This is a genomic window from Gracilibacillus marinus, from assembly GCF_042651725.1.
GTDB classification, from domain to species: Bacteria; Bacillota; Bacilli; order Bacillales; family Amphibacillaceae; genus Gracilibacillus; species Gracilibacillus marinus.
Map to the genome: position 1 here is coordinate 1 of NZ_JBHSDV010000004.1, position 115,343 is coordinate 115,343.

Annotated in this window: 114 protein-coding genes, 5 tRNA genes, 1 pseudogene and 1 riboswitch (1 of these 121 running past the window's edge); of the genes and pseudogenes, 84 read left to right on the forward strand and 36 right to left on the reverse strand. The window is 33.5% G+C overall.

Going from position 1 to position 115,343, the window contains the following annotated elements; translation table 11 throughout:
• Nucleotides 1-20: 20 nt before the first annotated feature.
• From ACFOZ1_RS12420 to ACFOZ1_RS12515, 20 genes and pseudogenes are all read left to right on the forward strand, one after another.
• Nucleotides 21-97, forward strand: a tRNA-Pro gene (locus ACFOZ1_RS12420).
• A gap of 19 nt (nt 98-116) precedes the next feature.
• A tRNA-Ala gene (locus ACFOZ1_RS12425) sits at nt 117-189 on the forward strand.
• Between the two features lie 14 nt (nt 190-203).
• Nucleotides 204-296, forward strand: a tRNA-Ser gene (locus ACFOZ1_RS12430).
• Nucleotides 297-305: 9 nt separating this feature from the next.
• Nucleotides 306-379 (forward strand) — tRNA-Gly (locus ACFOZ1_RS12435).
• 14 nt (nt 380-393) lie between these two features.
• Nucleotides 394-467: transfer RNA gene (locus tag ACFOZ1_RS12440), tRNA-Ile, on the forward strand.
• 1,029 nt (nt 468-1,496) lie between these two features.
• Complete coding sequence (locus tag ACFOZ1_RS12445; RefSeq protein ID WP_390199756.1) at nt 1,497-1,820, forward strand: PadR family transcriptional regulator; 324 nt, start codon at nt 1,497-1,499, stop codon at nt 1,818-1,820.
• Complete coding sequence (locus ACFOZ1_RS12450) at nt 1,813-2,373, forward strand: HAAS signaling domain-containing protein (protein WP_390199758.1); 561 nt, start codon at nt 1,813-1,815, stop codon at nt 2,371-2,373. Before ACFOZ1_RS12445 ends, ACFOZ1_RS12450 begins: the two co-directional genes overlap by 8 nt.
• Nucleotides 2,366-3,217: a DUF4097 family beta strand repeat-containing protein gene (locus tag ACFOZ1_RS12455; protein ID WP_390199760.1), complete on the forward strand. Its 852-nt coding sequence runs from the start codon at nt 2,366-2,368 to the stop codon at nt 3,215-3,217. Before ACFOZ1_RS12450 ends, ACFOZ1_RS12455 begins: the two co-directional genes overlap by 8 nt.
• 108 nt (nt 3,218-3,325) lie before the next feature.
• A complete protein-coding gene (locus ACFOZ1_RS12460) occupies nt 3,326-3,520 on the forward strand; it encodes a DUF1653 domain-containing protein (protein ID WP_390199762.1) in 195 nt (64 codons plus the stop codon).
• 66 nt (nt 3,521-3,586) lie between these two features.
• Entirely contained in the window at nt 3,587-4,276 is a 690-nt protein-coding gene (locus ACFOZ1_RS12465) for a phosphatase PAP2 family protein (RefSeq protein WP_390199764.1), read from the forward strand.
• Between the two features lie 422 nt (nt 4,277-4,698).
• The gene (locus ACFOZ1_RS12470; protein ID WP_390199765.1) at nt 4,699-6,042 is read left to right on the forward strand and encodes an extracellular solute-binding protein; all 1,344 of its coding nucleotides are present in this window, start codon (nt 4,699-4,701) and stop codon (nt 6,040-6,042) included.
• 127 nt (nt 6,043-6,169) lie between these two features.
• On the forward strand, nt 6,170-9,073 hold the full coding sequence (locus tag ACFOZ1_RS12475; RefSeq protein WP_390199767.1) for an extracellular solute-binding protein: 2,904 nt from the start codon (nt 6,170-6,172) through the stop codon (nt 9,071-9,073).
• A gap of 13 nt (nt 9,074-9,086) precedes the next feature.
• A complete protein-coding gene (locus ACFOZ1_RS12480; protein WP_390199769.1) occupies nt 9,087-10,058 on the forward strand; it encodes a carbohydrate ABC transporter permease in 972 nt (323 codons plus the stop codon).
• Between the two features lie 7 nt (nt 10,059-10,065).
• Nucleotides 10,066-10,941: a carbohydrate ABC transporter permease gene (locus tag ACFOZ1_RS12485; protein WP_390200118.1), complete on the forward strand. Its 876-nt coding sequence runs from the start codon at nt 10,066-10,068 to the stop codon at nt 10,939-10,941.
• A gap of 10 nt (nt 10,942-10,951) precedes the next feature.
• Nucleotides 10,952-12,412 (forward strand): gluconolactonase, encoded by a 1,461-nt coding sequence (locus tag ACFOZ1_RS12490; protein WP_390199771.1) that lies wholly within the window; start codon nt 10,952-10,954, stop codon nt 12,410-12,412.
• The gene (locus ACFOZ1_RS12495; protein WP_390199773.1) at nt 12,393-13,013 is read left to right on the forward strand and encodes a Yip1 family protein; all 621 of its coding nucleotides are present in this window, start codon (nt 12,393-12,395) and stop codon (nt 13,011-13,013) included. Before ACFOZ1_RS12490 ends, ACFOZ1_RS12495 begins: the two co-directional genes overlap by 20 nt.
• Nucleotides 13,014-13,030: 17 nt before the next feature.
• Nucleotides 13,031-15,610 carry a DUF5696 domain-containing protein gene (locus ACFOZ1_RS12500; RefSeq protein ID WP_390199774.1) on the forward strand — a complete coding sequence of 860 codons (2,580 nt, stop codon included), beginning with the start codon at nt 13,031-13,033 and terminating at the stop codon, nt 15,608-15,610.
• 57 nt (nt 15,611-15,667) lie between these two features.
• Nucleotides 15,668-16,561 carry a carbohydrate ABC transporter permease gene (locus ACFOZ1_RS12505; protein WP_390199776.1) on the forward strand — a complete coding sequence of 298 codons (894 nt, stop codon included), beginning with the start codon at nt 15,668-15,670 and terminating at the stop codon, nt 16,559-16,561.
• Nucleotides 16,562-16,573: 12 nt separating this feature from the next.
• On the forward strand, nt 16,574-17,587 hold the full coding sequence (locus ACFOZ1_RS12510; RefSeq protein WP_390199778.1) for a carbohydrate ABC transporter permease: 1,014 nt from the start codon (nt 16,574-16,576) through the stop codon (nt 17,585-17,587).
• A gap of 117 nt (nt 17,588-17,704) precedes the next feature.
• Nucleotides 17,705-17,917: pseudogene (locus tag ACFOZ1_RS12515) on the forward strand (cellulase N-terminal Ig-like domain-containing protein); the annotation flags it as partial.
• Nucleotides 17,918-18,358: 441 nt separating this feature from the next.
• Here ACFOZ1_RS12515 and ACFOZ1_RS12525 read toward each other — a convergent pair.
• Together ACFOZ1_RS12525 and ACFOZ1_RS12530 are read right to left on the reverse strand one after the other, a co-directional pair.
• Entirely contained in the window at nt 18,359-18,955 is a 597-nt protein-coding gene (locus ACFOZ1_RS12525) for a DUF624 domain-containing protein (RefSeq protein ID WP_390199782.1), read from the reverse strand.
• Nucleotides 18,956-19,795: an AraC family transcriptional regulator gene (locus tag ACFOZ1_RS12530; protein ID WP_390199783.1), complete on the reverse strand. Its 840-nt coding sequence runs from the start codon at nt 19,793-19,795 to the stop codon at nt 18,956-18,958.
• A 205-nt stretch (nt 19,796-20,000) separates the two neighbouring features.
• On the opposite strand from ACFOZ1_RS12530, the gene ACFOZ1_RS12535 reads away from it, so the two are divergent.
• The gene (locus ACFOZ1_RS12535) at nt 20,001-21,029 is read left to right on the forward strand and encodes an NADH:flavin oxidoreductase/NADH oxidase (protein ID WP_390199785.1); all 1,029 of its coding nucleotides are present in this window, start codon (nt 20,001-20,003) and stop codon (nt 21,027-21,029) included.
• A gap of 22 nt (nt 21,030-21,051) precedes the next feature.
• Complete coding sequence (gene hisA, locus ACFOZ1_RS12540) at nt 21,052-21,804, forward strand: phosphoribosylformimino-5-aminoimidazole carboxamide ribotide isomerase (protein ID WP_390199787.1); 753 nt, start codon at nt 21,052-21,054, stop codon at nt 21,802-21,804.
• Between the two features lie 82 nt (nt 21,805-21,886).
• Here the strand turns inward: hisA and ACFOZ1_RS12545 are convergent, their stop codons facing one another.
• Nucleotides 21,887-23,452: a catalase gene (locus tag ACFOZ1_RS12545; protein ID WP_390199788.1), complete on the reverse strand. Its 1,566-nt coding sequence runs from the start codon at nt 23,450-23,452 to the stop codon at nt 21,887-21,889.
• Nucleotides 23,453-23,589: 137 nt separating this feature from the next.
• Here ACFOZ1_RS12545 and ACFOZ1_RS12550 point away from each other — a divergent pair, with 137 nt between their 5' ends.
• Nucleotides 23,590-24,375: a carbon-nitrogen family hydrolase gene (locus ACFOZ1_RS12550; RefSeq protein ID WP_390199790.1), complete on the forward strand. Its 786-nt coding sequence runs from the start codon at nt 23,590-23,592 to the stop codon at nt 24,373-24,375.
• 11 nt (nt 24,376-24,386) lie between these two features.
• Nucleotides 24,387-25,559 carry a pyridoxal phosphate-dependent aminotransferase gene (locus tag ACFOZ1_RS12555; protein WP_390199791.1) on the forward strand — a complete coding sequence of 391 codons (1,173 nt, stop codon included), beginning with the start codon at nt 24,387-24,389 and terminating at the stop codon, nt 25,557-25,559.
• A gap of 339 nt (nt 25,560-25,898) precedes the next feature.
• On the opposite strand, the gene ACFOZ1_RS12560 is transcribed toward ACFOZ1_RS12555, so the two are convergent.
• The 9 genes from ACFOZ1_RS12560 to ACFOZ1_RS12600 form a co-directional block, all read right to left on the reverse strand.
• Complete coding sequence (locus ACFOZ1_RS12560; RefSeq protein WP_390199793.1) at nt 25,899-27,359, reverse strand: Na+/H+ antiporter NhaC family protein; 1,461 nt, start codon at nt 27,357-27,359, stop codon at nt 25,899-25,901.
• Between the two features lie 232 nt (nt 27,360-27,591).
• A complete protein-coding gene (locus ACFOZ1_RS12565) occupies nt 27,592-28,500 on the reverse strand; it encodes a sensor domain-containing diguanylate cyclase (RefSeq protein ID WP_390199795.1) in 909 nt (302 codons plus the stop codon).
• Nucleotides 28,501-28,600: 100 nt separating this feature from the next.
• The gene (locus ACFOZ1_RS12570; protein ID WP_390199797.1) at nt 28,601-28,906 is read right to left on the reverse strand and encodes an ArsR/SmtB family transcription factor; all 306 of its coding nucleotides are present in this window, start codon (nt 28,904-28,906) and stop codon (nt 28,601-28,603) included.
• 14 nt (nt 28,907-28,920) lie between these two features.
• On the reverse strand, nt 28,921-29,829 hold the full coding sequence (locus tag ACFOZ1_RS12575) for a cation diffusion facilitator family transporter (protein WP_390199799.1): 909 nt from the start codon (nt 29,827-29,829) through the stop codon (nt 28,921-28,923).
• 269 nt (nt 29,830-30,098) lie between these two features.
• Nucleotides 30,099-31,286 (reverse strand): chromate efflux transporter, encoded by a 1,188-nt coding sequence (chrA, locus tag ACFOZ1_RS12580; RefSeq protein ID WP_390199801.1) that lies wholly within the window; start codon nt 31,284-31,286, stop codon nt 30,099-30,101.
• Between the two features lie 111 nt (nt 31,287-31,397).
• Nucleotides 31,398-32,399, reverse strand: a complete 1,002-nt coding sequence (locus ACFOZ1_RS12585; RefSeq protein WP_390199803.1) for a TIGR00341 family protein — start codon at nt 32,397-32,399, stop codon at nt 31,398-31,400.
• A gap of 21 nt (nt 32,400-32,420) precedes the next feature.
• Nucleotides 32,421-33,140 (reverse strand): SDR family NAD(P)-dependent oxidoreductase, encoded by a 720-nt coding sequence (locus tag ACFOZ1_RS12590; protein WP_390199805.1) that lies wholly within the window; start codon nt 33,138-33,140, stop codon nt 32,421-32,423.
• Nucleotides 33,140-34,540, reverse strand: coding sequence for an ATP-binding protein (locus tag ACFOZ1_RS12595; RefSeq protein WP_390199807.1), 1,401 nt, complete (start codon nt 34,538-34,540; stop codon nt 33,140-33,142). Before ACFOZ1_RS12595 ends, ACFOZ1_RS12590 begins: the two co-directional genes overlap by 1 nt.
• Nucleotides 34,527-35,234, reverse strand: coding sequence for a response regulator transcription factor (locus tag ACFOZ1_RS12600; RefSeq protein ID WP_390199809.1), 708 nt, complete (start codon nt 35,232-35,234; stop codon nt 34,527-34,529). The genes ACFOZ1_RS12595 and ACFOZ1_RS12600 overlap by 14 nt, the downstream gene beginning before the upstream one ends.
• Nucleotides 35,235-35,488: 254 nt before the next feature.
• Between ACFOZ1_RS12600 and qoxA the strand changes: the two genes are divergently transcribed.
• The 10 genes from qoxA (at nt 35,489) to map (ending at nt 45,010) form a co-directional block, all read left to right on the forward strand.
• Nucleotides 35,489-36,478: a cytochrome aa3 quinol oxidase subunit II gene (gene qoxA, locus ACFOZ1_RS12605; RefSeq protein ID WP_390199811.1), complete on the forward strand. Its 990-nt coding sequence runs from the start codon at nt 35,489-35,491 to the stop codon at nt 36,476-36,478.
• 20 nt (nt 36,479-36,498) lie between these two features.
• On the forward strand, nt 36,499-38,445 hold the full coding sequence (gene qoxB / locus ACFOZ1_RS12610; RefSeq protein ID WP_390199813.1) for a cytochrome aa3 quinol oxidase subunit I: 1,947 nt from the start codon (nt 36,499-36,501) through the stop codon (nt 38,443-38,445).
• Entirely contained in the window at nt 38,442-39,041 is a 600-nt protein-coding gene (gene qoxC / locus ACFOZ1_RS12615) for a cytochrome aa3 quinol oxidase subunit III (RefSeq protein WP_390199815.1), read from the forward strand. The genes qoxB and qoxC overlap by 4 nt, the downstream gene beginning before the upstream one ends.
• Nucleotide 39,042: 1 nt before the next feature.
• The gene (gene qoxD / locus ACFOZ1_RS12620; protein ID WP_390199817.1) at nt 39,043-39,345 is read left to right on the forward strand and encodes a cytochrome aa3 quinol oxidase subunit IV; all 303 of its coding nucleotides are present in this window, start codon (nt 39,043-39,045) and stop codon (nt 39,343-39,345) included.
• A 600-nt stretch (nt 39,346-39,945) separates the two neighbouring features.
• Nucleotides 39,946-40,950, forward strand: coding sequence for a hypothetical protein (locus ACFOZ1_RS12625; protein ID WP_390199818.1), 1,005 nt, complete (start codon nt 39,946-39,948; stop codon nt 40,948-40,950).
• A gap of 91 nt (nt 40,951-41,041) precedes the next feature.
• Nucleotides 41,042-41,884, forward strand: a complete 843-nt coding sequence (locus tag ACFOZ1_RS12630; RefSeq protein WP_390199820.1) for a DegV family protein — start codon at nt 41,042-41,044, stop codon at nt 41,882-41,884.
• Nucleotides 41,885-41,988: 104 nt separating this feature from the next.
• Nucleotides 41,989-43,125, forward strand: coding sequence for a trans-sulfuration enzyme family protein (locus ACFOZ1_RS12635; RefSeq protein WP_390199822.1), 1,137 nt, complete (start codon nt 41,989-41,991; stop codon nt 43,123-43,125).
• Nucleotides 43,126-43,137: 12 nt separating this feature from the next.
• Nucleotides 43,138-43,884 (forward strand): (S)-benzoin forming benzil reductase, encoded by a 747-nt coding sequence (locus ACFOZ1_RS12640; protein ID WP_390199824.1) that lies wholly within the window; start codon nt 43,138-43,140, stop codon nt 43,882-43,884.
• 90 nt (nt 43,885-43,974) lie between these two features.
• The gene (locus ACFOZ1_RS12645; RefSeq protein WP_390199825.1) at nt 43,975-44,076 is read left to right on the forward strand and encodes a YjcZ family sporulation protein; all 102 of its coding nucleotides are present in this window, start codon (nt 43,975-43,977) and stop codon (nt 44,074-44,076) included.
• Between the two features lie 172 nt (nt 44,077-44,248).
• Nucleotides 44,249-45,010: a type I methionyl aminopeptidase gene (gene map, locus ACFOZ1_RS12650; protein ID WP_390199826.1), complete on the forward strand. Its 762-nt coding sequence runs from the start codon at nt 44,249-44,251 to the stop codon at nt 45,008-45,010.
• Nucleotides 45,011-45,147: 137 nt separating this feature from the next.
• Here the strand turns inward: map and ACFOZ1_RS12655 are convergent, their stop codons facing one another.
• The gene (locus ACFOZ1_RS12655; protein WP_390199828.1) at nt 45,148-46,026 is read right to left on the reverse strand and encodes a cation diffusion facilitator family transporter; all 879 of its coding nucleotides are present in this window, start codon (nt 46,024-46,026) and stop codon (nt 45,148-45,150) included.
• Between the two features lie 204 nt (nt 46,027-46,230).
• Here ACFOZ1_RS12655 and ACFOZ1_RS12660 point away from each other — a divergent pair, with 204 nt between their 5' ends.
• From ACFOZ1_RS12660 to ACFOZ1_RS12685, 6 genes are all read left to right on the forward strand, one after another.
• The gene (locus ACFOZ1_RS12660; RefSeq protein ID WP_390199830.1) at nt 46,231-46,476 is read left to right on the forward strand and encodes an IDEAL domain-containing protein; all 246 of its coding nucleotides are present in this window, start codon (nt 46,231-46,233) and stop codon (nt 46,474-46,476) included.
• A gap of 122 nt (nt 46,477-46,598) precedes the next feature.
• Nucleotides 46,599-47,450 carry a M15 family metallopeptidase gene (locus tag ACFOZ1_RS12665; RefSeq protein WP_390199832.1) on the forward strand — a complete coding sequence of 284 codons (852 nt, stop codon included), beginning with the start codon at nt 46,599-46,601 and terminating at the stop codon, nt 47,448-47,450.
• Nucleotides 47,451-47,497: 47 nt separating this feature from the next.
• Nucleotides 47,498-48,379, forward strand: a complete 882-nt coding sequence (yabG, locus tag ACFOZ1_RS12670) for a sporulation peptidase YabG (protein ID WP_390199834.1) — start codon at nt 47,498-47,500, stop codon at nt 48,377-48,379.
• Between the two features lie 110 nt (nt 48,380-48,489).
• A complete protein-coding gene (gene fumC / locus ACFOZ1_RS12675) occupies nt 48,490-49,875 on the forward strand; it encodes a class II fumarate hydratase (protein WP_390199836.1) in 1,386 nt (461 codons plus the stop codon).
• A gap of 95 nt (nt 49,876-49,970) precedes the next feature.
• The gene (locus ACFOZ1_RS12680; RefSeq protein WP_390199838.1) at nt 49,971-50,174 is read left to right on the forward strand and encodes a small, acid-soluble spore protein, alpha/beta type; all 204 of its coding nucleotides are present in this window, start codon (nt 49,971-49,973) and stop codon (nt 50,172-50,174) included.
• A 180-nt stretch (nt 50,175-50,354) separates the two neighbouring features.
• Nucleotides 50,355-50,606 carry a hypothetical protein gene (locus ACFOZ1_RS12685; RefSeq protein WP_390199840.1) on the forward strand — a complete coding sequence of 84 codons (252 nt, stop codon included), beginning with the start codon at nt 50,355-50,357 and terminating at the stop codon, nt 50,604-50,606.
• 45 nt (nt 50,607-50,651) lie between these two features.
• Here ACFOZ1_RS12685 and ACFOZ1_RS12690 read toward each other — a convergent pair whose 3' ends face one another.
• From ACFOZ1_RS12690 to ACFOZ1_RS12705, 4 genes are all read right to left on the reverse strand, one after another.
• On the reverse strand, nt 50,652-51,752 hold the full coding sequence (locus ACFOZ1_RS12690; RefSeq protein WP_390199842.1) for an ABC transporter ATP-binding protein: 1,101 nt from the start codon (nt 51,750-51,752) through the stop codon (nt 50,652-50,654).
• A gap of 401 nt (nt 51,753-52,153) precedes the next feature.
• On the reverse strand, nt 52,154-53,059 hold the full coding sequence (locus ACFOZ1_RS12695; protein WP_390199844.1) for a PucR family transcriptional regulator: 906 nt from the start codon (nt 53,057-53,059) through the stop codon (nt 52,154-52,156).
• A gap of 346 nt (nt 53,060-53,405) precedes the next feature.
• Nucleotides 53,406-53,591, reverse strand: coding sequence for a hypothetical protein (locus tag ACFOZ1_RS12700; protein WP_390199846.1), 186 nt, complete (start codon nt 53,589-53,591; stop codon nt 53,406-53,408).
• A 78-nt stretch (nt 53,592-53,669) separates the two neighbouring features.
• The gene (locus ACFOZ1_RS12705; protein WP_390199848.1) at nt 53,670-54,968 is read right to left on the reverse strand and encodes a YheC/YheD family endospore coat-associated protein; all 1,299 of its coding nucleotides are present in this window, start codon (nt 54,966-54,968) and stop codon (nt 53,670-53,672) included.
• A gap of 112 nt (nt 54,969-55,080) precedes the next feature.
• Between ACFOZ1_RS12705 and ACFOZ1_RS12710 the strand changes: the two genes are divergently transcribed.
• The 6 genes from ACFOZ1_RS12710 (at nt 55,081) to ACFOZ1_RS12735 (ending at nt 63,173) form a co-directional block, all read left to right on the forward strand.
• Nucleotides 55,081-56,217, forward strand: coding sequence for a DUF445 domain-containing protein (locus ACFOZ1_RS12710; protein ID WP_390199850.1), 1,137 nt, complete (start codon nt 55,081-55,083; stop codon nt 56,215-56,217).
• 76 nt (nt 56,218-56,293) lie between these two features.
• Entirely contained in the window at nt 56,294-56,638 is a 345-nt protein-coding gene (locus tag ACFOZ1_RS12715) for a YlbF/YmcA family competence regulator (protein WP_390199852.1), read from the forward strand.
• 146 nt (nt 56,639-56,784) lie between these two features.
• A complete protein-coding gene (locus ACFOZ1_RS12720) occupies nt 56,785-57,684 on the forward strand; it encodes an ABC transporter ATP-binding protein (protein ID WP_390199854.1) in 900 nt (299 codons plus the stop codon).
• Nucleotides 57,677-58,942: an ABC transporter permease gene (locus ACFOZ1_RS12725; RefSeq protein WP_390199856.1), complete on the forward strand. Its 1,266-nt coding sequence runs from the start codon at nt 57,677-57,679 to the stop codon at nt 58,940-58,942. The genes ACFOZ1_RS12720 and ACFOZ1_RS12725 overlap by 8 nt, the downstream gene beginning before the upstream one ends.
• A gap of 143 nt (nt 58,943-59,085) precedes the next feature.
• Entirely contained in the window at nt 59,086-60,318 is a 1,233-nt protein-coding gene (locus tag ACFOZ1_RS12730) for a metallophosphoesterase family protein (protein ID WP_390199858.1), read from the forward strand.
• A complete protein-coding gene (locus ACFOZ1_RS12735; protein WP_390199860.1) occupies nt 60,315-63,173 on the forward strand; it encodes an AAA family ATPase in 2,859 nt (952 codons plus the stop codon). The genes ACFOZ1_RS12730 and ACFOZ1_RS12735 overlap by 4 nt, the downstream gene beginning before the upstream one ends.
• Before the next feature lie 63 nt (nt 63,174-63,236).
• Here the strand turns inward: ACFOZ1_RS12735 and ACFOZ1_RS12740 are convergent, their stop codons facing one another.
• The 5 genes from ACFOZ1_RS12740 to ACFOZ1_RS12760 all read right to left on the reverse strand — a co-directional run bounded on the left by ACFOZ1_RS12740 (nt 63,237) and on the right by ACFOZ1_RS12760 (nt 67,910).
• Nucleotides 63,237-64,337 carry a mechanosensitive ion channel family protein gene (locus tag ACFOZ1_RS12740; protein ID WP_390199862.1) on the reverse strand — a complete coding sequence of 367 codons (1,101 nt, stop codon included), beginning with the start codon at nt 64,335-64,337 and terminating at the stop codon, nt 63,237-63,239.
• Nucleotides 64,338-64,351: 14 nt separating this feature from the next.
• Nucleotides 64,352-65,593 (reverse strand): hydrolase, encoded by a 1,242-nt coding sequence (locus ACFOZ1_RS12745; RefSeq protein WP_465253841.1) that lies wholly within the window; start codon nt 65,591-65,593, stop codon nt 64,352-64,354.
• Between the two features lie 146 nt (nt 65,594-65,739).
• Nucleotides 65,740-66,666: a peptidylprolyl isomerase gene (locus ACFOZ1_RS12750; protein WP_390199866.1), complete on the reverse strand. Its 927-nt coding sequence runs from the start codon at nt 66,664-66,666 to the stop codon at nt 65,740-65,742.
• A gap of 162 nt (nt 66,667-66,828) precedes the next feature.
• Entirely contained in the window at nt 66,829-67,008 is a 180-nt protein-coding gene (locus ACFOZ1_RS12755) for a hypothetical protein (RefSeq protein WP_390199868.1), read from the reverse strand.
• 362 nt (nt 67,009-67,370) lie between these two features.
• Nucleotides 67,371-67,910, reverse strand: a complete 540-nt coding sequence (locus ACFOZ1_RS12760) for a DUF3267 domain-containing protein (RefSeq protein WP_390199870.1) — start codon at nt 67,908-67,910, stop codon at nt 67,371-67,373.
• A gap of 222 nt (nt 67,911-68,132) precedes the next feature.
• Between ACFOZ1_RS12760 and ACFOZ1_RS12765 the strand changes: the two genes are divergently transcribed.
• Entirely contained in the window at nt 68,133-68,480 is a 348-nt protein-coding gene (locus ACFOZ1_RS12765) for a DUF1878 family protein (protein WP_390199871.1), read from the forward strand.
• Nucleotides 68,481-68,525: 45 nt separating this feature from the next.
• Here ACFOZ1_RS12765 and ACFOZ1_RS12770 read toward each other — a convergent pair whose 3' ends face one another.
• Together ACFOZ1_RS12770 and ACFOZ1_RS12775 are read right to left on the reverse strand one after the other, a co-directional pair.
• Nucleotides 68,526-68,900 (reverse strand): YtxH domain-containing protein, encoded by a 375-nt coding sequence (locus ACFOZ1_RS12770; protein ID WP_390199873.1) that lies wholly within the window; start codon nt 68,898-68,900, stop codon nt 68,526-68,528.
• Nucleotides 68,901-69,055: 155 nt separating this feature from the next.
• The gene (locus ACFOZ1_RS12775; RefSeq protein ID WP_390199874.1) at nt 69,056-69,484 is read right to left on the reverse strand and encodes an HIT family protein; all 429 of its coding nucleotides are present in this window, start codon (nt 69,482-69,484) and stop codon (nt 69,056-69,058) included.
• A 200-nt stretch (nt 69,485-69,684) separates the two neighbouring features.
• Here ACFOZ1_RS12775 and ACFOZ1_RS12780 point away from each other — a divergent pair, with 200 nt between their 5' ends.
• Together ACFOZ1_RS12780 and ACFOZ1_RS12785 are read left to right on the forward strand one after the other, a co-directional pair.
• The gene (locus ACFOZ1_RS12780; RefSeq protein WP_390199876.1) at nt 69,685-70,431 is read left to right on the forward strand and encodes an ABC transporter ATP-binding protein; all 747 of its coding nucleotides are present in this window, start codon (nt 69,685-69,687) and stop codon (nt 70,429-70,431) included.
• Entirely contained in the window at nt 70,424-71,632 is a 1,209-nt protein-coding gene (locus ACFOZ1_RS12785; protein WP_390199878.1) for an ABC transporter permease, read from the forward strand. Before ACFOZ1_RS12780 ends, ACFOZ1_RS12785 begins: the two co-directional genes overlap by 8 nt.
• A 179-nt stretch (nt 71,633-71,811) precedes the next feature.
• Here the strand turns inward: ACFOZ1_RS12785 and ACFOZ1_RS12790 are convergent, their stop codons facing one another.
• A complete protein-coding gene (locus ACFOZ1_RS12790; RefSeq protein ID WP_390199880.1) occupies nt 71,812-72,978 on the reverse strand; it encodes a M20 metallopeptidase family protein in 1,167 nt (388 codons plus the stop codon).
• A gap of 237 nt (nt 72,979-73,215) precedes the next feature.
• On the opposite strand from ACFOZ1_RS12790, the gene ACFOZ1_RS12795 reads away from it, so the two are divergent.
• Nucleotides 73,216-74,031, forward strand: coding sequence for a ZIP family metal transporter (locus tag ACFOZ1_RS12795; RefSeq protein WP_390199882.1), 816 nt, complete (start codon nt 73,216-73,218; stop codon nt 74,029-74,031).
• A gap of 236 nt (nt 74,032-74,267) precedes the next feature.
• Here the strand turns inward: ACFOZ1_RS12795 and ACFOZ1_RS12800 are convergent, their stop codons facing one another.
• The gene (locus ACFOZ1_RS12800) at nt 74,268-74,714 is read right to left on the reverse strand and encodes a ferritin-like domain-containing protein (protein ID WP_390199883.1); all 447 of its coding nucleotides are present in this window, start codon (nt 74,712-74,714) and stop codon (nt 74,268-74,270) included.
• 207 nt (nt 74,715-74,921) lie between these two features.
• Nucleotides 74,922-75,020: riboswitch (TPP riboswitch) on the forward strand.
• A gap of 268 nt (nt 75,021-75,288) precedes the next feature.
• Between ACFOZ1_RS12800 and ACFOZ1_RS12805 the strand changes: the two genes are divergently transcribed.
• From ACFOZ1_RS12805 to ACFOZ1_RS12835, 7 genes are all read left to right on the forward strand, one after another.
• Complete coding sequence (locus ACFOZ1_RS12805) at nt 75,289-75,870, forward strand: thiamine phosphate synthase (RefSeq protein WP_390199885.1); 582 nt, start codon at nt 75,289-75,291, stop codon at nt 75,868-75,870.
• A 71-nt stretch (nt 75,871-75,941) separates the two neighbouring features.
• Entirely contained in the window at nt 75,942-77,060 is a 1,119-nt protein-coding gene (thiO, locus tag ACFOZ1_RS12810) for a glycine oxidase ThiO (protein WP_390199887.1), read from the forward strand.
• Nucleotides 77,061-77,073: 13 nt separating this feature from the next.
• Nucleotides 77,074-77,277, forward strand: a complete 204-nt coding sequence (gene thiS / locus ACFOZ1_RS12815) for a sulfur carrier protein ThiS (RefSeq protein ID WP_390199888.1) — start codon at nt 77,074-77,076, stop codon at nt 77,275-77,277.
• A gap of 2 nt (nt 77,278-77,279) precedes the next feature.
• On the forward strand, nt 77,280-78,050 hold the full coding sequence (locus ACFOZ1_RS12820) for a thiazole synthase (protein ID WP_390199890.1): 771 nt from the start codon (nt 77,280-77,282) through the stop codon (nt 78,048-78,050).
• Nucleotides 78,043-79,065, forward strand: a complete 1,023-nt coding sequence (locus ACFOZ1_RS12825; protein WP_390200119.1) for a MoeB/ThiF family adenylyltransferase — start codon at nt 78,043-78,045, stop codon at nt 79,063-79,065. Before ACFOZ1_RS12820 ends, ACFOZ1_RS12825 begins: the two co-directional genes overlap by 8 nt.
• A 150-nt stretch (nt 79,066-79,215) precedes the next feature.
• Nucleotides 79,216-79,638 (forward strand): disulfide oxidoreductase, encoded by a 423-nt coding sequence (locus ACFOZ1_RS12830; RefSeq protein WP_390199892.1) that lies wholly within the window; start codon nt 79,216-79,218, stop codon nt 79,636-79,638.
• A 1-nt stretch (nt 79,639) separates the two neighbouring features.
• Nucleotides 79,640-80,104, forward strand: a complete 465-nt coding sequence (locus tag ACFOZ1_RS12835) for a thioredoxin family protein (protein ID WP_390199894.1) — start codon at nt 79,640-79,642, stop codon at nt 80,102-80,104.
• Nucleotides 80,105-80,241: 137 nt separating this feature from the next.
• Here the strand turns inward: ACFOZ1_RS12835 and ACFOZ1_RS12840 are convergent, their stop codons facing one another.
• Together ACFOZ1_RS12840 and ACFOZ1_RS12845 are read right to left on the reverse strand one after the other, a co-directional pair.
• Entirely contained in the window at nt 80,242-80,373 is a 132-nt protein-coding gene (locus tag ACFOZ1_RS12840) for a hypothetical protein (RefSeq protein ID WP_390199895.1), read from the reverse strand.
• Between the two features lie 277 nt (nt 80,374-80,650).
• Nucleotides 80,651-81,118 carry a hypothetical protein gene (locus tag ACFOZ1_RS12845; protein ID WP_390199897.1) on the reverse strand — a complete coding sequence of 156 codons (468 nt, stop codon included), beginning with the start codon at nt 81,116-81,118 and terminating at the stop codon, nt 80,651-80,653.
• A 94-nt stretch (nt 81,119-81,212) separates the two neighbouring features.
• Here ACFOZ1_RS12845 and ACFOZ1_RS12850 point away from each other — a divergent pair, with 94 nt between their 5' ends.
• The 14 genes from ACFOZ1_RS12850 (at nt 81,213) to ACFOZ1_RS12915 (ending at nt 98,906) form a co-directional block, all read left to right on the forward strand.
• The gene (locus ACFOZ1_RS12850) at nt 81,213-83,390 is read left to right on the forward strand and encodes a transglycosylase domain-containing protein (protein WP_390199898.1); all 2,178 of its coding nucleotides are present in this window, start codon (nt 81,213-81,215) and stop codon (nt 83,388-83,390) included.
• 124 nt (nt 83,391-83,514) lie between these two features.
• Nucleotides 83,515-84,549, forward strand: a complete 1,035-nt coding sequence (gene hemE, locus ACFOZ1_RS12855) for a uroporphyrinogen decarboxylase (RefSeq protein WP_390199900.1) — start codon at nt 83,515-83,517, stop codon at nt 84,547-84,549.
• A 26-nt stretch (nt 84,550-84,575) separates the two neighbouring features.
• Nucleotides 84,576-85,517: a ferrochelatase gene (hemH, locus tag ACFOZ1_RS12860; RefSeq protein ID WP_390199901.1), complete on the forward strand. Its 942-nt coding sequence runs from the start codon at nt 84,576-84,578 to the stop codon at nt 85,515-85,517.
• Entirely contained in the window at nt 85,514-86,920 is a 1,407-nt protein-coding gene (gene hemY / locus ACFOZ1_RS12865) for a protoporphyrinogen oxidase (protein ID WP_390199902.1), read from the forward strand. Before hemH ends, hemY begins: the two co-directional genes overlap by 4 nt.
• A 261-nt stretch (nt 86,921-87,181) precedes the next feature.
• Nucleotides 87,182-88,180 (forward strand): substrate-binding domain-containing protein, encoded by a 999-nt coding sequence (locus ACFOZ1_RS12870; RefSeq protein ID WP_390199903.1) that lies wholly within the window; start codon nt 87,182-87,184, stop codon nt 88,178-88,180.
• 12 nt (nt 88,181-88,192) lie between these two features.
• A complete protein-coding gene (locus ACFOZ1_RS12875) occupies nt 88,193-89,998 on the forward strand; it encodes a cache domain-containing sensor histidine kinase (RefSeq protein WP_390199904.1) in 1,806 nt (601 codons plus the stop codon).
• The gene (locus ACFOZ1_RS12880; protein WP_390199906.1) at nt 89,995-90,918 is read left to right on the forward strand and encodes a response regulator; all 924 of its coding nucleotides are present in this window, start codon (nt 89,995-89,997) and stop codon (nt 90,916-90,918) included. The genes ACFOZ1_RS12875 and ACFOZ1_RS12880 overlap by 4 nt, the downstream gene beginning before the upstream one ends.
• Nucleotides 90,919-90,942: 24 nt before the next feature.
• Nucleotides 90,943-91,209, forward strand: coding sequence for a helix-turn-helix domain-containing protein (locus ACFOZ1_RS12885; RefSeq protein WP_390200121.1), 267 nt, complete (start codon nt 90,943-90,945; stop codon nt 91,207-91,209).
• A gap of 193 nt (nt 91,210-91,402) precedes the next feature.
• The gene (gene chvE, locus ACFOZ1_RS12890) at nt 91,403-92,503 is read left to right on the forward strand and encodes a multiple monosaccharide ABC transporter substrate-binding protein (protein WP_390199907.1); all 1,101 of its coding nucleotides are present in this window, start codon (nt 91,403-91,405) and stop codon (nt 92,501-92,503) included.
• 90 nt (nt 92,504-92,593) lie between these two features.
• Nucleotides 92,594-94,144: a multiple monosaccharide ABC transporter ATP-binding protein gene (gene mmsA, locus ACFOZ1_RS12895; RefSeq protein WP_390199908.1), complete on the forward strand. Its 1,551-nt coding sequence runs from the start codon at nt 92,594-92,596 to the stop codon at nt 94,142-94,144.
• A complete protein-coding gene (mmsB, locus tag ACFOZ1_RS12900; RefSeq protein ID WP_390199910.1) occupies nt 94,128-95,288 on the forward strand; it encodes a multiple monosaccharide ABC transporter permease in 1,161 nt (386 codons plus the stop codon). The genes mmsA and mmsB overlap by 17 nt, the downstream gene beginning before the upstream one ends.
• Before the next feature lie 427 nt (nt 95,289-95,715).
• On the forward strand, nt 95,716-96,711 hold the full coding sequence (locus ACFOZ1_RS12905; protein ID WP_390199912.1) for a lipoate--protein ligase: 996 nt from the start codon (nt 95,716-95,718) through the stop codon (nt 96,709-96,711).
• A 63-nt stretch (nt 96,712-96,774) separates the two neighbouring features.
• Complete coding sequence (locus ACFOZ1_RS12910; protein WP_390199913.1) at nt 96,775-97,923, forward strand: M48 family metalloprotease; 1,149 nt, start codon at nt 96,775-96,777, stop codon at nt 97,921-97,923.
• Between the two features lie 47 nt (nt 97,924-97,970).
• Nucleotides 97,971-98,906 carry a hypothetical protein gene (locus tag ACFOZ1_RS12915; protein WP_390199915.1) on the forward strand — a complete coding sequence of 312 codons (936 nt, stop codon included), beginning with the start codon at nt 97,971-97,973 and terminating at the stop codon, nt 98,904-98,906.
• A 366-nt stretch (nt 98,907-99,272) separates the two neighbouring features.
• Here ACFOZ1_RS12915 and ACFOZ1_RS12920 read toward each other — a convergent pair whose 3' ends face one another.
• On the reverse strand, nt 99,273-99,731 hold the full coding sequence (locus tag ACFOZ1_RS12920; protein ID WP_390199917.1) for a DUF3939 domain-containing protein: 459 nt from the start codon (nt 99,729-99,731) through the stop codon (nt 99,273-99,275).
• 176 nt (nt 99,732-99,907) lie between these two features.
• Between ACFOZ1_RS12920 and ACFOZ1_RS12925 the strand changes: the two genes are divergently transcribed.
• Nucleotides 99,908-100,483: a competence protein ComK gene (locus ACFOZ1_RS12925; protein WP_390199918.1), complete on the forward strand. Its 576-nt coding sequence runs from the start codon at nt 99,908-99,910 to the stop codon at nt 100,481-100,483.
• 113 nt (nt 100,484-100,596) lie between these two features.
• Here ACFOZ1_RS12925 and ACFOZ1_RS12930 read toward each other — a convergent pair whose 3' ends face one another.
• Nucleotides 100,597-101,634 carry an NAD(P)/FAD-dependent oxidoreductase gene (locus tag ACFOZ1_RS12930; RefSeq protein WP_390199920.1) on the reverse strand — a complete coding sequence of 346 codons (1,038 nt, stop codon included), beginning with the start codon at nt 101,632-101,634 and terminating at the stop codon, nt 100,597-100,599.
• 180 nt (nt 101,635-101,814) lie between these two features.
• Between ACFOZ1_RS12930 and queG the strand changes: the two genes are divergently transcribed.
• Entirely contained in the window at nt 101,815-102,951 is a 1,137-nt protein-coding gene (gene queG, locus ACFOZ1_RS12935; protein ID WP_390199922.1) for a tRNA epoxyqueuosine(34) reductase QueG, read from the forward strand.
• A 5-nt stretch (nt 102,952-102,956) separates the two neighbouring features.
• On the forward strand, nt 102,957-103,472 hold the full coding sequence (locus tag ACFOZ1_RS12940) for a methylated-DNA--[protein]-cysteine S-methyltransferase (RefSeq protein WP_390199923.1): 516 nt from the start codon (nt 102,957-102,959) through the stop codon (nt 103,470-103,472).
• Nucleotides 103,473-103,569: 97 nt separating this feature from the next.
• Here the strand turns inward: ACFOZ1_RS12940 and ACFOZ1_RS12945 are convergent, their stop codons facing one another.
• Complete coding sequence (locus ACFOZ1_RS12945; RefSeq protein WP_390199925.1) at nt 103,570-103,731, reverse strand: hypothetical protein; 162 nt, start codon at nt 103,729-103,731, stop codon at nt 103,570-103,572.
• A gap of 129 nt (nt 103,732-103,860) precedes the next feature.
• On the opposite strand from ACFOZ1_RS12945, the gene ACFOZ1_RS12950 reads away from it, so the two are divergent.
• Together ACFOZ1_RS12950 and trmL are read left to right on the forward strand one after the other, a co-directional pair.
• Nucleotides 103,861-104,706, forward strand: a complete 846-nt coding sequence (locus ACFOZ1_RS12950) for an amidase domain-containing protein (RefSeq protein ID WP_390199927.1) — start codon at nt 103,861-103,863, stop codon at nt 104,704-104,706.
• A 164-nt stretch (nt 104,707-104,870) separates the two neighbouring features.
• On the forward strand, nt 104,871-105,344 hold the full coding sequence (trmL, locus tag ACFOZ1_RS12955) for a tRNA (uridine(34)/cytosine(34)/5-carboxymethylaminomethyluridine(34)-2'-O)-methyltransferase TrmL (protein ID WP_390199929.1): 474 nt from the start codon (nt 104,871-104,873) through the stop codon (nt 105,342-105,344).
• A 118-nt stretch (nt 105,345-105,462) separates the two neighbouring features.
• Here trmL and ACFOZ1_RS12960 read toward each other — a convergent pair whose 3' ends face one another.
• The 4 genes from ACFOZ1_RS12960 to ACFOZ1_RS12975 all read right to left on the reverse strand — a co-directional run bounded on the left by ACFOZ1_RS12960 (nt 105,463) and on the right by ACFOZ1_RS12975 (nt 108,443).
• Nucleotides 105,463-106,173, reverse strand: a complete 711-nt coding sequence (locus ACFOZ1_RS12960; protein ID WP_390199930.1) for a hypothetical protein — start codon at nt 106,171-106,173, stop codon at nt 105,463-105,465.
• Nucleotides 106,157-107,026, reverse strand: coding sequence for an ABC transporter ATP-binding protein (locus tag ACFOZ1_RS12965; RefSeq protein ID WP_390199932.1), 870 nt, complete (start codon nt 107,024-107,026; stop codon nt 106,157-106,159). Before ACFOZ1_RS12965 ends, ACFOZ1_RS12960 begins: the two co-directional genes overlap by 17 nt.
• Complete coding sequence (locus tag ACFOZ1_RS12970; RefSeq protein WP_390199934.1) at nt 107,023-107,391, reverse strand: GntR family transcriptional regulator; 369 nt, start codon at nt 107,389-107,391, stop codon at nt 107,023-107,025. The genes ACFOZ1_RS12965 and ACFOZ1_RS12970 overlap by 4 nt, the downstream gene beginning before the upstream one ends.
• Before the next feature lie 341 nt (nt 107,392-107,732).
• Nucleotides 107,733-108,443, reverse strand: coding sequence for a metallophosphoesterase family protein (locus tag ACFOZ1_RS12975; protein ID WP_390199936.1), 711 nt, complete (start codon nt 108,441-108,443; stop codon nt 107,733-107,735).
• Nucleotides 108,444-108,612: 169 nt separating this feature from the next.
• Between ACFOZ1_RS12975 and ACFOZ1_RS12980 the strand changes: the two genes are divergently transcribed.
• From ACFOZ1_RS12980 to ACFOZ1_RS13000, 5 genes are all read left to right on the forward strand, one after another.
• A complete protein-coding gene (locus ACFOZ1_RS12980; protein WP_390199938.1) occupies nt 108,613-109,065 on the forward strand; it encodes a DUF5392 family protein in 453 nt (150 codons plus the stop codon).
• A 115-nt stretch (nt 109,066-109,180) separates the two neighbouring features.
• Nucleotides 109,181-110,296 carry a glycosyltransferase gene (locus tag ACFOZ1_RS12985; RefSeq protein ID WP_390199940.1) on the forward strand — a complete coding sequence of 372 codons (1,116 nt, stop codon included), beginning with the start codon at nt 109,181-109,183 and terminating at the stop codon, nt 110,294-110,296.
• A gap of 38 nt (nt 110,297-110,334) precedes the next feature.
• On the forward strand, nt 110,335-110,676 hold the full coding sequence (locus ACFOZ1_RS12990) for a helix-turn-helix domain-containing protein (RefSeq protein WP_390199942.1): 342 nt from the start codon (nt 110,335-110,337) through the stop codon (nt 110,674-110,676).
• A gap of 4 nt (nt 110,677-110,680) precedes the next feature.
• Nucleotides 110,681-111,283, forward strand: a complete 603-nt coding sequence (locus tag ACFOZ1_RS12995; protein ID WP_390199944.1) for a hypothetical protein — start codon at nt 110,681-110,683, stop codon at nt 111,281-111,283.
• Between the two features lie 217 nt (nt 111,284-111,500).
• Nucleotides 111,501-112,178 carry a response regulator transcription factor gene (locus ACFOZ1_RS13000; RefSeq protein WP_390199946.1) on the forward strand — a complete coding sequence of 226 codons (678 nt, stop codon included), beginning with the start codon at nt 111,501-111,503 and terminating at the stop codon, nt 112,176-112,178.
• Between the two features lie 5 nt (nt 112,179-112,183).
• Here ACFOZ1_RS13000 and ACFOZ1_RS13005 read toward each other — a convergent pair whose 3' ends face one another.
• Complete coding sequence (locus ACFOZ1_RS13005) at nt 112,184-112,948, reverse strand: AraC family transcriptional regulator (RefSeq protein ID WP_390199948.1); 765 nt, start codon at nt 112,946-112,948, stop codon at nt 112,184-112,186.
• Nucleotides 112,949-113,089: 141 nt separating this feature from the next.
• On the opposite strand from ACFOZ1_RS13005, the gene ACFOZ1_RS13010 reads away from it, so the two are divergent.
• The 3 genes in view from ACFOZ1_RS13010 to ACFOZ1_RS13020 are tightly spaced (at most 15 nt apart) and all read left to right on the forward strand, a layout consistent with a single transcriptional unit that may run on beyond the window.
• Nucleotides 113,090-113,821 carry a ThuA domain-containing protein gene (locus ACFOZ1_RS13010; RefSeq protein WP_390199950.1) on the forward strand — a complete coding sequence of 244 codons (732 nt, stop codon included), beginning with the start codon at nt 113,090-113,092 and terminating at the stop codon, nt 113,819-113,821.
• Nucleotides 113,814-114,848 carry a Gfo/Idh/MocA family protein gene (locus ACFOZ1_RS13015; protein WP_390199951.1) on the forward strand — a complete coding sequence of 345 codons (1,035 nt, stop codon included), beginning with the start codon at nt 113,814-113,816 and terminating at the stop codon, nt 114,846-114,848. The genes ACFOZ1_RS13010 and ACFOZ1_RS13015 overlap by 8 nt, the downstream gene beginning before the upstream one ends.
• Nucleotides 114,849-114,863: 15 nt before the next feature.
• On the forward strand, nt 114,864-115,343 hold the beginning of the coding sequence (locus ACFOZ1_RS13020) for a sugar phosphate isomerase/epimerase family protein (RefSeq protein ID WP_390199952.1). 489 nt of this gene lie beyond the right edge of the window; the window shows 480 of its 969 coding nt (coding positions 1-480); it begins with the start codon at nt 114,864-114,866; its stop codon lies beyond the right edge, outside the window.

Below are 115,343 nucleotides of genomic sequence, written 5' to 3' on the forward strand. Positions count from 1 at the left end.
TCCTCTCGGGCGCGCCATTACGGGAAGTAGCTCAGCTTGGTAGAGCACTTGGTTTGGGACCAAGGGGTCGCAGGTTCAAATCCTGTCTTCCCGACCAGTTCAATATTCAATATAATGGGGCCTTAGCTCAGCTGGGAGAGCGCCTGCTTTGCACGCAGGAGGTCAGCGGTTCGATCCCGCTAGGCTCCATAGTATAGTATTTCGGAGGAGTACCCAAGTCCGGCTGAAGGGATCGGTCTTGAAAACCGACAGGGGCTTCACGGCTCGCGGGGGTTCGAATCCCTCCTCCTCCGCCATTTTTATTTGCGGGTGTAGTTTAGTGGTAAAACCTCAGCCTTCCAAGCTGATGTCGAGAGTTCGATTCTCTTCACCCGCTCCATTTAATTACATAATGGGCCTGTAGCTCAGCTGGTTAGAGCGCACGCCTGATAAGCGTGAGGTCGGTGGTTCGAGTCCACTCAGGCCCATACGAGAAAAAGCCTTTAGCTATTTTGCTAAAGGCTTTTTAGGGTTGTATAGTATTTGGTGTTGGTGAAGGGAATTTTGAGGAGAGATTGGTGCTCTTCAAAAGACATTCACTAGCACCTTTTTTCTTTATAATAGAAAACAAGTGAGTTTCCCTGTACAATTAGTTTTTACCACAAAACAATTAGGAGGGAACTCACTTGTCTATTTCTTATTCTATTAAATATTGATGGATATTCAAGACCCAAATATTATATTTGAAGAAGATTGTGTATACGAAGGAACGAAAAAGGGGCATGCTTTCCGTTATGTGAGAGGCGTACTCACTTATTTATGTACCGACACATTGTGATGCATGTGGTGCAGTCAATGAAAACTATACCGTCATTAAATATGGAACAAAAACATGAACGATTACGTTACCGAGTAATGGCGTAAAAAAGTTGTATCTAAAATTGAAAAAGTAACGTTTTATTGTCTTGAATAGCTCATCAATTATATTCTTAAGGAATTCATCCTCTGTCTTAATGACTTCTGATTCTACCATCAATTATTCGGTAACGCACCCAAATAATTTGGCATGATTGGATTGGTCTTACTACTAATTTCACTAACTTTTACTTCATACTGAGGTAAATTTATAATTTAACTCAGTAATAATGCTACTAATGTAAATAACTAATTTCAATAATATGTTTTTAAAAACGTTCAACACAAAAAATAGACAACATACTTAAAAATGTGAAAACATGAAGTGTAATCGCACTTGTAATGTTGAGAATAAGTCATAATGGGATTCAATCATTAGCATGTTTACTCTTTTGTTCTTAATTTCAATAATTTGAGAAAAAAGTCGTATTTTCTATTTTACAAAATTTGTTTAGTTTACTACTATATTGAAAAAAGTAAAAAAACTACACAAACAGTACCTTGCAATAGACAATAGTGAATGGTATTATATAAATAATAGTATTATTTTTATTCAAGTACTGTATATTATATAGTAGTGAACGCAATTGGAGGTGATAACAATGAATATCCAATTTAAAAAGGGTGCCCTAGAACTATGTGTACTTGCTTTACTGGATAAAAAGGATAGATATGGCTATGAATTAGTCCAAAAAATTTCAGATCAAATAGCTATCTCTGAAGGTTCCGTGTACCCATTATTAAGGCGCTTAATGAAAGAGCAATATTTCACAACCTATTTACAGGAATCAACAGAAGGTCCCACACGTAAATATTATCAACTAACAAATAAAGGCCGAGAACATTTACATGAACTAATGGAAGAATGGCAACATTTCACAAATGGTGTAAATGAAATTATAAAGGAAGGTGTCAAGCATGAATAAAAATGAATTTTTGAATAAACTAGATAAGTCTTTAAACAATTTACCGTACGAGGAGCGGAAAGATATTATAGAAGATTTTCAAGAACATTTTGAAATTGGAAAAACAGAAAATAAATCAGATAAGGAGATTGTCTCAGCTTTAGGATCACCAAATCAAATTGCAAAAGAAATTCTAGCTAATTACTATTTAGAGAAAATAGAAAAAACTTCATCAACGAAGAATATTTTTAGTGCCATATGGGCTGTAATAGGTTTAGGATTTTTTAATCTGGTCATTGTTGCAAGTCCTTTAATTGCAATAGCAGCAATTATTTTGAGTGGATGGATTGTAGGTGGAGCATTTACCATATCGCCACTATTGTTTCTTATAAATCTAATCATTTTTCCCGGTCAATTTAACTATCTTGATTTGTTTTCTTCTATTGCTTTAACCGGTGTAGGTCTTCTGTTAATTATTGGCATGTATTATGTTACTTATTGGTCACAGAAAATTTTTATTCAGTATCTGAAGTTTAATGTTCGTATGGTAAAGGGAGGATTAAAGCATGACTAAATTAAAAAATGTATTTATAGGAGCATTAATTTGTATTATTGTTGGTGGACTAGGAACTATTTTCTCATACCGCATGTATGCACAATCATCTAGTGTGGAAACAAAAGAAATAAATGCTGAAAATATCGAAAATATCAAGATGAAGGTGGATAATCAAAGTGTGGAGGTTATTCCTACGTCTGGCACTACGATAAGGGCTGAACTTACAAGGGAAGGAATGACCAATAGTACATTTACGGTTGAAGAAAACGATGGCACTGCAGAAATTCAATTAGAAGATAAGGACCGGTCATTTTTTAGCTTTCATTTTTATAATTGGGAACAGAAGCTTAAATTATATATACCAGAGAAAGACTACCAGGCAATAACTTTAAAAATTAACAATGGAGAGCTCGCGATGGAAGAAGTCCGTACTACTGAATTAGAGGTGTATACAAATAATGGAGAGATTGATATGAAGCATTTACAAACTGTAACTTCTATGATTAGTACAAACAACGGAAAAATTCAACTTGAAGATATTATTTCTGATTCTATCCAGGTGAGTACTAAAAATGGGAAGATAGTGATGAGTGAGATTATAGGGGATCTGAATGGAAGAACAAATAATGGTTCGATTTCTCTTTTAACAAGCAATATAGATCGTTCAATCAATTTTGAAACGCATAACGGAAAAATTAATATTCAAACAGAAGAAGAACCTACAAATGTTAGATTTGATACAAGTGTACACAATGGGAATATTATCATTTTTGACGACAATGATTTTTCCAATATTATTGGGGAGGGAGATAATCTAGTAAAGTTAAAGACTCATAATGGAAGCATTAATGTAACAAAATAAAGGTTAAGAGCATAATTAATTAGTTAGCTTTCATTGACTTCTTTACAATACATCTGATAATGGTATGAAACTTATATTTATTAACAAAAGTAAATGGAGGTTTAATGTATGGAAAAGTATAAACATTATAAAGGTGGCATATATGAGTACATGTTTACAGCAACACATAGTGAAACAGAGGAAGAATTAGTTATATATCGTAACAGTGAGAATCGTATTTTTGCCAGACCATATAAGATGTTTTTTGAAAAAGTGAACATAGATGGTGTAGAAATACCTAGATTTAAAAAGATGGAAGAGTAAATGTTTGGAGAGAATAAGAAAGGGAACATTAGTTATAGAATGATTCAAATAAAAGGAGATATTTCATTGATTAACAAATGGTTAAGAGAACATAATATTACGATACTCCCTATTATTACTCTACTAGCAAGCTTTCTTATGCTTGTTCTTTCTATGCTTCTATTTATAGAATTAGCTGAAGAAATCATCGAACAGGAAGAAATACTTATTGATGATTTTGTATATTCTTTCGCATCAAAATTAAATGAGACTTTCCTCTATGATGCAATGGAATGGATAACAGAAATCGGATCTGTGTGGTTTATTACTGTTGCTTCTGTTGTAGTTATCCTTTATTTACTATTGACGAAAAAAAGTAAATGGTATAGTTTATTTTTTATTATTAATATAGTCGGTATAGGATTATTAACAAAGATATTTAAAATGTTATTCGAAAGAGAAAGACCTGATTTGTTAGAGCAGTATGACGGAGTTGGCTATAGTTTTCCTAGTGGACATACAACAGGTGCCGTAGCATTTTATGGGTTTGTTATTTATCTAATTAGTAAAAGTGAATGGAAGAAACGTTGGAAAATTACTTTAATTGTCTTACTTACTTTACTTATTTTAACCATTGCGATGAGTAGAATTGTACTGAGTGTCCATTTCTTTACTGATATTGTTGCAGGACTTTTATTAGGATTTAGTTGGTTACTTATTAATATATTGTTACTTCGATTTGTATTATTTAGGAGAAAAAACAAAAATAGTATATAAAAGAACGTAGATATGCTCTATGTTCTTTTTTTTGCAATTAATTAAGTTAACAATTGAAAGAAGTTTAGATACCCCGTTGTGGATAAACTACTACAACACTCTGTTACGTTTCGCTAGCAACCAGTCAAAGTTATACAACTTTAACTGAATGGATTCCTTACTATACCTCAGTTAGTTTCTTACTGTCGCTAAGTTGCCTTACAGACACTTTCTCTTTTTTATTATTTGTATGTACATTTTATTTATCATTTTCACTACTTTTAAAAAGTTTTATGCCATATAGAAATCGTATTTCACCATATGAATTCATGAGTTTATTCCGTATCATTAAATAATGAAAGCGCATTCTTAAAATAACCTAGACCTGCGTGTTGCAAATTGCTTTCTTCTTAATTAATAAGATGAAAATAAGGGGGAATACGATGAAAAAAATGTATTTAGTTGGCTTATTAGTTTTCATGTTGTCAATGTTCTTGATTGCTTGTAATAACCAAGAATCTGTGAATGAAAAAGATCCTGAAGATGTACAAACAGAAGAAAATGAGGAGACAACAGAAACGCCAGAAGAAGTGGAAGAAGAGGAAAATGAAGCAGTTGATTTAGGTGGTCGAACAATACGAATAGCAAATCACTGGGATATGACTCCTCAAGGTGGAACAGAGTTAGGAGATTTAAGTGTACAAAAACTTAAAGAAGTAGAAGAGAAATATAATGTAAAAATTGAATATGTAGTCGTACCTTGGGAAGAAAAAGTAAATCAATTAACATCAACCATATTAGCAGGGGAACCATTTGCTGATTTAGTCAGTTTAGAGTCATCTCAAGCAGCAGCACTTATACAGGAAGATTATTTATTAGCTTTAAATGAAGTAATTGATTTGAGTAATAGTAAAATCCCAGCAACGTTACAAGAAATGGGCACATTTGATGGCAATGTTTATCTCATGATGCATGAATTAAATCAAAGTGGTGGGATGTATTACAACAAAACAATGTTTGAACAAGCTGGTCTACCAGATCCATATGAACAACAACAAAATGGTGAGTGGACATGGGAGGCTATGTTAGAAGCAGCAAAAACATTAACAAATGGCGAACAGTATGGATTAAGTGGTGATCCGAATCTTTTTGCTGAATATTTTATTGCTTCAAATGGAGGGAAAATCTTAGATTTAGATACGATGCAAGTGAGTATAGATTCCGCTGAGTCTGTAGAAGGATATGAGTTTATGAGTGCATTATACAATGAACATAAAGTTGTGAAACCTAATGAAGGAAACAATTGGGAAGATCCCAGAAAATATTTCACAGAAGGTTTAGTAGGAATGACACAAGGATGGGTGTGGGAAGCAGAAGGAAGATTAGAAACTCCATTTGAATGGGGTTATGTATTTTGGCCTAAAGGTCCAAAAACATCTGATTATCAAACGCCTGTATCCAACGTAGAGGGACTAACGATACCTGTTGGAGTGGAACAACCAGAAATTGTATATCAAATTTGGGAAGATTTACAAATGTGGGAACATACCGAAGATAGTGTACAAGAATGGTTTACAAAGGTATTACCATCTATGGAAACGATTGATACTGCATCACAAATGTTAGGTAAAATTAATGCGAATTATTGGAAAGCGTACAATTTAGAAGATGCTTTCTATGAAATGAATGAAAATATTTCAACAGGTGCAGAATCTCCTTCACAAGCGATTGCAAGTATAAAAGGTGAAGCACAAGCAAGAGTCGATGATTTTTTAAGCATTGAATAATTTTAGAGTATTGATTTGAGAGGTAATGAATGATTAGAGAAGAAAATGCAATCAATTCGATTGTATTTTCTTTTCTATAATAGTAGACGATCGAACGAGATAATTCCTTTGTAAAGGAGGGTAAAAATTGAAGAAATTCATTCATATAAGCATAGTGGTACTCATGCTTATTTTTGTTTTTAGTCTAGTGTTATTACCGTTTACAGTACAGTCGTTAATTGCGAGTGAGAAGCGTACTTCTGATGATACCTCTACAATACGTGAAGATCTATTTAGCCATTACATAGTAAAATACGAAGACAAAAATCGACCTATGAAGGAATATATCATTGAAGCAGAACATTTTACACGTGTAGATGAAATGAATATAAAGCTTTTGGAAAATAAAAAGGGTAAGCAAAACGCAGCAATTTGGACTGATGAGATAGGTACAGTAGAATGGAATATCAATATTGAAGAAGAGGGCTTATATCATATAGCAATTCAATATTATCCAGTAGAAGGAAAAAGTTCTTCTATCGAAAGAGAGTTACGAATTAATGATGAATTGCCATTTCAAGGTGCACAAACATTAACTTTTCCTAGAGTATGGGGAAATGAAAAAGAAGTCATCGAAAAAGATAATCGAGGAAATGAATTACGACCAAGGCAGATAGAAAAACCGATGTGGAGAGAAATGTTATTAAGAGACGCAGAAGGTTATTATGTGGAACCATATTCCTTCTATTTAAAAGAAGGTTTAAACAAAATATCGTTAACTTCTTCTAGAGAACCAATGATTATGGATTATATTAAAATTTTCCAAGTAGAAGAAGCATTAACATATGAACAAGTATTTAATGAGTATAAAGATGAGCAATACGAAGAAGTAAAAAATATACAAATTAAAATTCAAGGTGAAGATGCAAAAATCAAATCAGCTCCTACCTTATATGCAATTAATGATAGAAGTAGTCCTGCGACAGAACCTTATCATGTTTCAAAAATTAGAATGAATACAATCGGTGGATATAATTGGCGCTGGCCAGGTCAATGGATTACGTGGGAAGTAGATGTTCCGGAATCGGGACTTTATCAGATAGCTATAAAGAACAAACAGAATATGCTTCGAGGGGTTTTCTCTACACGTAAATTGCTTATTAACGGAGAATTGCCTTTTAAAGAAGTCGAAAAGATTCCATTTACGTATGATAATGATTGGAATACCAAATTGCTAGGGGAAAAGACTCCTTATTTATTCTATTTAAACGAAGGGAAAAATGAAGTCACACTAGAGGTTACATTAGGTGATATCGCTCCTTTGTTACGAACAGTCGAAACTTCTATTTTAGAACTGAATGAATTATATCGCAAAATACTAATGATAACAGGAGCAGTCCCTGATCCTTATCGAGATTATCAATTAGAGAAACAAATACCTGATTTGTTAGAGAAGTTTGAACAGCAAGCGAATACACTAAGGGAAGTAGCAGAAGAGTTAGAAAGAGTAACTGGAGAAACAAGTGACCAAACAGCTATTTTAAATACAATTGAATATCAATTACGTGACTTTGTGATACGACCTGAAACGATTCAAAGACGTTTAGATTCCTTCAAAATTAATGTTGGAAGCTTAGGTACATGGATATTGACCGTTCGAGAGCAACCACTAGAGATTGATTATTTACTCGTCACATCAAGTGATAAGCAAATACCAAAAGCTGAAGCGAGTATTTTTCAAAAATTAAAACATAGTGCAGGTGCATTCGTTTATTCCTTTATAGAAGATTACAATAGCATTGGTAATGTAGCAGAGGCGGAATCTTCCGATGCAATAACGTTATGGATAGGAACAGGACGTGACCAAGCACAAGTTCTGAAATCGATGATTGATGATACGTTTACACCAGAAACAGGTATACAAGTAAATTTGAAATTAGTACAAATGAATGTGTTGTTACCAGCGACATTAGCAAGACAAGGTCCAGATGTAGCGATGCAAATAGGTAATGAAATTCCTGTTAATTATGCTATGAGAAATGCTGTCGTAGATTTAACTCAATTCGAAGACTACGAACAAGTGGAAAAGCGTTTCCGAGATAGTGCTATTGTTCCATATCAATTTAACGGAGGGGTTTATGCACTACCAGAACAACAAACGTTTAGCATGTTATTTTACAGAAAAGATATTTTAGCAGAATTAGGACTTCAAGTGCCACAGACATGGAATGATGTGATTGAAATGATTCCAGTATTACAAAAAAATCATATGAATATTGCATTTCCATTATTACAAGATCCTCAAGCACCAGGCCAAGTACAGAATCTAGTTCCTAATCAAACATTCACAATGATGTTATATCAAAAAGATGGTGTGCTATATGATAGCGATGCCAAAAGTAGTGCGTTAAATTCAGATATTTCCATGGAAGTATTTAAAGATTGGACTAGTTTATATACCAATTATAAGATTCCTTTAAAGTTTGATTTTCCAAATAGATTTAGAACAGGCGAGATGCCAATTGGAATTGATGAATACACATTATACAATCATTTATCTGTATCAGCACCTGAAATAAGAGGGTTATGGGAATTTGTTCCTATTCCTGGGACTGTAACAGAAGGTGGCACAATTCGACGAGAAGTTGGAAGTGCAGGTACAGCTGCAGTCATTATGGAACAATCGAAAAATAAAGAGGCATCATGGGAATTTCTGAAATGGTGGACGAGTAAAGATACTCAAGTACGATTTGGACGAGAAATGGAAGGGCTAATGGGGGCAGCAGCTAGATATCCTACGGCAAATATTGAAGCGCTACAAGAGCTACCTTGGCCACTTAGAGATTATAAACAGTTAGAAGAACAATGGCAATGGGTAAAAGGTATTCCTGAAGTACCCGGTGGTTATTTTACAGGAAGACATTTAGATAATGCTTTTCGAGAAGTGGTGAATAATGGAACGAATACAAGAGAAGCATTACATGATTACGTTATCTATATTAATGACGAAATAAAAGTGAAGCGTAGAGAATTTAATTTACCGGTAGAATAGAGGTGATTTAATAATGGGAGTACAGAATGAAAATACTATATTAGAAATAGACGAGAAGAAATTATATGATCGAAAGAAAAAACGATTTATTACGAAACAAATCGCTAGAAATGTAAGATTGCATAAGCATTCTTACATTTTGATGGCACCATATTTTATTTTATTTTTCTTATTTACAGTATTACCTGTTGTTATTTCTGTTGTCATAAGTTTTACCTATTTTAATATGCTTGAATTTCCTAGATGGGTAGGTTGGCATAATTATGCTCGTTTGTTTTTAGAGGACGATGTGTTTTTAATTGCACTAAAAAATACGTTTCTATTTGCTGCAATTACAGGACCTCTTAGTTATATTGCTTGCTTTGTCTTTGCATGGATTATTAATGAATTCTCATCAAAGATACGAGCATTTTTGACATTAATCTTTTTTGCACCTTCTATATCTGGAAATATATTTTTTATCTGGTTAATTGTTTTTTCGGGGGACAGTTATGGATATGCAAATGGATTTTTAATGAAACTAGGCATTATTTATGAACCAATCCAATGGTTACAAGACCCAACATATGTTTTAGCAATTGTCATGCTAGTACAACTATGGTTAAGTCTTGGTACTGCTTTTTTGGCATTTATAGCAGGACTGCAAAATATTGACACAACATTATTTGAAGCAGGTGCGATTGATGGTATCCGTAATAGATGGCAAGAGCTTTGGTATATCACATTACCATCAATGAGACCACAATTAATGTTTGGTGCTGTTATACAAATTACTATGTCATTTGCTGTTGCGGACGTTTCTATGGCAATCGCAGGTTTTCCAAGTGTACAGTATGCCGCTCATACAATTGTTACACATTTAATAGATTATGGTTCGATTCGATTTGAAATGGGATATGCATCGGCAATTGCAACAATCTTGTTTATGATCATGATGACAACAAACTTAATTACACAAAAATTATTAAGGAAAGTAGGTGAGTAAATTGGCAATGTCTTTGGTTACAAAACGTATTTCCACACGCAAAAAGAAAGTGAATCGCTCTTGGTACGGGACCGTATTTCTTTTTTTGATCATCGGATTATTTGGAGCATTTATGGCATTGCCGCTTATTTATACGATTAATAATGCATTCAAACCATTGGATGAAATCTTTTTGTTTCCACCAAGATTTTTCGTACGTCATCCAACTATTAATAATTTTATTGACTTAGCAAATTTAATGGCAAATTCGTGGGTACCGTTTACTCGATATATATTTAATACATTATTTATTACGGCAGTTGGTACAGCAGGACATATTATATTTTCGGCAGCGGCTGCCTATCCACTTGCTAAACATCATTTTCCTTTTAAAAACGTATTGTTTACGATTGTTGTACTTTCTTTAATGTTCTCACCACATGTAACAGCAATACCGAATTATATGACGATGTCGGTAATTGGATGGGTAGATTCCTATTGGGCTGTTATTGTACCGTCTTTTGCTTTTCCATTAGGTTTATATTTAATGAAGCAATTTATGGAACAAATTCCTGACAGTATCTTAGAAGCTGCAAGAATGGATGGAGCTAGTGAATATCGTATTTTCTGGACAATCGTTATGCCCATCGTAAAGCCTGCATGGTTAACATTAATGATTCTTCTATTCCAACAATTATGGGGAACAGATGGTGGAAATTTTATTTATAGTGAAGAATTAAAGACGATGCATTATGCATTAGGACAGATTATTCAAGGTGGTATTGCACGTGCTGGTGCCGCTGCAGCTGTGGCATTAATGCTAATGTCTGTACCAATTACTGTCTTTTTATTCTCACAAGCTAGTATTATTCAAACAATGTCCACTTCAGGGATGAAAGATTAGGAGGGATAAGATGAAGATCTTTGTTATTTTACTAACAAGTATCCTATTCATTAGTTTTGTTCACACAGATCAAGTATCAGCTGCTGTCTCTTATCCTTCTTATAATTACTCTTACTGGGAAGATACAGATCCTGCAGCTGTACCATATGTACCATCACATATTATTGATGGTAGGAATAATGAAATTGGATTATTTAATGGACCTGAAGATATCTATGTATCTAATGACAATAAAATATATGTCGCAGATACCGGAAATAATCGAATTGTAATATTAAATCAACAATTTAAATTATTAGATTCCATTGAGTCATTTCAAAATGGTGATCGTATGGATAGCTTTTCTCAACCAAGTGGTATTCATGTTACAGATGATCATCACATCTATGTTGCGGATACTGGGAATAAACGGATTGTTGTTTTAAAAGACAATCAACTAACTAAAGAAATTGGCTCGCCCAAATCTGATGTCATAAGAGAAGGGTTTGAATATCGCCCAATAAAAGTAGCTGTAGATAAAGCGAACAGAATATTTGTGATTGGTAGGGGGATTTTTGATGGGATTATAGAATTCGATTCTGATGGTGATTTCACAGGGTTTATAGGCGCTAATAGAGTACGATTTAATCCAATCGATTATGTATGGAGAATGATTGCAACAGATGAACAACGTGCCAAAATGGCCTTATTTATACCAATGGAATTTAACAATTTGAATATAGATGACGAAGGGTTTATCTATACTACAAATGCAGAAGAGAATACGCAAATTCCTATTCAACGTTTAAATCCAACAGGAGAAAATGTCTTACGTAATGAAGGATACCACCCGATTATTGGTGATTTACAATATGCACATACGGGTAGTTATACAGGTACTTCTACATTTGTGGATATTTCAGTGAATGAATACGGTGTCTACAGTGCTTTAGACATGAAGCGTGGAAGAATTTTCACATATGATGAAGATGGTAATTTACTATATGTCTTTGGTCAAATTGGTACACAAGTAGGTACTTTTAGAACACCAGTAGCAATTGATCGAATTGGAGAGAAAATCATTGTGCTAGATAAAGGTAATCATCGACTGACTGTTTTTGAACCAACAGCATTTGGAAGTTTAGTAAATGAAGCAGTAAAGTACTATTTTAATGGGGATGATGAGACATCTGCACACTATTGGGAAGATGTTCTGCGGTTAAATGTCAATTATGAAATCGCTTATATAGGAATAGGTAAGTCATTACTAATGAAAGGTAAGCACGAAGAAGCAATGAGCTATTTTAAGAATGGGCATAGTCGGAAGTATTATTCAAAAGCATTTAAACGATATCGCCAAGATTTGTTACGGGAACATTTCGGTACAATGATGACCATCTTTGTCTTTATTATCGTAGCATTACTGTGTATAAAACCGATAATCAATTATCGGAGAAAGCGGGTGAATATAATTGGAAAAGGAATTCATTAAGTTCCCGTTTTATATCATTATTCATCCATTCAAAGGATACTGGGATTTGAAATATGAGAATAAAGGGAAGGTTAGTGTTGCATTTTGTATTCTTGCAATTCTAACCATTGTAGCAATATTAAAGCGTCAATTTACTGGATTTATTGTGAATTTTAATAATCCTTATGAATTAAATAGTTTAGCAGAATTACAGTATATCGTCTTTCCTTTTTTCTTATTTTGTGTTGCTAATTGGTCTATTACAACATTGATGGATGGAGAAGGTAAGTTTAGAGAAATCTTAATGGCAACAGCTTATGCGCTTGTTCCGGTAGTAAGCTTATATGTGTGTAATACAATAATTAGCAATGTGATTACATGGGAAGAAGCAACATTCTTCTTTTTCTTAGAATCATTTGCAATGCTTTGGTTTCTGTATTTATTGTTTGTAGGTATTATGACAGTCCACCAGTATACAGTAACAAAGACTATCATCACATTATTGATAACAGTAATGGTAATGGGGATTATCATTTTTTTAAGCTTATTATTTTTTAGTCTGATTCAGCAAATGCTTACATTTTTGGACACCGTTTATAAAGAAATTATGTATCGAGTGTGAGAAAGGGGGGAGATTCCTTGAAAAGAATACAAGTGATACTTTTCGTTCTGTTACTAAGTAGCTTTCTTTTTTCGCAGTCTTTCATTATGGCAGAGGAAATGGAAGAAAACATATCAGAAGAAACAGAGGGAGATATATTAATAGATGAAGAGGTTGAACAAGGAATAAGTCAAGAAGAATTAGAAAGTATAAGACAAGATTATACACAAGAAATGGTAAATCAGCGATTAGCAGAAATGGTAGTTGTATTAGTGTCCGATGTTTTAGAGCTTTATTTAAATCAGCAAACAGCGGAAATCGCTGTAAAGAATAAACAAACAAAAGAGGTATGGTTCTCTAATCCGTTAGATTTGCAGACAGATACAATTGCAGTAGGTGAGAATAAAGAAATTCTACAATCTCAATTTTCATTAATGTACTTTAACCAACATGGTCAAACGAGTTGGATGCATAGTAATCTAGCTGTACGCAACAAACAAGTAGAATTTGAAAAAGATGAAAATAAATTGACCGTAATATATAAATTAGGTGATATTTCTAAAGGTCTTGAAGCAATTCCACAGCGTATTACAAAAGAACGATTTGAGACGATTATATTAGACAAAATTACAGATGAAAAAACGAGAGAAGACTTTAAAAAACGTTATCTATATTTGGAGGAAGAAGAAATCTACGAAAGAAGAGATGCATCATTTCCAAAAGTAATTATTGAACAGACATTACAATTATTCAAAGAGATTGGATATGATGAAGAAGAATTAGGTAAGGATTTAGCAGAAATGGATGGAGAATCAGGAGGGATAATTGAAAAGCCTGTTTTTACGATTCCAGTAGAATATAGTATAGAAGACGATGATTTTGTAGTATCTGTTCACACGTCCGACATAAAGCAGAATGATGCTTATCCTATTTCACAAATAAATATATTACCTTTTTTCGGTGCTGCAAATGAACATAGAAATGGATTTATGTTTGTACCTGACGGGTCAGGGGCATTAATTCATTTGAATAATGGAAAGACGAACTATCGCACATTAGACATCCCCTTATATGGTGAGGACTTAGCAGAGTTTTCAAAAAGAAAAATGGAGATTGTTCAAGCTGCTCGGTTACCTGTATTCGGAATGAATCAAGAAAATAGAGGATTCATTGGGATTATTGAAGATGGTAATGGTATTGCAAGTATTGTGTCAGATGTAGCAGGCCGTATTCATTTATACAATAATGTATATGCTAGTTTTACCATTAAGAAAAAAGGTGATGTGACGTTATCAGGTGGAGATAGAGAAAGTACAGTAGCTTTATTTCAACAAAATCCATATAAGGGAGACTTACAGATACGTTATTCTTTCTTAGACGAGGAAGCAAATTACAGTAATATGGCAAGAAAATATAGAGAATATTTATTGACACAACATAAGCTCAATCGTTTAACAGATGGAGATATCCCATTTTATTTAGATTTGATTGGAGCGATTACAAAAAGGAAAACATTTTTAGGTATACCATATCAGTCATTAGAGGCATTAACTACTTTCAATCAAGCGCAAGAAATTATTGAAGAATTACAAAGTAGAAATATAAAGGCATTAAAGGTCCTATATACTGGGTGGTTTAATAAAGGATACAGTCATACAGTTCCAACAAACATTTCAATAGATAATGAATTAGGTGGGAAAGATGATTTTCAGCAATTGGATGCGTATTTAAAAGATAACCATATTTCCTTTTATCCTTCTGTGTCGTTAATGGAAGTTCATAAAGATTCATTTGACTTTTCACCGTCTAAAGATGGAGCTAGATTTATAAATAAGAAAATCGCCGAGATTTACCCATATAATAAAGCGAGCTTTTTGCGGGATACCTCTAAAAAACCAAGTTATTTATTAGCACCCAATAAATTCGATCAAATTACACAACAATTTTTAAAAACATATGCAGAACTTCATATGGATAATGTTGCTATTAAAGATGTTGCAGACATACTTTATGGAGATTATCAAGAAAAGAATGGAATGGACCGTGAAGCGACAAGAAAATCTGTAATTGATCAATTGACAGAAGTGAAAGAAGTGGCGGAAGAGATTATAACATTTGGTGGGAATGACTATGCTCTGCCGTTTAGTAAGCATATTTTAGAGATTCCTGCTACAAGTAGTCAATTCAATATTATTGATCAAACCATTCCGTTCTATCAAATGGTCATACATGGATATATAGATTATGCGTATAACCCTCATAATTTATCTACAGAACAAAGTATGAAAAAACAACTTTTACTAGCATTAGAGACAGGTGCTAATCCATATTTTCGCTTGTTTTATGAGGAGCCTACAGTAATAAAAAATACAGAGTATAATCACTTATATTCTGCTAACTATCAACTGTGGAAAGAAGATGCAGTCGATCTATACGATCATTTAAATAAAGTACTAAAGACTGTTCGAACATTACCAATTAGTTCACATGAGGAAATAGAATCAAATGTGAAGAAGACTGTATATGGTGATGAAAAAACGGTATATGTTAATTACAATCATTATGATGTGACTGTAGATGGTGTGCAAATTGAAGCAGAAGGTTATGTATGGAAATAAATCATATAAGATTGCTTCAACTAAACTTGTCTATGTAAAAGGAGAATAGCCATGATAATGTTAGGAAAGAGAACATTAGAGGAGAGACGAGGACGATGGGGATGGGTATTTATTGGACCATGGCTAATTGGTTTTATCTTCTTATTTGCCATCCCATTATTTCAATCGATTAGGTACAGTTTTAGCGAATTGAAACTAACACCTGATGGTATGCAATTAAATTTTTTAGGATTAACTAATTATAAGACCGCATTTCAAGAACATGTGGATTACAATAGAACATTAGTCGAGGCATTAATTGATATGCTAGTCAATGTGCCACTTATCGTGATTTTTAGTTTGATTATTGCAACAATATTGAACCAAAAGTTTCGTGGAAGAATGTTAGCTCGTGCTATATTCTTCTTGCCAGTAATACTTGCTTCGGGTGTAATTGCTTCAATTGAGAGTGGCGATTATCTACAAAGTGCCATGATGATGTCGAGTGAAGATGAATCGGGGAATGGATTACAAAGCTATGAATTGGAAAAAATGTTAATCGAGACAGGTATTCCTCTAGTCATAGTAGAATACTTAACAGGTGCTGTAAATCGTATTTATGAGATTGTTAGTTCTTCAGGAGTACAAATTATTATTTTTTTAGCTGGATTGCAAGCAATACCTGCACAATTATATGAAGCATCTAAAATAGAAGGTGCAACAGGCTATGAATCTTTTTGGAAAATAACATTTCCAATGATTAGCCCTCTCATTTTAACAAATGTTATTTATTCTGTCATTGATTCATTTACAAATAATAACATGACCATCTTAATACAAGACACCGCTTTTTCTAAATTTGATTTCGGATTAAGTGCAGCAATGTCATGGATATATTTTCTTATGATTGGTGTGATTTTACTTGTTACAACATATTTAATCTCCAAGAAAGTATTTTACCAAACAGAATAAAGGGGGAGAAACATGAACGTACAATCAAAACCACTGCATTCATCGGCTAAAAATAAAAGAAAAAGTGGCTCGCTAACAGGAAATATTTTATTAGATAAATTGAAAAATTATAGTTGGATTATTTTTCGTACCATATTAATAATTGGATTATCATTTGTTATTCTATACCCTATTCTATTAAAAGTGTCTATTGCTTTTAAAAGTAAAGCAGATTTATATGATCCGACTGTTGTTTTTGTACCAAGGAATTTCACTTTGGAAAATTTTCAATACGTAATGCAAACAATGAATTACTTTAAAGTGTTGTTAGATTCATTTCTCCTTGCAGGTGGTACGATGATTTTGACGATGATTGCTTGTGCGTTAGCAGGATATGGGTTTGCAAGATTCCGTTTTCGTGGAAGAAATGTACTATTTGCACTTGTTATACTAACTATACTTGTACCACCACAAACAATTATGGTGCCGACATATTTACAATATCGAAATTTTGATTTATTTGGTTTCATTGGTTTATTTAATGGAGGTGATGGTATCAATTTAATTGGTTCTTATTGGCCATTTATTATATCATCTATTACAGGTATGGGTTTAAAAGCGGGATTATTTATTTTTATCTTTAGACAGTTTTTTAAAGGATTTCCTAAAGAAATAGAGGAAGCAGCGCACGTGGATGGTGCGGGTGTCTTTAAGACCTTTTTTCAAATCATGCTCCCAAATGCCGTCCCAGCTATTATTACAGTAATGTTATTTGCTTTTGTTTGGCAATGGAATGATATATTTTATACAACAATGTTCTTAGATAATGCAAAAGTTATCTCCATGCAATTGCAATCTGTAGGTGCAACGATTGCACATCAACTCTCTACATCATCTGGTGGGGGTGTGGGTGCGGTTGATCCGTTTTATGTCTCTATGCTAGTAAATACTGGTGTGCTATTAGCAATACTACCATTACTTATCTTATATTTATTTGTTCAGAGACATTTTGTTGAAAGTGTAGAGAGAACAGGTATTGTTGGTTAATGAAAGGAAGTAGGTAACATGTTGATTAAGGAAAGTAACACGTCGATAAGGTTTAATTAGTTAGGTTATGTACCAACAGGTGTGTAGGTTGCTAATTCTTTAGAAGATACTTCATATTTCCAAGTGATTACATATCCTGATGCAGATGTAATCGTGGAATTGAAGGTAGATGGACCATTCCATAATCAAGATAGTAAGCAAACTGTTTATCAATTGAATTTTTCCTCTATTAATAAAGATGGGTTCTATCAGTTAAAACATGGAAAGCATCTAACAACACCATTTAGAATAAACATCGTATCATGCATACTCATCATCTTCCATCTGTAGTTGATGATATCTTTGATGCTGTACCTAGATTAGTGTCAGAGGGACCAAATAGAAATGTGAATGACCCATGTGCACAATAATATTTGAAAAACGAGTCTTCAGCAACATGTTTTATAGATCACATAGACAGTTATGCAACAAATGAAGTTACTATTTATTGGAACTCTCCAACGGTATTTGCTGTAGCCCATTGGAATGTATATAGAGATATGATAGATAGTTGTGAATAATATAAAAGTGAAATTCAAACAAGAGGAGACATAGATAGATAAAGTAATCTCTACACAAAATATGAAGAATTATCCAATAGGGAGATTCATTCTAAAACACACAAAATCCAAACGATTCAAATGCTACTTGCTATCAAATCGTTTGGATTTTTATAATTTAAAATCATTTCTTTATAAAGTGAATTAATTTTTTGTATGTGCGTTAGGATGCTTATATTTGTTGAATTTGTCTCCTATTTCTTTCAACTAATTTATGAAATGCATAAAAGATAGGGCTTATTAAAAGAAATATAGCAATTGGATAGAATAAAACGATAAGTACAAATCCAATAAATAGGAGTATCATTAAAATAGTCGTAGGAAAAAAAATAAATGAGAACAAAAAGCTTTGTTTTATTGTTTCTTTAAAAGATAAATGATAAAAAACAATAGTAGGAATACTATATGTTGCAATAAATGCTAAAACAATCATTAGGAAAAACAATAATGACAATGTAACCAAATATGCCCAACCATGTAATAATTCATGAATAAGTAATAAGTCGTAATAAAGAATGAGAAATGAAATAATAAAAAAGAGTCCAGAAAAAAAACTTAATTTAAAATTTTTCTTTAATCCGAGAAAAAAGGGTTTGACAATAGAACTTTTTCCATTAACTCTCCACTCATTAATAACATGAAACATAGCGGAAGAAGCTGGAAAAATAGTAATAATAGGTAATGAACAGATTAACCAAAGTAAATTCAATAGAAAGAAATTTGTTATTTTCTCCAACAGTACATAAAGCTTGTTTGTATATATATTCATTTAATCAACCATTTCTATTTTTTGTCGATAATTTTTTGGGGATAATTGTTTGATTTTTTTAAACAATTTGGAAAATTGCAGCGGGTCTTCATATCCTACAGATTGAGCAATCGAACTAATTGCTAATGTAGTATGTTCAAGTAATTCACATGCTTTTTGTATTCGATAGTGAATGAGATATTCTTGTATACTTTTATTGTAGACATTTCGAAAAAGTGAACATAAGTAACTTCGATCTAAACCAATTTCATCTGCGATTTCTGAAATAGTAATTTTTTGATGAAAGTGTTCGTGAATGTATTGTAATACTTCTTGTGCATAGGATACTTTATGGTCTTGTCTCACATCAGCAAATACTTTTGCTTTATGTTCTTGTATTAAAATGGATAGTATTGAATAAAGATGCCCTAATCCCTTTACTTCACTGATGAGTGGTTCTTGTTGTTTTAATGCACATAATTCTTCAAAACAATGTACTAATTGATGGTCTTGGTCATAAAGGAAAATGGGATTTTTAACATGCAAATTAGCTTTAGATAATAACTTCTCTGCTTGAATACCATCAAAACCAACCCAATAATAATACCACGGATCCCTTTCATCTGCTTCATAACTATATTCCATATTAGGACAAGTTAGAAAGCCTTGACCTGCTTTAAGTGAATATGATTGTTCAGATGTATGAAAAACTCCCTCGCCACTCCTAATATAATGAATTAAAAATGTCCCACTATTTTTGGAGTGTTGATAGTGTTTAGGCATACATAATTCTTTGCCGAATTGATTAATATACAGATCAAAGTACTCTAATTTATTAGGTAAATATTCTAATATTTGCATATTATCAACCCTTTCAATAAGTTTAAGTTAACGTTTAGGTATTAAAACCAGAAACCGCTTTCTTGATAAAGTTTATTATATCATATAATTATTTTACAAAACCATCATTTATGTATAAATCTAATTATTGAGTTTTTATATGTGAATAAACTGTTGATTATTGGTATACTGTTGATGTAAAAATTGTTTAAAAGGAGCAAATACAATGGATCAATTATTCAGCCAATTTAATATAAAAAATGTTAACCTAAAAAATCGTGTCGTCATGCCACCAATGTGTCAATATGCCGTATCTAAAGAAGATGGAACCCCAAACGATTGGCATTATACGCATTATGTAAGTCGTGCAATAGGTGGAACAGGCCTAATCATTGTGGAAATGACAAATGTCGAACCAGATGGAAGAATCTCAAATAACTGTTTAGGCTTATGGTCAGATGAACAAATCCCAGCATATCGAAGAATTGTTGACGCAGTACATGAACAAGGAGCAAAAATTGGGATTCAAATTGCTCATGCAGGTAGAAAAGCAGAAGATGCTGAAACACCTGTTGCACCATCTGCAATACGATTTAGTGAACAATACAAAGAGCCACGAGCATTGTCGACAAAAGAAGTGAAAGCAATGGTGGAGAAATTCCGTGAGTCTGTCCGCCGTGCAGTGGAAGCAGGATTTGATATGATAGAATTACATGGTGCACATGGCTATTTAATCCATCAGTTTCATTCACATCTTACGAACAAAAGAACGGATGAATACAGTGAATTATCTCGCTTTGGTGTAGAAGTGATTCAAGCAGCAAAAAGTGTCATGCCTGAAAATATGCCCCTTGTCTTACGAATTTCTGCAACGGAATTCGCGATTGATGGCTATGATTTAGAAGGTGGGATTGAGTTAAGTCGGAAGTATGTGGAAGCAGGAGTAGACATGATTCATGTAAGTGCTGGGGGAGAAGGACCCATTCATCCTTCACGTAATCCTGGTGGTCATGCAGGATACATGGTTCCATTTGCAAGAGAAATCAAACAAGCACTTCAAATACCAGTTATAGCTGTAGGTCGATTAGAGAACCCTGTATTAGCGGATGCAATTATTGGAAATAAAGATGCAGATTTAGTTGCAGTTGGTAGAGGCATGCTTACAGATCCATATTGGACACTTCACGCAGCAGAACAACTTCATACAGATGTGGAAATACCTAAAGCATACATCCGCGGATTTGCTACGAGATAATAAATAGAGGAGAATTCAATCAATGAATTTTAGACCATGTATTGATTTACATCAAGGAAAAGTAAAGCAAATAGTTGGAGAAACATTGAATGAAGAAGGTAAACCAGTTGTAGAGAATTATGTATCTAAATTTGACAGCAAGTACTATGCTTCCATGTTCCAAGAAGATAAATTAGTTGGTGGACATGTCATTATGTTAGGTGACGGAAATCAAGAAGCAGCAATACAAGCACTAGAAGCATATCCAAAAGGTCTCCAAATTGGTGGAGGTATTACCGCAGATAATGCATCGTATTATTTAGAAAAAGGTGCATCTCACGTTATTGTTACCTCTTATATCTTTGAAGATGGTGAGTTAAAAAAAGACCGATTAAATCATTTAGTTGAGACAATTGGTAAAGATAAATTAGTTATTGATTTAAGTTGTAAAAGAAAAGATAACAGTTGGTATGTTGTGACAAATAAATGGACTAAATTTAGCAATATTGAAATTAATGAGGTAACAATAAAAGAGATGGAGAAGTATTGTGATGAGTTTCTAATCCATGCAGCAGATGTCGAAGGCAAGCGTAATGGAATGGATGAAGCGCTTATTACCAAGTTAGCTAAATGGGTTACAATACCTACTACATACGCTGGTGGTGTTCGTTCATTAGAAGATTTAGAAACATTCCGCCAATTATCTAATGGCAAACTAGACGTAACGATAGGTAGCGCATTAGATATTTTTGGAGGAGATTTATCTTATAGTGAGGTTGTATCTTATTGCAAATGAGAAAGCACAGTGATCTAACAAATGATCACTGTGCTTATTTTCTAGCCCTTATGGTTCTAAACAGACACTCGAGCTTTGGAATTTAATACGGGTCTGAGACATGTCCAATATTTTCTCTTTGGTTATTTGTTTTGTGTATTGCTTGTGAGTCTCCTTGCATTACTTGCTTTAATCCTTCTTCAACACGCATACCGTAATCTTTGTCGCATTGATAGAACATTTCAATCATTTTTGTTTGAATATCTTTATGACAACCAGATAATGCAGAGACAAGGTTACGTATTAACTCATCTTTCTCCCAGTCTGCTAAACGCCGATATGTCTCACCGGCTTGTCCAAAGTTATTCTCACGGGATATAGCTTGTCTTTGCAAATGCCCTTCCACGTATGGTTGGTGTTCTTTCCCTGGATTTTTCGCTTCCTTCAAACCACCTGTTAAAGATGGCTCATAATTGATGTGTGGATTTTTGTCAGTATGGTAATCCTGTCGAAAATCCATTTGTCCACCTTCTTGGTTTGTCGCAACATTTGTGTGAGGTCTATTTATTGGTAACTGTAAATAGTTAGGACCAACACGATATCTTTGTGTATCTGAATAAGAATACGTACGCCCTTGTAGCAATTTATCATCTGAAAAGTCTAATCCATCTACAAGTACACCTGTACCAAAAGCAGATTGTTCCACTTCTGCATGATAATTGTGCGGGTTTTTGTTTAATACCATTTTTCCAACTTTATGCCAAGGATAATCTTCTTTGTACCATAATTTTGTAGGGTCTAATGGATCGTAATCTAATTCTGGATGTTCACCATCTTCCATTATCTGAACATACAGTTCCCATTCTGGATAGTCACCATTTTCTATCGAATAGTACAAATCTTCAGTTGCATGGTTAAAAGTCTCACCTTGAATCTCATTTGCTTCTTCTTGTGTTAAGTTTTTAATACCTTGAACGGGTTCCCAATGGTATTTAACAAGTACTGCTTTTCCTTCTTCATTCACCCATTTATAAGTATGCACACCTGATCCTTGCATGTGACGATATGTGGCAGGAATTCCCCATGGAGAAAATACAAATGTGACCATATGTAATGCTTCTGGTGACATACTAATAAAATCGAACATTCTTTCTAAATTTTGCACATTTGTAACAGGATCTGGGCGAAAAGCATGTATCATGTCAGGGAATTTTAAAGGGTCACGAATGAAAAATATTTTTAGGTTATTTCCGACTAAATCCCAGTTTCCATCTTCTGTGTAGAATTTAACAGCAAATCCTCTTGGGTCTCTTAATGTTTCAGGTGAGTGATTTCCGTGAACAACTGTCGAGAATCTAACAAATACAGGTGTTTTTACACTTGTATTCGTAAAAACTTTTGCACGAGTATACTTTGAGATAGATTCGCCATTTACCGTACCGTACGATTGGAAATACCCGTGTGCTCCTGCGCCACGTGCGTGTACAATTCGCTCAGGTATTTTTTCTCTGTCAAAATGACTTATTTTTTCCAAGAAGTCATAATTTTCTAATGTCATTGCTCCTCTGTTTCCAATTGTTCGAACATTTTGATTATCCGTAACAGGATGCCCTTGTTGTGTTGTTAGAATCTCTTTTCTATCATTTTGCGTATTTTTCTTTTCAATCATAACAAAACCTCCTTCAATCTTCTTGTTCTATTCTTTCTTAAAACAGTCTTGTTATGCATCTTTTGTTGTTTTTATTTCTTTTGATATGTCAAAATGCTAAAATGACATGTAGAGTATAAGAAAGATGGTGAATTTATATGAAATTTGCTATATATCAGATGGATGTTATTCCAGCAAATCCAGAAGCAAATAAAGCAAAAATTATAGATTGGATGGAAACAGAATTAGTACAAGATGTAGATACGGTTGTGTTACCTGAAATGTGGAATGCAGGCTATGCACTTGATCAATTAGAAGAATATGCAGATAAAGATGGAAGAGATATCGTCCCTTTTTTGAAGAATCTAGCAAAGCAACATGACAAGCACATCATTGCAGGTTCGATTGCGAATAAGAGAGAAGATGGGATTTACAATACGAGCTATATCATTACGAAGCAAGGAGAACTTATTCATCAATATGACAAGATGCATTTAGTGCCAATGTTAGATGAACATGTTTTTTTACAAGCTGGAAAAGAAAAAGGAAAGATATTCGAATTAGATGGTATGAAGATAGGTGTCGTTATTTGTTATGATTTACGCTTCCCTGAATTAATGCGTTCTCTAGCATTGCTAGGAGCGGAAGTGATTATTGTTGTTGCACAATGGCCAACATCTAGACGTGTGCATTGGCATTATTTACAATATGCTAGAGCGATAGAGAACCAATGTTATATTATTTCCGCAAATAGTTCTGGTGAATGTAATGGGACACAATTTGCTGGTGAATCTTACGTAATTGAGCCTACAGGAAAACTCGTGACAGAAGGACCAAAAGAGAAAGAAGCTACGATTATAGCAGAAATTGATCGAGATATTGTTACTCAATTTAGAAAAGATATTCCGATTTTTAAAAGTCGTGTACCGCATTTATACGAATAGGGGAGTAGAACATGTATCAGTTTACATATTCGGATGCTTTACAACGATTGCCGCAACAGTTTTTTGCTAATCTTGTCCAAAAAACAAAAAAATTAATGAATGAAGGTCATGATGTAATTAATCTAGGCCAAGGGAATCCAGACTTACCAACGCCTTCTTTCATTGTTGATGCATTGAAAGAAGCGAGTACAAATCCTTCTTTTCATAAATATCCGCCATTTCAAGGCTATGATTTTCTAAAAGAAGCAATTGTGTCATTCTATCAAAAAGAATACGGTGTTACATTAGATCCAAAGACAGAAGTAGCTATTTTGTTTGGTGCTAAAACAGGTTTAGTAGAGATAAGTCAATGTCTATTGAATGAAGGAGATAAAGTACTCGTACCAGATCCAGGGTATCCAGATTATATGTCTGGAATTGCAATGACAAATGCCCATCCTGTGTATATGCCATTACTTGAAAAAAATCAATTTTTGCCTGATTACTCTTCTATTACTAAGAGTGATTTAGAAAATGCTAAGTTAATGTTTCTTAATTATCCTAATAATCCGACTGCAGCGACAGCCACAACACATTTTTTTGAAGAAACAGTAGATATAGCAACCAAACACAACATTTGTGTAGTACATGATTTTGCATATGGTGCAATAGGATTTGACGGGAACAATCCTCCAAGTTTCTTACAAACGAATGGAGCAAAGGATATTGGAATAGAGATGTATACACTATCTAAATCCTTTAATATGGCAGGTTGGCGTATTGCATTTGCAGTAGGGAATCAATCTGTCATTCAATCATTAGAGTTAATCCAAGATCATTATTATGTTAGTATTTTTGGAGCAATTCAATATGCAGCAAAACAAGCATTAGTTCATGGACATGATGCAATGGTTGAGAATAATTCTATATATGAGAAAAGAAGAAATACATTCTTGCAAAAAACTAAAAGTATCGGTTGGAAAGGTGGAAGCGCAAAAGGTTCATTTTTTGTGTGGATGCCAGTGCCAGATGGGTACACATCCGAACAATTTGCTGATCTATTATTAGAAAAAGCACATGTAGTTGTGGCACCTGGTAATGGATTTGGTCAAAGTGGTGAAGGATATGTAAGAATTGCCATGCTTGATACAGAGGAAAGATTAGTAGAAGCATGTAGTCGAATACATAAGTTGCAGTTGTTTTAAAGTATTAGATGAACAGAACATAAGTATTGTTTAGCAATAAAAGTATGATACGACACCACTCTATTTAGCAATTATGAAATGAATTGTGTCTGTATACTCCGCCTACTTCCCTTTCCATGGGCTTTTTTCTTTAACTAACTTTCCTAAGCGAAAAACCCACGGAAAGGGAAACGGACAAGCCGGAGCGGATGCAAAGCACATATCAAATCTCAAAATTACCAAATAGAGTTATATATCAAATTTCTATCTAATATGCACAAAAACCAAACAATTCGGTAAATAGCTTTCGAATCGTTTGGTTTTTTTAGGTTATATATTCTTTTGTCTCAATGGTTTTTCTTAATCTTTCGGTCTTTCTTTTAACTCTTCGCCATTTTTTCCTTGATAGCGAATGCCCCAACTTGTTAGTGCTGCGATAAGCATTACAATAACAAGGAACCATCCTTGAAATACAAACGGGAACACGGAAGTTGGTGAAACAACAGGTAACCATTCATATGTTTCTTTCATCATAGAAATAGTGGACCAACCGAGCAATACAGGTGCGCCCCATGGGAAAATATAACCCAAGGCAGATGTTACTGCGTCTAACATATTTGCTCGACGATAGCTGTGAATTTTATATTTCTCTCCAATTTCACGAACAAATGGAGCTGCGGCGATTTCAGCTGCTGTATTAATTGTAATTGCACTATTTAATAATGCAACAATACTCCAGATTGCAATTTCTGCACGCTTGACAGAGTCTTTGATCCATTTTACAAGTATTGTTGTAATAGCGTCCATTGTGCCACCGAGTCGAAGTAAATGCGCACATGCAACAATGAGTAGAATTAGAATGGCCATATTGATATATCCAGTAATTCCATTAATTAACGCACCTTCGATAATATTGCTAGAATCTGGGTTAAAACGAATAATGTCGTTTAATGATCCAACAGGAAAAATAACAATAGTAATCACAGCTACAATAATGCCCCATGTTAGTGATGTGATAATATGATGGCCAGATAACGCTAAGATGAGAACCATAATAAATGGAATGAGCATCACAAGTCCCATAGGGTTTGTTGTTGCTTGGATACTTTCTTGATTATCAAGTGTTCCACCACCACCAAATAGGATAAACAAAATTAAAGTAGGAATGGCAGCAGCAATTGCGTATTTGAAACGACTCCTTACAACACCTGGTACATCTGCTCCTTGAGTGGTAGCAGAAACGATTGTTGTATCTGATACTGGAGCAAGGTTATCACCAAATACAGCTCCAGCTAATATTGCTGCGAATAATATAGTAGGATCTGCCCCTGATGCGACACCAGCTGGATACATTAATGTAGCAAATGCTACAGTTGTACCATATCCTGTACCTACTGCTGTAGAGAAGACTGCAGCTAGGACAAATGTCATACCCACAAATAATCCACCAGTAAAGCCAGTAACAGAACCAATCCATACTAATCCTTCTACAAGTCCACCTACTTGAAGTACTTGTGCAAACATACCAGCATAAAACCATGCAACCATTGCAACAACACCAATAGGTTGTGCTAGGCCATCAAATAAACCTTGTGCGTAATCGGCCCATTTACTTTTACTAAAAAAAAGACCTAAAGTTATACCAAAGACTGCACCTAATACTAGTCCAATTTCAGAGGACAGTTGTAAGACACTTGTCGTAATTGCCCATATGATAAAGAATAATAGTGGAACAGCTGCACCAAATGCTCCAAAGCGAAAATCTAATTTGTCTATTTTACTTGTACCTATAGCTCGTGCCAAATCATTATCTTGTTGCACGAAAAATCACTCCAATATAATAGTTATGGTTGACTAATTCTATACGATCTGTAAATAAGTTGTCGTCTGTTAAATCAGCAAGTTTTATTGTACCACAATAATATAAAAGGAATAAAGTATGACTTTTTGTTAGAGTTTGTGTGCCAAAAAAAGAGGGGAAATAAATGGACTTGCCACAAATCGATGATTGTGACAAGTCTAAAAGCAAGAGATTGTATGATATGTTACAGAATTAAGAAGTAAAAGATACATATTGATTTTTTCCAGAGCGTTTTGCTTTATATAATGCATAATCAGCATCTTTCATCAATTGTTTTACGTTTGTACATGTTTTTTGGTAGTGGGCAATACCAATACTGGCAGATACTGTAATTGGATACTCAAAAGTCTTCCAATCTGCTAATACTTGATTTAATTGATCCGCAATTTGATAGGAATGTATCGTATGATTTTTAGCAGGAAGAATGATTGCAAATTCATCCCCGCCTAGTCGAATAATGGGACAATCCTTACCGACAATATCCATAATTCTTTTTCCGACTTCCATTAATACATTATCACCAACATCATGCCCGAATGTATCATTTATTGATTTAAAGTCATCTAAATCAATAAATAGTAAACTACCATTGTCATGATTGTTTTGGAAGAATTGTTCAATATATCTTCGATTGTATAGATTGGTTAAAGGATCATAGTAACTAAGTTTTTCCAATTCTATTACATACGTAAATAGATTAGCAAAACTTGTAAGAATTTCAATATCTTCCTCCGTAAATTTGCCTGCTTCTGAGCCAATCGCGCATAGTGTACCATACATGTTTCCATTTTTATAAAAAACAGGTACACCCATATAACTATGGATATTTGCTAATTCTGTTATTGGTAATTGACATGTAAAAGGATGTGTCTTTGTGTTGTTAATAATAAGCGGTTCTTGACTTCCAAAGAAAATCTGTTGACAAAAAGACCCTTTTATATCAATTTGCTGATTATCTTGAAATGGCATAATTCCACTATCTTCATTGAGTACTTTTACAATAGTGAAGGTATCTGTCGTCGTTTCACCAAGAAAAATAGTTTTTCCTTTAATGATTTTGTTAACTAATAATAGTAAATCTTGAACCGTTTTTGACTCCATATTTAACACCAACTTATTCCTTATGATACATTCATTATAAGTAAAGTGCTTTCAACTTACAACCAATGAAAAAAGATAGATAATTAGTAATCCACACAATTTAATGATGACAAGCATGATCAATGGTTTGTTGGAGTATTTTCATAACGTGTTCGTCATCTTGTGAATAATAAATAGTTTTCCCATCTCGTCTATATTTTACTAAGCGCAAATTCTTCAAAAAGCGAAGTTGATGCGATACATTGGATTGATTTAAATCTAATCGTTCAGCGATATTTGTGACACTTAGTTCTCTTTCAAATAAAAGGTGCAGAATTCGAATACGAGTGGGATCTGCTAATGCTTTAAATGTCTGAGATACAAGAAATAATGTTTCTTCATCTAATGGTAGATATGGTTTTTCCATTCTGTGTAACCCCCCTAATTACAATTGTCCTCACTATGAGCAATATTCGCGTGTAAACCTTCTATTTGAATGGTAGTATGATGAATCTCAAATTGATCATGTAACAATTTGGATGCATGTTGTAATAAATGATCTCGGTCTAGACCATCTTCTACAACAATATGACAACTAAGTGCAGGAAATCCAGATGTGATTGTCCATACATGTAAATCATGTACGCTTGTGACACCTTGTAATTGCATTAATTGATTCTCAATTTCCTTAAAAGATAAATGATCTGGCATGCCTTCCATTAATATATGGATGGAATCTTTTATTACACGTAAGCCACTTACAAGAATAAGGGCAGCAACGAAAATACTTGCAATTGGATCAGCAATATTCCAATTAAATAACAGAATTAAAATCCCAGCGACAATTGCACCTACAGATCCAAGCAAATCTCCTAATACATGTAATAGTGCACTTCTCATATTTAGATTTTCTTTTGTGTCACCTGAATACATCAAAATATACGCAACAACAATGTTTACAATGAGACCAATTACCGCTATCCATAGCATTGTACCACTTACTTCTGGAGGCTCTAAAAATCGGTTATATGCTTCCCAGAATATATAAATAGAGATAAGCGCTAATGTTAAACCATTGATAAATGCTGCGACAATTTCAAATCGTTTATAACCAAATGTCTTGGAATGATTCGTTGCTTTTTCACTTAATTTAAATGCAAACAAACTTAAACCAAGTGCGAAGGCATCACTAAACATATGACCAGCATCAGATAATAATGCGAGGCTATTAGTTAATAGACCTCCAATAATTTCAACAACCATAAATATGGCAATGAAAGAAAAACTAAGTAGCAATGCTTTTTTATTATTTGTGTGATGGTGATGACCATGATCATGAGAATGTCCCATACTATTCCTCCTCAATTATTTATATATGAACATATATTCATATTATAAAATGTGAGTGTTAAATGTGCAACTAAAATTAAAAAAGGCTGAAACATAAATATTGTTCTTCACACAAAACACTTAGGATACCATGGGAGCAGTTGCAAGCACATAACGAATTTCAAAATTATTAAATAGATTTTATTTTCCGGTGAAAACAAAAATCCAAACGACGAATCGCTTGGATTTTAAAATTAAAGAATTCCTTTTCACAATATCAAATCTTCATGTTATATATATGGTAATGCCATTCCACCGATAATGCCAATAATAACAATCACCCATGATGGTACTTTCCAAAAGGCAAGTAAACTAAATAATATAACAGCAAAGACAAAATCTTTTGCTTCTATAATTGTACTTATCCATATTGGTTGATAGAATGCTGCAATTAATATACCGACAACTGCTGCATTGACAGCAAGCAGTGCACCACGAATTTTTGCGAAGTGTCTTAAAGCATGCCAAAATGGTAATGTACCGATAATTAATAGGAAAGCAGGTAAGAAGATAGCGACAGTAGCAACAAGTCCACCAGCAACACCACCAATTACTGTGCCTATATATGCAGCAAAGGTAAATAAAGGACCAGGAACAGCTTGAGCTGCACCATAACCTGCTAGAAATTCTTGTTCTGTAATCCATCCTGTAGGGACAAATTCTTGTTCTAATAACGGTAATACAACATGCCCACCACCAAATACTAAAGCACCAGATCGATAAAAACTATCAAACATTTGAATCCATTTGGAATCAATTACTTGGCTTAAAATAGGCAAGATAATTAATAGAATAAAAAATAAACTTATACTAATGATTGCTACTTTCTTTGATAAGAACAATTTAGCTGTTGTCTCATCCGATGTTGCTTTATTTTGGAAAAATATTATTCCAATAATTGCTGCTCCGATAATAATAACTACTTGTGTGAGAGTAGATTGCCAAAATAACATTGCAGCAATGGCAATAAGTGCAATTGCCTTACGTTGTAAATCAGGTGTTAATTTACTTCCCATTCCCATAATGGCATGAGCGACAACAGCAACTGCGACAATTTTGAGACCATGAATGAAACTAGCATCACCAATTGAGAATTGATGTACAGCTAGTGCAAATAGAATCAGTACAATAACAGAAGGAAGTGTAAATCCAAGAAATGCAAGTATACCTCCAAATATACCACCACGAATGATTCCGACACCAATACCTACTTGACTACTTGCAGGTCCAGGTAAAAATTGACACAATGCAACTAAATCTGCATAACTCTTTTCATCTAACCATTTCTTTCGTCTTACATATTCTTCATGAAAATAACCTAAATGCGCAATTGGTCCACCAAAGGAAGTCAGACCTAACCTTGTGGCAATAATAAATATCACCCAATAATCGTGTAACGTACGTGTAGTTTGATTCATCGTTCCCTCCTAAAAATTCATGATAGATTGTAGTAATCTGTCACAGGAAAGTTAGTAAATAGTATAACAATTCAGATAAATTTCGACAATATTCGAAATATTAAGTTTTTGTTAAAAATTAATAAAGTAAATGAGAACAGCTAAAAAAATAATGACAACACTTACTGCTATAAGTGCATATGTTTTCGATGTATTTGCAACTTGAATTTCACTCCAGTTAATTGGTTTAATGCCACTTGACCAAAATACAATGATAGCAGATAGCAAGATAGCACTAATATTAACGAATAGGAGTAAAAGTGGTGTGAGGGCACCTTGAAAATGGGAAGAACCTAACATCATTCCACATACAACAGCAGGAGGGAGGAGCGCAACAGATACCATGACACCAACAAGTGCTTCAGATACTCGTTTGGCGAATGACATAGCTCCTGCTGTTCCTGCAGCAATTGCAACAACAATATCCATGAGTTCAATTGTCGTTCTTGCAAGAAATTCTTCGCTTTCCATTGGAATAGAAAAAATCATGCCAAAAACGATTGCAATCCCAATTGGTAACAATAGACCGTATAATGCAGTAAGTGCAGATGTTCTCATTAATTTATAATCACCTAATGTAGCAGAAAAAGCAAGGGCAGTAAATGGGCCAATCAATGGCGCAATCACCATCGCACCAATAACAATAGCTGCACTATCCTTAACAATCCCTGCTGTTGCAACAATTGCGGACAAAATAAGCATCCATAAGAAATTTGGCGTAACTTTACTAGAAGATTCCACGACATTGTATAATTCATGTCGACTTGCTCTAGTGATTTCACGTTGCTTTTCTTCTTCGCTTTTTACTTCTTCTGCATCGTCTTCGTCCACTTGTGGTAAATAGGTGGAAATATTATAAAGGAGTGCTCGAATTTCTTTTTTACCTTTATCATTTGCTTCAAGAAAATCTAATAATGCTTCGGTATCTTTTTTGTTCATCAGTATTTTTACTAACATTTCATTCTCGGAAATAGCTGTATGCCATTTTTCTACATACGTATATGACTCTACTTCTTCTTGAAAGTGTTTAAATCTTTCTATAGGTATATATACTTCTACTAATTGCAGCTCCATCTGTTGTATTCCCTTTCCTCATTATTGATTGTATATCATTTTTCTTGTCATACCACCATCAATCACGAGGTTTTCTCCATTAATGAAATCATTTTTGGCATCTGCTAAGAATAGACAAGCATTTGCAATATCTTCTGGTTTCCCAACACGTTTGGAAGGATGGAACTGATGATCCTCTTCTCGTAATGCAGAGTAATCTCCTGTTTCAATCCAACCAGGACTAATTGCATTTACGCGAATGTGGTAATTTTGTAATGTCATTGCAAGCGCATGTGTAAATGCAACAATGGCGCCTTTACTTGCTGAGTATAACTCTGTATTTGGTTCAGACATGATTGCTCTAGTTGATGCAATATTGATAATGGATTTAGAATGAGTTGTTTTTTTCATTCGTTGAGCAGCATGTTGAGCAAATAACATCATTGCACGTAAATTTGTGTGCATTACTTCATCCCAATCATCTAAAGTGAGTTCAAAGAATGGTTGGAATTTAGAGATTCCTGCATTATTGATCAGTATGTCTATGTGATCGAATTGCGCGTCTACTTCTTGAAAAAAATAAGCAATCGCTTGTGCAGAACTTACATCTGTTTTTATATAGGTGAGTCGCTCGTGTTGAATTGTCGGTTCTTTCTTATCTGCAAGAATTACAGATGCTCCATTGTCTATAAAGGCATTGGTAATTGCTGCTCCTATCCCGTTAGAACCACCTGTTACTATGACATTTTGTCTCAGTTTCATCATGAGCTCTCCTCCGTTTTTGGAAATGTTAATGTTACTTTTGTGCCTTTTCGCCATTCACTATGAAAATCGATTTCACCCTCGTGCAGTTCTACTAAATTCTTTACAATTGCTAATCCTAACCCTGTTCCACCATTTGCACGTGATCTGGATTTGTCTACACGATAAAAACGTTCAAATAAATATGGAATATCTTCTTCTTTAATCCCAATTCCTGTGTCTTCTACAATGAGCTTAATAATCGAAGAGTGCTCCATGACATGGACATTAATTTCACCTGTTTCTGTATATCTAACAGCATTTTCGACAAGATTTGTTAATACTTGTTCCATTTTATTTTTATCACCAAAAAAAGGGGTGGATGTTGCATGTGTAAATGCTTGAATACGTAAACCTTTGTCTGTAGCACGAAAATAAGATCTTCTGACACTTTCTTCTACTAATGTATTAAAATCAAACCATTCTTTATTTAAATCGATTTTTCCTTCTTCAATCTTAGATAAATCTGTAATGTCATCCATTAGACTACTAATATGATCTGCTTCATTTTCAATTATTTCTAAAAACTCATTTCGTTCTGCTTCATCTTTATACATTTCATGTCGTACTGCATTCGCATATCCTTTTACATAAGTAAGGGGTGTTTTTAATTCGTGAGTAATATTGGAAAAAAACTCATTACGATTTGTTTGGTATCGTTCTAACGTATCTGATAAATGATTGATTGCAGTGGCAAGAGAGCCTATCTCATCATTTGCATTGTAATGTACACGTAGAGAAAAGTCTTTTTTTTCGGCGATTTGCTTTGCTGCCTTTTCCATCGCGATTAGTGGTGCACCTAACTTCTTAGATATAAAGATAGTAAATCCAATTGCTAATACAACAGCACCAAGGCTTGCCAAGATGACTAGTACAATAATATTATGAATGGAATTACTTATTAACCCAAATGAGGAAAATAATACGACACTAGCTTTATTTCCTTCTTCATCTGTGATTGGTTGTGCGACTTTTAAATAACTTGCTCCATTAAAAGTATAATCTTTAATGACAGTCTCACTTGCATGGATTAACTCCATTTCTTTACCTGTAAGAATTTCATTTGTAATATTATCATGCCAATTTGTTTCAAAAATAATCTTTCCATTACTATCTAATATAACAGCACTTGTTTCTGTCATATCTGTTAAATGATCTAATAATTGGAGATTCTCAGGCTTATCAATCTGTTCTACTTGTGAGGCGAATTTCTCAGACATTTTTACTAATTGTGTTTCGGTCTGGTTAATCGAGTAATTTAATAATAATTGCAGGATAATGTAGCCTAAAGGAATCAATATGATTAATTGCAAAAATAGGATGGTTGCACCTAATTTAAATATGACACTATTTAACCTCATCTATCTGCTCCTTTGTGAATTTATATCCAACTCCCCAAACCGTTTCAATCGGTTGATGTTGGATTCCCGCTTTCTTTAATTTATCTCTGACATACCGTACATGAGAATCGACTGTACGAATATCTACAATCTCATCCATTCCCCATATTTGATCTAATAATTGGTCTCTAGTGAAGACGCGTTCAGGATGAGATGCGAGTAAGTATAATAAATCAAATTCTTTTGGACTATATTTTAAATGGTTACCATTAGCAATCACGGTATGTGCTTCTTTGTCTATATACCAATCTGTAAATGATATAATGGATTCTTGTTCTACTAAATGTGTGGAGAAGTGTCTTAATTGCACATGAATTCTAGCTATTAATTCATCTGGTTCAAATGGTTTCACGATATAATCATCTGCACCGATGGATAAGCCTTGTACTTTATCCTGTGTATTATTTAGTGCAGTTAATAATATAATCGGTACATTTGACTTCAATGCTTTCATTCGTTTACATGCTTCCATGCCATCAAGGTCTGGCATCATGATATCTAATAATACAAGTGCAATATTGTTTTCCTTCAGTATAGTAATTGCATCATTGCCATTGCTTGCTTCTATTACGTTAAATTCATTTCTTAAATAAAGATGAAGCATTGCTCTCATCTGACTTTCATCATCCACGACTAAAATTGTTTGTTTGTTCATGTATATCACTCTCGTTCGCGAAAATTTTGTCCTTCATTCAAATAGTATAGAAAAATAGACCAATAGTAAAGAATTGCACCAATTTAAACTAAAATGAAAACGCACATAATTTTGAACTTTTTTTGAACAATTAGATATCATCATAATTTCATCATATTTAGATGCGAGAATATGAAGTAATGAGTTCATAAAAGTTTATTTTATAAACCTAAAGGTATGTTATGTATAGAAACTGTTGGAGAGGGGTAAATGCTATGAAGGCAATAAAAAGAGTGATTGTATTCCTCACTTTATTAGCCATTCCACTATTTTTAGCTGGATGTGAGTCAAAATTACTTGTTTTTGATCCAAAGGGTCCAATTGCAAGAAGCTTAACAGATTTAATTATTTATTCAATCGTATTTATGTTGATTATCGTTGTAGTTATTTTCGTCTTGTTTAGTGTGATTGTATGGAAATACAGAGCAAGAAAAGATGATGGTGATTTTGAACCAAAATATGAAAAAGGAAATCATGTTCTTGAGATTATTTGGTTTACGATTCCTGTCATTATTGTTATTGCGTTAATGATACCAACAGTAATGACTATTTACGAAGTGGAGGAAGTCCCACAAGCTTATAAAGAAGAGGAACCATTAGTTGTTCATGTTACAAGTGCGGATTGGAAATGGATATTTAGTTATCCAGACCAAGATATTGAAACAGTTAATTACTTAAATATTCCTGCAGATCATCCTGTATTATTAAAAATGACTTCAGCAGGTACGATGCAATCATTCTGGGTACCTGAATTGAATGGTCAGAAATACACGATGGCAAATATGGAAACAAAAATGTATTTAGTTTCAGATAAACCTGGATCATTCTATGGAAGAAATACGAACTTCAATGGTCAAGGGTATGCACATATGGAATTTGAAGTACAAGCAATGTCAAAAAATGATTTTAATGAATGGGTAGATGAAGTGAAAAGAACAGCAAATGATCTAACAGAAGATGAGTATGCTGAATTGTTAAAACCAACAATTATTGGTCGTAAAACATATAACCAAACACATCTACAATGGATTGATCATGCACATGGTGGTTCTGAAAAATATTTGAATCCAGAATTATATCGACTTCATCACGGAGATGACGAAGAATCGACAGAAGAAGTGGTAGATGAAGAAGAAAATAAAGAAACAAATACAGTAGAAGAGCATGATACAGAAGAAAGCCATGAAGATCATGCACATCATTAATATAAAAGGCGGTGAAGAACATGTCATTAGATGAATTTTTTGTCACAGGTGATCCATTAATTCTAGCATCTCAAATTGCAATTGCACTAACAATGGTAGGGTTAATCGCACTCATCACCTATTTAAAACGATGGAAATGGTTATGGAGCGAATGGTTCACAACCGTTGATCATAAAAAAATTGGGATTATGTACATCCTTGCAGGGGTGTTAATGTTCTTTAGAGGTGGCGTTGATGGGCTATTAATGAAAGCACAAACGTCAAGACCCGAATTAGGATTACTAGATGCACAACACTATGATGAGATTTTTACAACACATGGTGTTATTATGATTTTGTTTATGGCAATGCCTTTATTGATTGGGATTATGAACGTAGTTGTTCCACTTCAAATTGGAGCAAGAGATGTAGCATTTCCTAAATTAAATGCACTAAGTTTCTGGTTATTCTTTGCAGCAGCAATGTTGTTTAATGTTTCATTTGTAATTGGTGGTTCTCCAGATGCTGGTTGGACATCATATTTTCCATTAGCAGGTAAGGAATTCACTCCTGGTGTTGGAAATAACTATTACGCAATCGCGATTCAGATTGCTGGTATTGGTACATTGATGTCAGGTATTAACTTTATTGTTACAGTAATCAAAATGCGTGCACCTGGTATGACATGGATGAAAATGCCTATCTTTGTATGGACATCATTTATTACATCCATTATTATCGTAGCAGCATTTCCAATCTTTACTGTGGCATTAGCATATATGACTTTAGACCGTCTATTTGGAACACACTTCTTCACAGTAGCAAGTGGTGGAGATCCGATGTTGTGGCTAAACTTATTCTGGTTATGGGGACACCCAGAAGTATATATTGTTGTATTACCAGCATTCGGTATGTTCTCGGAAGTTATTTCAACATTTGCACGAAAAAATTTATATGGATATAAATCAATGGTACTTGCCGTTGCAGGTATTGCATTCTTAAGTATGTTAGTATGGGTTCACCACTTCTTTACAATGGGTAATAGTGCAGCAGTGAACTCTATATTCTCACTAACTACAATGATGATTGCAATTCCGACAGGGGTAAAAATCTTTAACTGGCTCTTTACATTACGAAAAGGGCGAATTGAATTCTCGAACGCCATGCTATGGTCACTTGCATTTATACCATGTTTTACAATTGGTGGGGTAACTGGTGTAATGTTAGCTATGGCAGCAGCAGATTATCAATATCATAATACAATGTTCTTAGTGGCACACTTCCACTATGTATTAATTCCTGGAGTAGTATTTGCAGTGTTTGCTGGATTATACTACTGGTGGCCAAAAATGTTTGGCTTTAAGCTAAATGAAAAAATCGGAAAATGGCATTTCTGGTTATTTGTAATCGGCTTTAATATGACATTTATGCCAATGTTCTTTGTAGGATTAGACGGTATGTCACGTCGTATGTACACATATTCTGAAAGCACTGGTTGGGGTGCATGGTTAGGCTTCTCAGCAGTAGGTTCAGTAATTATGGCAGCTGGTTTCGCTGCATTAGTATACAATATTTACTGGAGTTTCCGTTATGCAAGACGTGATGTAGGAAATGACCCATGGAACGCGCGTACATTAGAATGGGCAACAGCATCACCTGCACCACATTACAATTTTGCAGTCGTACCAGAAGTAGATTCATTAGATGATTTCTGGTATAAGAAAAAAGCAGGAAAAGTTGGTATTAAGAAATCAGATTTAAAACCAGTTCACATGCCAAGCAATAGTTGGACACCAATTTTCTTAGGGGTGGCATTCGGTATTGTAGGTTTCTTCCTAGTATTCGAATGGTTTACACTTGCGATTATCGCATCTGTGTTAATTGTAATTGGTTTAGTTGCAAATACTTTTGATTATGACAATGGTTATCACATTCCTGTAGATGAATTAGAGGAAGAAGAACGAGAGTGGAGAGGTGAATTGAAATGACGTCTAATACACATACACCATTAGAATATCGCTCACATCAAAGTCAAATGAATATTTTAGGCTTCTGGGTGTTTTTAGGTGCTGAAATTGTGTTATTCTCCACATTGTTTGCTTCTTACTTTGTGTTAGAGCACAATACAGCAGGTGGACCAGGAGGATCAGACATCTTTGTACTCAAAGATGTCATGATCGAAACATTCCTATTGTTAACAAGTAGTTTTACAGCTGGATTAGCGATCCATTCTATGAGAAACAATAATCGAAATGGATTATTGATTTGGACAATTATCACATTGTTATTAGGTGCTGGGTTTTTATATATGGAAATTAATGAATTTCTTCATTTTATCCATGAAGGTGCAACCATTCAAACAAGTGGTTTTACAGCAGCGTTATTCACATTATTAGGGACACACGGTGCACACGTAACTTTCGGGATTTTTTGGATTAGTTTATTACTTGTACAAATAGTAAAACGTGGGATTACAGAAAAAACAGCAAGTAAATTCTTCATTGCAAGTCTTTACTGGCACTTCTTAGATGTTGTCTGGATTTTCATCTTTACTTTTGTATACTTGAAAGGGATGGCGATATAAAATGAGTACACACAAAAGTAGTTTTCCATGGAATCATTTAGTCGGATTCATCCTTTCGATTGCATTGACGTTGTTAGCAGTATTTATTAAATTCAAAACAGATTTTTCTGATACGGTCATTTTATGGACAATTGGTACACTAGCTATTTTTCAAGCGCTCATTCAACTGTTCATGTTCATGCACGTAACAGAAGGAAATGAAGGAAAAATTAACGTTATAAACATTATTTACAGCGTGTTCTTGGCATTAGTAATTGTATTCGGGTCAATCTGGGTGTTAACTACAGGACATGCAGCACACTAAAAAATAGATTTATTAAAGAAATCCGAATTATTTTATGAATAGTTCGGATTTTTTTGTGAGGCATAGTTATTGTTATTCAGATAAAAAATGAACAAAGCTATATGTTTTTACAATAAAAGGATGATACGTCACCAATCTAATGAGCAATAAAGCCAAAATATTTACGATTTCTTTAATTGTTGAGTATAAAAAAGTAAAGGCGTCCGTTTTCACTCTTGTGAGATGTTTTTCCCCTAAGATCCACTTTTATAGCGAACTTTACTAAAAAAGTTAGCTTAGGTGAAAAACTCACGGAAAGGAAAACGGGCAAGCCGGAGCGCGTGCAAAGCACATACAAAAGCTCCAGATAACCAAATAAAGTGATATCACATTTACCTTCTAATATGGAGAAAATTCAATCGATTGGCTAACCATTTGGAGTTTTGTAATTTTAAAATTTTTATAAAACAATCTCTTTTAAGAGTATCTACACCCAATAAAGCTTCTCTTTGTCTATGAAGTACTTTGAATATAATGTTATTTATATGAAAAAGTCTCCTATACATATAGTAAATATGGTATAGTAACTTGAGAATATTTATAAATAAAGGAGAAAATAATATGTTACAACACAAAAAAGCACTGCTTACATTTATTGTTGCATTAATGATTGCAACGCCTATAACAACAATCGCGCATGTAAAGTGGTTTGCAGAAGTAGATCCAATTAAAGTTCCAATTGAAGAGATATTGAGTCCGTTTTTCATTACTTTTGCACTAGTAGTGGCAATTATACTAGCAATTTTGCCACAAGTAATGGACTATTTGTTAAAAATACCATATGCAACAAAGTTAGATGAGTTTTTAAATGGATTCAGAAAGTACTCTAGATATATTTTAAAGTATGGTACAGCATTAGCATTCATCATTCAATTAGTATCAGGGACGATGTTCGCACCTGAATTTGTCATTACAGATACATGGCAAACCATTATCATGGGACTAATCATCTTATGTTTGCTCATACCAAGTCATTACAGTACAAAAGTCGCTGCTGTCGTTATGTTAGGCTTATTCATTACAGTGTGGATTGATTTTGGTTGGTTCTATATGTTAGATTATGGATTTTATATAGCTATTATATTTGTATTATTAATTGGTAAAACAAAGTTAGAAGGATGGGGCTTTCCATTCTTATATCTAGGAACAGGACTCAGCTTATGCTGGGTAGCTGTGGAAAAATGGGTGTACCCTGGAATGACATTGGATATTGTTGTAAACCACGGTGTACCAACATTTGGCTTTGAACCAGAAATTTTTATTGTGATGGCTGCGTTTGTAGAATTTGTAGTTGGGTATTTATTAGTTGTAGGAATACTAAATCGTATATTAGGTTTAGTTGTTACAGTCATCTTTATTTTGACAAGTATGTTGTTTGGTGTCACTGAAATCATTGGACATGCAATGATTCATATTGTGTTACTTATCTTTATCGTCGAAGGTGTGTCTTTTTACCAACCACCAATCAAAATTCACAAAACAAAAATGGACCAATTTGTATTTGTTTTTCTAAATTTCATTTTTGTTTTAGCGACATTTATATTAATTTATTATCGTTTCGCATGATTTGTCGAATTATTTTACTTCAATTGCGTAATCGATTAAAATATAACTATATAAAGACATACTTTTTGATGTATGAAATGGGGCGTTAACTATGAAAAAAATAGCTTGGATTACAGATAGTTCATCAGGGTTATCAAAAGAATTCGCGGAAGAAAATGATGTATTTGTATTACCGCTAAATGTTATTGTAAATGGTCAATCGTATAAAGAAGATGTAGACCTATCAAAAGACGAATTCTATGAACTATTAAAGGAACATGGAGAAGGGGCGAAAACAAGTCAGCCTGCATATGGTGATTTTGTCACATTATATGAGAAATTGAAACAAGAATATGAATTTGGAATAGCCATTCATGCTTCTAGCCAATTAACAGGAACTTATCAGAGCTCTGTTTCTGCATCAGAAATGGTGGATTTTCCAGTTGAAGTAATTGATTCTAAGATTGGTGATTATGCATTAGGAAAAATGATTATAAACGGGATTAATATGGTGAATGAAAGAATGGATATACAACATGTAATTAGTACTTTAAGGACATATCCAGATTTAGCACAAATGTATTTAATGCCACAAAGTTTTGAGCAAATGCGAAAAAGTGGACGAGTGAGCACAACACAATCGATTTTTGCTTCTTTATTAAGTATTCATCTTATTTTAGGATTCGATAATGGTAATGTCATTGTAAAAGATAAAGTTCGTATTAAAAAGAGAGCAAAACAAAAGATGTTTCAATTAATAGACGAAGCAATGAACAAGTATCAATTAAAAGAATTGTGCATTCTACATGCAGGTGTCATAGAACAGGCACAACAATGGAAAGAAGAAATAGAGAAAAAACATCAAGCAGTTAAAGTGAAAATTCAAACATTAGTCCCAGTTGCTGGTGTGCATACAGGACACGGTACATTATGTGTTTCATGGCTTAGAGATTAGCAAAAAGTCAGGAAATTGATTAATTCAATTTTCTGACTTTTTTCTTTTAAAACGACACGTATTGCGTTAAAGTAATAAGTAGAGAAACAGAAAGGGAGATCGAAATGGGACAAGGATTTGATACAAAGTCAGTACATGTAACAATGAAAAGAGATGGTGGTATTCCAACGAAAGTCACACCAATCCACCAAACATCTGCATTCACCTTTAAAAATTTAGATGATATCGAACAATTTTATCAAGGGGATCGTGACTATTTATATACGCGGGTAGGTAATCCAAATACAGATGAATTGGGGAAAGCAGTAGCTAATCTAGAAGAAGCACCACTTGGTATTGCAACATCATCTGGACTTTCAGCAATTATGGTCGGAATATTGTCTGTAGCTAAATCTGGAGACCATATTATAGCATCGAAGGATTTGTATGGCGGTACATATGAATTACTTGTTACAGAATTAGCTTCATTTGGTATTGAAGTTAGTTTTGTGTCATTTGAAGAGGATTTAGAGCAATACATACAGGCTAATACGTGCTTGTTATATACAGAATCTATTACGAATCCTTTACTAAGAGTTGAGAATTTAGAGAACGTAGTAAAAGTAGCGAAGAAATACCAACTAAAAACAATGGTGGATAATACGTTTGCCACACCTTATTTGGTTCGTCCATACACATTAGGTGTCGATATTGTCGTTCATAGTGCAACGAAGTATTTAGGTGGACATAGTGATATTACTGCAGGTGTAGTAGTAGGAAGCGAAGAACTAATTGCTAAAGCAAAGCAAAAATGTGTCAATTTAGGAACGAATTTAAGCCCGTTTGAAGCGTGGTTGACTGTGAGAGGTATAAAGACATTAGCTGTTAGAATGGAACGTCATACACGTAATGCACAAGCATTAGCGGATGCATTATCTGAACACCCTGCAGTAAATAAAGTATACTACCCTACTTTTGTTTCAGAAAAGGGCAATGGTGCTATTGTTACAATAGATATCACTGATAATGCGAATATAGATACTTTTTTCAATGAATTACAATGGATCAAGATAGTTGCGACACTAGCAGGTGTGGAGACAAGTGTTTCTTATCCACTAGGAACATCTCATCGTAACTTGCCAAAAGATGTACAACAAGAATTAGGTATAACAAAAGGTCTTATTCGAATTTCAGTAGGAATTGAAGAAACAAATGATATTATTGAGACATTTACACAAGCACTTGATTCGGCAAAAATTTAATGAGGTGAGTTTATGAAGTATGCGGTAATTACAGGTACATCCAAAGGGCTTGGAGCATCCATTGCAAAATTATTAATGAAAGCATCTTATCATGTAATTGGAATTGCAAGAAATGAGAATAAAGAGTTCGCTTCTTTGACTTCTCAATATACTCATTATAAAGCAGATTTAGCGAATATGGATGAGACGGTAACAGTTATGTCTCAAATCATCTCAAAGCTTAAACAAGAAAAAGTAGATTCGCTATTATTGATTCAAAATGCTGCGATGGTTACACCGATTGAACAAGTAGGGAAACAATCTGTCGATGCATTAAAGAATCATGTTCATGTCAACTTATTAGCACCAATGGTTATTACGAATTTGTGGCTGGATGAGTGGCGCGAATCTAAGATACCTTCTGTAATTGTTCACGTGACATCAGGTGCAGCGAAAAGATCTGTTTATGGTTGGAGTGCATATGGTAGCACAAAGGCTGGTCTAGATCGATATACAGACACTGTTGCAATGGAGCAAGATACATTGCAAACAGGAAATAAAATTTTTCTTTTTGACCCAAGTATTATGGATACAGATATGCAAGGTGAGATTCGCTCAAGTGATTCATCACAATTTATCGATGTGGACCATTTTAAAGTATACAAAACAAACAATGATTTAAGAGATACAGAAGTGGTAGCAAAAGTATTAGTTGATCGTCTATTACAATCGGAAAAGATAGTGAATGGTGATTATTATAGTGTCAAAGATATCTTTTAATAGGTATCCACCCATTTTTAAAAAATTGAATGACAATTTCCCACTCTCTAACATACGTTATAAGTGTAAGAATTAAAGGAGGGATAATTGATGGGTGCACAATGTGGATACGGTTCTGGTTTCGCTTTAATCGTCGTGTTATTTATTCTATTAATCATTATCGGTGCTTCTTGGGGCTACGGCGGTTTCTAAGACGAACCAACCAACTATATAAAACAAAAGAAAGACTGATGATGGAGGAATCCATTGTCAGTTTTTCACATTTTCAAGAAAGCAAAGAATATCTTTTTTAAATACATATTTTTTATGTTAAAATTTATAATAGTATTTTCTGACTTAATTGGTGTGAAAGGAAGTAAAAAAAATGATTACAAGAAAAAGTAAGCGTGAAATAGAGATGATGCATGATGCTGGAAAAGTATTGGCAAAGTGTCATCAAGAAATTGCAAAAATGGTGAAACCGGGCGTAACAACAAAAGAAATTGACCAGTTTGTAGAGAAATTCTTAAAAGAACATGAAGCTACACCTGAACAAAAAGGTTACAATGGTTATGAATATGCAACATGTGCTTCGATAAATGATGAGATTTGTCACGGTTTTCCGCGTGCAGAAAAATTAGAAAATGGTGATATTGTTACAATCGATATGGTAGTTAATTTAAAAGGCGGTTTAGCTGATTCTGCATGGACATATGTAGTTGGAGAAGCGGATGTGAAAACGGCAAAGTTATTGGATGTGACAAAGACCGCTTTATATAAAGGCATCGACCAAGCAGTAATCGGTAATCGTATTGGGGATATAGGTCATGCTATTCAATCATATGCAGAAGAAGAAGGATTCTCTGTAGTTAGAGACTTTACTGGACACGGAATCGGTCGTACAATTCATGAAGACCCACACATTCCTCATTATGGTGAAAAAGGAAAAGGTGCACGTCTAAAAGAGGGCATGGTTATTACAATTGAGCCGATGATTAATGAAGGTGATTGGAAAAGCAAAATGGATGAAAACGGTTGGACTGCAAGAACAGTAGATGGCAGTAGATCTGCGCAGTTTGAACATACGATTGTAGTTACAAAAGAAGGACCGTTTATTTTAACAAATCAAGACGATCTATCTAAATAAACTCGCCTTAGCGAGAGATAATAGTTGAAGATTTTTAGTTGTATGATTAACAAGGGTATTATTAAGAAACACATAAGACGTGTAGAATCCCATTATGCATGGCATTCTACACGTCTTATGTGTTTAAATAGAAATCCCTATTTTTCATATTCCTCATATGGCTCTATATGAATATGAGCTCTTGGGATGTCTAAATCTTCTTTTAGCTTTTCTTCTATATTTTCTGTAATTAAATGACTTTCTTCGACTGTAAGGTTTGGATCTACGAAGATGGTTGCTTCGATTAACGCGTGATTCCCATGCATTCTACCTCTTACATCTTTAATATCTAATACATCTGGATGTGTATAAATATTTTTCTCAATTTTTTTTAATTGTTTTGGTTGGAAACCATCTGTAAGTGTATGGGTAGCTTCACTAAAAATGTTCCATGCTGTTTTACAAATAATTACTCCAACAATCAAACCAGCAAGTGGATCTAACCAATATAAGTGAAATTGTGCACCAATAATCCCCACAAATGCTCCGATACTGACTAAAGCATCTGATCTATTGTCTTGAGCTGCTGCATACAATGCTTGACTCTTAATCTTTTTACTCAATCGCACATTATAAAAATATACAAGATACATAAAAATAGCGGATCCTAATGCAACCCATGCTGTGAGAATGTCTGGTTGGTGGAATTCCAATGTAAATAATGATCGAATCGTATCAACGAGAACTTGTATACCTATTGACATCATAATAAATGCGGCAAGTAAGGATGCAATCATTTCTGCGCGGAAGTGTCCATAGTGATGGTCATCATCAGGAGGTTTTCGTGAGATTTTAAGACCGATTAGTACTGCTATAGATGCAATAATGTCTGTTGTGTTATTTAACCCATCTGCTCGTAATGCAGTAGAATTACCGACAGAGGCTGCAATCAATTTTATAATGGCAAGTATCAAATATGCGATAATACTTAACCATGCACCTTTTTCTCCTTGTTTATAGTTATCGTATGTATTCATTTTTAGCCCTGCACTTTCTAAAAAGATATGTCTTCCTATATTAGCATACCAAAAGAAGTGGAAAATCGTCTACTTCTAGTCTTTCCACACTACAAACGAAATCATTCAATAATTTAATTGAAAAAGATTACAAGAAATATTGTTTAGACATGCACGAATTTGGGAATTGTTTAATACACATATAGTTAAAAGGAGGCGTGCTCCATGAAAAAACAAAAGATGAATTATCAACTTGTACCATTTGTCCAAAATAGTAATAAGGAAATATTAGCTAGAAGAGAGATATCTTATGAAATCAAGCTTGCTTCACAGTTAATTTTAGATAATCTTTGTTTTAACTGGAATAAAGCACGCTTAGATGAAAGAATCAATCAAGCAATTGACGATAGAAATCATCAAGATTTTATCATGTATAGTGACAGTTACAAAGATTATATTTGGGAATCTTAACAATAAACCTCGTCTAAAAATACAAGACGAGGTTTATTTAATTATGTTATAGTAGTAACAGTGTTTGTATATAGAAACTAAAGATGTTACATGTATTTTTTTTGCGTAAAGAGGGGACAAATATGAAAAAAATCGTATATTCAGGGATTTTAGTAAGTGTGTTATTACTAGGATGTCAAAATGAAGAAGATGCACAAAAAGACGTAAATGATCAGGAACAAATAGTAGAGGATAATGAAGATATTGCTCAGGATGAGAAACCAGAAGAATCTCCAGCAAAGAATGAAGAAATCGATGGAGATATAGACAAGGAAATAAATCAATCAGAAAAAGAGGAAGAGATAGAAGAAGATGTACCTGTAAATGGAACACAAACAGAAGATGGATTAACTGTAGTTCCAGATCCGAATAGTATTGATGTGATTGTAAATAAACAAAGAAAGCTACCTGATGGGTATGAACCTACAGATTTAGTTGAACCAAATGTGGATTTTTATGCGGAAGAAGGAGATCCAAAACGTCTTATTCGAAAAGTAGCAGCGACTGCTTTAGAAGAATTGTTCCAAGCAGCAGAAACTGAAGGATTAGATCTCATTGCAGTATCGGGTTATCGTTCTTATGACAGACAAAAAGTAATCTATGAGAATAATGTTGCGACAAATGGTCAGGAACACGCAGATAAATATTCTGCAAAACCTGGAACGAGTGAGCATCAGACAGGTTTGACAATGGATGTTGCATCAGCTGCTTTAGTATCTGTACTTGAGCCAAGTTTTATTCAAACAGATGAGGGGAAATGGTTAGCGGATAATGCACATCGATTTGGTTTTGTTATACGATATCCAGAAGGAAAAGAAGCAATTACTGGTTACAGTTATGAACCATGGCATATCCGATATGTAGGGAAAGACGTAGCAAAAGAAGTCTATGAAGCAAATCTGACATTAGAAGAATTTTTCGGCTTGTATCCATAAGATAGCGCACCAAAACAGCTTCATTCACATAGCCTATAAGAAGAGAAATGTGGAAAGTTGGTGAGAATGTGAATGTAGCTGTTGGCATGCTTGTGACAAGACACTCATATGAACATGATATTATTTTTAGAATTAAAAAAATTGTCGGTGATACAGTCGTATTACACGGGGAAGATTTACGATTAGAAGCAGATGCACCAATAAATGATATTCGTATCTTGCCGGAAGACTTGTTACAAGAACGAAAAGAGGAAATGAAAGATAAAGAAGAATATTCTTATCGCTTGTTTCGCCAAGATTACCAATTAATGAAAGAAAAAAAAGAGACAGAACACGAAAAGAATGAACCTAGAAATATTCAGAGATTTCAATTACCTGTAAAAGTACTTCATATTGACGGTGATCGCCTTTACTTAAAGAAATGTATTGATTTATATCAACGGCTAGGACTACAAGTTCATGGTGTATATGTGCAAGAGAGTGAGTTGCCATTAGAGATTGACCATATTATTCGCAAAGTACAACCAGAAATATTAGTTGTCACAGGGCATGATTCTTATTCTGAATCAAAAGGGTCCAAAAAAGAACTAAGCGCATATCGTAATTCAAAATACTTTGTTGAAACAGTTAGGAAAGCAAGAAATTGGCAACCAAATTTAGATCAATTAATTATTTTTGCAGGTGCATGTCAATCTCATTTTGAATCATTAATTCGATCTGGTGCCAATTTTGCAAGCTCACCAGATCGAATTAATATTCATGCACTTGATCCTGTGTATGTTGTTGCTAAAGTTGCATATACACCATTCATGGAAAAAGTGAATGTATATGATGTATTGAAGAACACATTAACAGGTGAAAAAGGGTTAGGCGGTATGGAAACAAAAGGACTATTTCGAACAGGATTACCATATGTTGAGACAAATTAGTGGGACACTACCACTAATTTTTTTCTTTTTTAGTACTATACATTATCATCTACTTTTTCGTTAATATTTGGTACAATATAGAGGAATTCGATTTACGAGGGGGAGAAAGAATGGATTATCGTATAGAACGTGATACTATAGGTGAAATTAAAGTCGCTAATGACAGATATTGGGGTGCACAAACACAACGTAGTAAAGAGAACTTTCCTATTGGGAATGAATTGATGCCACAAGAAATTATTGATGGTTTTGCAATTCTAAAAAAGAGTGCAGCAATTGTAAATGCAGAGTTAGGCTTAATGGACAAGCAAAAAGCAGAAGCTATTACATATGCAGCAGACCAAATTCTAAAAGGTGAATTATACGACCATTTCCCGTTAGTTGTTTGGCAAACAGGTAGTGGTACACAATCGAATATGAATGTGAATGAAGTAATTGCATTTGTTGGAAATGAGTGGTTAAAAGAACAAGGTTCGTCTTTCGTGTTACATCCAAATGATGATGTGAATAAATCTCAAAGCTCTAATGACACATATCCAACGGCATTACATATTGCTGCATTGGTAAAATTAGAAGATGTCGTCTTGCCAGCTTTAGAGAAAATGAAAGCAACATTAAAAGAGAAAATGGAAGCGTTTCAAGATATAGTGAAAATCGGCCGTACCCATTTACAAGATGCTACTCCATTAACTTTAGGACAAGAAATTAGTGGTTGGCATCGAATGCTTGAAAAATCTGAAACAATGATTTTAAATAGTGCAACATATGTAAAAGAACTAGCAATTGGTGGAACAGCAGTTGGAACAGGATTGAATGCACATCCTGAGTTCTCTGAACGTGTAACGGAAGAAATAAATAAGTGTTTAGGCAAAGATTTTACTAGTGCACCTAACAAATTCCATGCATTAACTAGTCATGATGAATTAGTATTTGCTCATGGTGCTTTGAAAGCATTAGCTGCAGATTTAATGAAAATCGCAAATGATGTTCGTTGGTTAGCAAGCGGACCGCGTTGTGGTATCGGAGAAGTTACGATTCCTGCAAATGAGCCGGGAAGTTCTATTATGCCAGGTAAAGTGAATCCTACCCAAAGTGAAGCAATGACAATGGTTGCAGTACAAGTAATGGGTAACGACACAGCAATTGGTATTGCAGCAAGCCAAGGTAACTTTGAGTTAAATGTATTTAAGCCAGTGATTGCATACAATTTCCTACAATCGGCACAATTACTTGCTGATAGTATGGTATCCTTTAATGATCGATGTTTAATTGGACTTGAACCAAATCATGAGCAAATCGAAAAGAATTTGAATGATTCCCTCATGTTAGTTACTGCATTAAATCCACATATTGGATATGAAAATGCTGCAAAGATTGCAAAGAAGGCATATGCAGATAACACAACATTAAAAGAAGCCGCTATGGAATTAGGCCTAGTGACATCTGAACAATTTGACGAATGGATTAAGCCAGAAGAAATGACTTATCCGAAATAATCTGACGAATGGTAATAATGCTATAAATTACTAATAAAAAAGAAGCATATAGATCTCCTTTTTGTTCACAATATGTGTACAGGAGGTGATCAAAGATGGCAACTAACAATTCAAATAACCTAGTTGTTCCAGGAGTACAACAAGCTCTAGATCAAATGAAATATGAGATCGCACAAGAATTTGGTGTAAATCTTGGAGCTGATTCAACTGCCCGTGCGAACGGTTCAGTTGGTGGCGAAATTACAAAACGTCTAGTGCAAATGGCTGAACAACAATTCAGCGGTGGACAACCAAAATAATACATGATTAAAAATAGGGGATACTTTTCAGATGTGAAGAGTATTCCCTTTTTATAATGTGAGCTATCATTTGGAAAATTCCTTGATTTTAATGAAATATAGCATTTGCTATGTGAATGTGAATATGAGATTTACTTTTGTACAAAATAGAAGTAAAGTGCATATCGATGGGGGTTTATCATGTATCTATGTTTTTTGTGTAATGGGTTAGAAAAGTTAACTGAACGTTGTCCGAAATGTGAAGGACATATGTTAGATGCTGGGAAAGTTGTAGATTATTATGGAGATTATGCAGCATATGTTGAAGTAGAAACACAACAACGAGTAGATGGATACTCTAATTCAAGCGAAAGTCATCAGTGTGTTCATATTGGGGTATGTTCCAATTGTAATTACATAGAAGAGATTGCAATAAATGAAAAAGAAATGTAAATAAAAGCTGCTAGTTACAACACTAGCAGCTTTTGTAATAATAAATTATTTAATACGTTCTTCAGTATCTTTATCGAAGAAGTGACATTTATGCATATCGAATGCTAATTCGATTTTCTCTCCGCCATGAATATCTGTACGAGAATCCACACGTGCAACGAATTCTTGACCATTTACTTCAGAGTATAAGTAAGATTCTGAACCCATAAGCTCAGCAACATCAATTGTAGCAGTAATCTTAGTTCCAGGGTTTGCATCTAAGAATACAGGCTCATCATGAATATCTTCAGGTCTTACACCTAGAATTACTTCTTTTCCAACATAACCTTGGTCACGAAGTACTTTCATTTTTCCTTCAGGAACACTTACTTTTGTTTTACCAAGATTCATGCTACCTTCTTCTAATGTACCACCAAAGAAGTTCATTGCAGGTGATCCAATAAATCCACCAACAAATACGTTGTTAGGCTTGTCATATACTTCTTTAGGTGCACCAACTTGTTGAATCAGACCATCTTTTAGAACAACAAGACGTGTAGCCATTGTCATCGCTTCTGTTTGATCGTGTGTTACATAGATTGTTGTCGTTTGTAGACGGTGGTGAAGTTTTTGAATCTCTGCACGCATCTGTACACGAAGTTTAGCATCTAAGTTTGATAAAGGCTCATCCATTAAGAATACTTTTGCATCACGTACAATCGCACGACCTAATGCCACACGCTGACGTTGACCACCTGAAAGTGCTTTTGGTTTACGATCTAAGTATGCTTCTAGACCTAGAATTCGAGCAGCTTCTTTCACACGACGCTCAATTTCGTCTTTTTTGAACTTACGTAATTTAAGACCGAATGCCATGTTATCATATACATTCATGTGTGGATATAGTGCGTAGTTTTGGAATACCATCGCGATGTCACGGTCTTTTGGTGCTACTTCATTCATTAATTTTCCATCAATATAGAATTCACCAGCTGAAATTTCTTCAAGACCTGCAATCATACGTAAAGTAGTTGATTTACCACAACCTGATGGACCTACGAAAACGATAAATTCCTTGTCTTTAATCTCTAAATTAAAATTATCTACGGCTTTTTGTCCGCCTTTGTCATATACTTTGTCAATATTTCTTAGTGATAGTTCTGCCATTATATTCCCTCCTAATTATCTGAAAGCGTTTCATCTATGTGTATAAGTTTACAAATATTTTACGATTTCGTAAATAGCAAACATGCACAAAAAAAATAGGCTTGTTTGTGCACGATTACAGAAAGCGGATTCAAGTGTGTAAAAGTAGATATTTAAGGTTACTTTTGAATTTGAAAATGAAATTCTTGTAGGTTAAATGAAGAAATTGGAGAGAAGGAATGCTTAAATAACTCAAAATTCAAATGATTCATAAGTTATATAACGAATCGTTTGAATTTTGAGTATTAGGTAACTTAATTAATATCTATGAAATTTGATATGTGCTTGGAAAAAGTCCTAGAAAATCGGTCGTGTTTTTTCGTAAAGAACAATAGCGATTTCCCAATCTATTAAAAGTGTTTCTATATATTTAATTTATTTTTTAACATTAAACAAAGATATACCGCAAATGCACCATCAAATTGTTTGATATCAATGCCTGTTTTTTCAATAAATTTATCTACACGATACTGCAAGCTATTGCGATGCATAAACATTTTCTTAGCTGCGAGTGTCGTGTTTGAATTGGATTCGATAAAGACTTGTACGGTTTTTAATAGCTCTTTCTCTTCACGAACTTTATACAATACTGACTCACAAACTAATTCCTGTTCTTCGTTTGTTAAATTGTGCAAAACAAGATAAGGGATTGCTTCATTGTATTCCAATACCGATTGGTTGATATCCTTTGTAATGTGATAGCATTTTTTTATCCAATGATAGTAGGAAGCGGCTTTAGATAATTCATAAATTGTCGGACCTACAAATAATTGAATATTCATATAGAAGTCTGTTGTTAATACATCGATAATTTCCGAATAGGAGAGAAACTCATCTGTTGCTTCTTCTCCTTCAATGATTAATACACCTTCATGATTGTTCTCCCAAAGTATCGGTGTTTTCTTTGGAAAGAGTCCATAAATTGCTTCTCTAAACCCTTCTGGATCTACAGTTTCATCGGAAAAAGAAAAGTACACAAAGTGAAACTTCTGAACATTTGTGTCCACAAGTGTTTGAGGCATGTCTTGATGAAATAATAAATCCATCCACAATTTCTCACGTTCATTAGTTGGTGGCTCATTTGCATGATATGGTGTCAATAAAACATGTAGCAAGGCTTCTTCGCGTCTAGTTAATTCCTCTTTTGGGAAACCAATAATATCGTTTTCTGATGTAAGAAACCATGTATAGTGATGGTGATTCTTTAACATTTCATCTGTAGCTTTAATTGCATCTGGAAACATTTCTTGTAGTTGGTCAAATATCATTATCCTATCCTCTTTCTTACACTAATATCTTCTATAAACAGTATATCAAAAGATATGTTGAAATGCTTTATTGTATGATTTTCTAGAAGATTAGATGAAAAAAATAAGCATTCGTCCACTGTTTGACGAATGCCTAAATTTATTTTGTTTGATTCGCTCCTGTCGCTACGTTTCTAACCGGGCCCTTTCGCTTTTGTATCATCTAGCTCAAGTGCCCAGAAACTAGGCGACTTCGCGAATCAACGATCAATAAGTCATCATCGATTCGCAAGCTCTTCGTGATTCCTATATTTCAGTTGATTTACTCCAGTCACTACGTTTATAACCGGGCCCTTTCGCTTTTGTATCATCCTTCTGTTTCTTGTGGGAATGGGGTGTTTTCTTTTGGGAGTTCTCTTGCTTGCTCAATTTGCATTCTTCCATGTATAGTATACGTTGTTCCACCAGCCATTCCTTCATTAATCATGCGATCTACATCTAATTCATACTCTTCACGTGCATCTTTTTCCTTTTTTGACGAAGGCTTAGCCATATGAATTCCTCCTAACATTTAGCTATATGATGTAACTACACATAGTTTATATAGTTAGAGTAGAAACATACGCACAAATTATTTTGCTAAATAAAATGCATAGCGATACAAATATTGGCATATTTCTTTGTATTCTTTATAGAAAAGAGTAGATCCTTCAAACACAAACCAACCAGGCTTTGCGTTTATTTCAAATAGCCAAAGTTTTTTTTCATTGTCTATCCCAAAATCAAACGCAAGCTCACCTAATTGTCCTTTGTAATGTTGCTCAAGATGGTTGCTTAATGAAAGCACAATAGCATTTAATTTATTTTGGATAGACTCTGCTTCTTTAGCAGAAAAATAATCATCCAAATGATACACGTCTGCACTATAAGAAGCATGTGTTAGAATACTTACTTGATCTTCTTGGTGAATATAAATTATGGAAGTGTGCCAATTATTATGCTCATCCTTGTTTGTATGTACACGGATATCAATCTTTTTTTGATCGTTTGCTAGTAAAGGAATGGCTTCTTGTATTACATATCCTTGTAGTCCTTCATCAAAATGATTGGTAAATAGTTCTTCAAATGTGCTATATTTATTTGTCACTTGTTCACCAATTTGAGTGTACGTAATTGCGTAGTGATGATCGATTTTCTCTAAATAATAAATGTCTTTTCCTTTACTTCCATGTATCGGTTTTATATAACAAGGAGTTCTTTCGATCCATTCTAAAACAGTATTCTGTGATGGTTGGAAAATAGTATGTGGCAATAAATATCTAGACGTAGATGATTGCATACATAATCGAAAGACATTCCATTTGTTAAAAAAATCAGGATTAAATATAATAGAATATGTTTTTAAATGTTCTTTTTGTTGCTGAACAGAAGGATGTGCTTCTATTTTGCGATTAGGGAGACGATTATAAACAACTGGAGGGATAGGACTGCTAATCTTCGACCATGTGTTGTTTGTATAGGTATACCCTGTAACAGTATGATGGTGGAAGTCCAAGTCTTTATAGTGAAATAAAATAGTATCAAAACCGAATGTATGACCAGTCTCTACTAATGTTTGAAATGAATCGCTATATCGGTCTATTTGTCCCATATTTGCGATGAAAATGCCTAATTGATAAACAATAGAACACAAATAATTCGAAAGAGATATCGTATATGTTTGTTCAACAGTAAGTTGTAGTTGTTGAAGTAACGAAGAGGATATATAAATAATAGATGTGTCTTTATTATGACTTAACCATTCACATGTAGACAAATAAGGCCCGTTTTGAATTTTTCGAATCGATTTATGTTGATGATAAATTGCATAAGGTACAATGATTCGATGTTTTTGATTAGGATATGATTTTACTTGTAATTGATAGCGCATAGGCAACCGTCCTTTGTTAGTTTGCAAATGATTTAATATAAGGATGTATTGTTCATTTCATTCTATGTATGGAATAGACGAACTATACACCAAAAAGGAAGTAGGGGTAATTTTGGAAATAGTAGGAATGTTACTAGTGATGATTGCAGTAGGTGCTTTTATCGGAGGCTTAACGAATTCTTTAGCAATTAAAATGTTATTTCGTCCATACGAAAAAAAATATATTGGGAAATGGCGTGTTCCATTCACACCTGGTGTCATCCCAAAAAGACGTGACCAACTAGCTATTCAATTAGGTCAACTTGTCGTGGAACATTTAGTTACAGCAGAAAGTGTACAGGCAAAATTACAAGAAGAGAAAGTAAAAAATGATGTCGAACATGTATGTAGAAAAATGTATCAACAATTTACTACACAACAACTTACAATGAAAGATGTGTTACATAAATTAGATGTATCAATTACAGAAGAACAAGTAGAAGAGCGTATAGGGAAAGTGATTGAACAGAAATATCGTAATCTAATGGATGCTAATGGATCAAAACAATTACAAGATGTCATATCAGAAGACTTTGCACAAAAATTAGATCAAAATATCGATACGATAACGACATATATATACAATAAAATAATAGCAGTTGTGGAAGAGCCTACAACTAAAAGAAAGATAGAAGAGTTAGTGGAAACCTATATACAATCCAAAGGTTTTTTAGGAAATATGCTTCTATCAATGGTGTCAAGTGAGGATATAGCAAATAAAGTACACTATTACGTAAAGGAGTATATACAAACAGAAGAAGGATATAACAAAATTGAAACACTTGTACAAAGCGAATGGACTCAATTGAAACAGAAGAAAGTAGAAGATTTGTATAGAATCATTCTAGACGACACTGTTATTTTAACGCTTAAAAAACAAATACTAGCTCAATTAAATATATCTGAATTAATGAACAAACCAATCGAAACATGGTTAAAGCCATTGGAAAGAAAAGTATACGAGCAATGGATTCCACAACTAGTGGAACAAGTGTTATCTAAGTTAATGACATATGTGCCGACAATGCTAGATAAATTAGAAGTTGCCAAAATGGTCGAGAAACAAGTTGCTTCTTTTCCTACTTCTAGAATTGAAACAATTATATTATCTATTTCCAAAAAAGAATTTAAATTAATTACTTATTTGGGCGCACTGTTAGGTGGAGTAATTGGATTGATTCAAGGATTATTTATAGTCTTTATTGGATAATGATCTATATCTTTGTTATAGTTGTACTAACTGTTACTAAACAAGCAGTTCGTAATTTAGTTTAGGAGGATTATACATGTCAAATATCCAAGAAAGTGCACACCAATTAGAGGTAGCAATTCAAGAAAGTGACGAGTTCAAAGATTTAAAAGCAGCATATGAGAAAGTAATGAATGAACCGTCTTCAAGAGAAATGTTCGATAACTTCCGCAATGTACAATTAGAGTTACAACAAAAACAAATGCAAGGATTAGAAATTACGGAAGAAGAAGTAGAAAAAGCAAAAAGTGTTGTAGAATTAGTTCAACAACATGAGGATATCTCTAAATTAATGGAACAAGAACAACGTGTGAATATGTTAATTAATGATATTAGTCGTACCATTACAAAACCACTTGAAGAATTATATAGTGCTGAGTAAGCTAAATAGTGTGAAGAGAGAATTCAGATGGAAATCGGGTTCTCTCTTTTTATATATCTTAAATCTGTATTATTTTCATAATTTAAAAAAAACGAAACATTCGTACAATATAAATCGTATGTAAGAAAGAGAGGAGTGAGGAGAACATGACATTAGAGATTACTCATGTTACAAAACAGTTCCAGCAACATACTGCTGTTAATGATTTATCATTAACAATTAATGAGAATCAGATTTTTGGCTTCTTAGGGGCAAATGGTGCAGGTAAAACTACGACATTTCGAATGATTCTAAATTTACTAGATCCAACTTCGGGAACTATTAAATGGAATGGGAAACCAATCGATTACAAACAAAGTGATAGAATTGGTTATTTACCAGAAGAAAGAGGACTTTATCCGAAGTTGAAAGTACGTGAACAACTTATTTATTTAGGGAAGTTAAAAGGAATGTCCAAAAAAGATGCAGAGACAGAATTAATTAAATGGTTGGAACGCTTAAAAGTACCTCAAAATATTGACAAACGGGTGGAAGAATTATCAAAAGGGAATCAACAAAAGATTCAATTTATTTCAGCAATTATACATAGACCTAAATTATTAATTTTAGATGAGCCATTTTCAGGTCTTGACCCAGTCAATGTCGAGCTTTTAAAAGAAGCTGTAGTAGAATTAAAGGAAAATGGAACAACAATTGTCTTTTCATCACACAGAATGGAGCATGTGGAACAATTATGTGAGAGTCTTTGTATGTTAAAAGATGGAAATCGTATTCTTCACGGTAATATTAGTGAAATCAAACGATCATTTGGTAAGAAGAACTTAAGAATAGAAACAGATTTTGATTTAACATTTGTGAATGACTTACCAGGTGTTGTCAAAACAGAACGTTACTCAGGTGGTATATTATGCCAAATTGAAAATGAGGAAATTTCACAATCCATTTTACATGCACTAATTGGCAAAGGATTTATCCGTAAATTTGAAATAGATGAGCCTAGTTTAAATGATATATTCATAGAAAAGGCTGGTGAATCGTATGAATAAGTTTTGGACAGTATTCAATCATACATTTCTATCCAAAGTAAAAGCGAAATCATTTATCATTACAACAGCAATTTTTCTATTGTTTATTATTGTAATTGCAAATTTACCAACGATTATAAGCATGTTTGATGGGGATGAAAGTGAAAGTAAAGACCGGATTGCCGTTCTTACACAAGAGGATCAACTTGTTTCGACGTTAAATGAAAGATTAGAAGTGACAGATGAAACAATCACATTAGAACAGGCGGATTTTGCAGAAGAAGATATTGAAACTGTTATACGTGAAGAAGAGTATGCAGGCGTCTTGGTTATCCAACCATCTGAAACAACAATAATCGAACCGATATATTATACAACAGAGAATCAATGGGAAACCGAAATGTTACTTGAGCAATTATTACAACAAATTAAAGTGGAGTTAGCAACAAATCAAGCAGGTATTGATCAAGCAATTGTGACAGATATTTATCAACCTATTCCTTTTCAAACAGAATTGATAAGCAAAGAGACAGGAGTAGAAGCAAAATCAGAAGAACAGTTAAGTAGTACAAGAGGACTTGTCTATGTTATTTTATTTTTACTGTATTTTGCCGTCATTACGTATGGAAATATGATTGCAATGGATATCGCGAATGAGAAAACATCTCGAGTAATGGAAATATTAATTTCAAGCTCGTCTCCAACTAGCCAAATGTTCGCTAAAATACTTGCAATAGGTGCAGTTGGTCTATCACAAATGAGTCTATTTTTGGCAGTAGGTTATGCAGTTATATTGAATAAAAAAGACGAATTAGAAGGTGGATTCTTTGAATATTTTGGTTTGTCTGATATCGAATTGTCGACTTTCATTTATGCAATTGTCTTTTTCTTACTAGGCTATTTCTTGTATGCAACAATGGCAGCAATGCTCGGATCTCTAGTTAGTAGAACAGAAGATGTGCAACAAATGATGATGCCTGTCATTTTACTCATTGTCGCAGCATTTATGATTGCAATGTTTGGATTATCCACTCCTAATTCACAGCTTGTGACGATATCATCATTTATACCATTCTTCTCACCAATGACCATGTTCTTACGTGTGGGAATGGTTGATGTAGGAATGTGGGAAATTGCTCTAAGTATCGGAATATTAGTTTTGTCGATTGCGATCTTAGCAATACTAGCTGCACGTATTTATAGAGGTGGCGTATTGATGTATGGTACATCCACTTCATTAAAAGATTTCAAGAAAGCTTTACTATTATCCAAGAAATAAAATATGAATAACCGTAATCACCTAAAGCATAAGGAGATTACGGTTTATTTATTTTGTTGCTATTACTTTTTAAATATATACCGAACGTGCATTCTCACATCGTATCTGCTAGAATAAGAAAGAAGAGGAGGCATGTAAACGAAATGATTCGATTTATACATACAGCAGACTTACATCTCGATAGTCCATTTAAAAAAATAAGCGCAATGCCGAAAAATGTCGTAGCAGATGTGAGAAACAGTATCTACCTTTCCTTTCAACAACTGATTACAGTAGCGATAAAACAAAGGGTTGATTTTGTCCTCATTGTTGGAGACATCTTTGACCAAGCGCATCAATCTATGAAGGCACATATGACATTGATTAAAGGATTTAAAGAATTGCAAAAATATAATATCCAAGTATATGTATCTTATGGAAATCATGATTATTTATCTTGCCATACATTCCCACGAAATTATCCTAAAAACGTACATATTTTTGAAAAGGAAAAAGTAGAACAATTTGATTATATAAAAGCCGGAAAAGTTGTAGCTAAAATATATGGATTTAGTTATGAAGAACGTGTTGTAGATACGAATATGGTTCCACAATATCAAATAACAGAAGAAGCGCCATATCATATAGCGACATTGCACGGTTCTCTTGGATCGATTACAGACACTAGCCATGAGACGTATGCACCATTCCAATTACAAGAATTAAAACAAAAGCAGTTCGATTATTGGGCACTTGGACATATTCATACTAGGCAGGTTATATCGACAAATCCCTATGTAGTATACCCTGGAAATATTCAAGGGAGGTCTATGAAAGAAGTAGGAGATAAAGGTTGTTACTTAGTTACATATAATGGATACGAGACACAACTTGATTTTATTCCATTACACACTGTTACTTTTAAAAAAATAACAATAGAGGCTTCTAATATGGAAGAAAGTACAGATGTTTATTTATCACTAGAGTCCCTTGTACAAAAAAACATGAAAGATAAAAAAAAAGTAATGATAGAAGTGACATTGGAGAATACTTCATTAAAGTTAGAAGAGTGGAATAGGAATGGGCAGTTAAAAGAAATAATGACATTACTAAATGACCGATTTTCTAATGAAGAGAATTGGGTACAAATAAGTGTGATAAAACTAAAGAAGCAAAAGTTACCAAGAGAATGGTATGAAGGAAAAGACTTTCTTGGTCAATTGCATATCGCATTTCAACAAAATGATAAAATGAGGACGCTTCTTGATTCATTATGGAACCATCCGTCTGGCCGTAAATGGCTTGATACGATATCAGAGGAAGAACTAGAAGATTGGACACTAGAAGCAGAAAATATGGCAACATATTTATTGCAAGTAGGTGGTGAAAAAGAGTGAGAATAACACGTCTGCATGTATATGGTTTTGGGAAATGGATCAATCATACGTTTGATTTTAGTGATGATACGATTCAATGGATTACAGGTAATAATGAAGCAGGTAAAACAACTTTACGGCAATGTATGCTTTATTTATTATTCGGACAAACCCCTAAAGAAATAGAGAAATATATGCCAAAACAAGGTGGAAACATTGGTGGAACAATGACAATCGAAGGTCTATCAGATGAACCAATTATCATTGAACGTATATACAAAAGGAATAAAGGTAAAGCAGTTATTTACTTACATAACGGTAAGATAGAAGATGAGGAATGGCTGAGAAGTAAATTAAATCATATCGATCGTTCATTTTATGAGGCGATTTTCTCATTTGATGTGATGGATTTACAAAAGATTCAGCAAATGGATGTAGACACATTAAATGAAGTCTTGTTAGCGATAGGGATGACTGGAACGGATAGAATCTATTTTGCAGAAAAAGAATTAGATAAGAAGAAGCAAGCATTATTTAAACCAAATGGTACGAAACCAATGATGAATCAGTTATTTGCAGAATTAGATGAATTAAATATTGCCTATAGAAAAGCATTAGATGAAGAAAAGACATATGCTTTCCAACTATCCAATAAAGATACAATCGAGCAACAATTAGAAGCCAATAACCATACGATAAATCAAAAAGAAAAAACATATAATCAAGTGAAACTCCTTCTCACTCACTATACAACAATTGAATCATTGTATATGAAGACACAGCAATACAATCGAATAGACGCCAAAGCAACTTTTCCAACAGATGGAATTGAGCGACTGGATTATATTAAAGAGAAAATGCTCCCGATTCAGAGTGAAGCAGAAGTTGTGAAAAAGAAAAAAGCAACATTAGATGAACAAATCAAGCGATTGTCATCAGAATTGTTAGAGGAATCTACTATCAGCAAGATGGAAGTTGAGATGGAAGCATATGAATCTATGCATGACAAAGAGAGAGAACTCCACCAGTTAAAGCAGCAAGCAGAACAAGAAAAGCGGCAAATAGAACTACAATTACATCAACTACACATTTCTTTGTCGTTTGAACAATTAGATACGATAGATTTTTCTTTCCAAACAGAAGAAGAATGGAATATGCTATCTAAACAAAGTGAACAGTACAATATGGAGAAGCAATATGTAAACGAAGAGTATCGAGCAATGACAACATTGATTCATGAACTAGAAGAGGAAGTAAGAGAAAAAGAAGTGCTTGTAGCATCAACTTATGAGATTGAAAAGGCGAAAGAAGAAATAGACAATGTCTCTAAGCAGAAATCCATGCAACAAATGAATAAGAGGCAAAAACAGTTAATGAATCAATTGAAAAAAATACCACTTCTAAGTATTCCAATTTTACTTATTGCTTTCTATCTTTTTGTAATCAATCAAGTGCAATGGGGGATTGTTATTGCAATGATTGGTATATTGCCAAGTTTGTTTGTATTTGTACTCATAAAACTCATCACCCCTGTCCAAGTAACATATCAGGCTGAAAATATAGATTCAACGGAGCAATTACAAGAAACACAAATCTGGATAGAAGAACAAGAACGAATGATAGCAAGAATAGAACAGATAGATCAATTAATCAAACAGCACAAAATAGAACAGTTAAAATTATCTGAGCGTATGCAATTTATTGATATGAAACGAAATCAAATGGAAGAAAAGATACGTGATCAAATTAATCACTATCCTTTTTTACAAACAATTGATTTATCTTATTGGGTGAATTTATATCACAAACTATCGCGAATAATGGAACAATATGAATCTTATTTGAGGAATACCAATCAAATAAAGGGAATGGAAGAAGAAATAACATCTTGGAAGAAGAAACATAAAGAAATGATAACATCATTCCAAGTAGACTCAATCGAGCAGCTTAGAAGTCTTACACAAGCAAATAAGGAAAATAAAGATAAATTAGCTTTGTTAAAACAAGACAGGGATGTATTAACAGAAGAATTGGCTTTACTTAAGCAAAAGAAAAAGCCTTACATGGATGAAATGACCCAATTACTACAAGAACAAAATGTTGCTAGTGAAGAAGCATTTCGTAAAAGTGGAGAAGACTATCGTATTCGAACAAAATTACTTGAAGAAACCAATCAATTAATAGACAGTTTGAAAGTGTCGTTTACAACAAAGGAGATTAAGTCTTTTCAAGATGGACATTATCAAGGAAAAGCGTTACTGAGTGATAGTTTACAAAAATTAGAACAAGATATTCGTTTATTAAAAGAAAGTCATGTTCATTTACAAGAACAATTAAATGAAGTTCATGCAACCATTATACAATTAGAGAAATTAGAAAATGTATCAGATTTGCATCAAAAAATTCAATTTAAGAAAGATGAATTGGCAACATATGCGAAAGAATGGGCAATATGTCATATCGCAAGTGAAACAATCGCTCAAACAAAATCAACTTTTATTGCACAACATATTCCAGATCTATTAGATAAAGCAAGCAAGTACTTTAATCAGTTGACTAACAACATGTACACACATATTATCTTCAAAGAAGAGAACCAATGGATTTATGTACAAAACAACCAGCATATGCTATTTGCACTGGAGGAACTATCTCAAGGAACGAGGGACCAATTGTATATTTCTTTGCGATTAGCATTGAGTGATTTATTTACAAACACAAAGCTACCTTTTTTCATTGACGACAGTTTTGTACATTTTGATCCAACTCGAAAAGAAGTTATGATGGAATTATTACGTGAAAAATCAAAAACAAATCAATTATTTTATTTTACTACATCGACTGAACCAGCGTATCAATCAGTAATCACTTTATGATAATAGTAGAAGATGAAAAAACCGAACTATTTCCAAGATTAGTTCGGTTTTTACTACTTATAGTTATTGACTCTCTTGATCTTTCTTCTGAATAGATAAAGGATTTTCTTTATCAAAATACAATGTATGTGAAGGGAAGGCGATAGAAACCTCTTCTTTTTCTAAAATTTCCATTATTTTAAAGTTAATTTCTTCTTTTACTCTTAAGTATTCTCCCCATACAGTAGTCTTTGTAAAGAAATACAACATAATATCTAAACTACTACTGTTATATTCATTAAATCGTACAAAAATAGTTTCAGGATGAATCTCAGGGTGTGTTTCTAATAGCTCTCTTATTTGTATAACAACTTTCTCTAATTTATCCTTTGGCGTATGGTACTCTACACCGAGGTTAAAATTGATTCGTCGTTTGCCCATTGCACTCCAATTTGTAATTGGTTCATTTGAAAGGGTGGAATTTGGTATCGTGATTAGCGCATCAGCGAAGGTTCGAATAATCGTACTACGAAAGTTAATGTCTTCTACTATCCCTTCCACACTTGGTGTTTGAATCCAATTACCGATGGAAAATGGTTTTTCTGTAATAATTACAATTCCACCAAATAAATTCTTAACTACTTCTTGAGCGGCTAATGCAAATGCAAGTCCACCAAGTCCAAGGCCAGCTACAAATCCACTAATATCGTAATCAAATTCTTGTAATATCACAGTAAAACTAATTGCAATGACAATAAACCGAATCGCTTTAGATAGAAATGGAATAAGTATTTGATCAATCTCGATACTTGTATGTTTATTTAATTTTAAAAATAAAATAGAACTTTTAGAAGATAGATTTACAAGTCCCCATGTAATAAGAAAGATAATACTAATTCGTAATGCTTTGAGTATAAATAGATTTTCTTGTTGAATATATGGGAAATAATCTATTGCAACATAGATCCCAATAATGACAAAGAGCCAACGTAATGGACGTTCATACGCTTCTAAAACTTGATGGATAAAAGTTGTTTTTGTCTTCTTTGATAGTTTAATTAATAAGTAGAAAATATACTTTGTAAATACTTTACGCAATACAAGAAAAAGAAGAATGACACCAATTGTTATACCAATATTTAACCAGTCTTCTTGATCAATATATGTCCAAATTTTCCAATTCACGTTATTTTTCTCCTTTATTTCTCAGAGTCTTTTTCAGTATTTTCATATCGACTATCTAAAAAGTCTACAATATGAATAATATATCCTTCGATATTTAATGGTTTCTTTACAGCACTGCCCCATTCTGGCAAGCCGTGGTGACAAAGAATACAGTGTGTCATTAAGTGAATGGATTCCATAGAGATAGAGACATTATTTGATTCAATTACTTTATTTAATAATAATACACCATAAGGTATATGTCCCACCATCACACCTAACGGATCCATAGATATTCCTGCTTGCTTTCTTTGTTCTTCTTCAAAGTAAGCTGTAGGATACAAGTATGTAAACGTATCAAGTGATTTACTCGCGTAATCATATTCTAATAATTTTCCAATATCGTGGAATAAAATACTTGTCATTAATGCATCATAATTAATTTGTTCTAGTTTATATGCAGACATCCCATGCAGCATAGAATATAAATGATCAATCGTATCTTTCCATACAAAACGTGTTCCAACGTCTGTATCTTGCTTTAAATCATGCCATATTTCTTGTTTATATTGTTTCTCTACTTGATGAATGAGCTTAATAACTGCTTGAAAAGGATTTTCTTCTAATTTGACGATATAACGACAAAAACGCATCAAACCAATTGTGTGCTTTAGAAGTCCACCTAAATAATTATGATGATGCCCTTTGGCTGCAGGACTTAGTCTAAAACTTTCCCACATTGCGTCCATTGCATGTAGAGAAATGCTCTTAAATGGCTCTTGTAAGTCATGAATATAGGAAAATAGCTCTAATGTAAGTTCATCCATATTCTGCTTGGTAAAAGCTAATAACTGAAATGGATCAATATTCTCTGTATGTGGTGTAAGTGCTCGTACTGTTACACTTTTGTATCCATTAAATTCGTCCACTTGACCATCGATTTGAAAGACTGCATGCTTTTCGAGTAAAGGAACAGACGTAGCAACAGCATCATTATTATCCCACATTTTTGCAGGTATGTTACCAGATTGATTTTGAAAGGATATCTTTAAAAAGCGTTTATTTGTTTTTGTTTGTTTTACTTCATAATCACTAACAAGTAATGTAGTACGTATATGTTGCCCTTTTTCTGCTTCATCCAAACGGAAAGTCGTTTGTTCGTTTGGTAATAAAGCTGCAGGGAACTTGGAGAGGATTGTTTTCTTTTCTTCTTCCGCTATATCATATACAACTGGAATACTATCATAAAAATATGTTTTTGCTGTCAATCTACACACTCCTTTTATTGATGTACTTGTCTTCCGATTTAAGGAAAAACCCTATCTCTGGGTAAAGAGATAGGGCATCATTCTTATAAGAAATTAATAAAGTTACTTTGATTTAAATTAGATTTCTAACGAGATACGTGTAACTTTAATTGTAATTATTCTGTAGCTTCACCAGATTCAGTATCTTCTGTAGCTTCACCACTATCAGTAGTTCCTTCTGTAGCTTCAGGTTGTTCGAATAAATCTTTGAATTCTTCAATTTTTACATCAATTTTAGCATTATCAAGTAAGTCTTGAAGTTTTGTTTGTGCTGTAGTGCTATCTACTTTAGATAATGCAATTTCACGTTTTACTTGGTCTTTGATGTCCTCTAGTGGTTCAACATCTTCAATAGCAACACGATCTGTTACTTTAATAATGTGATAACCATGTTGTGATTGTACAGGTTCACTGATTTCATCTACTTCAAGTGCATATGCCGCATCTTCAAATTCAGCTACCATTTTCCCTGGACCAAATTGTCCAAGTTCGCCGCCATTTGCAGCACTACCTGTATCTGTAGAATATTGTTCTGCTAATGCAGCAAAATCTTCACCATTATTTAATTTATCAAGTACCTCATTTGCTGTGTCTTCATCTGCTACTAGAATATGACTTGCAACAAGCTCTGTTTGCATTCTTTCATAACGAGTGTTAATTTCTTCATCTGTTACTTCAATATCTTCTGTAATTGCTCTTTCTTGAAGTAAATTCATACGTAAGTCTTCTTTAAATGCATCTTCATCTGCATAGCCACTTCCTTGAAGTACAGACTCCCATTGGTCACCATATTGCTCTTTATATGATTCAAGTTCTGCATCTACTTCTTTATCAGAAACTTCATATTTATCCTCAAGGATTTTTTGAAGAACTAGTTGTTGTAAAACACTTTCTCCACCAGTTGCTTTTAGTTCTTGATAGAATTCTTCTTTTGTTACATCTCCTGCTTCTGTTTCTACAACAGTTTCTGGATCATCTGAAGAACATGCTGATAACGCGATTACACTTGCTGCGAATGTTACTGACATTAAAAGTTTTTTCATCATAAATACACTCCTACTATTCTTAAGGCTTTTTTTCTCTTGCAATAATATAACATATTTTCACCGAAATAAAACAAAAAAATGTAAGATTCCACTATTTTTACTTATTTTTCATCAAATAGCTATTTCTTATGTTATGAGACGTTATTTAATACTTTCTTTTTATATGTAAGTTACTTCAACATATGAAGAAATTAGTAATATTGTAATCAATACATTTATTGTTCGAAAAACATTCGGTTGCTTTTCTTCTCCCATTTCAGTTTGTAAACATAGACGTAAAGTTAAAGAATTGAAAATGAAGAGAACAAAAAGTGAAAAGATCACGAAAACAAAAATCATGATACGACCTCCTTATGCTCATGACATTACTTTAACAAATATTGCTCACTTTGAACAGTATAACAATAAAAAACATAGTAAACTTTGTCTACATCGGTATACTTTATAATTATTTTGAAGTAAAAAAACGCACTGAAACCTATTGTTGGATGATAAGATATCAATTTAATTAATAATTATAAATTGATTTATATACGTATAGCCCAGTCCGCTTTCTCCTTCAGCTATCGTTGCAAGCACATATTGAATCTCAAAAGAGTGGTATCTCATTTTATTCCTAATACGCACAAAATCCAAACAATTCGATAAATAGCTTTCGAATCGCTTGGATTTTTAAAATTAATGAATTCTTTTGTTAAACCTCATCGTGGTATTAATATATCATATCCCTGTTCTTCATTAGAAATAATGCATTTCTTTGGTGCTTTCCAAATATGTCGGAAGTAGACAAAATCAGAATAGGAAAGACTTAAGTTAATCGCACTAAACAATAATAAATACGGATAATAACTTGGATATACGTAACTTAAAACAATACATGGAATTGTAATGAGTAATGTTGGTAGAAGTAACGCAATTAATACGGTCGGTTTTGACACTTTTGTATTTGCGCATATTTTGAAATATGGTATGCATTTAATAACAATCGACCATGACAATTTCATATTTTTATTTCCACATTTAAATGGGATGACGTGTAGAAATTTATGAACTAATGGTAATAATGCCAAACCAATTAATAATGGAAGCAACCCATGGTCAACAATTCGAGCATCCTTATGAATAAGTGTTAATGGTAAATACAATAAAACAAATGACGAAAATCCAAACAACATTGCTAGAATGATGCTTCTTCTTGTACCAAATTGTCGTCTTATATTAATGGAACCCCAACAGTTCATAAAATCACCTCAATCACATAAAAATCTATTGTCAAATGGAACACTTCAATGACTATAGTATGATTCAAATAAAAAATCAACAGGTTTTTGAAAAAAAATAAATGTAAACGTTATCCTGTGTTAATATTGACGTAATAGTTCAATTAAATGTATAAATAATGTAAACTATACTTTTACGAGGTAAGATGACTTTAGTTTGATAGAAAGGTTGTATGTTTTCATATGGACATGGAAAGGGAATTTAAGAAACAACAATTTCATATGTATTTGTTACTTTCTATTAGTAATATTGAACAGCATCCTTTAATAAGGTTATTAGTGGAAAATAATATTTCCGAAAGAGAATATCATCAATTATTAGCGCTATTAGATGAATTAGATGACATTTTTACGGAATGGAAAGAAGAAGGGTATTTAAATTTTGATAAATTATTAATCTGGTTTGTCGGAAGTTTATGTGAGAAGTTAGATCCTGAATTGACGATAAAGGCATTCTTACATGAAGGAATATACAGCGAGTTAATGAAACAATTATTACATCTACATGATAAATATAAAAAGAACGACTAAAATATAGCCGCTCTTTCTACTAATTATTCTTGAAGAAATAAGATATTACATTGCTTCCTCTGTATGTTTCTTCGTTTTTTCTTCAAGTTCCCTTAAACTTTTTTCAATTTGATTTAAATATTTTTGGATATTTTTTTGATGTGGTTCAACCGTACGTTTCCATGATTCGATGGATTGTTTCACATCTGCTGAAAGATCTTTAATTAATGCAGCACCTTCTTTTGAAGTTTTCGTAATTTGTTCTTTTAAATCAATGCCGTCTTCTTTTAAATTACGAATGACATACACAGCTTCATTGCTTTTGTTTTTAACATCATATCTTAATTCTTTTCCAGACTTCGGTGTACTCAGTAATGTTGCAGCAGCACTAACAGTACCACCTACAACTAGACCTAATAGTAATGACTTAGCATTCATCATTTGCTCCACTCCTTTTTAGTAGCATTTCAACTTAATAGAAAAAGATGTCTCATTTATTGGTTACTTTGTTAGTATTATTCACTGTATCGATAAGAATAAAACGTATTTCCTTCATTTTTAAGGATTTATATACATATAGTATATGATGGTACGTGTTAGATATTGTTGGAAATCGTTGTAGCGATCTCTGAAAGGGCTTCTTTTGTATAATCTTGATCATGTGTAATCCATTTTGCCCCAAATCCATCTTCTTTGCCATAGCGTGGGATTAGATGGATATGCAAATGGAAGACAGATTGCCCAGCAGGTGCTTCGTTATTATTAAGTATATTAATCCCAACAGGTTCAAATGCTTTTTTTATCGCATTTGCGATTTTTGGTACTCGACTAAATACTTTGGCCGCTATTTCTTCATTCGTTTCATAAATGTCCTTTGTATGTGTTTTTGGGATGACCAATGTATGTCCTTTCGTTACTTGGCTTATGTCAAGAAATGCGAAAACATCCTCATCTTCATACACTTTTGCAGAAGGAATATCGCCCGCTATAATTTTACAAAAAATGCAGTCTGAATGTGTTGTCAAAATACTCGCTCCTTTTATTATGTCATCTATCGTTATACTTACTATTTCTATGTATATATCTATTGTATAAATAATTCATGAGAAGCGCAATACTGTCACCGAATTCACTCATTATTTTTGGCATATTGTTAACAAAATGGTAAGATTTTTATAGTACGCAGACAATTATTTGATCGTATTGGTACAGGAGGATGAAAGATATGGATTCATTATTAGTTGTAGAACAATTAGAGGGTGGCTATACACATAAAAATGTATTACATGGTATTTCTTTTGAAGTGAAACCAAGAGAGATTGTTGGTTTAATTGGACTAAATGGTGCAGGGAAAAGTACGACAATTAAACATATCATTGGACTTATGCAACCAAAAAAAGGACAAGTCAGTATAAATGGAAAAACATATAGAGAAACAAAAGATACGTATCGTACACAATTTACTTACATACCTGAAATGCCGGTACTTTATGATGAATTGACATTAGAAGAACATTTACGATTAACAGCAATGGCATATAACTTAACAAAAGAACAATACGAATCCAGAGTGAAACCATTACTTAAAGAATTTCGATTAGAGAAAAAGATGAAGGGATTCCCGATTCACTTTTCTAAAGGGATGCGCCAAAAAGTAATGATTATGTCTGCATTTTTGGTAGAACCTTCTCTCTATATTGTAGATGAACCCTTTGTAGGTCTTGATCCTCTTGGTATACAGTCTTATTTGCAATGGATGAATGAAATGAGAGAAAATGGTGCAGGAGTATTGATGTCCACACATATACTTGCGACAGCGGAGAGATACTGTGATAGATTTGTCATTTTACATGATGGTAAGATACGAGCACAAGGAACATTGGTTGAATTACAAAGAGAATTTAACAAGCCAAATGCTACATTGGATGATCTATATATTGAATTAACGAAGGAAGCCGATGCCAATGCTTGATGGAAAACTATTATTTCAAGAACGGTTTAAACAACATTTGAAGGAATTAAATCGATATTTAAAATATATTTTTACGGGACATTTAGCTATTGCAATGTTTTTTATGTTCTCTGCATTAGCGGTATATTATCAACAATGGTTGCAAACAATTCCTGACGATTTTCCTTCTGCATTTATTATTGCTGTCGCATTAGGGTTTTTCACAACATATACCCCAATACAAACACTGTTAAAAAAAGCGGATATTGTATTTTTACTTCCAGCAGAACAGCAACTGTCTACTTATTTTATCCGTACATTAGTATATAGTTATGTGACGCAACTTTATATGGTGCTGATTGTATATGTAGTGCTTGCACCATTATATTTGGAAAGTATCAATCACGGAGAGTATGGGTTACTTTTGTTGCTTTTATTAATCATCAAGTGTTGGAGTTTAATAGCAAATTGGTGGATGTTGAAAGTACGAGATCAACTTAGCAGGAGAATGGATTATATTGTACGGTTTCTTTTAATAAGTGGATTAATATATTTCTTTATTGAACAAGAAATAATCTATTGTGGAGTTGTGACAATATTATTAATCGTGTTATTTGGTTATAACTATCTTTTAAGTAATAAAAGTGACGGTATTAATTGGGAATTACTAATTGAACGAGATTATTTAAGGATGAGATCATTCTATCGTTTAGCAAATATGTTTACAGAAGTGCCTCATCTAGAGACAACAGTAAAGAAGCGAGCATTACTTGCAACACTATTCGTTCAAAGTTTACATTTTAAACAATCAAATACATTTTCCTATTTATATCGATTAACAACAGCTAGAAGTTCAGAGTATATGGGAATCTATATACGGCTGCTAGTACTAGGAATTGTATTAATTTACTATATCCCTAATATATGGGTGAAGTTACTCTTTGGTTTCTTGTTTAGCTATATGACATTTATTCAATTCATACCATTATGGAAGCATCACATTTCCATAATATGGTTGGATTTATATCCAATACCTAAGTCTGATCGGTTGAATGGATTTATTAATTGGATACAATGGCTCATGGCTGTCCAAATGGTTGTGTTTACTATTGCTTTATTCTTTATCGAGAGTTATTTAACAGCAAGTATTATGCTTATTATGAGTATTCTTTTTGTTGTATTTTTCATCCCTTTCTATATTATGAAAAAAACCGTCTCCTAAGTTCGAAAAACATTGGAAAATAGGGGATAGATATATGAAAAGAATTAGATTAGATTTGAGACTTATGTGTCGAAATCGATGGAAAGATTTTTGTCCGTGATATAAAAATGCAAGTTGGATTTGTGACGATAACTCCATCTTGCATTTTTTTATAGAACAACCTACTACGAGAAGTAGATTTACGAATTTGTTTTTTCAATTAAATGAAAAAATGTTTTTGCAGCAACTAACATAGCACGTTCGTCAAAATCAAATAATGGATGATGGTGTGGAACAAATTTGTCTAGGACTTGTGCACCAGTAAAGAAAAAAGCACCAGGTTTATTCTGCAAGTAATAACTAAAGTCTTCACCTGTCATACTTGGTGTAACCATTTCTGTTCGGGTAACTTCTGGGACTTCTTTGGCACATTCTAGGACAAATTGAGCTTCATTAGGATGATTGACAACAGGTGGATAGCCTTTTTGATAATCAAATAAATAATCTGCATCATAACTTAGACATGTAGCATGAAGGATTTTTTCCATTTCATCTATAATAAATTCTTGCAATTGGGCATCAAATGTTCGGACAGTCCCTTCAAGAACAGCTCTTTCTGGTATGACATTATTTGCATCACCTGCATGAAATTTACCGATTGAAATTACCGCTGTATGTAATGGATCCATTCGTCTTGATAGTAATTGTTGTACATTTAATACAAATTGAGAACCGATAATAATCGGATCAATTGTTTGGTGTGGCATTCCACCATGTCCACCCTTTCCAATAATTTCGATGATGAATTTATCTGCAGCTGCCATGAAATTACCTGGTGAAGTTTGAATCGTTCCATAAGGTGTACTTGTCCATAAATGTGTCCCATACACATAATCTACTCCTTCAAGTGCACCATCCTCTATCATGGATAAAGCCCCACCCGGAGCGAATTCTTCTGCATGTTGATGAATACATACAATTTTACCTTTAAGATGATTTCTGTGCATATGTAGTATTTTTGCAACATAAAGCAAAGTTGCGGTATGCCCATCATGCCCACATGCATGCATTACTCCAGGATTCTTTGAAGCATAAGGTACCTTTTTTTCATCTTGTATTGGTAGTCCATCAAAATCTGCTCGTAATGCAATTGTTTTACCCTTTGTACTTCCTTCAATTGTTGCTATAATGCCATTACCACCGACATTTGCTCTAGATGGGATGCCTAATTCTTTATAAAATGCTTCTATAAATGCAGCAGTGTTCTTTTCTTTAAAGGATAACTCAGGATGTGCATGTAAATAACGTCTTGTTTCGACCATATTTGGATAATCAGCTTCTATGGATTGAATTAAATCAGCAAGCATTACAAAGTTCCCCCTTTTTTAATCATTATATCATGACAGTATAAATTAGATGTGGGAAATTAAAAATAACAAGCAGTGAAAGTAAGGAACTAGATTGATATGTTGCTATTATAGACATATAAATATTTCAGATAGTATGAAGAGTAGATAGTTGACTATTTGTTCACTTAGACCTAAAATCTTTCCTTAAGAGAACATTCTGATTCCTAGTTTATTTCTAAGAAAGGAGTCCTTTTTTTGGTTGAATTTTTTCAAAACTTTAATCCTGTGGGACAAGCATTTATTGCTACGTTATTTACATGGGGAATGACTGCGCTTGGAGCTATGCTCGTCTTTGCAACAAAGACAATAAACCAGCGATTACTAGATAGCATGTTAGGATTTGCTGGAGGTGTTATGATTGCAGCAAGTTATTGGTCTTTATTAGGCCCAGCAATAGAAATGTCCGAGGATAATGATATAGGTGCTTGGTTTCCAGCAGCAATTGGATTTTTATTAGGTGGTTTTTTTTTATGGGCAATTGATAAGATGTTACCTCATCTTCATCCAAATACATCTGATAGCAAAGCGGAAGGATTTTTACCTAATAAAAGAAACAGAAGTACATTGTTAGTTCTTGCCATCACTCTTCATAATATTCCAGAAGGTTTAGCAGTGGGTATTGCTTTCGGTGCACTTGCAAATGGAGGTACAGAAGCTACTTTAGCGGGTGCTTTGACACTTGCACTTGGTATAGGTATTCAAAACTTTCCCGAGGGTGTGGCGGTTTCAATGCCTTTAAGAGGCGAAGGTATGTCCCGCAGAAAAAGTTTTCTTTACGGACAATTTTCAGGTATGGTTGAACCTATTGCAGCAGTAATTGGTGCATTAGCTGTGGCATTTATTGAACCATTACTGCCTTATGCATTAAGTTTTGCTGCAGGAGCAATGATATTTGTTGTCGCTGAAGAAGTTATTCCGAGCTCTCAAGAAAAAGGTAACAAGGATCTTGCTTCCATGAGCTTAATGGTGGGGTTTGTTTTGATGATGATTCTTGATGTGGCACTAGGCTAAATGGATGACTAAATATGAATAACTAGCTCAATTGGCATAACTATTAAACAAGTGGATAGTGTTAAGATTTATTATGATTTGTTTCTGTGAAAAATGACTATAAATAGTGGTGGATTTGAACATTACAAAGAAAAGTGAGGATGGAATTATATAACTCCATCCTCACTTTGATTATCAATTGCAATTATTTATAAAACGGAACTTTGTATCGTTTCATCATAGGTGTATCTTTATGCTTATTTAAAGAATGATTTATCTTGTAATAATCTCTCTGTTTCTTCTTTATGATTTGTTTCGTCTGCTATCATATCATCAAGTTTTACTACAAGTTCTGTTAAACCTAATTCTTCTGCTTGTTGTTTACGTTTTTCATAACGTTCAATTGTTTCAGATTCTGCTTTATAAGTCGCTTCAAGCATTTCTTGCACATCTGTTAATTGCTCAACTTTCGCAGGTGTCGTTGTTGGTATACCACCTAATGTTTTAATTTTATCTGATAAGTATAATGCATGACCAATCTCATCCGTAATTTCATCTTCAAAGAATGGTTTAAGTAATGATCTATATAATCCTGATACTACTGATGCATGATATGTGTATTGAATTGTTGCAGCATATTCATGTGCTAAGTCCACGTTTAATCCATCAATCAATTCTTGTAATTTTTTTTCGTCTTTTGCCATATTAAATACTCCCTTTCATAATTAACTTTACTAATTAATGTCTACTCTATATCTTCCCCAATAAAAAAATAATAAACAACTTTTTATTTATTTTTGGAAATTATTATGAATATTCATTATTACTGAATAGATATAATTACAAAAAAAACTATTGGCTTGTATTACCAAATATGTTATTCTGTTGTTGTATTAAATTAAATATGTGTATCGATTCACTAGGGGAGCCTTTTGGCTGAGACGATTTTTTTCGGACTCTTATAACCTGATCTAGTTAATACTAGCGGAGGGAAGTGATGGTTGATAGTCGAGTATTATACTATGTCTATTTCACCACTCTTCCTATTGGGAGAGTGGTTTTTTGCGTTTCTAACCGGGCACTTTCGCTTTTGAATCGTCTAGCTCAAGCGCCCAGAAACTAGAGGACTTCGCGAATCAACCATCAATAAGTCATCATCGATTCGCAAGCTCATCGTGATTCCTTTATTTTGTTTGATTCACTCCAGTCCTTACGTTTCTAATCGGGCACTTTTGCTTTTGAATTTAAGGGGGTGTTTTATTGGAGGGGGTTCATCTTGTGTCGAATGGTTATTTGTCGGTAAGAGATTTGCATGTTGTTATGACTGTTGAGCCGTTTATTGATTTCTTTCACATTCGTGAAAAGAATAAAACTGCAAAGGAAATATATTCGTTGGTTCAGCAATTACACCAATTAGGTTTTCCCTTATCCAAAATCTTAATAAATGATCGGGTAGATGTTGCTGCAATTACGTCTGTTCGTGGTACACATTTAGCATATCATAGTGTTCCTGTAGTTGAAGTGAAACAAAAATTTCCAAAGTTAGTGTGTGGAAAATCTGTCCATGATTTGGACGAAGCAATTCTTGCTGAAAAGGAGGTTGCGGATTACATAATTTATGGACATATCTTTGCATCCACTTCGAAAAAAGGTGTAGCTCCTAGAGGCATTCATTCATTAAAAGAAATAATCAATTGTGTGTCTATCCCTGTTATTGCAATTGGAGGTATTACACCAAAAAACGTAAAAAGTGTAATGGATTGTGGTGTACAAGGTGTTGCTATTATTTCTTCTATTTGGGAAGCAGAGTTCCCGTTGCAAGTAGCGAAGGAAATCTATCACGTTGTTCATACACTTTAGATGAATATAGCAACAAATCATTAATGGAAATTGCTATTTAAGATTGAAGTATTAACGAAGGAGAGTGTCAAATGGTGACAAAACATGTCGATTGTATTGTTATTGGTGGTGGTGTAATAGGATGTTCAATTGCTTATGAACTAAGTAAACGTTCTTATCGTGTGTTACTGCTTGAAAAGGAATGGATTGGTTCTGGAGCATCCAATGCCGCAGCAGGTATGTTAGGTGCACAAAGTGAATGTAAGAAGGATAGTCCATTATTTCAATTAGCAAAAGAAAGTAGAGCAATGTATCCATCTGTACAAGAAGAATTAAAAGAAAAAAGTGGGATTGATATACAATTCAATCAAAACGGGATTTTGAAGCTCGCGTATACCGAAGAACAATTAAAGGAATGGCAAGGAGTAGCTATATTACAACAAAAACTAGGTGAAGATGCCCATGTGATGTCAGTGAAAGAAATAATGTTGAAGGAAAAACACTTAGCATCTTGTTTCCTTGGAGGCATTTATTTACCAAATGACGGACAAGTATCTGCTCCTCACGTGACAAAAGCATACGCAAAAGCTTGTGAAAATAATGGTGTGATTATTTATGAGCATAGTCCTGTCACTTCACTAATCGAAGAAAGTAATGAAGTAATTGGTGTGAAAGTGAAACAAGATGTCTACTATTCAGACCATGTCATTATGGCAACAGGAAAAGATCCAATTGTTACATCAAAATTTTTACATGACATGATTCCAGTAAAAGGAGAATGTATTAGTGTAAAGACAGAAACTCCTGTCATTCAATCAACCATATTTGGTCCTAAATGTTATCTAGTACCAAAACAAAATGGAAAAATAATTATTGGCGCAACTTCTGTGCCTAACGTTACAGATCAGGGTGTCTCTGTTAAAGCGATTGCTCATTTATTACATCATGCTTGCGAACTTATACCATCACTACAAGAAGCGCGTGTGGAAAATTATTGGTCAGGTATTAGGCCGCTAACAAAGGATGAGAATCCGTATATTGGTGCAATTCCAAATAAAAAAGGGTTATATATCGCTACAGGGCATTACCGAAATGGTATCTTACTCGCACCGATCACAGGAAAAATCATTGCAGATATGATTGAGAAGAAATCTTTAGCATCATATTTGTCTGCCTTTTCCATTCAGCGAGAAGTATCGATGTCTATGTGAAAGGAGGAGGGATATGCAACTAATTATTAATGGAGAGAATGTCACAATCAATGAAGACATTCAGACAATAGCTGACGTAATAGATACATTAGGGTTAAAAAATAAAATCGTTATCATAGAATTAAATGGCGATATTGTGTTGAAAGAAGAACATCCAAATAGAAAAGTTAAACATGGCGACCGTATGGAGTTGGTCCATTTTGTAGGAGGAGGATAATAATGTTAAAAATAGGTTCATTCACATTTCAATCAAGACTTTTTTTGGGGACAGGTAAATATTCTAACTTTAAAGTTCAGAAAGAAGCAGTAGATATTTCAGAGACGGAAGTTTTAACATTTGCAGTAAGAAGGATGAATATATTTGATGCAAATCAACCTAATTTTCTTGAATTGATTGATTTAGAAAAATATACATTTTTGCCAAATACAGCTGGAGCAAAAACAGCAGAAGAAGCGGTAAGAATAGCAAAGCTCGCAAAAGCTTCTGGATTATGTGACATGATTAAGGTAGAGGTAATTGGATGTGATCGTACATTATTACCAGACCCTGTTGAGACATTGAAAGCATCAGAAATGTTATTAGAAGAGGGTTTTACAGTTTTACCATATACATCAGATGATGTTGTTTTAGCAAAGCGCTTAGAACAATTAGGTGTACATGCGATCATGCCTGGAGCTTCGCCAATTGGTTCCGGACAAGGAATTATCAATCCATTAAACATGCAATGTATTATTGATCAAGCAAATGTTCCTGTCATTGTCGATGCAGGTATCGGGGCTCCGTCAGATGTAACACTTGCTATGGAAATGGGAGCAGATGGAGTGTTATTGAACACAGCTGTTTCTAATGCGAAGGATCCAGTGAAGATGGCACACGCAATGAAAATTGCTATAGAAGCTGGACGATTAGGATATGAAGCAGGAAGAATAGATAAGAAAACATATGCTGAAGCAAGTAGTCCAAAAGAAGGGATTAGTATTGGTGGATAAGCGTTATCATCGACAAGAATTATTTCAACAAATTGGAGTAAATGGGCAAAAGCAATTAGCGGATAGTCATGTACTCATTGTTGGTGTTGGTGCACTTGGTTCGAGTAGTAGCGAAATGCTTGCCCGAGCCGGTGTCGGAAAGTTAACTATTGCAGATCGAGATTATGTGGAATTAACGAATTTACAACGGCAACATTTATTTACTGAAAGAGATGTGGAAGAGAAAATTCCAAAAGCAATAGCAGCAAAAAATAGATTAGTAGAAATAAATTCAACAATTGATATTGATGCAATCATCGCGGATATAGGTGCAGATGAACTAGAAGAACTGATACAACAAGTCGATTTAGTTATCGATGCAACAGATAATTTTGATACAAGATTAGTTATAAATGATTTAGCTATTAAATATGCAGTGCCTTGGATTTATGGTGGTTGTGTGAGTAGTTATGGAATAACATTTACTGTAATCCCAAATAAAACTCCTTGCTTGCAATGCTTACTTGAGCATATTCCAAATGATGGAGAAACGTGTGATACTGTTGGCATTCTCTCACCAGCAGTACAAATGGTTGTAGCACATCAAGTATCTGAAGCATTGAAGATTCTAACAGGCAATGAAGAAGCTTTATCTAAACAATTAATTGCATTTGATGTATGGAAAAACCAAACAATGTCTATCCGTGTAGACCAATTAAAAAAAGTAGATTGTGTGACATGTGCGAAGAAACAGTACCCATACCTAACATATGAGGCAAAACTAAAAACAACTGTGTTGTGTGGGCGAAATACAGTTCAAATTCGGACAGGAAATCGATCTACACCAAATTTTGAAGATCTCGCCAGAAGATTAGAAAAAACACTTGCACATAATGTATCTAACAATAATTTTTTGCTATCGTTTGAGATTAATTCATATAGAATTGTCGTATTTAAAGATGGTCGTACTTTTATACATGGTACGAACAATATCACAGAAGCCAAGAAGTTATACTATGGATATGTGTCTCTGTAGATAAAAGTAAAATCGTCTGTAGATTTATATCTATTAGGCGATTTTTTTATAGATTGAAAGTTTCTATGAAATAATCACAAGTGAAAAGGAATATGTTTTGTATTTATAATAGAAAATTGTATAATATGAAATGGAAAGGAAGAGTGTGCCATGTCTAAAAGAAATGATATGTTATTGTTTATTGTCTGGGCAATTAGTTTTATTGCAATGCTTGGAAGTTTGTTTTATTCAGAAGTAATGGGTTTTTTACCATGTGAAATGTGTTGGTATCAACGAATTTTAATGTATCCTTTAGTAGTAATCTATGGGTATGCAGTATATAAGAAAGATATGAAATATGCATTTCCAGGAATGATATTAAGTGGTATAGGAATCGTTGTTTCTGCTTATCATTATTTGATGCAACATATACCTAGTTTAGAAGAAGCGGGGAATGGTTGTGGGCTGATTCCATGTACGACCATTTATGTGGATTTTCTAGGGTTTGTGACAATTCCATTTCAAGCATTCATTGCATTTGTTTTTATTTTTAGTATACACCTTTTCATGATTGTACAAAAAAGGAGCGTTTAAATTGAAAAAGATGTTAATATTTGTAATAGTGCTTTTGGTGATTTTCGGAGCATTATTCTTCGTTGTAAATTATCAAAATGAAAAAGCTTCAGAAGGTAATCCTTATAATAAAAAGACATTAGATCAGGCTACAATCGATCAATTAGATAATCCATTATATCAAAATCAAATATTACCTGAGGAATTAGCAGATAAAATTGAAAATGGAGAAAGTGTGACCGTGTATTTCTATAGTCCAACATGTGTCTATTGTCAACGTACGACACCAGTTGTTGTACCGATGACTGAAGATTTAGGAATAGATTTAGTAAAATTAAATTTGTTAGAATTTCAAGAACAAGGACAAGTATATGGAATTCAATCTACTCCGACAATTATCCACTTTGAAGATGGAAAAGAAGTAAACCGTGTTGTGGGAGAACAACCAGAGTCGACTTTTGAGTACTTCTTTAATGAAATCAAGTAAAGAATCAAGTAAAGAGGAAAGAAAGAGATCGGCACAAAAGAATTTTATAACCCTAAAAGATCCAAACGATTCGAAGTAGTTTATCGAATCGTTTGGATCTTGTGTATATGAGAGGAAGATATAACTCTTTTGAAATTCTATATGTGTGTTGCAATCGCTTCCGTTTGTCCATTTTTCTTTCCATGGGTTTTATACTCTACAATTACACTATCTGTGATGGATGTAGTTAAATAATAATGATCCATAGAAAAATGATTATAGTTTTCCACTCTTCACCCATGAAAAAATTTTGTATGTACCGAAAATTGAAATACATGCAAGTAAAATTAAATAAATTATCCAATAATTAAACAGCTTAGATTCAATTAAGCCATCAATATTACTAATTACAAAGATTGTGCCAATTAAGGTAAAGAGATAACAAAAGGCAATAGGAATAATCCAATAAATAAGATGTTTTTTATTTTTCATTTATTACCACCTCAAATAAATAATACCATAACATTCAAATTCTTGAAACCTCCATTCATTACTAATCCAAATAGATTATTCTATATCCAAACCACCAACATCATATTTTAATGTAAAACTATCTCCCTTTTGGTACGCTTTTTTTTCTTGTTTAATCGTACTTTTTTCAAAACTATCTTTATCTTTCCATTCTATGAAACGAACATATTCATTCCCTTTCACTGGTCTTAATAAACGATATGCAAATATATGTTGTTCGAATAAGGAATGGAATTTGATTTGTTTTTCTTCTGCTTCAAAAATAGGTCTACCTTCCGTTGTTATCGTCAAATATTCCAATGTACCAAAGCCTTCTTCTTGAAGTTCTCCAAATGATGTGACCAATTCATAATTTCTACTTGTTTGAAATATGCTACTACCATTTCCTTCATAGTAAGCTGTAGCCTTTGTATGATTATGCATAATTAAGAAAGGTGAGATTCCACTTTCTTTCTGCAGTTGTAGTAAATAGTCAACGGTTCCATTTGTCATAAAAGCTTTCATTATTTCATTCCTCCTATTACGTATTTGTAAGTAAACTATGCTAAAATGACATAGTGCATTCGAACAAGAACAATCCATAAGGTGTGATATTAGATTGAACATATTGAAAAAAAATAACAAGATATTGAAACAGCTCATTCGGTTTAAATGGCCTTTAATGATTATTGCTTCTATGTTTACATTAGCATTAATTGGTTATTTATTCATTCTTTTTGGTGGGAAATTTATTTTTGACGAGGAAGCAGTCATCTTACCGAGAGCATCGAAAGTAGTTGCAGAAGATGGTACATTATTAGGTAAATTATATACAGAGAATAGAGACTATGTCACGATTGATGAGATACCAGATTATGTCGAAGAGGCATTCTTAGCATTAGAAGATAGACGCTTTTACCAACATGCAGGTGTTTCTTTTCCCGCAGTAGCTAGAGCGATAACTAGAGATATTATTGCAATGGAAAAAGTGGAAGGTGGAAGCACCATTACACAGCAATTAGCCAAGAATCTCTTCTTAGTAAATGATAAGACATGGATGCGTAAAACAAAGGAAGTCATGGCCTCCATTTACTTAGAGCGTAACTACACGAAAAAGAATATATTAGAACTTTATTTAAATGAAGTGTACTTTGCACATGGAATATATGGGGTTGGTACAGCAAGCGATTATTTCTTTGGAAAAACAGTTGAGGAATTAACGATAGACGAAGCAGCATTACTAGCTGCAATGATAAAAGCACCTAACACGTATTCTCCATATATAAATATAGATAAAGCAAAAGAAAGAAAAAATGTAGCATTACAAGCAATGGAAGCATATGGAACAATTTCCACAGAAGAAATGCTTTCTTATCAAACAAAAAATATCGATGTACAAGAGAAGCAAGAGGAACAAGAGCCATGGTTAGATGATTATTTTGCATATGTGTTGGACGAAGTAGAAGCACGCTATGATTTAAGTCGAGAGGAATTAAAACGCGGTGGGTACACAATTCAGACACATATCGACCCATTCATTCAAGAAGTTGCTTATAAACAAATTCAAGAAGAGTCCTATTCTGCACCTAAGAATGAAAATAAAGAATATGCATTTGTCTTAATGGAACAAGAAACAGGGCATTTAACGGCACTTATTGCAGGGAAATCATATGAATTAGGTGGGACGAATCATCTTAGAACACGTCTACAACCAGGTTCATTAATGAAGCCAATTGCTGTATACGGACCTGCAATGGAATTAGGTATGTTTGGTCCATATGATTATTTAAAAGATGAAGATGTGGATTATAATGGCTATCGTGTGAATAATGCAAATAATATCTATGACGGTGAAATAATGATGTATGATGCAATCGTACAATCAAAGAATGCACCTGCTGTATGGACATTAAATCAAGTAGGAATTGATTATAGTAAGACAATTTTAGAGAAAATGCATATTTCTATAGAAGACGAAGGATTGGCAATTGCTTTAGGTGGACTTCAATACGGACTAACACCAATTGAAGTAACAGAAGCTTATCGACCATTTATTCATCACGGGAAATGGACTCAAGCACAGAGCATTAACAAAATACTTGATAAATATAATAAAGAAGTCAAACAAGAGTCAGGTCAAAAAGAGGTTACCATTTTTGATAAACAAGTTGCATGGAATATATTGCGAATGTTAGAAGATGTTGTGAAGGAAGGTACTGCAAAATATGGTGAATTTAGCCAAGCGCTAGCGGGAAAAACAGGCTCTACTCAACATCCGATTAAGAAAGAAAAAACGAAGGATGCTTGGTTTACAGGAATCACTCCATCTTATGTTGTAACGACATGGATAGGGTTTGATGAAGCTACAGAGGCAAACTATATGGATACAAGTAGTGATGCATCTGTAAGATTGACTAAATCTATTTTATCTGAAATCCATAAGCATCAAGAACTAGAATCCGTATTTAAAAAACCAGACGATGTAGATGAATTAGAAGAACCAATCGAATTGCCAACAATTACAGATTTAACTGGTGATGTTCAATTCGGCGGCGTCACATTAGTTAAAGGAAAACTACAATGGACACCATCAGATGATGAGAGAGTTGTGTATCGAATTTACAGACGGAAAGATGAGGAAAAGGAACTGGTTGGAGAAGTAACAGGTATAGGCGAATATACCATCAATCGAGTCAATATTTTTAAGAAGGATATGTATTACGTTGTTCCATACAATTCACTTACAAATAGTGAAGGTACACCATCTAATGCAGTGACGCTTTCATTTGACTTATAAAAACAGAAACTTTACAATTGTTTTTAGGTTATAATAATTACAATTTAGTGAACATTTTTGAAAAATACTATACAGAAAAGCAGTATCATTCTATAGTAGAATAGAATGAAGAAAAAGGGTGGAAATGATGACAATATTTAATGATACAATTTTAAAAGCATTTCGTGGTGAAGAAACAGATTATACACCAGTATGGTATATGAGACAGGCTGGAAGGTCGCAAAAAGAATATCGAGAATTAAAAAAGAAATATTCTTTATTTGAAATTACACATCAACCAGAATTGTGTGCATATGTCACACGATTACCAGTAGAAATGTATGATGTGGATGCTGCGATATTGTATAAAGATATTATGTCACCACTCCCAGCGATTGGTGTAGATGTGGATATTAAATCTGGAATTGGACCTGTAATTGATAATCCAATTACATCACTAAAGGATGTCATGAAATTAGGTACAATTGATCCTGTATCAGATGTACCATATGTATTAGATACCATTTCTCTATTAACAAAAGAACAGCTCCAAGTACCTTTAATTGGTTTTAGTGGAGCGCCATTTACTTTAGCTAGTTATATGATTGAAGGTGGCCCATCCAAAAACTATCATAAAACAAAAGCATTTATGTATAGTGAACCGAAAGCTTGGTTTGCTTTAATGGACAAGCTTGCAGAGATGACCATTACTTACGTGAAAGCACAAGTAGAAGCAGGGGCACAAGCGATTCAAATTTTTGATTCATGGGTTGGCGCGTTAAATGTAACAGATTATCGCACATATATTAAACCAATCATGGAAAGAATTTTTAGGTCATTACGTGAAAATAATGTTCCACTTATTTTATTTGGTGTTGGTGCAAGTCATTTAATCAAAGAATGGAATGATTTACCTGTCGATGTGATTGGGCTCGATTGGCGATTATCTATTAAAGAAGCAAGGGCATTAGATGTAACGAAAGCACTACAAGGAAATTTAGACCCAGCATTTTTGTTATCAGATTGGGAAATAGTAGAAGAGAAAGTAAAACAAATCATTGATGAAGGAAAACAACATCCTAGTCATATTTTCAACCTTGGTCATGGAGTTACACCAGAGATCAATCCAGAAAGATTAAAACAATTAACAACATTTATCCATGAATATTCTAAAAGATAAGTAATAAAGGAAAGGAATGTTTCGGTATGACAAAGAAAAAAGTAGGTTTACTTGTAATGGCATATGGAACACCATATGAAGAAGCAGATATTGAACGTTATTATACACATATTAGACATGGACGTAAGCCATCTGAGGAAATGCTTGAAGATTTAAAGAGTCGTTATGCTGCAATTGGTGGAATATCCCCATTAGCTCGTATTACAAAAGACCAAGCACTAAGCTTACAAAATCGTTTAAATGAAGTACAAGATGAAGTCGAATTTGTTCATTATTTAGGATTAAAACATATCGAACCATTTGTGGAAGACGCGGTGAAACAAATGGCGGAAGATGGAATTACAGAAGCAGTATCGATTGTGTTAGCTCCACACTACTCTACATTTAGTGTAAAATCGTATAATGGTCGTGCGAAAGAAGAAGCAGAAAAGTATGGTATTCATTTATCTTCTGTTGAGAGCTGGTATGATGCAGAAGGATTTATCAATTATTGGAAAAATGCTGTGTTAACAGAATTTGACAAGATGGATGAAGAAGAGAAAAAACATGCTGTATTAATTGTATCTGCACATAGTTTACCTGAGAAAATTTTGCAAAATGGTGACCCGTATCCTGAACAGTTACAACAAACAGCTAATTTAATCCAGCAAGCAACAGGTGTAGAAAATGTAGAAATCGGATGGCAAAGTGAAGGAAATACACCTGATCCATGGTTAGGACCAGATGTTCAAGATTTAACGAGAGACTTATATGAACACAAAGGATATCGTTCTTTTGTATATGCACCAGTTGGATTTGTAGCAGATCACTTAGAAGTTTTGTATGATAATGACTATGAGTGTAAGGTGGTTTGTGATGAACTTGATGCGAAGTATTATCGACCAGAAATGCCAAATGTACATCCATCCTTTATCGATACATTAGCAACAGTTGTATTGGATAAAATGAAAAGAACGGATGCTTCATGAATCGTATAACAATTATAGGTGGCGGTATTACAGGGTTAACTGCCGCCTATTATTTACATAAAAAATTGGCAGAAAGTAATATACCGAATGAGATTACATTAATCGAGGCAAAAAATCGATTAGGTGGTAAAATCGAGACATATCGTAAAGATGGTTTTACAATTGAAAGAGGGCCTGATTCTTTTCTTATTCGAAAGCAATCAGCAGAACGACTTGCTCGCGACATTGGAATTGGAGACAAACTAGTTACGAATGGTACAGGAAAATCGTATATATTAGTCAATAATAAGTTACATCAAATGCCACAGGGGTCGTTCATGGGAATACCAACACAAGTGAAGCCATTCTTATATTCTAATTTATTTAGTTTACAAGGTAAGCTACGTGCAGGTTTTGATTTTATTTTGCCTAAATGCAAGGCACAAGAGGATCAGTCATTAGGTCTGTTTTTTAGAAGAAGATTTGGTGATGAATTAGTCGAAAACTTAATTGAGCCATTATTGTCAGGAATCTATGCAGGCGATATTGATGATTTAAGTCTAATGGCAACATTTCCAAACTTTTATCAATTAGAACAAAAGCATCGTAGTCTTGTCAAAGGATTGCAACAAACCATGCCCAAACCCAATAAGCAAGGGAAGAAAAAGCCAAGTATGTTCTACAGTCTTGAAGGCGGACTACAAAGCTTAGTTGATGGTTTAGAAAGCAAACTTGATTCTATACATGTGAAGAAAAATACATGTGTAAAAAAGATTGAGAAAAGTAACTCTACGTATCAGCTGCATTTGGATGATGGTACAAAATTAGAATCAGATATTGTCATTGTGACATCACCATTTTATTCTTTAAAGAAAATGCTTGGTTCTTATGATTTTATCCAAACCTATCCTAATCAAAAAGCAACGTCTGTCGCTAATGTTGCTTTAGCATTTGACCGTAGTGCGATTAAACAAGACATTGATGGTACTGGGTTTGTTGTATCACGTAACAGTGAATATCGAATTACCGCATGCACATGGACACATAAGAAATGGCCAAATACTACTGCCCCAGAAGATATGGCATTGTTACGTTGTTATGTCGGTAGGCCAGGTGATGAGAATGTTGTAGAGATGTCTGATGAAATGTTAGAGAAATTGGTTCTACATGATTTAAATAAAATTATGAAAATAGAAGGAAAGCCAAAGTTTTCTGTAGTGTCTCGTTGGAAAGATGCGATGCCACAATATAGCGTTGGTCATAAGCAATTTGTTGATCGATTAGAAAATGAATTAAAAACGCATTTACCTTCATTGTATGTTGCTGGTAGTTCTTATCGAGGAATTGGTATACCAGATTGTATTGATCAAGCAGAGCAAGTTGTTGAAACAATAGTCGATCAAATGAAACAACAACAGGTGTGATTTCTGAAGTTTAAAGAAATATTTAAAAAGCAAGTTGGAGTTGCTCGCACAAATCCAACTTGCTTTTTTGTCATTTACAGGTAAAGATAATATTACTAAAAAATTGCTGATGATTAGATTCACATATAGCTCATACAATAAAAGATAGAATTGTTGCATATTCATGTGGTAAAAAGTATTGTATAATGTATGAATCTATTTTACTATGATAAAAAGTCTCATATTATTTACCTCGCTTTTTATTGAAAGGGGTTACAAGAGTTGAAGAAGCTATTATTTATCTATTTATTTCTTATTAGTGTATTTGTACTTTATGTGTATAATTATCAGACGAATAATCAAGCAAATAATCAGTGGACAAATAATGAATTAAGAGGAACGTTAGATGAAAGTTATGTAATGGTTACATTTCAATCAGGAATCGATTATTGGAAAAGAGCATTAAAAGGTTTCGAGGATGCTGCTGAAGCATTGAGTGTCTCTGTTGAGTACAGAGGAGCAACTCAATACGATATTCAAGAAGAAATTACTGTATTAGAACAAGTAATTGCGAAGAACCCTGCTGGTATCGCGGTATCTACAATGGATCCTGAAGCATTGAATCCAGTAATTAATAAAGCCGTAGAAGCTGGAATTCCTATTGTCATGTTTGATGCAAATGCACCAAAAAGTAAAGCATATGCATTTTTAGGAACAGATAATTATTATGCTGGAGAGACAGCTGCACATCAAATGGCAAAATTTCTAAACGAAGAAGGGGAAGTAGGCATTATCACACATCCTAATCAATTAAATCACAAGGAGCGTACGGAAGGATTTAGAAACACGATAGCGAATGAATATCCGAAGATGAAGGTTGTAGCAATCAAAGATGGACGTGGTGATCAAATGTCTTCGAAAGAGGCGACAGATGAAATGCTCTCTCTATATCCTAATTTACAAGGTGTTTTTGCAACGGAAGCCAATGGTGGTGTAGGTGTAGGTCAATCTATCTTAGAAGCACAGAAGAAAGACAGTGTGCATATCATTAGTTTTGATACAGACAAAGGAACACTTGATATGATTCAAGAAGGTGTCATTTCAGCAACATTAGCTCAAGGGACATGGGAGATGGGATATTGGTCTTTGCAATTCTTATTTCATATTCAACATGATTTAGCCGAGAGTGCTACTAATGACCAAAGGCTTCCTAGATTTGTAGACACTGGAGTAACAGTCGTAACAAAAGAAAATGTAACAGAATATTACCCGAGTGAATAGAGTTGATGCACAATGTTAAAAAAATGGACACAGATTAATAATCTACCTATTCGAGTAAAGCTTATTTCGCATTTTTTACTTATTAGTATCTTACCAATTATTTGTTTAGGGTTATTAGTTAGTTGGACTGTAGAAAGAGTATTAGAAGAAGATGCAAATGAAAATACACAGCAAATTATAAGTAAAGTGAATGAAACATTTGAGTTCTATATTAGCAATATGCAAAGTATTACATACATGATTGCATTTGATGATGATATCAAAGACTTCTTATCAACAGGAAATAAAGATAACAAATATGACATGCAACAATTTTTAAGAAATTTCACAACAATTTCATCAGAAATAGCAGGCATACTTATTGTGAATAAAGATGGAGAATATATTAGTAATGAATTGTATGCATCGCCTATTATTGATTTAACAGAAACAGATTGGTATGAAGCAGCTGTACAAAATAATGGGATATTTCATATTATCGGTAGACCTGATGGAAGAAGATTACTCTCGATTGTAGACTATAAGAATGAAGATGTTGTGACAGTAGTAAGATCTGTCGTCAATCCTTTTACGAATGAAGTAGAAGGTGTCATTTTAATTGATTTAAAATTACGTGTCATTGCTGAATCAGCTAAAAATGTTCGGCTAGGTAAGAATGGATATTTAATGGTAATGGACAAAACAGGGGAGAATATTTATCAACCCGCGAATTCCATCATCAATCATATACCAATGGAATGGTTTGATGATACATCTTCAGGTAATTTCGTCAAAGAAGTAAATGATGAAAATGTTCAGTTTATCTATCAACGTTCCTCTTTCGCAAATTGGATAACTGTTGGTGTGTTTCCTCAAAGAGACACATTATTTGAGTTAAAAGAAATTAATTTCTATCTAGTTGTATTTATTTTCTTTATTATGTTATTTGGTATTCCTGTAAGTTATTATTTATCCTATACGATTTCAAAGCCAATTGTCCAATTAATGTCATTTATGCAATTTGTGGAGAAAGGGAATTTTCAAGTCCGATATAATGAAAAAAGGTTGGATGAGATTGGTCTATTAGGTAGAAGTTTTAATAAAATGATTATACGAATTAATGAACTGATGCATTTAGCTGAAAGACAAGAAAGGCAAAAGCGTGAGGCGGAATTTCGTAGTTTACAAGCAAATATTAACCCACACTTTTTATATAACACGCTTGATACGATTCAATGGATGGCGCGTAAGCAAAAGGCATTGGATGTAGCAGAAATTGTATCAGCATTGGCGAAATTATTCAGAATTGGACTAAGTAAAGGACGAGATATGATAACCGTAGAAGAAGAGATTGCGCACATTGACAGCTATTTAGCGATTCAAAAAGTCCGATATCGAGATAAACTCCTTTACACAGTGAAGCTTGATGACACTGTAAAGAAATGGTACACATTAAAATTTATCTTACAACCAATTATTGAGAATGCAATATACCATGGAATAAAAGAAAAGCGTGGACAAGGGATTATTGAGATCATTGTAGAAGAAAAGGACTCATGTATTGTGATGATTGTTCGTGATAATGGTGCAGGAATGTCGATAGAACAATTAGAAGAGATGACGATATCATTAGCCGAAGCAATAGTACGAACAGAAAAAGCGGATGAAATAAGAAATAAAAAAGGATATGGTTTATTAAATGTACAAGCAAGAATCCAATTAACTTATGGTAAAGCATATGGAATGCATATAGATAGTGAATTAGGTAAAGGAACGATAGTAACGATTCGTTTACCAAAACTCGTCGATAATCAACAGCCAAGAGGAGGGGAATTATGACTAAATGGAAAGTATTAATCGCAGATGATGAATTCATTATTCGAGAAGGTATTCGAGATGCAGTGGATTGGGAAAAGTATAATATGGAAGTAATTGGTGAAGCGGAGGACGGAGAAGAGGTTGTAGAGATTGCATTAAAGCAAGAAATCGATGTATTGTTTATTGATCTAAATATGCCAATAATGAATGGCATAGCAGCAATGAAAGAAATTAGAAAAACATTGGATTGCAAAATAATTATTATATCTGGATATGATAACTTTACATATGCCCAAGAAGCAATAAGGTTACAAGTAGAAGAATACCTGCTGAAACCAGTCAATATAAATGAATTAGAGAATGTATTAATAAATGTGAAAGAAGAATTAGAAGAAAAAGAGAAACAAACGAATATGATAGCACATGCATCTACTCAAATTAAAAAGAATTATAGTTCCATACGTAATCACTTCTTTCAAGACGTATTCCAAGGAAAAGTATCGGAAGCAGAATTGATGGAGCATTTGCAATTTTTGAAATTACCTATGCATATCCCTAATTATTTAATTACTGTGAAGTGGGAGGAAGATACTCTACAGAAAATGCTCTTGGAAGAAAAGGAATGGGAAGTATATTATGGAAAAATCACTTCAATCATAAAAGTATGTGTCAGTGATATGGATTATCTTCTATTTGATCAAGATAGAAAATGGATAAAAGTTCTTATATGGGGAGAAATAACAGAGGACATTCAATTAGATATAGAAAAAATGGTCCTTGAATCAACAGGCCAAACCGTTCATGTACTCCAATCACCAACAGGAAATACGTATGCAAATTTACTTGAAGCAGATAAAAAGGCACATGACATGATTTCTAGTTATATTCAGTTTTCTCCATTAGTGAAGCAAGCAATTGCATATATAAGGAAACATTATTAAAATAAAGAAATCAATTTAGAGAGTATTGCAAAAGGTTTACATGTATCTTCTGTATATTTAAGTAAAATGATTAAACAAGAATTAGGAGAATCATATATTCAAATTTTAACAAGATTACGAATTAATAAAGCAAAACAATTGTTAGAACAGACGGACTGGAGTATCAGAGAAATAGCAGAAGTTATAGGATATGATTCGCAACATTATTTCAGTACTGCATTTAAGAAGATGGAAGGTGTGTCACCAATAAGATATAAACAAACGTGTACACGCTCAAGTGAACTCAATTAATATATGGATAATATTTATCGCTCCTCATCCATTATGGTGAAGGGCGTTTTTACATAGTTCTAAGTATATAAAAGATTGAAAATTAAAAAAGTATAAAAATAGTTTAATAAAATGTAAAGCCTTACATTTTGGGAGATGGTAAAGTTAAAAACAAGCAAGATACATCTTTTAAAAATGAAAGGGGTTACAAAGAATGAAAAAATTTAGTTTGATTGCACTATTATTTAGTTTAATTCTAGTACTAGCAGCATGTGGGAATGATTCAGGCGGTAGTTCTGAAGGAGATGGAGAAGAAGCAAAAGATGGTGGATTAATTGGTGTTGCAATGCCAACAAAATCTTCACAACGTTGGGTAGATGATGGGAATAACATGGTAGAGCAGTTAGAAGCACTAGGATATGAAACCGATTTACAATATGCAGAAGATGATGTAGATAAACAAATTGAACAAATAGAGAACATGATTGTAAAAGGTGCAGATGCACTTGTTATTGCATCAATAGATGGAACTGCTTTAACAAACGTGTTAGAAAAAGCAAATGAACAAGGAATTGAAGTAGTATCATATGATCGCTTAATTATGGGAACAGAACATGTGAGTTATTATGCAACATTCGATAACTTCCAAGTAGGTGTATTACAAGCATCTTATATTGAAGAAGCATTAGATTTACCGAATCAAGCAGGACCATTTAATATCGAGTTATTCGGTGGTTCTCCTGATGATAACAATGCGTATTTCTTCTGGGATGGAGCAATGAGTGTATTACAACCATATATCGATGAGGGCAAATTAGTTATTCAAAGTGGTCAAACGGAATTTGACCAAGCAGCAACAATGCGTTGGGATGGAAATACAGCTAAATCTAGAATGGAAAACATCTTAAGTAGTGCTTATGCAGGTGGAGAAAAAGTGGACGCAGTATTATCACCGTACGATGGTATTAGTCGAGGAATTATTCAAGCATTAAAAGGTGTTGGATATGGTTCTGGAGACTTACCATTACCAGTAATTAGTGGCCAGGATGCAGAGTTAGCTTCAATTAAATCGATTATTGCAGGCGAGCAAACGCAAACAGTATTTAAAGATACACGTGATTTAGCTGCAGTAGCTGTAAGTATGACAGAAGCAATTCTAAAAGGAGAAGAATCAGAAGTAAATGATACAGAGACATATGACAATGGTGAAAAAGTAGTGCCAACATATTTAGTAGAACCAGTTTCTGTCGACATTGATAATTATCAAGAAGTTGTAATTGATAGTGGATATTATTCTGAAGATGACCTTAAGTAATTGTATTTGAAATAAAGAGATGAATCTAAGATATAGTGGTGGTATTCAACACCACTATATCTGTTATCAAGTACAGAGGCGGTGAGCTTGGTGTCTAATTATATATTAGAAATGAAAAATATAACAAAAGAATTTCCTGGTGTGAAAGCATTAGACAATGTGAATTTAAAAGTAGAAAAAGGGGAAATTCATGCATTAGTTGGGGAGAACGGTGCAGGTAAGTCTACATTGATGAAAGTGTTAAGTGGTGTTTATCCAAATGGAACATATGAAGGGTCCATTATGTTTGAAGGAAAGGAATGTCAATTTAAGGACATAAGGCAAAGTGAAGAATTAGGGATCGTAATTATTCACCAAGAATTAGCTTTAAGTCCCTATTTATCTATTGCAGAAAATATTTTTTTAGGAAATGAACGACAAACAAGAAAAGTAATTGATTGGCATAGAACATTTTCAGAATCAAAAGAATTATTGAATAGAGTCGGATTAAAAGATTCACCAGAAACAGCTGTAATGAACATCGGTGTTGGAAAGCAACAATTAGTAGAAATTGCAAAGGCATTATCTAAAAATGTAAAGCTATTAATCTTAGATGAACCGACAGCTGCATTGAATGAGACAGATAGTGAGAATTTATTAAATCTATTATTAGATTTGAAAGAACAAGGAATCTCTTCCATTCTCATTTCACATAAATTAAATGAAGTATCCAAAGTATCTGATTCCATTACTGTTTTAAGAGATGGACAAACAATTGAAACAATGGATACAAGCGAAGGAAAAGTTTCGGAAGAGCGCATTATTAAAGGGATGGTAGGGCGCGAATTAACAAGTCGTTTTCCTAATAGAGTTCCACAAATCGGAGAAGTATTATTTAAAGTAAAAAATTGGAACATCTACCATCCTCAACAACATGATCGTAAAATCATCGACAATGTAAATCTACATGTGAAAAAAGGAGAGATAGTAGGAATCGCAGGACTTATGGGTGCAGGTCGAACAGAATTAGCAATGAGTATATTCGGTAAATCGTATGGTGCTAAAATTACTGGTGACTTGTATAAAAACAATCAATTAATTCAAGCAAATACTGTAAGTCAAGCAATTAATGCTGGAATCGCTTATGTGTCTGAAGACCGAAAAACATATGGTCTAAATTTAATTGATGATATAAAACGTAATATTACGATTTCTAATTTAAATCGAATTTCTAAACAATCTGTGATTGATGAGAATAAAGAAATTGTAGAATCACAAAAATTACGTCAACGATTAAATATTAAAACACCATCATTGCAACAAGAAGTTGGGAATTTAAGTGGTGAAAATCAGCAAAAAGTAGTACTTAGTAAATGGATTTTCACAGAACCTGAGGTGCTTATTCTAGATGAACCTACTCGTGGAATCGATGTTGGTGCAAAGTTTGAGATTTATACGCAAATAAATGAACTAGCAAGCCAAGGGTTAGCAGTTATCGTTATTTCATCAGAATTACCAGAAGTTCTAGGATTATCTGATCGTATCTATGTAATGAACGAAGGAAAGATAACAGGTGAGTTAACGAAAGATGAAGCGGATCAAGAGAGTGTCATGAGATATATGACAGGAACAAGGGGGGCTATTCATGCAAACAATTATTAATTTGTTCCGTAGCAATATGCGTGAATACGGTATGGTTATCGCATTAGTACTAATAACAGGTTTATTTTTTGTATTATCTGATGGTATTAACTTAACACCATTAAATTTGACAAATTTAATTTTGCAAAATGGATTTATATTAGTATTAGCTGTTGGTATGGTATTAGTTATTATTACTGGAAATATTGATTTATCAGTTGGTTCCGTTGTTGCTATCATCGGAGCGGTTGCAGGTGTATTGATTATAAACAACAATGTTCCAGTATGGTTAGCTGTTATACTTGCATTACTTGCTGGAGCGTTAATTGGTGTATGGCAAGGATTTTGGATTGCATATGTAGGTATTCCGTCATTTATCGTTACATTAGCTGGTATGCTGATTTTTAGAGGGTTAACACTATACTTATTAGATGGGCAATCATTAGCGCCATTTCCTGATTCATTCCAAAAGATAAGTAGTGGTTTCTTACCAGATGTATTTGGTTCGGGTGGATTACATCTTACTACAATCATTCTTTCCATAATATTATCTATTGTATTAGTATATTTAGAATTCAGTAAAAGAAAAACACAAATTGAGTATCAATTCGATGTAGTACCATTATGGGTAACATTAGCGAAATTAGCTGCATTAATTTTTGTGATTAATTGGTTTGCGTATCAATTAGCTTTAAATAAAGGGATCCCAACAGTATTAGTCATTGTATTCTTGTTAATTATCATCTACACATTTATTATGAAAAATACAATCATGGGTCGTCACGTATATGCAACAGGTGGAAATAAAAAAGCGGCAGATTTATCAGGTATTAAAACAAAACGAGTAGTATTTTGGGTTTTTGTTAATAATGGTGTACTTGCAGCATTAGCAGGTCTGATGTTTGCAGCTCGTTTAAATTCTGCTACACCTGCAGCAGGAAACATGCTAGAACTAGATGCCATTGCAGCTGTATTCATTGGTGGTGCATCAATGGCAGGTGGTGTCGGTACTGTAATTGGATCAATCGTCGGTGGACTTGTAATGGGTGTAATGAACAATGGTATGTCACTTATTAGCATCGGTATTGATTGGCAACAATTTATTAAAGGTTTGGTTCTTTTAATTGCTGTTGGTTTTGATGTATATAATAAGAGAAAAGGTTAAACAGAATAATAAGCAACTATAATGGCTTCGCATCTTATATAGATGTGAAGCCGTTATTTATGTATTTTGAAAATAAAAAAAGCAGCTCTATATTAAGAAGCTGCAGGTGGTTGTCTTTTCCCTATACCTCTCAAAATAATTGGATGGGAATGTTCGTCATCCTTGTTTAGCAGGATAAGAAGGATGAAAGGAACGAAAGAGATACGGTAAAAAGACTTCAAATAGGTTAATGTGAAAAAGAATGGAATAGTTATTTCCAAACTTTTTACACTACACACACATACCGTTGTGTTTGTACTATTATTGTATTATAACAAAGTGAAAAAATCAATATTTTGTATTAGTACAATTTTCAAAAAATTGTACTAATATATTTAATTCGCTATACTTATTTATGTGAACAACAATAAAAGGGAGTGGCTATAAAATGAAATTTATTGATAATAAAGGTATTACAGATCCACATATCAACTTAGCGATTGAAGAATATGTTTTAAAACAATTTGGAGAAAAAGATTCGTATTTACTCTTTTACATAAATGAGCCTTCCATAATCATAGGGAAGAATCAAAATACAATAGAAGAAATTAACACAAACTATGTAGATGAGAATGGCATCCATGTTGTGCGTCGTCTATCTGGTGGTGGTGCAGTATACCATGATCAAGGTAATTTGAACTTTAGTTTTATAACAAAAGATGATGGGAATAGCTTTCATAATTTTGCTAAATTTACGGAACCAGTTGTAGAAGCATTGCGTGAACTCGGTGTTCCTGCAGAATTAAAAGGACGGAATGATTTAGTAGCAGATGGTAAGAAAATTTCAGGTAATGCACAATTTACTACAAAAGGACGTATGTTCAGTCATGGTACGCTAATGTATGATTCTGAGATTGAGCATGTCGTGAAGTCATTAAAAGTAAAAACAGAGAAAATTGAGTCTAAAGGAATTAAATCAATCCGTAGTCGTGTAACAAATATTTCAGAATTTATGGAAGAAAAATTATCCATGGAAGCATTCAAAGCGCACATTTTAAAGTACATTTTTAATGTGGATAATTTGGAAGATGTACCTGAATATGTGTTAACAGAAGAGGATTGGGCGAATATTCATCAACTATCTAAAGAAAGATACCAACAATGGGATTGGAATTATGGTAAATCGCCAAAGTTTAATATCCAACATTCTCATAAGTTTCCTGCAGGATTAGTAGATGTACGTTTTGATGTACATAAAGGAATAATTGAAAATTGCAATATTTATGGCGACTTCTTTGGTGTTGGTGATGTATCAGAATTAGCAGATGCATTTATCGGTGTTCGTTATGACCGTCAAGCAATTGAAGAAGCATTACAAGATATAGATGTCTCCAAGTATTTAGGTAAAATTTCTAAAGAAGATTTAATACAGTTAGTGTACTGATACAGAGTAATGCTGTCACAATTTATGTGGCAGCATTTTCTAAAATAAGAGAAGGGGTGTATAATGAAAAAAATTCTGATTAGTTACAGTAGTTATGTTGTGCTGATGTGGTTCTATTTTTATTATTTTTATCCACTTGATAGTTATAGTGACGCTAGATATGGCGCAATCTCACATTTTATCTATTTTGCACTAATGCCAGTAGAAATTATAATTTTATATAGTATGTATACACATTCGAGAAGTTATCTATGGATCACTAAATGGAAGTCATATTTTAGTCAATTTGCGACATTGTCCATCATACTAGTATGTATACATTGGATGAGTCATTTTCCATTTCGGTTGACCTGGTTTTTATTATCAAAAAAAGAAGGTACACGCACACAATCCTTCACTTCATGGATAGGAGAGCAATTAGTATCCCAACTTCTTTTTTTCTGTCTAATATTTTTCCTTATTTATTTGACCAATATATTTATTCGCAAATGGCCAAAAACATGGGGAATAAGATTATGGCTATTCATGTTGCCATTAGCATTTTTTTATGTATTTATCCAACCAATCTGGATTGATCCTTTATTTGATGATTTTCATAAGTTAGACAAATCTCATCATATGTACCAAGCATTATCTCAACAAGTTGACTCGATGGAACTTACCAATGTAGATATGTATATTGTCAACAAAAGTGAGAAAGTCCAAACATATAATGCATATGTGACAGGTGTTTTTGATAATAAGCGTATCGTACTCTGGGATACTATGTTAGATGGTATGGATGAAGCAGAAGTACTATTTATTACAGCGCATGAATTAGGTCATTACATAAAGAAGCATGTTTATATAGGCACAGGATTATATCTTGTCTTGGTACTTCTTGTCTGTTTATTCTTACAATGGCTCACGAACAAATGGCAAGAGAAAAGTCATTTAGAACTTACTATGAAACTCCTACTTGTTATAACTATTCTTCTATTTATTACGAATCCATTGAATCTTTTTGTTTCTAGAGAAATGGAACGTTCAGCAGATCGATTTGCAATTTCACATACAGAAGATTTATCCCCAGCAATACAGTCGTATAAAGAACTAGCAATACAGTCAAAAACAGATATAGATCCAGCAAGTTGGATTCAATTTTTTAAATCTACACATCCTTCTATTCAAGAGCGTATAGATAGAATCGAAGAAAAAAAGGGTGAAAAATGAAACAAATGAAAAGGTTATCCGTATAGATAAACAAGAGGTGAATCAAGATGGATGAATTATATCAACAATTAATGATAGAACAAGAGAAAAAATATAAACTAAAACGTTATCTAGAACAAGAGACACAATTGAAAGAACAATTAGAGGAGATGAGAGCACAAGAAAGAAAATGGTATCATCATCTTCAAGAAGAGAAAATCGATGTCGAAAAATTAGAAAGTTTTCATATTGCGAATCTATTTTATCAAGTACTTGGTAAAAAAGAAGAAAAACTTTCAAAAGAAAAAGAAGAGGTAATTAGATCGACATTACGATACGAGGAAGCACAAGCATCTGTAAAAGATATGGAAGAAGAGTTAAAAGAGCTAACTGAAAAAATGAAAGAATTAGGTGATCCAGAAAATCGATACAAAGAACTTTTGCACAGTAAATATGAACGAATCGTACAATTAGATAACGAAGAAGGTAAGAAAGCAACACAATTACTAGAACAATTAGGTGAATTACAAGCAGAAGAAAAAGAAATAAATGAAGCTATTGATGCAGGATATAAAGTAAATGCATGTTTACAATCTGCAAGTGCTTCTTTAGACAAAGCAAAAAACTGGGGTACTGTGGACATGGTTGGTGGTGGATTAATTTCTACATCTATTAAGCATAGCCATATTGATGATGCAAAGAAATCTACACATGAGGCCCAACGCCTATTAAGAAAATTCTCTAACGAACTATCTGATATTGGACAATCTTTTGACAACCAAATTGAAATCTCAGGTAGCCTAACGTTCGCAGACTATTTCTTGGATGGATTAGTAATGGATTGGTTTGTTCAAGACAAAATCAATCATTCATTAAATGAGGTAGAAGAAATGAAGCGAAAAGTAGCGAATACGATAAGTGAATTAAAAGATTTGAAACAAGATATAGCAAGCCTTGGTGATGCTACGAAAGAAAAGTGGGAAACTATTATATTGCATGCTTGATACTTGGAAAAGAATGATACGACACCATTCCAGTCATTACGATTCTAATCTTGCGTTTCCGCTTTTGTATCATCGAGCTCAAGCGTCCAGAAACTAGGTGACTTCACGAATCAACTATCAATAAGTCATCATCGATTCGCAAGCTCATCGTGATTCCTTTATTTCAGTTGATGCGTTCTAGTCACTGCGTTTCTAAACGGACGCTTTCGCTTTTGTATCATCCAGCTCAAGCGTCCAGAAACTAGGTGACTTCACGAATCAACTATGAATAAGTCATCATCGATTCGCAAGCTCATCGTGATTCCTTTATTTCAGTTGATGCGTTCCAGTCACTACGTTTCTAAACGGACGCTTTCGCTTTTGTATTCACTTTTTCTCTATTGTAATTAAGTTTTCTTCGTCTGTTAGAAAGAAGTCGAGTGGGGGGCGTTGATCGAGAAGCCCTAGTCGTTCTAATTTGTAATAACTGACTTTATTATATGGGTCATTATCGATAATTGGTAACTTCTTTTCTTGAGCAATATATGCATCTACTGCACGTTGAATTTTATCCAAATAGTGCGCAAGGTGTTTATTATTTTCTTCAAATACCTCATATGTTTCTTTTGACATATAAAAAGGTTTGTGCGGAATCGCTTTCAAAAAAGGAGTGAGTAATTCTACATTGATACGGTTATCTTCATGGATGAGTACACTTAAAGGAACAGTATTAGGAAGCGTGTTGCTGTATTCTCTAATCGCTTTTTTGATTTCATTTAATGGTATTTCTTTAATAGGGTGTGTCACTTTTTTTGAGGATTTTTTTCGTACAAATTTTTTCCACAAGTTTGTCACCAACTTTCTTTTTATATGTATTTTGCTATATCTTAACAAAAATTTTGTAAAATGAAAAGAAGCTATACAATATTTACTATTTCTTAACAATAATGGACTAGCTATTTTTGTATAATCTTGTTAAATTAGCAAATAGAAAGATAAAATTTGTAAGAGGAGTGGTAAAAATGATTGAAAAAAATGGTGAATTAAAAATTACTACACTTGCAGTAATTGGTATTCAAAAAGATGGACGCTACTATACCAAACTGATGGATTGGGTAGCAGAGAATGATAGCGAAATAGAATTGTCTACGGATAAAGTAATGGATGGAAATTGTCGATTGCATGGAAGTAGTTTCCGAGGACTCTTAGAAGGATCGCGTGAAATTACTCAATCTAGTCATAAACCTCCCATTGTACTTGATAAAGTCCTTAATATGTATTACTTCCCTGTTGAATCTCCCATCAAAAAAACATGTACATGGATTGCTCATTCACATGTAAAAGCAATAAGAAATTATCCAAACAATCAAACAAACATATTATTTCACAACAATCGAACACTCACATTAGACATTTCTCATCCTGTAGTATTTCGTCAATTAAATAAAACAGCACAATATAGATGTACATTAACTGATCGAATACAAAAGTTAAGACCGATTCATAAATTAAATGCACAACACTACTTTCAAACAGAACTTCCTCATGCTGAAATCATCCGTAACTCCCCAATTTCTAGTTTTGATTATGAAGAATAGATACTAGAATAGCGCTCTCCATCTTATATGATTTCCAATGATTAATAAGAATCGATTGCTATAAATAAATAGTAGGCTTATCGCATGATTAATATTGCGATAAGCCTACTATTTCAAAAATTAAATTTGTCAATTGGAATAGTTGGGTGTTTTCCGGTTAAGAATGCAGCAACATCCTTTCCGATGATCGGTCCAGTTGTAAGTCCAGAAGAACCTAATCCATTAACTGAAAACACATTGGAATCTATATAACCAATAAAAGGTAGAGATTCTCTCGTAAATGGTCTTAGCCCAACAGATAGATACTCCATTTGTATGGTAGAATTCGGGAAATATTGTTCTGCTTGTTCTAATAAATATGCTTCGTTTTCTTTAGAAGGAGTCGTAGAGAAGCTTTCAGTATCTTCATGTGTTGTACCGATTGCATATTGATGTGTGGATGTTTCTACGATATACATTGGACCTAGTCCCATTACTACAGGTGTATTTGTATGATTACTTTCATTTTTTAATGAGAAATGCAACAATTCTGCACGTTGATGTCTTACAGGTATTTGAGGAGCTATCTCATTTCCCCATGCGCCTGCTGCATAAATGACTGTACCCTGACATGCTTTTATCGACACATCTTCATTTATCCATTTTCCACCATGTAATAAGATACCTTCTTTTAGTGCGTTTAATAAATTTTGACCATTAATTTGGCCACCACCTTCAACGAATATAGCGGGTAAATCAGTTGTAAGGTTAGGATGAGCATTGCGTACCTCACTTGGAGACATTTTCTTTACAATACCCATTTCAGGTGCTGTCTCTTTTTTTGAAGAAATTCGTTGGAAAGCTAATTCCTGAACATGTTCATTTTTAAATAAGCAAATGGCACCGTTTCTTTTATAACCTGTAGAGATACCTGTTTGTTGCTCGAGTTCCTTGATGAAATCAGGGTAATATCGTGCACCTTCTTCTACAAGTCTATACCATAATTTATTTCTTTTTTGACTGACCCATGGACAGATTATTCCGGCAGATGCTTCGGTTGCTTTACCTGTATCATTCCGGTCATAGAGGGTCACATTATGTTTCATTTTACTTAGATGGTAAGCGATGGAAGCACCAGCAATTCCACCACCAATTATGGAGTATGTTCCCATACAATCATTCCTTCACTTCATTCTAAGTGGTAAGCGTACTATGAAAAAGAAAATAATGCAACTAAATAAGTGTCTGAAATTTGAAAAAATTGTAAACATCGCACTCGTGACAATCTTCATTTATCCGTGTATGCTATTAATAGAATTAGTAATTTTTACTTGAATTGAAGGATGACTAAAATGGCATATGAATATTTAAAAGAAGAAATAATTCAATATAGTAAAGAAATAGGAATTGATAAAATAGGATTTGCAAGTGCAGATCCGTTTAAAGAGTTAAAAGGAAGGTTACAAGAACAACAGCAATTAGGTTACGCATCAGGATTTGAAAAAGGCACAATCGAAGAGAGAACAGAACCGACACTCTTATTAGAAAGTGCGGAATCTATTATTGCGATTGCATTAGCTTATCCAACAAGAATAAAAAATAGTCCGAAAAGTGTAAAAGGCGATCGACGAGGATTATTCTCTAGGGCTTCATGGGGAACAGATTATCATATTGTATTGCAACAAAAATTGTCTTTACTTACAGAGTTTATCGAGAGTAAAGTACAAGGTTTCCAATATCGATCAATGGTAGATACTGGTGAATTATCAGATCGAGCGGTTGCAGAACGAGCAGGCATTGGCTTTAGTGGGAAGAATACATTAATGATTGCCCCAGAATTAGGTTCATATATCTATTTAGGTGAAATGATTACCAATCTCCCTTTTACACCTGATATCCCAATAGAAGATGGATGTTTAGATTGTACAAAATGCTTAGACGCATGTCCAACTGGAGCGCTAGTAGAACCAGGAAGATTAAATGCACAGCAATGTTTGGCATTTTTAACGCAAACAAAAGACTACATGCCAGATGAACACCGAGACAAATTAGGAAATTTGATTTATGGATTTGAAACATGCCAAGTGGTTTGTCCATATAATAAAGGGGTGGATTTTCACTTTCATGAGGAATTTGAACCAGACCCTGAGCTAGTGAAACCAAGATTAACAGACTTATTACACATGTCTAATCGTACTTTTAAAGAAAAATTCGGTAAAATGGCTGGTTCTTGGCGTGGGAAGAAACCGATTCAACGAAATGCAATATTAGCACTCGCACATTATAAAGAAGAAAGTGCTGTACCAGACTTAATTCAATTAATGAAAGACGATCCACGGCCGGTGATAAGGGGAACTGCTGCATGGGCCATTGGGAAAATAGGAACAGAAGACGGCTATACAGAGATTATAGCAGCAATGAAGACAGAAACAGATGAAACCGTATTAGCAGAAATGGAAAAAGGTCTTGGGTTTAAGGAAAGGAAGTAGCGTATATGGATAAAATATACTATTCCGAAATGGATACTCCAATCGGTCCGCTTACAATGGTAAGTAAGAACGATATATTAATTTTATTAGAATATGGTGCGTTTGATGAGAGGAAAACAAGCATTATTTCATGGTGTGAGAAACACTCTATTCCAACAAATTTAGAAAGAAACGTAGATGCTCATATACTTATTCATCAACAATTAAATGAATATTTTTCTAAAAAGAGAAAATCTTTTACGATTCCGTATGTATGTTACGGAACTCCCTTTCAACAAAAAGTATGGAAAGCACTCACTGATGTGCCATTTGGCGAAACGAAATCATATAAAGATATTGCGGAAGCTGTGGAATCACCAAAAGCTGTAAGAGCAGTAGGCGGAGCGAATAATAAGAATCCTATTTCTATTATTGTGCCATGCCATAGAATCATTGGGATGAATGGGAAATTAGTAGGGTATGGTGGAGGAATAGATAAGAAGGTCTTTTTATTAGATTTAGAGCGTGAAAGTGAAGATTAATTGATCAGCTATTGGTTAGTGATTAAGTGAAAAAAGTGGATTCTGTCAGTAGTATATTGGCAGAATCCACTTTGCATATATTCCACAAAAATTTCTATTACTCTGTAGCTTCTTCTTCTGTTGCATCATCTGTGTTTTCTTCTGTTTGATTTTCTTCTTGCTCTGGATTTTCTGTATCATCTCCATCTTCTGCACAAGCAGTAAGTACACTTGTTGAGAAAATAGCCAAAAAAAGAATGGATAACCATTTTTTCTTCATAACATTTCCCTCCTCTCTATACAAATATAATACCAACATTTATTTGAAAAAAATCTAAATTTACAAAATATTGAATTAAATAACAAATTGTTTACAAAGTTAAAATAGATGTAAAAGAGGAGGAAATTTATGAATCACATATCTATATTACAAAATTATTGGGAACTACAAATGGAACAAGGTGATGAATTCATTGCACTACAAAATAAAAAGAAAGTATTCAAAAAGCATAACAAAACAATAAAAAAAACAACCATACATGTTAAAAAAATGAAAGAATGGATAGATGGTGACCATTGTATATTCATTTACCAATTATTAAAAAAATATATGATAGAGGATCAAGATAAACTATATCATGAACAACAAGCTGAATGGAGAAAGGCGACTTGTTCCAATGTAGAAATGATAACAGATGAGGAAATTTCAAATCGATTACAAAGAAATAAAGTTCCAGACTATCGGATGATAAGCGATGAGAGATCTAGACAGTATTATGATAGAAGAGAAGCAGTGAGATATGCAGAACGATGGTGGAATGATTACAATCCTAACTATCCATATTTTGAAGATAATGATTGCACAAATTATATTTCTCAATGTTTACGTGCTGGAGGTATTCCAATGGTGGGACAACCAAATAGAAATAAAGGTTGGTGGATGGGTGAAGATAGTTGGAGTTTTAGTTGGTCTGTTGCACATGCTTTTCGTTGGTATTTAAGTAGTGATACGAATACATTTCATGCAAAATTAACAGATCATCCGAGTAAATTACAAATTGGTGATGTCATTTGTTACGATTTTGAAGGAGATGGAAGGTGGGATCATTCGACTATTGTCGTAGCAAAGGATAGTGAGAATATGCCTCTAGTAAATGCGCATACGAATAATAGCCGAAATCGTTATTGGACTTATGAAGACTCACTAGCATGGACGGAAGCATGTCAATATCGATTTTTCCTTATTGGAGATTAATTCAATAGTCTATTATCTTTGACATATGCTATAATAATGAAGGCAATTAGCTTATCAAAATGTAAATAATCGTAAATGTAAAATTGATGATAAGTTGCGCAATCAATCGGTGGAGTCCATTCCTCTGCCTGATTGAAGACTCACTATATAGAGGTGGATTACAATTGGCAGTACATGTAGTTTTATTTCAACCAGAAATCCCTGCGAATACAGGTAATATTGCAAGAACGTGTTTAGCAACAAATGTGCAATTACATCTTATTCGACCATTAGGATTCTCAACAGACGATAAAATGTTGCGTCGAGCAGGACTTGATTATTGGCATGATGTAACAATACATTATTATGATTCATTAGAAGAAATGTATCAGAAATATCAAGATGGTGAATTTTATTATATTGAGAACTTTGGTGGGAAATATTATACAGATTATGATTTCAGTGATAAAGAAAAGGATTTATTCTTTGTATTTGGTAGGGAAACAAATGGCATCCCGAAAGAATTGCTTGTAGGTAAAGAAGAGCAATGTTTACGAATTCATATGACAGATAAAGTACGCTCATTGAATTTATCTAACACAGCTGCAATTATTATTTATGACGTAATGAAACAACAAGGATTCCCGGGATTAGAATAATAGTATAAAAAAACACGCCACTATTGCTATGAAATGATAGTGGCGTGTACTTTTTAAATATTTTATTATAAGTAGTTTTTCTTAAAACTGAACTACTTAGAATGACACGTAACTTACATTACTTATTTGTAATCTTATCTATTATACTTTGATTTCTAACAATAAGCCATAATATTCCTATGAGTATAATATATAGAATGAAGAAGGAAAATTGGCTATATTCTTTTTCTGTTATGATAAATTGAGCGAAAAAGTGAAATAGTTCATCAGCAAATGATCGAACAAAAATCGGGAAACTCACGATAATGAGAAATACGATACTTACTTTGTAACCGAATTTATATAATAATGCAGCGACGATATTAAAGACTAAGAAGAAGAACATATACAAAAAGCTCTCGTATAGAATTAATTGTGAAGTAGCAATCTGATGATCCATTATGTTTATGCCATAGTACGAGAAGTTATCGATATGAAAGAAATCAATAATGTATCCCATAGCAAATAAAAATACATTACTAATAATCGACATGGTAATTGTGAATAGAATAAGATATAGCACATAAGCAAAAAGGTAACTCGTACGACTGGAACCAAACTTAATGATTGCAGGAAATGTCTCCTTAAAAAATAATACTGCGAATATAGCTGTAAAAATAAGGCTTGGTAACGTATTTACACCGACAAATTCAATTTCGAAAGACTGAAACAGGGTAGTAATACAAAGAAAGAATAACAAAAATCCTAAGAAAATTAGCCAAAATGTCAGTACAGTTTTATATGAGTATTTCAAAAAGTAATATAAATTAAACTTAATTTGAGTGAACAATTTCTCTCATCCTCTCTTTTGTTAAATATACAAATAATTCTTGTAAATTTAGTTTCGATACTTCAAATCTCTTATCGTCTATCTTCTCTTCATCAAATAAAACAGCTGTCTTTTGTCCGAGGATTGTCGACTCATGAATGACGTGACGATTTTTAATATATTGATCAATTTCTTCTTTACGTCCTTTAATAATGGCATGTTTTTTCTCTAGTTCCTCTGATAATTCGTGTAACATCACAGATCCTTCATGAAAAATAATCACTTCTTCAAAAAGCTTACTCACTTCATCAATTAGATGTGTCGATAGAATAATAAGTCTTGGGTTTTGTTGATAAGACTGTAACAACAAATCATAGAAAGTAGATCGATTCGATGCATCTAATCCGATGTATGGTTCATCAAAAATCGTAATAGGTGCATTACTTGATAATCCGATAATAATACCTAAGGCAGAATACATACCCTTCGACAGAGTTTTAATTTTTTGTTTAGCATTTAATTGGAAGATATCAAGTAATTTATTCGCGTACGATTCATCCCAGTTAGGATAGAATTTACTAGAAATAGTTAAGATTTCTTGGACTGAGAACTTTTCATAAAAATTGTTACTTTCCATAATAAAACATATATCTTTTGTTTGTTCATAATTATTGAATACTGGCTGTTCATTTATTTGAATGTCACCTTTTGATTGACGGAAGTGACCTGCTAATATGCGCATAAAAGTTGTCTTTCCTGCACCATTCTTACCTAATAAGCCAATAATTTTGTTGCCGCTTAGATGAAGATTAATGTCTTTTAATGCTTCTTTTTTTCCATAAACTTTTTTTAATTTGCTTACTTCAATATTCATACTTTTCCACCTTCCTTTATCCATGTAATTAATTGATCTTTGTGGACTTGAATACGATCTGCTTCTTCAAGTAGTGGTCTCATATATTGCTCATAAAAATGACTTTTTCTTTTTTGTAATATGATTTCTTTTGCTTGTTCTGTTACAAACATACCGACACCTCGCTTCTTGTAAATAATTTCTTGACTTACGAGTAAATTGATACCTTTTGCAGCTGTTGCGGGATTTATTTGAAAATGTTTTGCGAATTCATTCGTTGAAGGAACTTTATCATTTGCATGTAAGTCACCATCTATAATATTTGTTTCAATTAATTCTGCGATTTGTTGAAAAATTGGTTGGTCATCTTTTAGTCTGTCAGACAATTTTTATTCACCACCTTATTGGTTAGTTACTTATGTAATTAACCGTATAACATTGATTTCAAAAATGCAAGCCCTTTTTATTATCTTTAAGGAAATAATATAAAAAAACCTTCAAAATTAGGCTTTGAAGTCTAATTTCGAAGGATAATTTAATTTGATATGCTCCAATCACTACGTTTATAAGCGGACACTTTTAGCTTTTAATTTATCCAGCACAAGTGTCCAGAAACTAGGCGATTTCACAAATCATCTTACGATAAGTCATCATCGATTCGTACCTCACCGTGATTCCTATATCTAAGTTGATTCGCTCCAATCGCTACGTTTCTAAACGGACACTTTTAGCTTTTAATTAAATCAATCAAAAATTCTTTGTTTGGGTAATTTAGGTCTTGTAGTTGTTGACATACTTTTTCTAGATCATAAGAAACTCGGATATGTGATGAGACAATGCTTGTTTCTGTAAGTTCGATTAAGACATATGATGCTTTTTTTATACCGTCAAATGGTAACCCAACACTACCTAAGTTAATAATTGTTTTTCCATTGATTGTTCGTTCATACGCTTTATGAATATGTCCATAAAGATAGATATCTGCATTGGAATGGTTAAAAAATGTTGCCTCTATCATCTCATCACTAGCATCAGGGGACACAACATCGAATAAACTAGTTGGTGTTGCATGAAATGCGTGAAAGTGTATGCCATTTCGTTCCAATTTTACTTCGTTGGGTAAGGATTGCAAGTATGTGATATCTTCCTCATTTAATTGTTTTCGAGTCCATTGTTGTTCTTCTTGCATGATACGTAAGTTAGAATCAGGCACTTCTTTCTCTTTCACTCCACGAATGACCCATTCATCCGCATTTCCTTTTATTACATGTGTATTTAGTTGTTTAATCATATCTAACGCGCGTTTTGGTTCTGGCCCTCGATAACATAAATCACCTAACACGACAATTTCATCTACATTTCTTTGTTTCATATCAGAAAGAACTGCATCTAAAGCAAGCGCGTTTCCATGAATATCTGAAATCCAAGCTATTTTCATATGTATCACCTCGATTCTATGATAAAACATTTCTGTAATGTAATACAATAATAAGCAAAGATTTTGACTGTATTTACGGATAGCTCATATAATATAGTAAGACGTAACCTATTATATGTTTATTTACTTCAAGATAAGGGTATCGTCTATTATGAGGAGGAATGTACAGATGTTTTCCTTTATGACAAATGAAATTCCAACATTTATGAGAACAGAATTAGAGAAGTTATTTACAAAGATAGGACCTTTAATGAAAAAAAATACAAAATACATGATGTTCGCTACACCGCTAATATTAATTTCTGTATTTAATCTGGTTTATTTTCTTTTTTTCGAAGGTTTGTCTAATGAAATAATGACAGTAACACTTATATATGCACTTCTTGCAGCGATTGGCTTTGCTTTGTATAAAGAAAGTAAAAGAATAAAGAAACAAATTAAAAAATTAGAACTGGAACATATTGTGAAACGAATTGAAAAAAGTGATGTAATGAATGAATATAAGAAAAAAGATTATATTAGTTTAATTATGAATCAGCCCAGGTTGGGGTTGCAAACTTTTATGAATTTCCTAACGGAAGAAGAACAACGAAAACAAATGAGTCATTTTAGAAGCGAGTAAACGAGTAATACGTTTGCTCGTTTTCTTATTGACACAATGGTGTAAAAGTGAGAATATATTGTTGTGTTCTTTATAAAGAATATAATGTTCTTTATAATAAAGAGGAGGCGAATAAATGGAAAGTGCATTACGTATACTACATATAGTTGATGCCATGAATTATAGTGGTATTCCAACATTATTAATGAACTTGTACCGTAAAACAGATCGAAAAAAAATACAATTTGATTTTTTAACGAGCGGGAATGGCACATATGATAATGAAATTAAACAACTAGGTGGCCATTTGTATCAGATTCCTCCGATAGAGGAAATTGGCTTTTTCCAATATACTCGTACATTAAGAAAGTTTTTTAAGCTTCATTCTTCATATATCATCGTCCACAGTCATTTAAACTATCTAAATACAATTACTCTCAGAGAAGCAAAGAAAGTGCGTATACCTGTTCGAATAGCACACATGTATAGTCTTGTCCCAAATCAGTATGAAACTAGGCGATTACGTCATCAATTGTGTAAACATACATTACCACTTTATGCGACAGAATATTTTGTTAGCTCAAAAGATGCCATCCATCATGTATTTCATAAAAGTAAAGATCCTGATTTATTTCCATACATCATCGAATTGGAAAATTTTTGTTATTCACCGTCAACTAGAGAGATATATAGAAAGAAATTAAATGTAACAGAGAAACAGTTTGTAATAGGTCATGTAGGTGGTTTCACTAGTCAAAAAAATCATAGCTATATCATAGATTTATTCAGGGCTTTCCGCAGAACTGTTCCACATGCGAAATTAGTCTTAATTGGTGAAGGTCCATTAAAGAAAACAATAGAACAAAAGCTTAATCAATATCAGTTACAAAATGATGTTTATCTATTAGGTGCAGTAGATGATGTAGAAAATTGGATCCAAGCATTTGATGTATTTGTTTTTCCTTCCATACAAGAAGGTTTACCGGTAAGTGTTTTAGAGGCGGAATGTGCTGGATTACCAATATTAATATCTGAAAATATAAAGGTAGGAGTAAATTTTGAAACTGGATCCATCATGAGTTTACCTTTAGAAAATAAACAAGAGTGGCTTTCTGCATTACATAAAGTGAATGTAGAAAGACCGAGATTATCTATCACAAAAGACACGATTATTCAAAAAGGCTTGAGTGATATATCTATTGTGAGAAAGACAGAAGAAAAGTATTTGTATTTGAGAGATGAAGGGATCTAAGGGAATCGTATAAATCAATTGGATTTGAGGTTTATTGAATGATTGGAACAAATATTAAGAAAATACGAAAGAATAAAGGGTTGTCTCTAACTGTATTAGCAGAAAAAGCGAATATATCCAAATCGTATTTAAGCAATTTAGAACGCAATTTAAATGGGAACCCCTCTATCCAAGTTGTAGAGAAGTTAGCTGAAGTATTACAAGTGAAAGTGACCATGCTACTAAGTGAGAATTGTGAACCGCTAATACATGAAGAAGAATGGATTGATTTTGTAAAAGAGTTAAAAACTTTAGGACTGAATCGCTATAATTTAGACGATTATAAAATTATTTTTGAATTTATTCGTTGGAAAAAGAGCGAAGAGGAGAAAGGAGAATAATAGATTGGAGACTAAAAGAGTATTATGGGTTATTGACCCGAATGATCCAATTGTTTCTAAAGATCAATTAATCGAAAAATGTCTCAATCATTATAAGAATAATTACGATATTTATGTACAATTACTAGAATATTGCCCTATATTATATAATCATTTAAAAAATATAACGAGACTTCTTCCTCCTTTTTCTAAGTCAAAGAGAACAAGTGCAAGCTCGACAATACATCCGATTAAAATACCACATCATATTCGATATGCTTATTATAAATATCCTAATCTAGTAGAGATATACTGGAGATATATAAAAGAAACCTTATGGAAAGACACACGTTACTATCATAAAGTCGTCATATTCTCTCAAGGTTTAGCAGAGTTATATGTGAGAGAGGCAGTTACCTTCCACAAAGTTTATATTCATATACATGATGTGAATAGTGTAATTACAAATAAATTATGGCAGGGTCCACTCACACATTTTTACACAAATTCAACTTTTATTCATTATATGTTAGATAAAAAGGGCTATACTATACAATGTAAAAAGGACAGATATGAATTGGAAAATAGTGCCTCTCTCGCAGCAGTTAGGCGTGATAGATTTTATTAATCTTTATAAAAAAATGACAGAATGATTAATTGAAATAAAAAATAGGTAAATAAAACTAAAATGTTCTTTTAAAAGAACGTATAATACGTTATAATATATAAAAAGGATATAGTGTAAGTATAAATCAACAATAACTATTATTATTTTACTATTCGTTCTTGTATTAATGGTAAAAAAGCATTATAAAAAGATAACCAAATAGATGGAGGAAATGAGAATGTCAACATATACCGTTGTTGTAGCAGAATCACAAACACTATTTAGAGATATGATTACAAATTTTGTAGAAGATATGGATGAATTTTGTGTCATCGGCAAGTTAAAAAATGGACAAGAAGTAATTAATTTTATTACAGAAAAAGAAGTGAGACCCTATTTATGTTTGTTAGATATACATATGCCAATTATGGATGGAATGGCATGTGCTAAGAAATTGAAAGAAGTGTATCCAAATATTAAAGTTGTTCTATTGTCCGCATATGATGATGAGACATCCATAGAGAGAGTTATTTCTGTAGGTGCAGATGGGTATATTTTAAAAAGCTCAGGATTAGATGAATTTAAAGAAACTTTACGTTTTATTATTGATGGTAAATTTGTTGCACCACAAAAAATGGTTCATTATTTCTCCAAACGACTAGATACATTATTAAAATTGGAACGAGAAAGTTCTTTACATTATATTAAAGAACACTTCAATCACCGCCAAGATTTCAATAAAAGAGAATGGCAAATCATTCAATTAATGAAAAAAGGATGGACAAATCGAATGATTGCAGATCATTTAGGAATAAGTGAAGGTACAGTAAAGAATTATTTATCTATTATTTATAAGAAGTTAGAAATTAAAAATAGGGTGGAATTATTACAAATGTTATCAGAGATGACAGGGTGACCTTCTTATAATTGACTACGATAGTTTCTTGGCGACAATTGATATTTACGAGTGAACAGGCGATGAAAATAAGAATAAGAACTGAATCCACAATTTAGTGCAATACTTTCAAGTGTATTTGTTGTATATTTCATTTGATTGATTGCACTAGATAATCGAATCGATTGGGCGTATTCAATTATTGTCATCCCTGTATGTTCTTTAAATAGATGCACACAGCGAGAGATACTGAGATCACATGAATCTGCTAATTCTTGTACTTGAAAATTTTGTTTTGTTGCATTCTCTTCAACAAAACGCATCATTTTCATCACGATGAAGGGGTGTTTTGACACATTATCCGTTCGATTCATTTCTCTTTCTAAGGAAATACATAAAGCAGATAATAAATGATCCGTAAGCGAATGATTTCTTTCAATGTATGGTCGCCTTTCTTCAATAATGAGATGATGCCATAGCTGTAATATTAAATCATCCATCGAAATAGAAATTAGTGGAGGCATGTGTTTAAAATGGTCATGAATCCAATTGCCTTCACAATATAGATGTAAATCTCCACTAGTTTGTTCTTCATTCACATATAACTCATATCGTTCATTTGGCTTAATCATTAACAAATCACCTTTTTTTACAGGATGATTTTTTTTATTTATCTTCACAATTGCAGTTCCTTCTGTTTGTAAACGGAATAAATAACATAGTTCTGAAGACATATGGTAGGTATGATATTTTTGATTATGAAACGAATAACCACAGAATCGAAGTTTCATGTTTTAACATCCAATCTCCAATAAATTTATTAAAAATGTTCAAAATAGCAAAATTGTTCATGTATTAATTATATCAGTTATGTTCATAAAAGCAAAAACATAGTAGTATGAAGATACATGAACAACTAGGAGGTAGAATCAATGAGAGTAGTCGTATGGAATGAGAATAGACACGAAAAACTAAATGAAAATGTAGCTAGTATATACCCAGAAGGTATTCATGGTGCTATAAAGTCATTTTTGCAAACAAACGATGTAGAAGTTCGTACAGCTACATTAGATGACGAGAATCATGGGTTATCAGAAGAATTATTAAAAGAAACAGATGTGTTAATATGGTGGGGACATCTTGCACATGATGAAGTAAATGATAATATTGTGCAACTCGTTCATGAAAACGTTTTAAATGGAATGGGCCTCATTGTCTTGCATTCTGGACATTTTTCAAAAATCTTCAAAAAATTAATGGGGACATCTTGTGATTTAAAGTGGCGTGAAGCGAATGAGAAGGAACGCATTTGGGTTATGGATCCAACACATCCAATAGCAGAGGGGGTTGGGGAGTACTTTGAGTTACAAGAAGAGGAAATGTATGGAGAGCACTTCGATATTCCAACACCAGATGAATTAATTTTTGTCAGTTGGTTTGAAGGTGGAGAAGTATTTCGTTCTGGGTGTACTTTCAAACGTGGGCATGGAAAAGTATTTTATTTTAGACCTGGGCATGAAGCTTATCCTACATACTATGATAAAAACGTACAACAAGTAATCAAAAACGCAGTGAAATGGGCTAAGCCAGTCAATCGACCATTAGCGACATATGGAAATGCGAAACCATTAGAGAAATTAGATGAGGTGAAGGAAAATGAGTAAATTACGTGTAGCAGTAATAGGATGTGGAAGTATTTCAAAATTACGTCACTTACCGGAGTATGTATCAAATAAACATGTTGAAATCGTAGCGGTTTGTGACATTGTAAAAGAAAGAGCGGAAACGACAGCAAAAGAATATAGTGCAAAAGCATATACAGATTACGAAAAAGCAATTTCAGAAAGTAACGCAGATATTGTAAGTGTTTGTTTACCAAATTATTTACATGCACCTGTCTCGATATTTGCATTGGAACAAGGAAAACATGTGCTATGTGAGAAACCAATGGCAACATCAGAAGAAGAAGCAATACAAATGATTGAAGCAAGTAAGAAGGCAAACAAAAAATTAATGATTGCACATAATCAACGTTTTGTAAAAAGTCATGAAAAAGCACGTCAACTTATTTCAGATGGCAAATTAGGTAAAATCTATAGCTTTCGTACAGCGTTTGGTCATGGTGGACCTGAAGGCTGGAGTATCGATGGCGAGAATAGTTGGTTCTTTCGTAAAAAAGAGGCATTTATCGGTGCACTTGGTGATTTAGGTGTGCATAAAGCAGATGTTATTCGATATATTTTAGATACAGAGTTTGTTGAAGTCGCATCAATGATTGAATCATCAGCAAAAGCAAATAGTGATGTAGATGATCAAGCAGTTACGATATTGCGTAGTCAAAATGGAATTATCGGTACATTAACAGCAAGTTGGGCGTATAAAGTTGGCGAGGATAACGCGACAATAATTTATGGAGAAAAAGGAATGCTTCGTTTAGAAGACGATCCACAATATTCTATGATTGTAAAATATGTTGATGGTACGAATGTGAATTATGAGCTCGGTCAAATTCAGACAAATGATAATGATGGTCAAACATCTTCAGGTGTAATTGATCACTTTGTTGACTGTATTAGACATGATAAAAAACCATTAATTGATGGGGAAGAAGGGTATAAATCCTTACAAATTATCCTTGCAGCACTAGAATCAAATGAGCAAAAACGAACAATTAAACTAAATGAAAATTAGAAGGGAGAATGTAAAATGAAATTAGGTGTGTTTACTGTATTATTTGGTGAAAAGAAATTCGAGGAAATGCTTGATTATGTGCAAGCAAGTGGTTTAGAAGCAGTAGAAATCGGAACAGGTGGATATCCAGGTAATGTCCACTGTAATATTGATGAACTTCTAGAAGACAAAGAAAAACGTGAAGCATATCTTCATGCAATTAAAAGTCGAGGATTAGAAATAAGTGCATTCAGCTGTCATGGAAATCCTCTTACACCAGACAAAGCATTTGCGGATGAATGTGATCAAGTATTGCGAAAAACAATTAAGCTAGCCAGTTTGATGGATGTTCCAGTTGTAAATACTTTCTCAGGAACACCTGGTGATCAAGAAAACGCAAAAGCTCCGAATTGGCCTGTAGCACCTTGGCCTCCTGAATTCACTGAAGTATTGGACTGGCAATGGAAAGAAAAATTAATACCATATTGGAAAGAAATAGGGCAACTGGCGGAAGAG

What these genes read in the sequence shown, in the direction of transcription:
- ACFOZ1_RS12445 (WP_390199756.1), top strand. Translation starts at nt 1,497, where the DNA reads ATGAATATCCAATTTAAAAAGGGTGCCCTAGAACTATGTGTACTTGCT.
- ACFOZ1_RS12450 (WP_390199758.1), top strand. Translation starts at nt 1,813, where the DNA reads ATGAATAAAAATGAATTTTTGAATAAACTAGATAAGTCTTTAAACAAT.
- ACFOZ1_RS12455 (WP_390199760.1), top strand. Translation starts at nt 2,366, where the DNA reads ATGACTAAATTAAAAAATGTATTTATAGGAGCATTAATTTGTATTATT.
- ACFOZ1_RS12460 (WP_390199762.1), top strand. Translation starts at nt 3,326, where the DNA reads ATGGAAAAGTATAAACATTATAAAGGTGGCATATATGAGTACATGTTT.
- ACFOZ1_RS12470 (WP_390199765.1), top strand. Translation starts at nt 4,699, where the DNA reads ATGAAAAAAATGTATTTAGTTGGCTTATTAGTTTTCATGTTGTCAATG.
- ACFOZ1_RS12480 (WP_390199769.1), top strand. Translation starts at nt 9,087, where the DNA reads ATGGGAGTACAGAATGAAAATACTATATTAGAAATAGACGAGAAGAAA.
- ACFOZ1_RS12485 (WP_390200118.1), top strand. Translation starts at nt 10,066, where the DNA reads ATGTCTTTGGTTACAAAACGTATTTCCACACGCAAAAAGAAAGTGAAT.
- ACFOZ1_RS12490 (WP_390199771.1), top strand. Translation starts at nt 10,952, where the DNA reads ATGAAGATCTTTGTTATTTTACTAACAAGTATCCTATTCATTAGTTTT.
- ACFOZ1_RS12505 (WP_390199776.1), top strand. Translation starts at nt 15,668, where the DNA reads ATGTTAGGAAAGAGAACATTAGAGGAGAGACGAGGACGATGGGGATGG.
- ACFOZ1_RS12510 (WP_390199778.1), top strand. Translation starts at nt 16,574, where the DNA reads ATGAACGTACAATCAAAACCACTGCATTCATCGGCTAAAAATAAAAGA.
- ACFOZ1_RS12525 (WP_390199782.1), bottom strand. Translation starts at nt 18,955, where the DNA reads ATGAATATATATACAAACAAGCTTTATGTACTGTTGGAGAAAATAACA.
- ACFOZ1_RS12530 (WP_390199783.1), bottom strand. Translation starts at nt 19,795, where the DNA reads ATGCAAATATTAGAATATTTACCTAATAAATTAGAGTACTTTGATCTG.
- ACFOZ1_RS12535 (WP_390199785.1), top strand. Translation starts at nt 20,001, where the DNA reads ATGGATCAATTATTCAGCCAATTTAATATAAAAAATGTTAACCTAAAA.
- hisA (WP_390199787.1), top strand. Translation starts at nt 21,052, where the DNA reads ATGAATTTTAGACCATGTATTGATTTACATCAAGGAAAAGTAAAGCAA.
- ACFOZ1_RS12545 (WP_390199788.1), bottom strand. Translation starts at nt 23,452, where the DNA reads ATGATTGAAAAGAAAAATACGCAAAATGATAGAAAAGAGATTCTAACA.
- ACFOZ1_RS12550 (WP_390199790.1), top strand. Translation starts at nt 23,590, where the DNA reads ATGAAATTTGCTATATATCAGATGGATGTTATTCCAGCAAATCCAGAA.
- ACFOZ1_RS12555 (WP_390199791.1), top strand. Translation starts at nt 24,387, where the DNA reads ATGTATCAGTTTACATATTCGGATGCTTTACAACGATTGCCGCAACAG.
- ACFOZ1_RS12565 (WP_390199795.1), bottom strand. Translation starts at nt 28,500, where the DNA reads ATGGAGTCAAAAACGGTTCAAGATTTACTATTATTAGTTAACAAAATC.
- ACFOZ1_RS12570 (WP_390199797.1), bottom strand. Translation starts at nt 28,906, where the DNA reads ATGGAAAAACCATATCTACCATTAGATGAAGAAACATTATTTCTTGTA.
- ACFOZ1_RS12575 (WP_390199799.1), bottom strand. Translation starts at nt 29,829, where the DNA reads ATGGGACATTCTCATGATCATGGTCATCACCATCACACAAATAATAAA.
- chrA (WP_390199801.1), bottom strand. Translation starts at nt 31,286, where the DNA reads ATGAATCAAACTACACGTACGTTACACGATTATTGGGTGATATTTATT.
- ACFOZ1_RS12585 (WP_390199803.1), bottom strand. Translation starts at nt 32,399, where the DNA reads ATGGAGCTGCAATTAGTAGAAGTATATATACCTATAGAAAGATTTAAA.
- ACFOZ1_RS12590 (WP_390199805.1), bottom strand. Translation starts at nt 33,140, where the DNA reads ATGAAACTGAGACAAAATGTCATAGTAACAGGTGGTTCTAACGGGATA.
- ACFOZ1_RS12595 (WP_390199807.1), bottom strand. Translation starts at nt 34,540, where the DNA reads ATGAGGTTAAATAGTGTCATATTTAAATTAGGTGCAACCATCCTATTT.
- ACFOZ1_RS12600 (WP_390199809.1), bottom strand. Translation starts at nt 35,234, where the DNA reads ATGAACAAACAAACAATTTTAGTCGTGGATGATGAAAGTCAGATGAGA.
- qoxA (WP_390199811.1), top strand. Translation starts at nt 35,489, where the DNA reads ATGAAGGCAATAAAAAGAGTGATTGTATTCCTCACTTTATTAGCCATT.
- qoxB (WP_390199813.1), top strand. Translation starts at nt 36,499, where the DNA reads ATGTCATTAGATGAATTTTTTGTCACAGGTGATCCATTAATTCTAGCA.
- qoxC (WP_390199815.1), top strand. Translation starts at nt 38,442, where the DNA reads ATGACGTCTAATACACATACACCATTAGAATATCGCTCACATCAAAGT.
- qoxD (WP_390199817.1), top strand. Translation starts at nt 39,043, where the DNA reads ATGAGTACACACAAAAGTAGTTTTCCATGGAATCATTTAGTCGGATTC.
- ACFOZ1_RS12625 (WP_390199818.1), top strand. Translation starts at nt 39,946, where the DNA reads ATGTTACAACACAAAAAAGCACTGCTTACATTTATTGTTGCATTAATG.
- ACFOZ1_RS12630 (WP_390199820.1), top strand. Translation starts at nt 41,042, where the DNA reads ATGAAAAAAATAGCTTGGATTACAGATAGTTCATCAGGGTTATCAAAA.
- ACFOZ1_RS12635 (WP_390199822.1), top strand. Translation starts at nt 41,989, where the DNA reads ATGGGACAAGGATTTGATACAAAGTCAGTACATGTAACAATGAAAAGA.
- ACFOZ1_RS12640 (WP_390199824.1), top strand. Translation starts at nt 43,138, where the DNA reads ATGAAGTATGCGGTAATTACAGGTACATCCAAAGGGCTTGGAGCATCC.
- ACFOZ1_RS12645 (WP_390199825.1), top strand. Translation starts at nt 43,975, where the DNA reads ATGGGTGCACAATGTGGATACGGTTCTGGTTTCGCTTTAATCGTCGTG.
- map (WP_390199826.1), top strand. Translation starts at nt 44,249, where the DNA reads ATGATTACAAGAAAAAGTAAGCGTGAAATAGAGATGATGCATGATGCT.
- ACFOZ1_RS12655 (WP_390199828.1), bottom strand. Translation starts at nt 46,026, where the DNA reads ATGAATACATACGATAACTATAAACAAGGAGAAAAAGGTGCATGGTTA.
- ACFOZ1_RS12660 (WP_390199830.1), top strand. Translation starts at nt 46,231, where the DNA reads ATGAAAAAACAAAAGATGAATTATCAACTTGTACCATTTGTCCAAAAT.
- ACFOZ1_RS12665 (WP_390199832.1), top strand. Translation starts at nt 46,599, where the DNA reads ATGAAAAAAATCGTATATTCAGGGATTTTAGTAAGTGTGTTATTACTA.
- yabG (WP_390199834.1), top strand. Translation starts at nt 47,498, where the DNA reads ATGTGGAAAGTTGGTGAGAATGTGAATGTAGCTGTTGGCATGCTTGTG.
- fumC (WP_390199836.1), top strand. Translation starts at nt 48,490, where the DNA reads ATGGATTATCGTATAGAACGTGATACTATAGGTGAAATTAAAGTCGCT.
- ACFOZ1_RS12680 (WP_390199838.1), top strand. Translation starts at nt 49,971, where the DNA reads ATGGCAACTAACAATTCAAATAACCTAGTTGTTCCAGGAGTACAACAA.
- ACFOZ1_RS12685 (WP_390199840.1), top strand. Translation starts at nt 50,355, where the DNA reads ATGTATCTATGTTTTTTGTGTAATGGGTTAGAAAAGTTAACTGAACGT.
- ACFOZ1_RS12690 (WP_390199842.1), bottom strand. Translation starts at nt 51,752, where the DNA reads ATGGCAGAACTATCACTAAGAAATATTGACAAAGTATATGACAAAGGC.
- ACFOZ1_RS12695 (WP_390199844.1), bottom strand. Translation starts at nt 53,059, where the DNA reads ATGATATTTGACCAACTACAAGAAATGTTTCCAGATGCAATTAAAGCT.
- ACFOZ1_RS12700 (WP_390199846.1), bottom strand. Translation starts at nt 53,591, where the DNA reads ATGGCTAAGCCTTCGTCAAAAAAGGAAAAAGATGCACGTGAAGAGTAT.
- ACFOZ1_RS12705 (WP_390199848.1), bottom strand. Translation starts at nt 54,968, where the DNA reads ATGCGCTATCAATTACAAGTAAAATCATATCCTAATCAAAAACATCGA.
- ACFOZ1_RS12715 (WP_390199852.1), top strand. Translation starts at nt 56,294, where the DNA reads ATGTCAAATATCCAAGAAAGTGCACACCAATTAGAGGTAGCAATTCAA.
- ACFOZ1_RS12720 (WP_390199854.1), top strand. Translation starts at nt 56,785, where the DNA reads ATGACATTAGAGATTACTCATGTTACAAAACAGTTCCAGCAACATACT.
- ACFOZ1_RS12725 (WP_390199856.1), top strand. Translation starts at nt 57,677, where the DNA reads ATGAATAAGTTTTGGACAGTATTCAATCATACATTTCTATCCAAAGTA.
- ACFOZ1_RS12730 (WP_390199858.1), top strand. Translation starts at nt 59,086, where the DNA reads ATGATTCGATTTATACATACAGCAGACTTACATCTCGATAGTCCATTT.
- ACFOZ1_RS12750 (WP_390199866.1), bottom strand. Translation starts at nt 66,666, where the DNA reads ATGAAAAAACTTTTAATGTCAGTAACATTCGCAGCAAGTGTAATCGCG.
- ACFOZ1_RS12755 (WP_390199868.1), bottom strand. Translation starts at nt 67,008, where the DNA reads ATGATTTTTGTTTTCGTGATCTTTTCACTTTTTGTTCTCTTCATTTTC.
- ACFOZ1_RS12760 (WP_390199870.1), bottom strand. Translation starts at nt 67,910, where the DNA reads ATGAACTGTTGGGGTTCCATTAATATAAGACGACAATTTGGTACAAGA.
- ACFOZ1_RS12765 (WP_390199871.1), top strand. Translation starts at nt 68,133, where the DNA reads ATGGACATGGAAAGGGAATTTAAGAAACAACAATTTCATATGTATTTG.
- ACFOZ1_RS12770 (WP_390199873.1), bottom strand. Translation starts at nt 68,900, where the DNA reads ATGATGAATGCTAAGTCATTACTATTAGGTCTAGTTGTAGGTGGTACT.
- ACFOZ1_RS12780 (WP_390199876.1), top strand. Translation starts at nt 69,685, where the DNA reads ATGGATTCATTATTAGTTGTAGAACAATTAGAGGGTGGCTATACACAT.
- ACFOZ1_RS12785 (WP_390199878.1), top strand. Translation starts at nt 70,424, where the DNA reads ATGCTTGATGGAAAACTATTATTTCAAGAACGGTTTAAACAACATTTG.
- ACFOZ1_RS12790 (WP_390199880.1), bottom strand. Translation starts at nt 72,978, where the DNA reads ATGCTTGCTGATTTAATTCAATCCATAGAAGCTGATTATCCAAATATG.
- ACFOZ1_RS12800 (WP_390199883.1), bottom strand. Translation starts at nt 74,714, where the DNA reads ATGGCAAAAGACGAAAAAAAATTACAAGAATTGATTGATGGATTAAAC.
- thiO (WP_390199887.1), top strand. Translation starts at nt 75,942, where the DNA reads ATGGTGACAAAACATGTCGATTGTATTGTTATTGGTGGTGGTGTAATA.
- thiS (WP_390199888.1), top strand. Translation starts at nt 77,074, where the DNA reads ATGCAACTAATTATTAATGGAGAGAATGTCACAATCAATGAAGACATT.
- ACFOZ1_RS12820 (WP_390199890.1), top strand. Translation starts at nt 77,280, where the DNA reads ATGTTAAAAATAGGTTCATTCACATTTCAATCAAGACTTTTTTTGGGG.
- ACFOZ1_RS12830 (WP_390199892.1), top strand. Translation starts at nt 79,216, where the DNA reads ATGTCTAAAAGAAATGATATGTTATTGTTTATTGTCTGGGCAATTAGT.
- ACFOZ1_RS12845 (WP_390199897.1), bottom strand. Translation starts at nt 81,118, where the DNA reads ATGAAAGCTTTTATGACAAATGGAACCGTTGACTATTTACTACAACTG.
- hemE (WP_390199900.1), top strand. Translation starts at nt 83,515, where the DNA reads ATGATGACAATATTTAATGATACAATTTTAAAAGCATTTCGTGGTGAA.
- hemH (WP_390199901.1), top strand. Translation starts at nt 84,576, where the DNA reads ATGACAAAGAAAAAAGTAGGTTTACTTGTAATGGCATATGGAACACCA.
- hemY (WP_390199902.1), top strand. Translation starts at nt 85,514, where the DNA reads ATGAATCGTATAACAATTATAGGTGGCGGTATTACAGGGTTAACTGCC.
- ACFOZ1_RS12875 (WP_390199904.1), top strand. Translation starts at nt 88,193, where the DNA reads ATGTTAAAAAAATGGACACAGATTAATAATCTACCTATTCGAGTAAAG.
- ACFOZ1_RS12880 (WP_390199906.1), top strand. Translation starts at nt 89,995, where the DNA reads ATGACTAAATGGAAAGTATTAATCGCAGATGATGAATTCATTATTCGA.
- chvE (WP_390199907.1), top strand. Translation starts at nt 91,403, where the DNA reads ATGAAAAAATTTAGTTTGATTGCACTATTATTTAGTTTAATTCTAGTA.
- mmsB (WP_390199910.1), top strand. Translation starts at nt 94,128, where the DNA reads ATGCAAACAATTATTAATTTGTTCCGTAGCAATATGCGTGAATACGGT.
- ACFOZ1_RS12905 (WP_390199912.1), top strand. Translation starts at nt 95,716, where the DNA reads ATGAAATTTATTGATAATAAAGGTATTACAGATCCACATATCAACTTA.
- ACFOZ1_RS12910 (WP_390199913.1), top strand. Translation starts at nt 96,775, where the DNA reads ATGAAAAAAATTCTGATTAGTTACAGTAGTTATGTTGTGCTGATGTGG.
- ACFOZ1_RS12915 (WP_390199915.1), top strand. Translation starts at nt 97,971, where the DNA reads ATGGATGAATTATATCAACAATTAATGATAGAACAAGAGAAAAAATAT.
- ACFOZ1_RS12925 (WP_390199918.1), top strand. Translation starts at nt 99,908, where the DNA reads ATGATTGAAAAAAATGGTGAATTAAAAATTACTACACTTGCAGTAATT.
- ACFOZ1_RS12930 (WP_390199920.1), bottom strand. Translation starts at nt 101,634, where the DNA reads ATGGGAACATACTCCATAATTGGTGGTGGAATTGCTGGTGCTTCCATC.
- queG (WP_390199922.1), top strand. Translation starts at nt 101,815, where the DNA reads ATGGCATATGAATATTTAAAAGAAGAAATAATTCAATATAGTAAAGAA.
- ACFOZ1_RS12940 (WP_390199923.1), top strand. Translation starts at nt 102,957, where the DNA reads ATGGATAAAATATACTATTCCGAAATGGATACTCCAATCGGTCCGCTT.
- ACFOZ1_RS12945 (WP_390199925.1), bottom strand. Translation starts at nt 103,731, where the DNA reads ATGAAGAAAAAATGGTTATCCATTCTTTTTTTGGCTATTTTCTCAACA.
- ACFOZ1_RS12950 (WP_390199927.1), top strand. Translation starts at nt 103,861, where the DNA reads ATGAATCACATATCTATATTACAAAATTATTGGGAACTACAAATGGAA.
- ACFOZ1_RS12965 (WP_390199932.1), bottom strand. Translation starts at nt 107,026, where the DNA reads ATGAATATTGAAGTAAGCAAATTAAAAAAAGTTTATGGAAAAAAAGAA.
- ACFOZ1_RS12975 (WP_390199936.1), bottom strand. Translation starts at nt 108,443, where the DNA reads ATGAAAATAGCTTGGATTTCAGATATTCATGGAAACGCGCTTGCTTTA.
- ACFOZ1_RS12980 (WP_390199938.1), top strand. Translation starts at nt 108,613, where the DNA reads ATGTTTTCCTTTATGACAAATGAAATTCCAACATTTATGAGAACAGAA.
- ACFOZ1_RS12985 (WP_390199940.1), top strand. Translation starts at nt 109,181, where the DNA reads ATGGAAAGTGCATTACGTATACTACATATAGTTGATGCCATGAATTAT.
- ACFOZ1_RS12990 (WP_390199942.1), top strand. Translation starts at nt 110,335, where the DNA reads ATGATTGGAACAAATATTAAGAAAATACGAAAGAATAAAGGGTTGTCT.
- ACFOZ1_RS13000 (WP_390199946.1), top strand. Translation starts at nt 111,501, where the DNA reads ATGTCAACATATACCGTTGTTGTAGCAGAATCACAAACACTATTTAGA.
- ACFOZ1_RS13005 (WP_390199948.1), bottom strand. Translation starts at nt 112,948, where the DNA reads ATGAAACTTCGATTCTGTGGTTATTCGTTTCATAATCAAAAATATCAT.
- ACFOZ1_RS13010 (WP_390199950.1), top strand. Translation starts at nt 113,090, where the DNA reads ATGAGAGTAGTCGTATGGAATGAGAATAGACACGAAAAACTAAATGAA.
- ACFOZ1_RS13015 (WP_390199951.1), top strand. Translation starts at nt 113,814, where the DNA reads ATGAGTAAATTACGTGTAGCAGTAATAGGATGTGGAAGTATTTCAAAA.